This is a genomic window from Vibrio sp. R78045 (assembly GCF_042466085.1).
Classification (GTDB): Bacteria; Pseudomonadota; Gammaproteobacteria; order Enterobacterales; family Vibrionaceae; genus Vibrio; species Vibrio cyclitrophicus.
In genome coordinates, this window is record NZ_JAXHBS010000015.1 from 1 (window position 1) to 97,608 (window position 97,608).

At 41.0% G+C, this 97,608-nt stretch carries 91 protein-coding genes and 18 pseudogenes; 38 read left to right on the plus strand and 71 right to left on the minus strand.

Features of this window, described 5'->3' with window-relative positions; translation table 11 throughout:
- Nucleotides 1-2,087, plus strand: a pseudogene (locus SJY39_RS18735) (conjugative transfer relaxase/helicase TraI); the annotation flags it as partial.
- Nucleotides 2,088-2,114: 27 nt separating this feature from the next.
- Here the strand turns inward: SJY39_RS18735 and SJY39_RS18740 are convergent.
- The 7 genes from SJY39_RS18740 to SJY39_RS18770 form a co-directional block, all read right to left on the minus strand.
- Nucleotides 2,115-2,474: a hypothetical protein gene (locus SJY39_RS18740; protein ID WP_102332424.1), complete on the minus strand. Its 360-nt coding sequence runs from the start codon at nucleotides 2,472-2,474 to the stop codon at nucleotides 2,115-2,117.
- 569 nt (nucleotides 2,475-3,043) lie between these two features.
- Nucleotides 3,044-3,478, minus strand: coding sequence for a lytic transglycosylase domain-containing protein (locus SJY39_RS18745; RefSeq protein ID WP_102332425.1), 435 nt, complete (start codon nucleotides 3,476-3,478; stop codon nucleotides 3,044-3,046).
- 55 nt (nucleotides 3,479-3,533) lie between these two features.
- Nucleotides 3,534-3,869, minus strand: a complete 336-nt coding sequence (locus SJY39_RS18750) for a type I restriction endonuclease subunit M (RefSeq protein WP_102332426.1) — start codon at nucleotides 3,867-3,869, stop codon at nucleotides 3,534-3,536.
- A gap of 79 nt (nucleotides 3,870-3,948) precedes the next feature.
- Nucleotides 3,949-4,335, minus strand: coding sequence for a hypothetical protein (locus SJY39_RS18755; protein ID WP_102332427.1), 387 nt, complete (start codon nucleotides 4,333-4,335; stop codon nucleotides 3,949-3,951).
- A 3-nt stretch (nucleotides 4,336-4,338) separates the two neighbouring features.
- A complete protein-coding gene (locus SJY39_RS18760; RefSeq protein ID WP_390242544.1) occupies nucleotides 4,339-4,785 on the minus strand; it encodes a hypothetical protein in 447 nt (148 codons plus the stop codon).
- Nucleotides 4,786-5,200: 415 nt separating this feature from the next.
- Nucleotides 5,201-5,500, minus strand: a complete 300-nt coding sequence (locus tag SJY39_RS18765; RefSeq protein ID WP_102332429.1) for a hypothetical protein — start codon at nucleotides 5,498-5,500, stop codon at nucleotides 5,201-5,203.
- A 361-nt stretch (nucleotides 5,501-5,861) separates the two neighbouring features.
- On the minus strand, nucleotides 5,862-6,137 hold the full coding sequence (locus SJY39_RS18770; protein WP_390242545.1) for a hypothetical protein: 276 nt from the start codon (nucleotides 6,135-6,137) through the stop codon (nucleotides 5,862-5,864).
- 321 nt (nucleotides 6,138-6,458) lie between these two features.
- Here SJY39_RS18770 and SJY39_RS18775 point away from each other — a divergent pair, with 321 nt between their 5' ends.
- The 3 genes and pseudogenes from SJY39_RS18775 to SJY39_RS18785 form a co-directional block, all read left to right on the plus strand.
- Nucleotides 6,459-6,551, plus strand: a complete 93-nt coding sequence (locus SJY39_RS18775) for a helix-turn-helix domain-containing protein (protein WP_372042843.1) — start codon at nucleotides 6,459-6,461, stop codon at nucleotides 6,549-6,551.
- A gap of 4 nt (nucleotides 6,552-6,555) precedes the next feature.
- Nucleotides 6,556-6,633, plus strand: a pseudogene (locus tag SJY39_RS18780) (hypothetical protein); the annotation flags it as partial.
- Nucleotides 6,605-6,790, plus strand: a pseudogene (locus SJY39_RS18785) (IS110 family transposase); the annotation flags it as partial. The pseudogenes SJY39_RS18780 and SJY39_RS18785, both read left to right, overlap by 29 nt.
- A 222-nt stretch (nucleotides 6,791-7,012) precedes the next feature.
- On the opposite strand, the pseudogene SJY39_RS18790 reads toward SJY39_RS18785, so the two are convergent.
- The 5 genes and pseudogenes from SJY39_RS18790 to SJY39_RS18810 all read right to left on the minus strand — a co-directional run.
- Nucleotides 7,013-7,248: pseudogene (locus SJY39_RS18790) on the minus strand (transposase); the annotation flags it as partial.
- 452 nt (nucleotides 7,249-7,700) lie between these two features.
- Complete coding sequence (locus SJY39_RS18795) at nucleotides 7,701-8,690, minus strand: polysaccharide lyase family 7 protein (protein WP_390242547.1); 990 nt, start codon at nucleotides 8,688-8,690, stop codon at nucleotides 7,701-7,703.
- Between the two features lie 64 nt (nucleotides 8,691-8,754).
- On the minus strand, nucleotides 8,755-10,944 hold the full coding sequence (locus SJY39_RS18800; RefSeq protein ID WP_102332430.1) for a heparinase II/III family protein: 2,190 nt from the start codon (nucleotides 10,942-10,944) through the stop codon (nucleotides 8,755-8,757).
- A 7-nt stretch (nucleotides 10,945-10,951) separates the two neighbouring features.
- Entirely contained in the window at nucleotides 10,952-11,500 is a 549-nt protein-coding gene (locus SJY39_RS18805) for an acyltransferase (RefSeq protein ID WP_102332431.1), read from the minus strand.
- A gap of 39 nt (nucleotides 11,501-11,539) precedes the next feature.
- Nucleotides 11,540-13,327 (minus strand): transporter, encoded by a 1,788-nt coding sequence (locus SJY39_RS18810; protein WP_102332432.1) that lies wholly within the window; start codon nucleotides 13,325-13,327, stop codon nucleotides 11,540-11,542.
- Nucleotides 13,328-13,509: 182 nt separating this feature from the next.
- On the opposite strand from SJY39_RS18810, the gene SJY39_RS18815 reads away from it, so the two are divergent.
- Entirely contained in the window at nucleotides 13,510-14,415 is a 906-nt protein-coding gene (locus tag SJY39_RS18815) for a LysR family transcriptional regulator (protein WP_102332433.1), read from the plus strand.
- A 177-nt stretch (nucleotides 14,416-14,592) separates the two neighbouring features.
- Here the strand turns inward: SJY39_RS18815 and SJY39_RS18820 are convergent.
- Nucleotides 14,593-15,610, minus strand: a pseudogene (locus SJY39_RS18820) (IS91 family transposase); the annotation flags it as partial.
- A 270-nt stretch (nucleotides 15,611-15,880) separates the two neighbouring features.
- Between SJY39_RS18820 and SJY39_RS18825 the strand changes: the two are divergent.
- The 3 genes and pseudogenes from SJY39_RS18825 to SJY39_RS18835 all read left to right on the plus strand — a co-directional run bounded on the left by SJY39_RS18825 (nucleotide 15,881) and on the right by SJY39_RS18835 (nucleotide 16,976).
- A complete protein-coding gene (locus SJY39_RS18825) occupies nucleotides 15,881-16,141 on the plus strand; it encodes a ribbon-helix-helix domain-containing protein (protein ID WP_162299045.1) in 261 nt (86 codons plus the stop codon).
- Between the two features lie 125 nt (nucleotides 16,142-16,266).
- Nucleotides 16,267-16,652, plus strand: a pseudogene (locus tag SJY39_RS18830) (VOC family protein).
- A gap of 21 nt (nucleotides 16,653-16,673) precedes the next feature.
- Nucleotides 16,674-16,976, plus strand: a complete 303-nt coding sequence (locus SJY39_RS18835) for a putative quinol monooxygenase (protein WP_102332435.1) — start codon at nucleotides 16,674-16,676, stop codon at nucleotides 16,974-16,976.
- A 209-nt stretch (nucleotides 16,977-17,185) separates the two neighbouring features.
- Here SJY39_RS18835 and SJY39_RS18840 read toward each other — a convergent pair.
- A pseudogene (locus SJY39_RS18840) lies at nucleotides 17,186-17,452 on the minus strand (DDE-type integrase/transposase/recombinase).
- 21 nt (nucleotides 17,453-17,473) lie between these two features.
- A complete protein-coding gene (locus SJY39_RS18845; RefSeq protein WP_102332436.1) occupies nucleotides 17,474-17,659 on the minus strand; it encodes a hypothetical protein in 186 nt (61 codons plus the stop codon).
- Between the two features lie 544 nt (nucleotides 17,660-18,203).
- Here SJY39_RS18845 and SJY39_RS18850 point away from each other — a divergent pair.
- Nucleotides 18,204-19,007, plus strand: coding sequence for a hypothetical protein (locus SJY39_RS18850; protein ID WP_102332437.1), 804 nt, complete (start codon nucleotides 18,204-18,206; stop codon nucleotides 19,005-19,007).
- A gap of 77 nt (nucleotides 19,008-19,084) precedes the next feature.
- The gene (locus SJY39_RS18855; protein WP_235618379.1) at nucleotides 19,085-19,267 is read left to right on the plus strand and encodes a transposase; all 183 of its coding nucleotides are present in this window, start codon (nucleotides 19,085-19,087) and stop codon (nucleotides 19,265-19,267) included.
- 105 nt (nucleotides 19,268-19,372) lie between these two features.
- Here the strand turns inward: SJY39_RS18855 and SJY39_RS18860 are convergent, their stop codons facing one another.
- From SJY39_RS18860 to SJY39_RS18875, 4 genes are all read right to left on the minus strand, one after another.
- Nucleotides 19,373-20,221 (minus strand): delta-class carbonic anhydrase, encoded by an 849-nt coding sequence (locus SJY39_RS18860; protein WP_102332438.1) that lies wholly within the window; start codon nucleotides 20,219-20,221, stop codon nucleotides 19,373-19,375.
- Nucleotides 20,222-20,338: 117 nt separating this feature from the next.
- Nucleotides 20,339-20,680, minus strand: coding sequence for a Tn3 family transposase (locus SJY39_RS18865; RefSeq protein ID WP_102332439.1), 342 nt, complete (start codon nucleotides 20,678-20,680; stop codon nucleotides 20,339-20,341).
- A gap of 540 nt (nucleotides 20,681-21,220) precedes the next feature.
- Nucleotides 21,221-21,481: a helix-turn-helix transcriptional regulator gene (locus SJY39_RS18870; RefSeq protein ID WP_235612466.1), complete on the minus strand. Its 261-nt coding sequence runs from the start codon at nucleotides 21,479-21,481 to the stop codon at nucleotides 21,221-21,223.
- A 551-nt stretch (nucleotides 21,482-22,032) separates the two neighbouring features.
- The gene (locus SJY39_RS18875) at nucleotides 22,033-24,906 is read right to left on the minus strand and encodes an HD domain-containing phosphohydrolase (protein WP_102332441.1); all 2,874 of its coding nucleotides are present in this window, start codon (nucleotides 24,904-24,906) and stop codon (nucleotides 22,033-22,035) included.
- A 317-nt stretch (nucleotides 24,907-25,223) separates the two neighbouring features.
- Between SJY39_RS18875 and SJY39_RS18880 the strand changes: the two are divergent.
- Nucleotides 25,224-26,178: pseudogene (locus SJY39_RS18880) on the plus strand (IS91 family transposase); the annotation flags it as partial.
- Nucleotides 26,179-26,274: 96 nt separating this feature from the next.
- Here the strand turns inward: SJY39_RS18880 and SJY39_RS18885 are convergent.
- From SJY39_RS18885 to SJY39_RS18915, 7 genes are all read right to left on the minus strand, one after another.
- Nucleotides 26,275-26,571, minus strand: a complete 297-nt coding sequence (locus SJY39_RS18885) for a hypothetical protein (RefSeq protein WP_102332442.1) — start codon at nucleotides 26,569-26,571, stop codon at nucleotides 26,275-26,277.
- Nucleotides 26,572-26,586: 15 nt separating this feature from the next.
- Nucleotides 26,587-27,063, minus strand: coding sequence for a hypothetical protein (locus SJY39_RS18890; RefSeq protein ID WP_102332443.1), 477 nt, complete (start codon nucleotides 27,061-27,063; stop codon nucleotides 26,587-26,589).
- Nucleotides 27,064-27,802: 739 nt separating this feature from the next.
- A complete protein-coding gene (locus SJY39_RS18895; RefSeq protein ID WP_235612464.1) occupies nucleotides 27,803-28,516 on the minus strand; it encodes a hypothetical protein in 714 nt (237 codons plus the stop codon).
- Nucleotides 28,517-28,539: 23 nt separating this feature from the next.
- Nucleotides 28,540-28,911, minus strand: coding sequence for a hypothetical protein (locus tag SJY39_RS18900; RefSeq protein WP_102332444.1), 372 nt, complete (start codon nucleotides 28,909-28,911; stop codon nucleotides 28,540-28,542).
- A gap of 181 nt (nucleotides 28,912-29,092) precedes the next feature.
- Entirely contained in the window at nucleotides 29,093-29,497 is a 405-nt protein-coding gene (locus SJY39_RS18905; RefSeq protein WP_102332445.1) for a hypothetical protein, read from the minus strand.
- Nucleotides 29,487-30,461: a ParB/RepB/Spo0J family partition protein gene (locus SJY39_RS18910; RefSeq protein ID WP_102332446.1), complete on the minus strand. Its 975-nt coding sequence runs from the start codon at nucleotides 30,459-30,461 to the stop codon at nucleotides 29,487-29,489. Before SJY39_RS18910 ends, SJY39_RS18905 begins: the two co-directional genes overlap by 11 nt.
- Entirely contained in the window at nucleotides 30,458-31,255 is a 798-nt protein-coding gene (locus SJY39_RS18915; RefSeq protein WP_102332447.1) for a ParA family protein, read from the minus strand. Before SJY39_RS18915 ends, SJY39_RS18910 begins: the two co-directional genes overlap by 4 nt.
- 261 nt (nucleotides 31,256-31,516) lie before the next feature.
- Between SJY39_RS18915 and SJY39_RS18920 the strand changes: the two genes are divergently transcribed.
- Complete coding sequence (locus SJY39_RS18920; protein WP_102332448.1) at nucleotides 31,517-32,098, plus strand: DUF2913 family protein; 582 nt, start codon at nucleotides 31,517-31,519, stop codon at nucleotides 32,096-32,098.
- Between the two features lie 97 nt (nucleotides 32,099-32,195).
- On the opposite strand, the gene SJY39_RS18925 is transcribed toward SJY39_RS18920, so the two are convergent.
- The 5 genes from SJY39_RS18925 to SJY39_RS18945 all read right to left on the minus strand — a co-directional run bounded on the left by SJY39_RS18925 (nucleotide 32,196) and on the right by SJY39_RS18945 (nucleotide 33,743).
- The gene (locus SJY39_RS18925) at nucleotides 32,196-32,405 is read right to left on the minus strand and encodes a hypothetical protein (protein WP_016787191.1); all 210 of its coding nucleotides are present in this window, start codon (nucleotides 32,403-32,405) and stop codon (nucleotides 32,196-32,198) included.
- Entirely contained in the window at nucleotides 32,398-32,706 is a 309-nt protein-coding gene (locus SJY39_RS18930; RefSeq protein WP_102481738.1) for a hypothetical protein, read from the minus strand. The genes SJY39_RS18925 and SJY39_RS18930 overlap by 8 nt, the downstream gene beginning before the upstream one ends.
- Nucleotides 32,707-32,740: 34 nt before the next feature.
- Nucleotides 32,741-33,157, minus strand: a complete 417-nt coding sequence (locus tag SJY39_RS18935; RefSeq protein ID WP_102332450.1) for a hypothetical protein — start codon at nucleotides 33,155-33,157, stop codon at nucleotides 32,741-32,743.
- A 5-nt stretch (nucleotides 33,158-33,162) separates the two neighbouring features.
- Entirely contained in the window at nucleotides 33,163-33,390 is a 228-nt protein-coding gene (locus tag SJY39_RS18940; protein ID WP_017098129.1) for a hypothetical protein, read from the minus strand.
- A 116-nt stretch (nucleotides 33,391-33,506) separates the two neighbouring features.
- Nucleotides 33,507-33,743: a hypothetical protein gene (locus tag SJY39_RS18945; protein WP_102332451.1), complete on the minus strand. Its 237-nt coding sequence runs from the start codon at nucleotides 33,741-33,743 to the stop codon at nucleotides 33,507-33,509.
- Nucleotides 33,744-33,859: 116 nt separating this feature from the next.
- On the opposite strand from SJY39_RS18945, the gene SJY39_RS18950 reads away from it, so the two are divergent.
- Both SJY39_RS18950 and SJY39_RS18955 read left to right on the plus strand, forming a co-directional pair.
- Complete coding sequence (locus SJY39_RS18950) at nucleotides 33,860-34,048, plus strand: hypothetical protein (protein WP_017098131.1); 189 nt, start codon at nucleotides 33,860-33,862, stop codon at nucleotides 34,046-34,048.
- Nucleotides 34,048-34,539 carry a hypothetical protein gene (locus SJY39_RS18955; RefSeq protein ID WP_017098132.1) on the plus strand — a complete coding sequence of 164 codons (492 nt, stop codon included), beginning with the start codon at nucleotides 34,048-34,050 and terminating at the stop codon, nucleotides 34,537-34,539. Before SJY39_RS18950 ends, SJY39_RS18955 begins: the two co-directional genes overlap by 1 nt.
- Before the next feature lie 601 nt (nucleotides 34,540-35,140).
- Here the strand turns inward: SJY39_RS18955 and SJY39_RS18960 are convergent.
- Both SJY39_RS18960 and SJY39_RS18965 read right to left on the minus strand, forming a co-directional pair.
- Nucleotides 35,141-36,565 carry a P-loop NTPase fold protein gene (locus tag SJY39_RS18960; protein WP_390242559.1) on the minus strand — a complete coding sequence of 475 codons (1,425 nt, stop codon included), beginning with the start codon at nucleotides 36,563-36,565 and terminating at the stop codon, nucleotides 35,141-35,143.
- 454 nt (nucleotides 36,566-37,019) lie between these two features.
- On the minus strand, nucleotides 37,020-37,574 hold the full coding sequence (locus SJY39_RS18965) for a recombinase family protein (RefSeq protein ID WP_390242561.1): 555 nt from the start codon (nucleotides 37,572-37,574) through the stop codon (nucleotides 37,020-37,022).
- A 215-nt stretch (nucleotides 37,575-37,789) separates the two neighbouring features.
- On the opposite strand from SJY39_RS18965, the gene SJY39_RS18970 reads away from it, so the two are divergent.
- A complete protein-coding gene (locus SJY39_RS18970; RefSeq protein ID WP_017061972.1) occupies nucleotides 37,790-38,050 on the plus strand; it encodes a type II toxin-antitoxin system Phd/YefM family antitoxin in 261 nt (86 codons plus the stop codon).
- Nucleotides 38,050-38,352 (plus strand): type II toxin-antitoxin system RelE/ParE family toxin, encoded by a 303-nt coding sequence (locus SJY39_RS18975; protein ID WP_390242564.1) that lies wholly within the window; start codon nucleotides 38,050-38,052, stop codon nucleotides 38,350-38,352. The genes SJY39_RS18970 and SJY39_RS18975 overlap by 1 nt, the downstream gene beginning before the upstream one ends.
- Before the next feature lie 3 nt (nucleotides 38,353-38,355).
- Here SJY39_RS18975 and SJY39_RS18980 read toward each other — a convergent pair whose 3' ends face one another.
- The 3 genes from SJY39_RS18980 to SJY39_RS18990 form a co-directional block, all read right to left on the minus strand.
- Complete coding sequence (locus SJY39_RS18980; protein WP_390242566.1) at nucleotides 38,356-38,967, minus strand: recombinase family protein; 612 nt, start codon at nucleotides 38,965-38,967, stop codon at nucleotides 38,356-38,358.
- A 137-nt stretch (nucleotides 38,968-39,104) separates the two neighbouring features.
- The gene (locus SJY39_RS18985) at nucleotides 39,105-40,019 is read right to left on the minus strand and encodes an AAA family ATPase (RefSeq protein ID WP_390242568.1); all 915 of its coding nucleotides are present in this window, start codon (nucleotides 40,017-40,019) and stop codon (nucleotides 39,105-39,107) included.
- A complete protein-coding gene (locus SJY39_RS18990; protein ID WP_390242570.1) occupies nucleotides 40,016-41,041 on the minus strand; it encodes a DNA mismatch repair protein in 1,026 nt (341 codons plus the stop codon). Before SJY39_RS18990 ends, SJY39_RS18985 begins: the two co-directional genes overlap by 4 nt.
- A 1,256-nt stretch (nucleotides 41,042-42,297) precedes the next feature.
- Between SJY39_RS18990 and SJY39_RS18995 the strand changes: the two are divergent.
- The 3 genes and pseudogenes from SJY39_RS18995 to SJY39_RS19005 all read left to right on the plus strand — a co-directional run bounded on the left by SJY39_RS18995 (nucleotide 42,298) and on the right by SJY39_RS19005 (nucleotide 43,860).
- Nucleotides 42,298-42,634 (plus strand): annotated as a pseudogene (locus SJY39_RS18995) (hypothetical protein).
- Nucleotides 42,635-42,695: 61 nt separating this feature from the next.
- Nucleotides 42,696-43,345 (plus strand): annotated as a pseudogene (locus SJY39_RS19000) (hypothetical protein).
- The gene (locus tag SJY39_RS19005) at nucleotides 43,342-43,860 is read left to right on the plus strand and encodes a metal-dependent hydrolase (protein WP_390242572.1); all 519 of its coding nucleotides are present in this window, start codon (nucleotides 43,342-43,344) and stop codon (nucleotides 43,858-43,860) included. Before SJY39_RS19000 ends, SJY39_RS19005 begins: the two are co-directional and overlap by 4 nt.
- Before the next feature lie 68 nt (nucleotides 43,861-43,928).
- On the opposite strand, the gene SJY39_RS19010 is transcribed toward SJY39_RS19005, so the two are convergent.
- Both SJY39_RS19010 and SJY39_RS19015 read right to left on the minus strand, forming a co-directional pair.
- The gene (locus tag SJY39_RS19010; protein ID WP_017097177.1) at nucleotides 43,929-44,357 is read right to left on the minus strand and encodes a GNAT family N-acetyltransferase; all 429 of its coding nucleotides are present in this window, start codon (nucleotides 44,355-44,357) and stop codon (nucleotides 43,929-43,931) included.
- Nucleotides 44,358-44,452: 95 nt separating this feature from the next.
- Entirely contained in the window at nucleotides 44,453-45,793 is a 1,341-nt protein-coding gene (locus SJY39_RS19015) for an opine metallophore biosynthesis dehydrogenase (RefSeq protein ID WP_390242575.1), read from the minus strand.
- 410 nt (nucleotides 45,794-46,203) lie between these two features.
- On the opposite strand from SJY39_RS19015, the gene tnaA reads away from it, so the two are divergent.
- Nucleotides 46,204-47,619, plus strand: coding sequence for a tryptophanase (gene tnaA / locus SJY39_RS19020; RefSeq protein WP_372031987.1), 1,416 nt, complete (start codon nucleotides 46,204-46,206; stop codon nucleotides 47,617-47,619).
- A gap of 68 nt (nucleotides 47,620-47,687) precedes the next feature.
- Here the strand turns inward: tnaA and SJY39_RS19025 are convergent, their stop codons facing one another.
- Both SJY39_RS19025 and SJY39_RS19030 read right to left on the minus strand, forming a co-directional pair.
- The gene (locus SJY39_RS19025) at nucleotides 47,688-48,329 is read right to left on the minus strand and encodes a transcriptional regulator (RefSeq protein ID WP_390242577.1); all 642 of its coding nucleotides are present in this window, start codon (nucleotides 48,327-48,329) and stop codon (nucleotides 47,688-47,690) included.
- A gap of 152 nt (nucleotides 48,330-48,481) precedes the next feature.
- Nucleotides 48,482-48,658, minus strand: a complete 177-nt coding sequence (locus SJY39_RS19030; protein ID WP_016768702.1) for a hypothetical protein — start codon at nucleotides 48,656-48,658, stop codon at nucleotides 48,482-48,484.
- Between the two features lie 438 nt (nucleotides 48,659-49,096).
- On the opposite strand from SJY39_RS19030, the gene SJY39_RS19035 reads away from it, so the two are divergent.
- Complete coding sequence (locus tag SJY39_RS19035; RefSeq protein WP_390242580.1) at nucleotides 49,097-49,723, plus strand: LysE family translocator; 627 nt, start codon at nucleotides 49,097-49,099, stop codon at nucleotides 49,721-49,723.
- 292 nt (nucleotides 49,724-50,015) lie between these two features.
- Here the strand turns inward: SJY39_RS19035 and SJY39_RS19040 are convergent, their stop codons facing one another.
- Complete coding sequence (locus tag SJY39_RS19040; RefSeq protein WP_390242582.1) at nucleotides 50,016-51,089, minus strand: ParB family protein; 1,074 nt, start codon at nucleotides 51,087-51,089, stop codon at nucleotides 50,016-50,018.
- The gene (locus SJY39_RS19045; protein WP_016768704.1) at nucleotides 51,089-52,288 is read right to left on the minus strand and encodes a ParA family protein; all 1,200 of its coding nucleotides are present in this window, start codon (nucleotides 52,286-52,288) and stop codon (nucleotides 51,089-51,091) included. The genes SJY39_RS19040 and SJY39_RS19045 overlap by 1 nt, the downstream gene beginning before the upstream one ends.
- 234 nt (nucleotides 52,289-52,522) lie before the next feature.
- Here SJY39_RS19045 and SJY39_RS19050 point away from each other — a divergent pair, with 234 nt between their 5' ends.
- From SJY39_RS19050 to SJY39_RS19075, 6 genes are all read left to right on the plus strand, one after another.
- On the plus strand, nucleotides 52,523-53,653 hold the full coding sequence (locus tag SJY39_RS19050) for a carbohydrate porin (protein WP_132974790.1): 1,131 nt from the start codon (nucleotides 52,523-52,525) through the stop codon (nucleotides 53,651-53,653).
- 163 nt (nucleotides 53,654-53,816) lie between these two features.
- Nucleotides 53,817-55,094 (plus strand): DUF3440 domain-containing protein, encoded by a 1,278-nt coding sequence (locus SJY39_RS19055; protein WP_019824712.1) that lies wholly within the window; start codon nucleotides 53,817-53,819, stop codon nucleotides 55,092-55,094.
- On the plus strand, nucleotides 55,084-55,722 hold the full coding sequence (locus tag SJY39_RS19060) for a ParB/RepB/Spo0J family partition protein (RefSeq protein ID WP_122055526.1): 639 nt from the start codon (nucleotides 55,084-55,086) through the stop codon (nucleotides 55,720-55,722). The genes SJY39_RS19055 and SJY39_RS19060 overlap by 11 nt, the downstream gene beginning before the upstream one ends.
- Before the next feature lie 214 nt (nucleotides 55,723-55,936).
- On the plus strand, nucleotides 55,937-57,238 hold the full coding sequence (locus tag SJY39_RS19065) for an aromatic amino acid transporter (protein WP_390242585.1): 1,302 nt from the start codon (nucleotides 55,937-55,939) through the stop codon (nucleotides 57,236-57,238).
- A 389-nt stretch (nucleotides 57,239-57,627) separates the two neighbouring features.
- Complete coding sequence (locus tag SJY39_RS19070; RefSeq protein WP_372216742.1) at nucleotides 57,628-58,059, plus strand: hypothetical protein; 432 nt, start codon at nucleotides 57,628-57,630, stop codon at nucleotides 58,057-58,059.
- 107 nt (nucleotides 58,060-58,166) lie between these two features.
- On the plus strand, nucleotides 58,167-58,670 hold the full coding sequence (locus tag SJY39_RS19075) for a hypothetical protein (protein ID WP_390242588.1): 504 nt from the start codon (nucleotides 58,167-58,169) through the stop codon (nucleotides 58,668-58,670).
- Nucleotides 58,671-58,905: 235 nt separating this feature from the next.
- Here SJY39_RS19075 and SJY39_RS19080 read toward each other — a convergent pair whose 3' ends face one another.
- The 5 genes from SJY39_RS19080 to SJY39_RS19100 form a co-directional block, all read right to left on the minus strand.
- Nucleotides 58,906-59,274, minus strand: coding sequence for a regulator (locus SJY39_RS19080; RefSeq protein ID WP_390242590.1), 369 nt, complete (start codon nucleotides 59,272-59,274; stop codon nucleotides 58,906-58,908).
- Nucleotides 59,275-59,418: 144 nt separating this feature from the next.
- Nucleotides 59,419-59,811 carry a RidA family protein gene (locus SJY39_RS19085; protein ID WP_390242592.1) on the minus strand — a complete coding sequence of 131 codons (393 nt, stop codon included), beginning with the start codon at nucleotides 59,809-59,811 and terminating at the stop codon, nucleotides 59,419-59,421.
- Nucleotides 59,812-60,476: 665 nt separating this feature from the next.
- Nucleotides 60,477-61,268 carry a hypothetical protein gene (locus SJY39_RS19090; protein WP_390242594.1) on the minus strand — a complete coding sequence of 264 codons (792 nt, stop codon included), beginning with the start codon at nucleotides 61,266-61,268 and terminating at the stop codon, nucleotides 60,477-60,479.
- A 461-nt stretch (nucleotides 61,269-61,729) separates the two neighbouring features.
- The gene (locus SJY39_RS19095; protein WP_390242596.1) at nucleotides 61,730-62,557 is read right to left on the minus strand and encodes a CPBP family intramembrane glutamic endopeptidase; all 828 of its coding nucleotides are present in this window, start codon (nucleotides 62,555-62,557) and stop codon (nucleotides 61,730-61,732) included.
- 18 nt (nucleotides 62,558-62,575) lie between these two features.
- Complete coding sequence (locus tag SJY39_RS19100; RefSeq protein ID WP_390242598.1) at nucleotides 62,576-62,824, minus strand: hypothetical protein; 249 nt, start codon at nucleotides 62,822-62,824, stop codon at nucleotides 62,576-62,578.
- A 474-nt stretch (nucleotides 62,825-63,298) separates the two neighbouring features.
- On the opposite strand from SJY39_RS19100, the gene SJY39_RS19105 reads away from it, so the two are divergent.
- Nucleotides 63,299-64,459, plus strand: a complete 1,161-nt coding sequence (locus SJY39_RS19105; protein WP_390242600.1) for an HlyD family secretion protein — start codon at nucleotides 63,299-63,301, stop codon at nucleotides 64,457-64,459.
- Between the two features lie 55 nt (nucleotides 64,460-64,514).
- Here the strand turns inward: SJY39_RS19105 and SJY39_RS19110 are convergent, their stop codons facing one another.
- The 3 genes from SJY39_RS19110 to SJY39_RS19120 all read right to left on the minus strand — a co-directional run bounded on the left by SJY39_RS19110 (nucleotide 64,515) and on the right by SJY39_RS19120 (nucleotide 66,625).
- The gene (locus tag SJY39_RS19110) at nucleotides 64,515-66,062 is read right to left on the minus strand and encodes a TcdA/TcdB catalytic glycosyltransferase domain-containing protein (protein WP_390242602.1); all 1,548 of its coding nucleotides are present in this window, start codon (nucleotides 66,060-66,062) and stop codon (nucleotides 64,515-64,517) included.
- Nucleotides 66,037-66,345 (minus strand): hypothetical protein, encoded by a 309-nt coding sequence (locus SJY39_RS19115; protein ID WP_390242604.1) that lies wholly within the window; start codon nucleotides 66,343-66,345, stop codon nucleotides 66,037-66,039. Before SJY39_RS19115 ends, SJY39_RS19110 begins: the two co-directional genes overlap by 26 nt.
- 94 nt (nucleotides 66,346-66,439) lie before the next feature.
- Nucleotides 66,440-66,625 carry a hypothetical protein gene (locus SJY39_RS19120; protein ID WP_390242606.1) on the minus strand — a complete coding sequence of 62 codons (186 nt, stop codon included), beginning with the start codon at nucleotides 66,623-66,625 and terminating at the stop codon, nucleotides 66,440-66,442.
- 413 nt (nucleotides 66,626-67,038) lie between these two features.
- On the opposite strand from SJY39_RS19120, the gene SJY39_RS19125 reads away from it, so the two are divergent.
- A complete protein-coding gene (locus SJY39_RS19125; RefSeq protein WP_390242608.1) occupies nucleotides 67,039-67,368 on the plus strand; it encodes a cysteine peptidase family C39 domain-containing protein in 330 nt (109 codons plus the stop codon).
- Between the two features lie 2 nt (nucleotides 67,369-67,370).
- On the opposite strand, the gene SJY39_RS19130 is transcribed toward SJY39_RS19125, so the two are convergent.
- On the minus strand, nucleotides 67,371-67,946 hold the full coding sequence (locus SJY39_RS19130) for a recombinase family protein (protein WP_390240562.1): 576 nt from the start codon (nucleotides 67,944-67,946) through the stop codon (nucleotides 67,371-67,373).
- 132 nt (nucleotides 67,947-68,078) lie between these two features.
- Here SJY39_RS19130 and SJY39_RS19135 point away from each other — a divergent pair, with 132 nt between their 5' ends.
- Nucleotides 68,079-71,087, plus strand: coding sequence for a Tn3 family transposase (locus SJY39_RS19135; RefSeq protein WP_390240564.1), 3,009 nt, complete (start codon nucleotides 68,079-68,081; stop codon nucleotides 71,085-71,087).
- A gap of 299 nt (nucleotides 71,088-71,386) precedes the next feature.
- On the opposite strand, the gene SJY39_RS19140 is transcribed toward SJY39_RS19135, so the two are convergent.
- From SJY39_RS19140 to SJY39_RS19190, 11 genes and pseudogenes are all read right to left on the minus strand, one after another.
- Nucleotides 71,387-71,695 (minus strand): DNA-binding transcriptional regulator, encoded by a 309-nt coding sequence (locus SJY39_RS19140; protein WP_048661534.1) that lies wholly within the window; start codon nucleotides 71,693-71,695, stop codon nucleotides 71,387-71,389.
- Entirely contained in the window at nucleotides 71,685-72,074 is a 390-nt protein-coding gene (locus SJY39_RS19145) for a type II toxin-antitoxin system RelE/ParE family toxin (protein WP_390242610.1), read from the minus strand. The genes SJY39_RS19140 and SJY39_RS19145 overlap by 11 nt, the downstream gene beginning before the upstream one ends.
- 57 nt (nucleotides 72,075-72,131) lie before the next feature.
- A complete protein-coding gene (locus tag SJY39_RS19150; protein WP_390242612.1) occupies nucleotides 72,132-72,803 on the minus strand; it encodes a tyrosine-type recombinase/integrase in 672 nt (223 codons plus the stop codon).
- Between the two features lie 684 nt (nucleotides 72,804-73,487).
- The gene (locus SJY39_RS19155) at nucleotides 73,488-73,700 is read right to left on the minus strand and encodes a Hok/Gef family protein (RefSeq protein ID WP_390242614.1); all 213 of its coding nucleotides are present in this window, start codon (nucleotides 73,698-73,700) and stop codon (nucleotides 73,488-73,490) included.
- A 1,062-nt stretch (nucleotides 73,701-74,762) separates the two neighbouring features.
- Nucleotides 74,763-75,587 (minus strand): hypothetical protein, encoded by an 825-nt coding sequence (locus tag SJY39_RS19160; protein WP_390242616.1) that lies wholly within the window; start codon nucleotides 75,585-75,587, stop codon nucleotides 74,763-74,765.
- A gap of 597 nt (nucleotides 75,588-76,184) precedes the next feature.
- A pseudogene (locus SJY39_RS19165) lies at nucleotides 76,185-77,934 on the minus strand (Tn3 family transposase); the annotation flags it as partial.
- Between the two features lie 79 nt (nucleotides 77,935-78,013).
- Complete coding sequence (locus SJY39_RS19170; protein ID WP_390242618.1) at nucleotides 78,014-78,238, minus strand: hypothetical protein; 225 nt, start codon at nucleotides 78,236-78,238, stop codon at nucleotides 78,014-78,016.
- A gap of 69 nt (nucleotides 78,239-78,307) precedes the next feature.
- Nucleotides 78,308-78,397, minus strand: a pseudogene (locus tag SJY39_RS19175) (hypothetical protein); the annotation flags it as partial.
- Between the two features lie 66 nt (nucleotides 78,398-78,463).
- Nucleotides 78,464-79,384: pseudogene (locus tag SJY39_RS19180) on the minus strand (IS5 family transposase).
- A gap of 63 nt (nucleotides 79,385-79,447) precedes the next feature.
- A complete protein-coding gene (locus SJY39_RS19185) occupies nucleotides 79,448-79,645 on the minus strand; it encodes a helix-turn-helix domain-containing protein (RefSeq protein ID WP_390242620.1) in 198 nt (65 codons plus the stop codon).
- Nucleotides 79,646-79,979: 334 nt separating this feature from the next.
- On the minus strand, nucleotides 79,980-81,137 hold the full coding sequence (locus SJY39_RS19190) for a hypothetical protein (protein ID WP_390242622.1): 1,158 nt from the start codon (nucleotides 81,135-81,137) through the stop codon (nucleotides 79,980-79,982).
- A 280-nt stretch (nucleotides 81,138-81,417) separates the two neighbouring features.
- Here SJY39_RS19190 and SJY39_RS19195 point away from each other — a divergent pair.
- Nucleotides 81,418-81,572: pseudogene (locus SJY39_RS19195) on the plus strand (IS256 family transposase); the annotation flags it as partial.
- A 34-nt stretch (nucleotides 81,573-81,606) separates the two neighbouring features.
- On the opposite strand, the gene SJY39_RS19200 reads toward SJY39_RS19195, so the two are convergent.
- From SJY39_RS19200 to SJY39_RS19210, 3 genes are read right to left on the minus strand one after another with little or no spacing between them, the layout of a single operon-like run.
- A complete protein-coding gene (locus SJY39_RS19200) occupies nucleotides 81,607-83,136 on the minus strand; it encodes an IS66 family transposase (protein ID WP_390242624.1) in 1,530 nt (509 codons plus the stop codon).
- A gap of 59 nt (nucleotides 83,137-83,195) precedes the next feature.
- Nucleotides 83,196-83,549 (minus strand): IS66 family insertion sequence element accessory protein TnpB, encoded by a 354-nt coding sequence (gene tnpB / locus SJY39_RS19205; protein ID WP_390242626.1) that lies wholly within the window; start codon nucleotides 83,547-83,549, stop codon nucleotides 83,196-83,198.
- A complete protein-coding gene (locus SJY39_RS19210; RefSeq protein WP_390242628.1) occupies nucleotides 83,546-83,863 on the minus strand; it encodes an IS66 family insertion sequence element accessory protein TnpB in 318 nt (105 codons plus the stop codon). Before SJY39_RS19210 ends, tnpB begins: the two co-directional genes overlap by 4 nt.
- 364 nt (nucleotides 83,864-84,227) lie before the next feature.
- On the opposite strand from SJY39_RS19210, the gene SJY39_RS19215 reads away from it, so the two are divergent.
- The 4 genes from SJY39_RS19215 to SJY39_RS19230 all read left to right on the plus strand — a co-directional run bounded on the left by SJY39_RS19215 (nucleotide 84,228) and on the right by SJY39_RS19230 (nucleotide 90,074).
- Nucleotides 84,228-84,695, plus strand: a complete 468-nt coding sequence (locus SJY39_RS19215) for a CS1 type fimbrial major subunit (protein WP_390242630.1) — start codon at nucleotides 84,228-84,230, stop codon at nucleotides 84,693-84,695.
- A gap of 950 nt (nucleotides 84,696-85,645) precedes the next feature.
- On the plus strand, nucleotides 85,646-87,841 hold the full coding sequence (locus SJY39_RS19220) for a TcfC E-set like domain-containing protein (protein ID WP_390242632.1): 2,196 nt from the start codon (nucleotides 85,646-85,648) through the stop codon (nucleotides 87,839-87,841).
- Nucleotides 87,842-87,858: 17 nt separating this feature from the next.
- Nucleotides 87,859-88,566 carry a hypothetical protein gene (locus SJY39_RS19225; protein WP_390242634.1) on the plus strand — a complete coding sequence of 236 codons (708 nt, stop codon included), beginning with the start codon at nucleotides 87,859-87,861 and terminating at the stop codon, nucleotides 88,564-88,566.
- Between the two features lie 485 nt (nucleotides 88,567-89,051).
- The gene (locus tag SJY39_RS19230; RefSeq protein ID WP_372098731.1) at nucleotides 89,052-90,074 is read left to right on the plus strand and encodes an OmpA family protein; all 1,023 of its coding nucleotides are present in this window, start codon (nucleotides 89,052-89,054) and stop codon (nucleotides 90,072-90,074) included.
- Between the two features lie 209 nt (nucleotides 90,075-90,283).
- Here SJY39_RS19230 and SJY39_RS19235 read toward each other — a convergent pair.
- Nucleotides 90,284-90,451: pseudogene (locus SJY39_RS19235) on the minus strand (DUF2442 domain-containing protein); the annotation flags it as partial.
- Between the two features lie 249 nt (nucleotides 90,452-90,700).
- On the opposite strand from SJY39_RS19235, the pseudogene SJY39_RS19240 reads away from it, so the two are divergent.
- Nucleotides 90,701-91,882 (plus strand): annotated as a pseudogene (locus tag SJY39_RS19240) (IS91 family transposase).
- Nucleotides 91,883-92,053: 171 nt separating this feature from the next.
- On the opposite strand, the gene SJY39_RS19245 reads toward SJY39_RS19240, so the two are convergent.
- From SJY39_RS19245 to SJY39_RS19265, 5 genes are all read right to left on the minus strand, one after another.
- Nucleotides 92,054-92,389 (minus strand): YgiW/YdeI family stress tolerance OB fold protein, encoded by a 336-nt coding sequence (locus SJY39_RS19245; RefSeq protein ID WP_390242637.1) that lies wholly within the window; start codon nucleotides 92,387-92,389, stop codon nucleotides 92,054-92,056.
- A 19-nt stretch (nucleotides 92,390-92,408) separates the two neighbouring features.
- Nucleotides 92,409-93,056, minus strand: a complete 648-nt coding sequence (locus SJY39_RS19250; protein WP_390242639.1) for an AcfA family outer membrane beta-barrel protein — start codon at nucleotides 93,054-93,056, stop codon at nucleotides 92,409-92,411.
- Nucleotides 93,057-93,136: 80 nt separating this feature from the next.
- Complete coding sequence (locus tag SJY39_RS19255) at nucleotides 93,137-94,396, minus strand: histidine kinase dimerization/phospho-acceptor domain-containing protein (protein WP_390242641.1); 1,260 nt, start codon at nucleotides 94,394-94,396, stop codon at nucleotides 93,137-93,139.
- A complete protein-coding gene (locus SJY39_RS19260) occupies nucleotides 94,368-95,036 on the minus strand; it encodes a response regulator transcription factor (protein WP_390242643.1) in 669 nt (222 codons plus the stop codon). The genes SJY39_RS19255 and SJY39_RS19260 overlap by 29 nt, the downstream gene beginning before the upstream one ends.
- Nucleotides 95,037-95,103: 67 nt before the next feature.
- Nucleotides 95,104-96,270, minus strand: a complete 1,167-nt coding sequence (locus tag SJY39_RS19265; RefSeq protein ID WP_390242645.1) for a DUF5666 domain-containing protein — start codon at nucleotides 96,268-96,270, stop codon at nucleotides 95,104-95,106.
- Nucleotides 96,271-96,468: 198 nt separating this feature from the next.
- Here SJY39_RS19265 and SJY39_RS19270 point away from each other — a divergent pair.
- A pseudogene (locus tag SJY39_RS19270) lies at nucleotides 96,469-97,015 on the plus strand (transposase zinc-binding domain-containing protein); the annotation flags it as partial.
- A pseudogene (locus tag SJY39_RS19275) lies at nucleotides 97,012-97,608 on the plus strand (conjugative transfer relaxase/helicase TraI); the annotation flags it as partial. The pseudogenes SJY39_RS19270 and SJY39_RS19275, both read left to right, overlap by 4 nt.

A 97,608-nucleotide genomic window follows, 5' to 3' on the forward strand; every position in this document is an offset into this window, starting at 1 on the left:
GCACGCAACTCACTGCGACAGAGAAGCTGCCTTACGCGGTCGCGCAAGATTACTTAGCACGAACACCAGAAACGCGAGACAACACCCTTATCATTGCTTACACAAACAATGATCGTGACAAAATCACTGAACACATTCGTACTGGCCTGATGAAAAATACAGAGATAGGCAAAGAGAACATCACCACCACAAGGCTACGCTCAACGGGCAACAGCAAAGAGGAACTCTCGACCATGATGCCGTATCAAAAAGGACTCATACTGAGCACCAAGCCAGGGGAGTACAGCACTATCACCAAGGTCGATTCTGAACATGGTGTGGTGATGGTCAAAGACCAAGAGAGCGGTATTGAGAAGCCATTCTTACCACGCAACAAAGACCATAAGTTCACAAGTCTCTTTGCCAAATCGGAAAAGCCGCTCTCAACGGGCGATAAAATCATGACTCGCTTTACCGATAAAGAGCGGGGCATCAAAGCCAATGTGCCGTACCACATCCTCAGTGCCACAAACGAGGAAATCACCGCCCAATCAAAAGACGGACAAACGTTAGCCATCAACCCTCAAGCCCTAAAAGACGGCCATTGGGACTACGCTTACACTCGCACCGCTGATATGGCGCAAGGGGCAACCTATCAACACGTGATAGCAGCGATTAAGGGAATGGGGGCATTGACCAACTTAAGACGGGCTTACATTGATTTAAGTCGTGCGAGCACTCACGTTAAACTCTTTACCGATAACCCTAAAGCCATGATGAAAAGCTGGCTATCAAAAGAGGTCAATAAACACAGCGCCATCGAAACGCTCAATACTATACCGCCCCAATCAACGACGTATTTTAATCACAACGCCCTGCCCCACGAGGACACTCGTTATCAAGATAATAACGGGGACTTTAATTACAACCAATTTAAAACGCACATCAATAAGGAGCTACCAAAATATACGGAAAGTTTAGCCATCAACCTACTTGGACAGCCAAACAAGTCAAAGTCTGACCGTGACTACCTCACTTTCGGCATTGGCAAATCAGCCATAAAAGTGTCATTAACGGGCGAACATCGAGGGTATTTTAAAGACTACACTACTGGCGAAAAAGGCTCATTGATTAACCTAGTAATGAGTTATAAAGAGATGAATTACAAAGAAGCCATGGCAGAAGCCCATAATATGCTTAATGAGCCAAATAAATATCAACTAGAGGAAAACAGTAAACATGACAAATTACTGCAAACCACACCAAAACATATTGCGCAATTTGAAGAAAGGGCGAAAGAATATGTACAGACGAGTCAACCACTGAAAGGAACCTTAGCTGAAACCTACTTGAATAAGTTGGGTATTGAACAGCCACAAGGCGAGCACGTCCATTTTCATCAAAGCGTTTATTCATCCGAAGATAAAAGCTTGCACCCTGCCATGATAACCAACATCCACAATAAAGACGGAGACACCAAAGCGATTGAAGTCACCTATTTGGATTTTCAAGGAAATAAAGACGACACACTTGATATTAACCCTAGAACCCTCGGCACAAAATCCAAACACCTGACACAATTTCATCAAGGCCATGATTTGCACACGACGATTATTAGCACATCAATTGAAAATTCGTTTGCGATTAATCAGGCGCATCAAGGCCAATACGATATAATCAATGTGAATCATAAGAATGACATTCAAAATATATCAACCGATGAACTTCGCCAACAAATCATCATTGCTCTTAGCCACGGCAATACAGATTTAAACCCCAATAACATTGAAAAAATAATGGCCAACTTTGCAGGTCGAGACATACAATTCGTCTCGCCTGAAAACATGCTCACTGATATCCAAGCGTGTATGGATAAATACCACCATCAAGGTGTCGATGAAAGGCAAGAATTAAACCAAGAATCGCTACCGATTGACACACTCAATGATAAAAAAGAGAGCGTTATTTCACAATATGGTAAAGATCAAGACAGTAAAGCATTAGAGCAGTTCGAGCCACAAGAGTCATCAAAGCAACAAGGACTCGACTTTGATAATAAACATCACGAGCCGATGGGTCGAGAAATCGAGCGGGAATTAGAAAGATAAAACAATAAAAAGGATAGCCCTAACAGGCTATCCTTTTTTTTCGCCTGCAAGAAAGGTATCCACTTTGTTATTAACATCGGCTTTAACTTGTTGCCTAAATGTTTTCGCTTCGTCTTTGACTCGAAATAGTTTTTCACCATCAAAGGTTTGACCATGAGTCACATCACTGACCGCTGATGTGTTGCGAACCACACGATAAATCTCTTCCATCAACTCTCGATTCGACGGTCTACCATCGTCACTATCGTTGAGCTTAATACGCAGTGCTAACGTCAACAGTTGACGAGTAGCTTCAGAATCACTCAGACGCTCCTGATCTCTAAATTTAATGAAGTCTTGCTCTAACTTGCCGCGTAAAGTGCTTTGTAAAGGGTAAGAGCGGGCCATTATCCTCTCCTTTTTAGTTCAATGAATCTCAATAATATATCAATATAATCACATTGAAGCAATCAACAAAACACCCACTTTAAACCTTACTGCAAAAGGGATAAATAAGAATTGAATGACAACTAATTTAAAACCCATTTAAACACCCCGCAGAGCCTTACTACAAAAGGGATAAATGCCATTTAATTGAGATTGCATATTTACCAATTGAGATTTCAGCGGCTAATTAGTTGAGATTTTGAAAATTTTTTTGAGGTTACTTTTAATGGTTGGGAAGGTTTTAAGCTCTTGTTTATATTGGTTTTATATTTTTACAGACAACCATTTAAATCGATTTTCGATTTAGCGAGGTGTGTGGATGATTCTAAAGAAGTGACGATCAACTCCAATGAACTTCCGTTTGTTTTGTGTTTTTGGGTGGTGCTCTAGGAACAACGAGAGCAAAAGCCGAACCGTTGGCGATTGAATCAAGGGTGATAATGTAAATATTGAGAGGGATGGAAAGCGGAAAAGGAAGAGTTTGAGATAGTCAGCACCGCACCACAATGGTGCATAGCTGCTAATTTTAATTACGGTTGGTAATAAACTTTTTGTACTTTTTGGATGTATATTTTTCTAGCGTTTTCGGTGCGTTTAGAAAATCCGGCATTATATGCCCCGACACTGTTCCAGTTATAGCCATGTGTAGCAAAGTTAGAGCTTAATACCCATGCGCCTAATGAAACATTAAAACACGGCTCATAAATATTCGTTTTGTTTAAGTTAAATTCAGCGAGTCGGGAGAACCAACTAGAGTTAATTTGCATCAACCCAAAATCACGGCTTATAATTTTTCCCGACCTGTTTTTATTTTCATTGTAAGCGTTGGGATCAAGACTGCTTTCGACCTGAGCAATAGAACGCAACAATTTTGGATCAACATTGTAATGAGATCCGGCTTCATCAAAACAGAACGCGCCCGCAGCGGTTGGGAACAATAACAATAGCAAAGATAATTTTTTCATAATCAAAAAAAATGGAGTCCGTTGTGTACTCCATTCTATCGCATATTGAAAGTGATTAATATTCACTCGGTAGTAAAACAGTTGTTACGCTTCTATCTCGCTCGGTAATGATCCATATACGTTCACCGCACAGTATGTATTCAGATATAATACGCTCGCCTGTTTTGGCCGCTTCGTCATTGGTTATTTTATCCTCAGCACAAACATTACCCCAATCCCCATTATTATGACGCATTAAGTAAATGTGTAAACTTGCCCCAATATTTTTATCCAGTAATTCAGCAATGCCTTGCGTCATGACTATCTCTCCTAACTCAAAAGGTATTGCTGTACAAACATAACGTTGTGCTTTCATTTCTTCTTGATTTGGAGTAGTATTCAAAGTGTTCATTTTATGTTACCTCATATTACTTAACTTGAACATGCCTCAATATTTACGTCTAATAAATATTGAGGCTTTTTATTTTTGGTTAATACACATCTTCTGTTTTACGAATATGATTAAATACCTCATAAATATCATCGTATGAATAGCCGTATTCTTCGAGCTTATCAACACAATCACAAATATCATTCGTATAAAAACATTCATGATTGAATAGCTCACGGCGAATAATGGCTTGCTTTCCATTTTCTTCAATATCTTTTTTGATCCCCTCTTTTTGAATTTCACCTAAACGCACCACTAAATTTTTAGCGTTACTTTCTGGGACAATCATTCCCATTCCAAGCGATACATATTCAATGCCTTTTTTCTTGGCATCATTAAACTGTTGATTAGAGAAAGCGAAAAATGCGCCTAGTTCATTGAATAAATCGGTTTGAGCTTGTTGGGTGTAATGAGATAGATATTTCATGATTTAAACCTCAGTGCTGAAATTAAGAGTGGTATCAATAAAAGTCGTTTTTAATGCTTTTGCTATCGCGTCACATTCTTGTTTTATCGCTGAAATAGCATGTTGTGATAATAGGTAATTTTTAACGTGTTTTTCACTACCGTTCGAAGTAGTTGCCATGAGTGAAAAACCTGTTTTCCACTGGTCACGAGGCGTTTCCCACGAACCGAAATATTCGACTCTTAAAACCAAATTAAGCACTTTAGAGGGTTCAATATAAGACGGTAGTTTTTGCAACAAACGCCAAGAGATATCATTTTTTGGTGAGCTTTCGAGTGCCAACAACGAAACGTTGGGCGCTGAATTTAATCTAGAGAGAGTTGGGGTTGAGTTTTGTTGTGCCATAGGGAGTTTCCTTTTTGTTTGAGTATCACTTTTATGGAGCCGCTTGGCTGTCCATCCCTCAAACACGGTTCTTCTCTGCAGGGGCGCGTAGCGTTCATTCACCCTTGCAGATAAGGTTCTGATTTGAGGAGGGTTAACAGCCTGCGAGCGCCATCAAATGATGCGAGTCGAAAGGAAAATCGGCACATAAGAAAACAAGCCCTTACTCGACCTTAATTAAAGTCAGTGAAAGGCAATGAGGAGGCACGACGAAGCGCAACTACGCAGTAGCGGAGGCGTTGGGTGATTGTTCGCAGGAACTTAATGCCACATCGAGCTGGCTCGATATGAGTGGCATAAGTTATCGCGGGAGGAGTGAAACGACGGAATGAGCCGACCGAAGGGAGAACGCCCAAAGGTTCAAAGGTTCAAAGGTTCAAAGGTTCAAAATGAGGATTTAGCAAAAAAAATCCCCACCTTGAAAAAAGGCAGGGATAATAACTTATTTAATAACTTGGATAGCAAGGCTAGCAATAACACCGACAAGAGTAGTGACAAGCAACCAGTTCATACGGTCAAACTTTTTGTCGAATTTAGCTTCTAACTTTTCAAAGCGCTCATCGACCTTCTCTTCTAACTTTTCAATACGTTCATCGACTTTATCAAAGCGTTGATTAGTACGGTTTTCTAACGCCATGAGTTCTTCACGCGTGGCGTTATGTTGAGCTTGGTCAAACAACAGTTTGAGCAAGTCTTTTTGAGTGATATCGTTATTGTTATCTTGGTTCATATGATTCTTCATTATCGTTTCCTTATTAGATAATACCTTAAAGCGGTGTTTTTTTCATCATGTTTACACGTAAGCTCAAGGTTGAAAATCAGGTTATTACCACTTGCCTAGCGAGCGTGCGAGTGGTGAGTTGTAAGGTCCTTATTTTTGACCTAGCTTGAAACAAGAAGAAAACAGAGCGAGGCATTAACAGTAAGGCTTGGTGATGAATTTGAACGAAGGTAACGAAGCGTTTCACCAAAGGTAAAGGTGTTAGACAAGCGTATCACGCCACGCGTTGGGTGATTGTTCGCAGGAACTTAATGCCACATCGAGCTGGCTCGATATGAGTGGCATAAGTTATCGCGGGAATGAACCGACCGAAGGTTTCAATTCATTGAGAAGCTATTGAGGCTTCCAGATAATTAACTAATGCACAATGGTCTTTAAGAGTTAATGGTTCAACAGAGCCTAAAACACTCTTACTGACGATTTGTTTTGTTAAAGGCAAAGACAAATTCACATATTGCTGCGTCACAAACACGATTTGAGAGAAAGTGGGTTCATTCAAAACGAGCGGTTTTTTACCTTTAACCCGAATTTCAAAACGTTCGACGATATAATCTTCTTCGTCGCCTTTTTCACACACCCATTCATCCACTTTTAACACACATTTTTCCTAATCCATTACAATTAAGAATATTGTACTCAAAGAGAAACGACGATTTATTGAGCGTTGATAAGTTATTGATATATTTCCCAAGAGAGACCATTCACGACACGGGGAAATCATCATGCAGCTATGCTGCATGATGACAATGTGGCATTAAAACCCAACATGCATCCACTTGGCGAAATGAGATTTCTGTGGTTCTGTCAGCGAGTTATCACCACCGTCAAAAACTCCAGTGGCTTCACCAACTCACCTTTCTTGAGCGATTCAACACTACTCAGCCATACAATACGGGCACTATACACTTGAGCACTGAAAATGTTAAGAGCAACTAAAGTACGCATTTACCCAACACAAGAACAAGCTGAGTTTTTAATAACTCAAGTTTGGTGCTGTTCGTTTTGCGTATAACAAAGCTCTACATTTAAAGTCTCACATGTACCGCAAGCATGGTGTAACGCAGTGCTATGGCATACATATATCGGCTGTCTGACTCACCTACAAACCAGAAACAGGCGTGGCTTATCAAGTTAGTCAATAGGGTCGGTTTCAAAAGAGCTTGTATCGCATTAGCAAACAAAACTGTCAGAACAGCTTGGGCAATGCTTCGCTATGAAACAAAATATCAGTCAAAGACATTATTTTGCTAGCAATATGAATTAACAGATTACAAATAATGATGTTCAATGGTTAGACTAGCTTACTGAGACCTTGACTACTTCGCAATGCTATAAAAAGCTTTTTTCGCGGCAAGGGCAGTAGGTGCGCATGCATCAAAGGTTAGAAGGTAGATCCTTCAATGAGAAACCGAATATACGACCGCATCTTATCCATTGCACATTCTTATCTTGTAAAACCCGTGGATTCCATATACGAAGTAGATGGCGGCCTTTTTTACGATATCTAGCTCTTCAGCTTGCTCAGCCAGTAATCGTTTGAGTTTGGCATTTTCATGTCTTTTTTAACGGCTTGACTGCCACCCATAGATTTGAGATTCATATAACGATAGTTGTCGTGCAGCAGCAGCGACACCGACTTTCTCAGCCAACTTAAGTGCTTCGATTTTAAATTCGGGAGCATGTTTGATTCGTGTTGTCTTGGTTGTCATTGTCCACCTCGTTAGTGATTGTACTCACTTAACGCAGTGTCCAAAACTGATGGTGCGGATCAGGCGGTCTTACACCAAATGAGTCGGAACGGCTCTACTGGCAAACTTATAAAACCGTGGCCAATTTTACTTGACCACTACACAGATACCGCCTTAGTTGGCGGTATCTGTGTTGATATTATAAAGTCAATGAGTCGTTTCGCAGACGCTTACAATACACTTACCGTTTACTTATATTATTAACCATTCTATTTGGACTACTTATAGATAAAGCTAATTCTGATACTCACAAAGTAGAAAAGAGCAAGGCCAATACTACACGCTTAAGTTCAGGGTTTTGCATTAATTGGCATCGGACAAATATCAACTAGGTAGCTTCAGGATATTAAGTAATTCCAAGAAACTGTTAAACACCTTTAATGCCATGCTAACTTCGTTGTCAAATGAAAATCTTAGTGTTTGATATCGAGTTGGTAGAAACTAACCTGAGTATAATCTCCAGCCTCAATACCTTCATTTTTACAACGCACTACACCCGTACTACATTGATTGTATGCACCAGCTTTAAAGAAGAACCATTCATTTTTATATCCAGCATCGTACTTATTACCAAGGTAGTGCCCCTTCGCTAAATCAATCGCAAAAGAACGAGTGATAGGTATTTTGCTCTCCAAGTTTTTCGTGAACTCGAGATACATAACATTACCATCAACTTGAATCTCGTAGGAGAACTTCTCCCCGAGTTTGATACCATCTGTGGGTTCTGGCTCACCAAATCGAATTTTAGCCTTGCCAAAAACATTGTGAGAAATATCCAAACGACGGTGGTAATCATCGCCTAATGCGTTATTTTCATAATTCCAATATACCGAACCATAGTTTTGATCAGGCAACTTACGGTAGAAAATTTTAAGGGGTTCATTCGTCCCTGCATGAATCTGTCCAATAACAACAGAGAAAGAGTCATTATGACGATGGTCACCACTTTGGCTTACATGGTCGACAGCAAGAGTCGCATTCATTTTTCCACCAATGGCACCAAACTTATCAGCATCAGGATGTGATGCAAGGACAAAATTGTTCGCAGGTTCATAAGGGCCAATCGATGCATTATCTGAGATTAAAGCATGAAGCTCAGAGCGAGCATTACTCGAATTCGGTGTTGTCATCGCTTTATTCGGAGCCGCAAACACCATTGCGCCGCTTTCTTTGTCGGTATAAAACCACGGTGCATGTTGGTAGTCTTCATTCAACTCAGCTTTGGAGATTTCCATCACTTTACCTTTACGCTCAGGTTTTGTGTCTTCCATCGGAATAACTATTTTCCATTTGGACAAATCAAAATTTTCAGACGGTGCTTTGCTTGGATCAAGTTGCGCCATCGCATGAGAAGAGATAGCCGAAATGGTCAAAGCCAGTAGGGTTTTAGAAGTAATATTCATTGTTGTTTCTCTTTATTGTTATGTTGAAAATCCACCGCGATAGCATTGCAACGGGTTTAGTGTATCACTGTGGTTGAAGACGACGCTCTTTGACTCCGAGATGAAGAAGCACACCGTCCCACTCGATAACTGCCCCCTCTTCATTTAGATGACAGCTCAAGTTCACCTCCTTTGCACAATTCATCAGTACACGGTGGTTCGAACGTGCAGGTAGCTGCCACTCTAGATGGTTGATTTGCTTCTGGGCATCCGATTCAACGTCACCATAAAAGTCACTAGAATCATTGATTTCTGGAACGAACCTTGGGCTCCCTATATCTTCTCCAGTAAGCTGAAGGAAATACTCAAGATTGCCTTGTAGAAGTCGAGTCTTATCAGATCCAAGCTCGACGTCACTCGGAGTGTGCAAACGCCATTGGAGCTCTCTCGCTTCAGTTAGCTCGATGTCGTCAAAAATCACAACACCTTTATCTGCTACTTGGACAAGCGTTCGCCAATAATGTTTGCAGCCCACGTAAGTCTCGGTTAAATCAAGAACAACGTAGTTGAAATCCGCGTCGTTTTTCTGTTTGATCAATTGAGCAACACCTGAAGGACAATCCAGCTTTTGCCCCATTCCAGCAATCAAAGGCAAGTTGTGCGCTTGAGTGGTTCGAGTCCACAAGCTGTGATGTTGGCTACCAAATCGATAACCATAACTGCCACTTGGGGTTAAGATATTTTGGCCCTGATCAACGAAAGCAAAGTTACCTTGGTCGCCATGACGGTGTGAGCTGTTGCCAAACTGACTCGCGCGGTAATACAGAGCCATCTTGTTTTTCGACAGCTTGCCCAGGCCAGCGTATGAGTAATAAATATGCGCTAAGTCATTTGAATACTCGTCGACGCCATCCGTCACCTCACTATGGCTCAACTGCGGCATGGTTGGCACAACATCTAATAGATGCAATTTGTAAGACTGGACTTCATCTTCTAGCACTTTATCCAAACGACGGGCGGCCTGATCACCGTAGCGCTGTGCGTAAATACGTAGTGGATTTTGAGCGAAGAACCCGGGCCACTCTTTGCCTTCTCGTTGACACCAAAAGCCGTCACCAAACGGGTGAATACGTTCTTGAGTCGCCACAAAGTCCATTGCAAATTTGACATAGTTTTTGTAAAACGGATGATTATAGAAAGAGAATCCACTCAAACGCTCCACAGCCAAAAAGAACGGATGATGCCACTTGGTATAAGACGACGAATAAAAAGGCCCTTCTACCCAACTTCCATCTTCGCCTCCATAAAATGGCAAAACACCTCGATAAATCGTCAATGCGTAGTCCAACCAACGCTCACACGTGGTGATATCAAACTCTTTATGCAAAGTAAGGGCGGCAATACCTAAGTAAGCTGGAAGCCTTGATGTATGAGAATGCCCGGGAAACTGCTTAAACTGGTCTTGTTCTAGCCTTTCTTCCATTTGAAACGCTAAGCGAACCAATAATGGACGAACAAAATCACGTTCTTCCCCTGTCAATAAAGGCGACAGCCAGTGGTAAGCGAGATATAAGTTCCTTGCTAAAGACAAACCGACCTCATCTCCCCAAGTACATGGGCGAAGCAAAGAAGCGGGTCCCTCTGGGCTCCACTCAGCAAGGCGCAATAACACCTGACAAGCTTGATGACCAGCAATATCGTCACCCCAAACTCGATAGAGTAACGTTAAGGCAATCAAATCACGGTCAATCCAGTTACGCACATTTGCAATGGCTGTACGCTTCCCTTCTTCCTGCCCTCTGCGATAGTGATTAGGGTATTGGATCGCTTCAATATCAATGTCTTCAACACTTGCAGCAAATTTCGCTCGAAACTCTGAAACCGATTTTTGTATAGTTGGGATATCAATGTCGAAATACAGTAAGAACTGATCATGCTCTTCACATAAAGCAAACAGCTCTTTCGCCGATGGGGCTAAATATTCCTCTGTCTCCGCATCAATAGAGAACTCGTGCCAAAGAGATAATTCCCCACTCTGCTCACACCTTACTCGCCAACGGTAGTTGCCCTGTTCAAGGGAAAAGTCCAGCTGCATCGGAGACTGAATACACTCCCAATGCCATGATTTTTTATGGTCTACAGCCTCTAACTCAAGACAATACAACGCTTCATAACGCTCATGAGGCCAGTTAAAACTGGGCGGATTTACCACCACAGTATTCTTTGTTGGTGAAGTAAATAACTGAAAGTCATGCTTTCTTGTTAGGGGTAACATGGATTAATTACTCCTTATTAAACCAGTGATATTGGCCTGACTCAGGGTCAATCCGACCAATTTGTTTAGCTGGCGTGCCAGCGACTATCGCGTAAGGGAGAACATCTGATGTGACCACGGAATTGGCACAGACAAGCGCGCACTCACCGACCGTCGTTCCCGGTGTAATAACGACACCAGAGGTAAGCCAGACGCCTCTTTGAATGACCACGCTCCCCTCCTCCCAACAACTGCGCCCACTAAAACAATTCGTCATTGGGTCAAACACATGGTTACCCGCAACAATAGAAACGTGAGGACCAATCGCGACATCTTCACCAATGACGACATCACCGTTGATGTAGCTGTACAAACCAACATAGCTACGTGGACCTAATTGATTGTCCCCAATGCGAACGATAGCGCCCGGCGCAATACGCACATTTTCATTCGTGAAACCAAGAATTTGAGCTCGTGTTTCATCGTCCGGTTTATTGTTGCTTTGATTGATATATAAGGTGAATTTACGAAACTCTTCATCGGTGAGTTCGCCACCAAATTTTTCTTGTACTGACATAGTGAGTTCCTTGGGCTGAATGAATTCAGCCCATTTTGATTAAACATTATTTGTTATAGAGATAGGATTTATTGAGCGGCTGGCTCTTTTTGAAGCAAGTAGAAGTAGACCACCAATACCACCGATGGTCAGAGCAACAATAATGAACAACATGCGCCCCCACATTGGATTCGGAATAAAAACCAACATAGAGAGGAACACCGCCGCAATCAGCAGCATTTTCCCAAGCATATCGCGCTGTTTGTTGTCCATTGCGATGCTCGTAGCATTCTCTTCCACCACAACTTCAGTATCAACATTGCTAAAGAAACGATTAACTTCAACTTCTCGCTCAGGAGCATGCCCTTTATAGAAGAACTGGGAGAGAACAAAGAAGGGCAAAGTAATTGACATATGGCCAACCACGCCAAGCGTCACTGATTTCATTTCCGCAAACTCACGAGCAGATAACGGTTGGTCGAGCCCAAGAATGCCTTGCATCATCTCTGGTGTGATGAAGAACGCAATGATGGATGACACCACCATACCGACTAAGATAGTGCCCCATCCGGCCCAATCTGGTGTTTTTCTGATGAAGAAACACATAATAGATGGAATAAGGACTGGGAATCCGACCAAAGTGCCAACGAGCATCATCAGGTCAAAAAGACCAAACTGCTTCAAAGAAGTGAGGAACAGGGCAGAAATGATAATGATAATTCCGAATGCAGCGGTAAGCACTCGGCTCGCATTCATTAATTTGGCTTCTGTTACCTCTTTACAAAAATAAGGTTCGTACACGCTTTTTAAAATGATCCCTGCATTACGGTTTAGTGCTGAATCCATTGATGACATTGTCGCGGCGAACATGGCTGCCAGCATCAACCCAACCATGCCAACTGGCATCTCGTTCTTAACGAACATGTAGTAAGTTGCGTCTGCGACTTTGCTGCCTAAACCTTCAAGTCCCCAAGTGCTGGTATCTGGATAATTTCCCGCGACAAACCAAGCAGGTAGGAACCACATCAAAGGGCCAATGATCATCAAACCACATGCTAACAGCGCTGCTTTACGAGCATTCTTAGTGTCTTTTGATGCAATAAATCGATAAGAGTCTACCATGTTGTTGGTACTGAAAAACTGCTTAACAAAAATACAGATAAACCAACCAACAAATAGGTATGAATAACTGTAGCCATCGCCGATGAGTTGTTGTGTCGGTAAGCCCACTTCAAGTAAATTGCCAATACCACCTGATTTCCAGATAGCAACCATCGCAGCAATAAAGGTCATGACGGTGATGATTATCATCTGCATAAAGTCAGAAGCGATAACCGCCCAGCTGCCACCAACTAAAGAAATAAATAGAACAACCAGTCCCGCCCCTACGATGGTCTGTTCTAAAGGGACGCCAATTACGGCACTAGTGAAAACGGCTAAACCATTCAGCCAAATCGCAGCTTGCAGCACACTTAGGGGAACGTTAGCCCATGTAAAGACTTGTTCATTGACACGCCCAAGACGTAAACGTATACCTTGGATCGGGCTGATCACACGCATTTGGCGGGCTTTCGCCGCAAAGAAAAGGTAGTTGACAAAATATCCAAGGGCGTTAGCGAAAAAAACAATCGCAACTGACATACCACTGGTCAGTGCTTTACCCATCAGACCTGTGAATGTCATGGCACTCAGCGCCATCATGAAGGCACTAGAACCAACCATCCACCAAAGCATCTTACCACCACCACGAAAGTACTCGCTCGTGTTCGCTGCGGCTGAACGAAACACCCAACCCAACCCGATAAGGAAGGCGAAGTACCCTAAAACTATGATTACATCAATGTCCATTTTTTTGTTTCCTGTTTTGTAGGGAGATAGTACGCACATCTCATGCAGTTCGACACGCTCTAATCGACATGTTTTAGAAACAACGGAGACTTACACCATAAACAAAACTAAACTAAACGGACTTAAACAAAGTTGGAAATAGCATTAATGTATAACAATAATACAAAAAAAATAGGCACTCGATGGATCTGAAAACACTCACCACTTTTGTCACAGTTGCGCGTTTAAAGAACTTCACAGCAGCCGCTAGAGAACTTCACACGGTACAGCCGACCGTGTCTCGTCATATTTCTGATCTAGAAAATGAACTGCAAACAAAGCTGTTTGATCGTACGACCCACCAGGTTGATCTGACCCCATCAGGGGAACGATTACTGCCAGAAGCCCTACACATCATCGAGAATGATCAACGAGTAAAGTCCGTAATCAAGCAGATAGATTCTGATGAACATCAAGAAATTAAAGTCGGATATCTTGCTACAGCGTGCTCTTTCTTCCTTCCGGAATTGATTAACCGATTTCGCGCTAGGTACACCAATGCCCAATTGCGTCTGTATGAAATGACACCTGCCGAGCAAATTGAGGCCATGGTCGACAATAAAGTTGATATCGTTTTCAGTCGTGAAAGCCATCACTTAGACGAAAGTTATTTTTCTTCTTATCTTGTCTACGAAGACAGCTTGACTGTACTCCTACCCCGAAATCATTCTCTCGCGGCTAAAAAATGCATCGACATTGAAGATCTCCAAAATGAAAGTCTTCATCTATTTCATCGCAATGAATGGTTAGGTGTTTATGAGAGAATCATTCGGTGTTGCAAGGAAAACGGGGTTGCGCCCAATGTCGTTGGAAACCCAATGAATATGCGTCACTTAGTTACGACCATCTCTTCAGGGTTAGGTATCTCCATCGCCCCTCGGTGCATTAAATTTATCGCAGATGACAGTTGCGTATGCAGGCCAATCAACCAAATCGACATTCAATTACCTTTAACGGCCTATTTCCGTAAACACAACAAAAACCGTATCGTCGATGAATTTATTTCGCACACCATTACTGAGAGTACCAAAATTCAAACAATGCTTTAAAGTTCATTGCAGGTTTAGAACCGGCGACGGTGTCGCCGGTTCAACGATCGCAGCATAACCTACCTCAGAATAAGTCCCTGACTGACCTAACTTCTGCTCTACAATCTAAACACGGGTGTTTGTTGAACACTTTCATTCTGTTTTCGCTATTTCAGATACACTCATCCTATGAAAAACCTAAATTGACCTGATTTGGGATTGAATCAGAGCATGATGGACCAGCTCTGACAGCCCCTCTCCAGCCCTAAAGACAAAGAATGCTCTCAAACAGGTCAACCTTCACATACCCTTTCAGCATGGCGGCGTAACCGGGCATTTCTGGTGAGTCTTTAGGGGCGATACCTAAGGCATCGTAGACCTTAGGGAGCATCTCACCACGACGTCGGTTCGATAGAAAACCAAAGTATCGAATCATTCTGAAGTGCTTATCTGGAATATGCTCAATCATGCGCTCTATCAGTGCTTCTGGACTCAAAATGAGGGACTCCGTCCGACCATTCCTATGGTTAAGATAATCAAACGTCACTAAGCCTCCCTGGAAATCATGTCGTAACCTAGACGCTGATATGGGCGGCCGCGGTATCGGCCCATGTAAGTCATGGTGAGGGTCACATTGGCCGTTTTCTTTGCAAAATGCAGCTTCCATCGACGGCAATATTGGCTGGTTAAAAATCGTGACCAATCTTGCTCATTGCGAATGAAAGGGCAGCCCTCTCCACTCAAATCTAACTCTGAGTAATGGGAGCCGAGAAGTTGAGTGATGGCGGCACGCCAACACTTTTCAGTGGTCTTCGCTTTAAAGAAAATGGGCTTCCATAGGCATGTCCTCTTACATAAGCCCCCACGCGTGACAGACAAATGGATGTGCACATTCCAATTCAGCTTTCTGCCGTAGGTGTGAAGTGCACAGAACACCCCGATATCGATATCCAGTTGCTTTGCCCATTCTAAGAAGATTTTGGCTGCGCAACTAAAGAGATGATTGAGAAGAAATCGATAAGATGGGCCACAATGTATGTGGAAGCGTCAACGTAACGTGTTGATACTCACACTCAGGAAAGACATGTTGTTGCTTTCGTATCCACCGCTCTGTCGCTTTAATGCCACAACTGCTGCAAAAGCGAGATTTACACGTCTGGTGAATGTATTTGTGATGGGTGCAGTTAGCATGGCGGCATCGATACTCTTTAGAGCCAAGTATCGTTGGCATTGAAGCATTGTTTGATGGGCTTATTCGGAAACATGGTCTATAGGATAAACGATTCATGCAAAGCACCCTAGTCGGTTGAGTCTCTTTGTTTTCGGCCGTAGGCCGCTCAGGCGACACCGTCGCCGGTTCTACCGCGTTGTAGATGCGTACCTGGCCAATTCGTGCCCGGAAAATGTAAGTAATTTACCAATTAATTGATTAACAAATCATTTTCAGACAGAATAATATAGTTATTCAACAACCAACATGCTCCTTATGTGTGAAATATTTGCTCATCAGCCAACAGAAAGTTACCAGTTTGTTACCCGCTCGATTCGTATAGATGGACATGCAACCAGCGTAAAACTCGAATCGAGCTTTTGGCTGGTCCTAGAAGAGATTGCTCACTCTCAGAATCTTACCGTGCCACGCTTCATATCAACAGTCTACACAGAGGCTCTAGAGCATAATGGTGAGGTAGGTAATTTTGCCTCCCTGCTTCGCTGTGCTTGTTTAATTTACTCCAGCAAACGATAACGATTAACGTATATGATTGCATTTAAATCAAATAATAGCCTTTCATAAAAAGTTTTGTCGTACTCACGTACTACCAGCCTGGTTCATTCACTCATTACTATCCTGACTTCAATTGAGGAAAAATAATGACTAAGCTGATTCACAGTATGATAAGAGTGCACGACCTAAAAACCTCTACCGTAATGCGCTAGAACTTGAAGTCACTGTTCAATATCAGCTCAATGACTTTACCCTAATTTACCTTGCCAACAGCGAAACAGGCTTTGAACTTGAGTTGACACACAACCATAATCAAACTACTCCATATGCTCATGGTAATACCTATGGACACCTAGCAGTCAGTGTCGAGTGTATAGAGAAAACACATAAACGTCTGGCGAACTGCGGTATTGGAACTTCAGATATCAAATCATAAAACTACGAGCAGAAACCGCTGGTAACCTTCTTCTTTATTACAGACCCCGATGGATACAAGATTGAATTTATTCAACGTGAAGGTCGATATCAATAACCAATAACCTAAGGAAATACAATGATTTACTTAACTGCACACTTTTACGCAAAATCCGGACAGGAAAAGAAGTTGCATGAACTACTCAGCGCAATGCTAATACCAACTTTAAATGAACCTGGCTGCATTAGTTATTATTTATTTCAGGATGAATCTGATGATAGAAAGTTCTTATTTCAAGAACAGTTTGCTGATCAAACAGCTTTTGACGCACATTGCAAAGAAACGCACTTCCTTAACCTACTTAGAGGCCTTAATGGACTGCTTGAACAAGAACCAGATATCACTTTCTATCACAAAGTGGAGCCACAAAGTTTAAGTTGATTCTCACAATTTAGTCAGAGTTACTTTTGGTGTACAACGAACAGTATTATCCCTTTAGTCAATACCATGTATGAAGTCGTCGATGTTGATTGTAATAACCAACCAGATAATCTGTTATTGGCTTGGCTCGCCTCTATAAAACTTCTATCACCATTCGTTGGCACCTATCCCGTTATCAAGCTTCTGAACACTCGCTCCATAGGGATATCTCAGCAATTTCCTTTCCTACCCATACTTTGAGTAATTCGATATTTCCATAGCAACTGACGATATTTCTTACTCGTATAGTAGCAACCTTGGTCCGAGTGGTACATCACGCCAGATGGTCTTCCAAGGTTCTCATAAGCCATGCTTTGCGCCTTGCCGTCAAGGCACTATCTGGTGAGTTAGACATTCCAACCGATGGCTTTTCGTGCGAATAAGTCAATGACAACCGCTAGATAAGACCACCTTTGCTCAGTCCGGATGTAGATCACATCACCGCACCATACTTGATTCTATTCCGTTACCACGAACTGACGATTTAGAATGTCCTTTTCTTCTTCAATACGCTTGATTTTCTTTTTAAGGTCACGGATTTCTCTTTGCTCTGGAGCCCGTGGCGATGCATTGGGAGCCTTATCTACTCTTTCAACTTTGAGTTGCCTTATCCAGCTTTCTAACGTTGTTCTTCCAATACCCATCGCTTCGCAGGTTTCTTTGTAGGTACGTCCCTAGTCAAGCACTAGTTGATCGCATTCAAGCTTGAATTCTGGGTTAAAAATGCGTCTTTCACGCTTAGTCATATTGTCATCTGTTTTAGTATCGAGATGATCATACTCCACCTCTTAATCAGGTGGCCAAATTCACTATGCCACTTCAAATTCCCGGCCGACCCTTTAATGAGTATTTTGTGTGACGCATGAAAAAGCCCACGTCTGTAATTTAACATTAATGCCAATTTCCTTTAGGTATATTTTTCGGATCACTTGGCAACTTTCTAATAATTAGCTGTATATGACACTCATCACCAAAACTGCAATTAGAGAATATTCCTACAACTCAATAAGGTGAATATATATATACTTTTAATTTACAGGCTTATATATATACAAATTAACATTTATGTGTGATTTTCATAAATTTAAATGTGGGTTAATTGTTATTTAAATAATTAAGATATAGGTCACACATATATAAAACATAATGTACTAAATTAGTTTAAACCACTGACATATAGAGAAAATTATGAAATTACCTATTGCTACAATTTTAATAACAAGTGCATTTAATACATCTGCTTTTACAATTGTAATTAAAAATAATACAGATGCTCCGATTATGCCTTTTGTTATGAATACAGACGGCTTGACTGCCGATTCTATCAATGGTTGGATTACAGCTAGTAACGAACGAGTTTATGACAAGCGTTCAAGTTGGTTAGATGATCCATCTGTCAATGTCAATGAAGGTAGCACTCATGAAATGTTAATGGGTGATGACCATGTTACAGGGTTTACTTGTGGTGATATTTTATTCGAAGGTAGTCAAGAAATCTTAGTCACTCAAGATAGTGAAAGCAACGACCTAATATGCCAAGTCCAACCATTGGGCACTGTAACTGAAAGTAGTAGTTATACTCACAATACAGATGGGAAAAACCGTGGTTTCATTATTAAAGACATGAAAAATGAATCTGATATAGATAGACCAGAAAAATATGCTGATGGACCTCAAGATCTAGTTTGGGGAGGTGCTGGTATTGGTGTTAATACATATGTCACGGTCAATGCTATTAATAATCAAACAGGGAGTGAACATCCAGTAATAATTACGATGAGAAGGAGCAATCAATGCACTTGGCGAGAGATGAATACAACTGTAAGTTGTCAAAGTGCTACGATCTCTAGCTTCAATGCATTCTTTGAAGAATCCCTTAATGATGTGCTACCTTCCGGTGCATATTCAGGAGTAACCAAAATTGGAGTTGCTGAATGGCAAGGTTCCGAAGTAGATAATTTCAATTTAGGCATCGAAATCACGAAAGAATAATACTGAACTACTAAGGTTAATTAAGAGGGCCCCCCCCCCTCTTTGATCTTACTCGATGAACTTGATTTTCACCTGCAATGCACAACAAACTACAAACTTTGATATATTTTGAAGGTGTTGGTGAGGTTACCCCATTCATACTTTATGCTAATTTGGGTGATGGGACACAATTTACTAACAGTCGACAAGCATCAGCGTTTATCAGGCTAACACCTTTACAATACAGTTCATTCGGTGAATTGATGATGAAGGGCCATTAATAAATTTGGCGGAGTTTAAGGCTCTTCGCTCGATGCTCTACCTTGATGCTATGGCATACATATATCGACTGCCTTACTCACCTACAAACCAGAAACAGTCGTGGCTTAGTGACCCGAAGATAACAAGTCTGGGTTCATAACAAGGTTGCGAACACCGTGAGCATGGTCTTCATCGAACTCATTGCTTGCTAACCACTGTGCTACAGAGGCAATGTCTACCTTCGCCACTTTTGGTCGTACACTCCAAGTCACTTGCAGTGGAGATGCCTGTTTATTGTAGCTAGGGCCAGTTGTTGAACCAGCATATCGAATCGGTTTACCGGTATTTTTCGGGATGTTTATTGCTTGATAGACTCCATTTTTCACCTCGAATTGGGTCAAATCAACGAAGTTAAGTGCACTTTTATCATTAACAAGTACAAATACTTGCGTTTCTACACGCAATTGCGGATTAGAAGTTGACTCACTTAAACATGCCCCGAGAGTTGGTCCTGGCTTAACTTGGGCCGTTGAATGAACGTAGTGAAGCTCAATAGTATCACCTGATTCTAGTTGACTATGGCCTTTAGCGCTGACAGTATCTTTAAACGGCTTAAGCTCAGCGTCACTTAACTTACCGTTATAAACATAGCCAGTATTGTTGCCTTTGCCGTCACCATTACCTGCGTAAACGTTAAATTCACCGCCCTTATGCTCTGCATTTCTATGAAAGTGAACATTACATAGGTTCATTTGTGAGTATTCAGGCGCTTTCCCAAAGTAACGGGTATTATTTCCTGCTAGGTTGTCTATATCACGTGGAGATTGAGGGCCAAACCCTTTTCCTTGAGTGTTTTCGGCAAGCGCTGTACGTTGCTGTGCGATAACACTATCAGCAACATCATGGTTGCTTGAGGCCTGAACGGCTTGCGGTGTAATCACAAGTACAGAAGACAAAAGTAACACTTTATTCATATGCAAATTTAAACCTTTTTGATAGTTGTAAAAGTAAATGAACGTATAGGTGTTACGTTCCTGTGTACATATGATAAGTGTGAGATTTTGTGATAATGCGTGGTCGGTTCCAATTAATTATACAGAATTAAAAACAGCGGTTTCGGTGTCGGACTTATATAGAAAACCATGACTATCGACATACTGTCGGTCAAAATCCATCTCGGTGCCGTGATGTAATACGCCTTCAATCATAAAGGTGACTTCTGAAGAGGAGCTGCGTTTAAGCAGAAAGTAGATACAGGTTGATTTCTTCTCTACATGCCAATGAATAATAACACCAAGCTTCTTAGCATCCGAGGCGCTGGATGTTGTGCCTTCTCCCCACATAGAAGGATTTCGGGAAATAAAATTTGCGTTTGCGACTTGCCCAATGGCGTTACGTAATGCAGTTATTGTGAATAAAACGACGAAGCACATTCAGTATTTCTTTATAAGCTAATACCATGCTGGCTTCCACTTAGTCGTTTTAATCCTATATTCGTGCTCATTCCGTAGAGGCAGAATAATATACGTTACTGTTAGCTTTTACGGTCAAGGTTTTCTTGTTCGTCTACGGTTTTAAAATGATCGCTAGATCCAATTCTCAAGTCAGCTTCCTTGAGAACATCAAGTAAACTGGTCATGGGCGATCGACCGGTGATCTCTCGCTGCAGGTAAGCAAGATTCATCGGCTTCTGTTGTGTAATCGAAATTCATTTTTTACCCTGGGACAAGATTCGAACATTACGATTCTTAGCTCTGATAGCTTGTAATCTGGTACAACGCTCATTGATCCCCCTTAAATTCACTGGTCAAAATGCTTTACCATTGACGTTATTTTAGTCAATATTTTTTACCGTCCCAATAGGTTTCGTATTATATTTTTACGAAAGTTGTTAGACAAATTCCAAGCTAACTATACGAAAGAGGCCGTTGCTATCGCAACGGCCTCTTAGGTTAGAGATTTTGATATAACGTCTAAGCGTGTGTGAAGCCAAAGTCTAATTGGCAACCACACGCCTTAGCGTATTTCATTAGTGTTTTAATAGTAGGGTTTCCTGTTCCCTTTTCGAGCCTAGAAACATTAGACTCTTTAGTACCCATGGGCGCTGCATAGGTTGGCGGAGTCGCTTTGTTAATCGATATCAAAAATGAACATGTGCCCATTACGTGCGGCATGTTCACTTGAGCAGCACAAGTTAAGTAATCACCTAAACTTGAATAGTCTAGTAAATACACGTCTTTTCAAAAGTTGGCGGCTATCACAGCGCTCCGGTCACTCCCCCTATCGAGCACTGATTAGCGAAATAAGAAGCATCGCCCAACGGGTGGTGAGTAGTCACAACGTTGCAGCGCTGCAACTTTTTTGACGGACAAAACACACGAACTCAACATTGGATATTACTTAGGCCGATTAAAGTCAAACAGTTGGTTAATAGGCACTCCCATACATAACAATAGATTCGCCCATGTACCAAGGTTCACTCTCACAATAAGCCTACCAAAATGGTCTTTACTGTAGCCAAGTAAATCAGCGACATCTTGACGGAAGAGGCCAGTGACAAAATCTTTGCCATAAAAGAACTTTACGATTTTCTCATTAAGTTTAACAAAGCTTTGAGCATTATAGACATAGTTATTTAGCAATTTCGCCTTTTCAATTATCCTTGGGGTTGGAGACTCTTAATATTCGTACTCGGCGAAGAGAATGCGGGGTTTATGACGCACTTACATAACTACAAGTTCGTAAAGTAAATCAACATGGCGCCCTATATCTATGGCCGTTATACCTACAAGTTATTTAATATCTTGTCTTTAAAATAGTGTGTACAGTCAACTTGGTCCCGTTGTTCTGGTTCCATAAACTCTGTAGCAAATTGTTGATAAACACCTGATGACAAGAACAGCTCGAACAAGTCTGGATCAAGGTGTCTCTCTTTAACCATAAAACTCATAATTTTTATTGATTCAGATAGTGTCTTCGCTTTCTTGTATGGACGGTCTGTGCTTGTCAAAGCTTCAAACACATCAGCTATAGCGATAATTTTGGCCGTTAGCGGCATTTCATCCCCTTTCAATCCCATGGGATACCCGGTTCCATCTATTTTTTCATGGTGACCGCCGGCTATTTTAACCACATCGCGCATATGTTTAGGGAAAGGTAATGACTTAAGAATGTTGATTGATTGAATGATGTGGTCATTGATAATAAATCGGTCTTCATCTGTCAACGTTCCTCTACGAGTCGATAAATTATAGATTTCGCCTAGGTTAGCTTGGTAATCAGGTGCCTTTAGAGTGAAGCACTCTTCATTTTCTCTTGGGAAATTCCAAGGAACAAGGTGTTCAGGTAAGTCGGCTAGTACACACTCTGTCGCAGGTATAGGTTGGTGCTCTTGGCTTCGATGTTGCTCAATCCACGATGTCCCTGCCGTTTTACTTAGTGTCCTTGTCCAAGTTCTCTGCGCGATGTCATGCAAACGACTGATATGAGCATCATCAACAAACTCCCCCCCTAAGTTAAGTTCCGCAACAAATTCAAAGTCATTATCAACTTGGTTATTATGCTCATTTAATGACTTTAGCACGTCATCAGGCAGCTCACCGAAATGTATTTTGAGTAACTCAATTTCTTTTTCACGTTTAACGACTTCAAATCGCATCCGCACTTCGTGAATTCGGTTATAGATGGTTTCTAATTTTGTTGCTTTATCAACGATATGTTCAGGTGTAGTGATCTTGCCACAATCATGAAGCCAACTCGCCATCTTTAGCTCTTCCCATTGTTTTGGGGTTAAGCTAAAGTTTTCAAATGCCTGATGTTGTGAATTTTGTGCTGCTTTGGTTAGCCACTCAGTAATGATCGGAACACGTTGACAATGATTTCCGGTGTAAGGTGACTTTCTATCTAATGAACCGGCAAATACTTGAATAAATGAATCAAGGAGCGACTTTTGTGCCTCTATCAGTTCGTGGGTTTCGATAGTAACCGATGTAAAACCCAGTAACGTGGTTAAGTAATCCTCGTAAGAGTGATAGCGTTCTAGCGCATTGTCTCCTTCAAACAACAATCCAAACGAACCAATTACACTGCCTGAACGATCCATCAGTGGCATACACACTACTTTACCACGACGAACACGATCCCAAGGGAGATTAAGTCGCTCTATCTCCTCTGCTTCGAATGTCATCACTTTATTAGCAGCAAACAATTCTTCCATTATCTTCTTTGCTTCACTGACAGGCAGTGGACACGCCTCAGCTTGATGCGCTTCCATACCTTGATACCAAACATACTTGGGGACTAGCACCTCATTATCGATATCGTGCAGATACAAAAATATACCACTCGCCTCCACTGCTTGTGCGGTGTCGTGACATACCAAACTCAGTATTTCATCGAGATTTTCTTTGTTAGCGATATTGTTCGTCAAAGAAATAAATTGGCTGATGGTTGACTGAGTTGCACTTTGCGCTTGATTGAGTTCGGCTATTTCTCGTATATAGCAGTGCTGAATAACGTGTTCTTTATCGAATTTGAAGCTTTCAATATCTTTCGCTTTGCGGGTCGCTCGCTTAATGGGTTGCGATATATACATAGAAATAACGTAAATTCCCGGTAATATAAGCAACAGTATCAATAAAGAGGTGTAGATTGTTTGTTTTTTAATTAATACACCATTATCAAACAAATCATCAGCTTTAGCTGCCATAAGTAAGTGAAATTGTTGACCATAAGAATGGCCAAACGTGGCTATGTGCCCAAACCATTTCTCACCTTCAAAGTAGAACATACCGAGCTGCCCATCTCTTTTCTTTCGCTTAATTGCATAATTGATTGCTTTATTAGGTAACAAGTCAAGTCTACGTGTCATCTGAACTTTAGGGACAGTTTTATTTGCGCTGTCACTGACTGCAAAAATTTGTCCTTCATCATTATAAAGAACGCGAAGAGATGAAGCGTTGGTCAAGGTATCGGTAAGGGTTTGTTGTAGGTCTTCTAGCAACACTTCCGCAGAAATAACAACACCTTGATCGTTTTTACGATAAATAAATACACCCAACATTTCTGATGTCGGGTGGATTGATGGTGTGGAAATTAAGGCGGTCGCTTCTTGCGCATCACTAAACCAGCGATGTGATTTGTACAGAATCGCCTTCCCTGGCTCGATTTCTGATATGAGCTGAAGGTCCTTATCAACCCCTCGAATTTTCAGTATTCCTTTATGGTTATGGGCGATAATAAATTTTACGGTCGTGTTTAAATCCCCCCGCTCAGCCATAGCTTTGTCATTGACTCTAGCTATAGAAAGGAGGTCACCTGAAGGATAATAAAAAGAGTACGACGTGACATGGGGGAATTCGTTTAATAGCTGAGCGAGCTGAGGAATCAATTTTTCTCGCACTTCTATATCTGGTGAATTTACGGCGTAACTTTTTGTGAAAGCGCCAATAGCGGTAAATGCGGTACCGTAGTGCTTGTTAAGTTGGAGCTGAGTCTCTATCGCAATGCGGTTGAACAACTTAGCATTCGCCTCTAAAATAAGCTCTGATAACCCCTTGTTCGTTAGCCAGATTTGTATCCCTGATGTTAAAACTACAACCAATATTATCACTGTCGTTAGATATACGTGAATCGATAATGTCGCACGTTTGACGTTCATTGTTCCACTTCGCTGACTTATTCGTTTCATTAACTGTAGTTGTAATTTACCTTTTGGGTTTAATAAATTGATTATATTGGCCTAGATAAGGGAGGTGCGTCCATCACATCAAAGCCACTTCTTTGTCTACCCCCAGTAAGTGCGGGATTACTTCGCCACCAGTAAGCGTTGAGTGATAAAGTATGTGCCATTGTTAGAACATCGAGCCCACAAAAAGAAGAAGCCAATAGCTTTATCTTGGCGAATAGACGAAACGTATATCAACGGATTGCCGGGAAGTGAAAGGCAAAATGAACCAGGCAGAACCGGCGACGGTGTCGACAGAGCGGTGGAGACGAAAGCAACAACATGTCTTTCCTGAGTGTGAGTATCAACACGTTACGTTGACGCTTCCACATACACTGTGGCCCATCTTTCGAGATAATCGATTTCTTCTCAATCATCTCTTTAGTTGCGCAGCCAAAATCTTCTTAGGATGGGCAAAGCAACTGGATATTGATATCGGGGTGTTCTGTGCACTTCACACCTACGGTAGAAAGCTGAATTGGAATGTGCACATCCATTTGTCTGCCACACGTGGGGGCTTATGTAAGAGGACAGGCCTATGGAAGCCCATTTTCTTTAAAGCGAAGACCACTGAAAAGTGTTGGCGTGCCGCCATCACTCAACTTCTCGGCTCCCATTACTCAGAGTTAGATTTGAGTGGAGAGGGCTGCCCTTTCATTCGCAATGAGCAAGATTGGTCACGATTTTTAACCAGCCAATATTGCCCGTCGATGGAAGCTGCATTTTGCAAAGAAAACGGCCAATGTGACCCCCACCATGACTTACCTCGGTCGATACCTAAAGCGGCCGCCCATATCAGCGTCTAGGTTACGACATGATTTCCAGGGAGGCTTAGTGACGTTTGATTATCTTAATCATAGGAATGGTCGGACTGAATCCCTCATTTTGAGTCCAGAAGCACTGATAGAGCGCATGATTGAGCATATACCAGATAAGCACTTCAAAATGATTCGATACTTTGGTTTTCTATCGAACCGACGTCGTGGTGAGATGCACCCTAAGGTCTACGATGCCTTAGGTATCGCCCCTAAAGACTCACCAGAAATGCCCGGTTACGCCGCCATGCTGAAAGGGTATGTGAAGGTTGACCCGTTTGAGTGCATTCTTTGTGGGCACCGTTTAACGTTTCTTCGCTTTAGGGCTGGAGAGGGGCTGTCAGAGCTGGTCCATCATGCTCTGATTCAATCCCAAATCAGGTCAATTTAGGTTTTTCGTAGGATGAGTGTATCTGAAATAGCGAAAACAGTGTGAAAGTGTTCAATTAACACTCGACTTTAAATTGTAGTGTAGGAGTTAGGTCAGTCACACATTTATTTTGACATGAGTTAAGCCACAATAGTTCAAGGTAAGGAATGATTCAGATTCCTTACCTTGAACCTTAATAGCTTCACGAACGTTCAACCCTTTCAAGTCGTCCACATCACCTAATTGTTCAGGGCTTTGACCACGACTGAACATTTTCAAATGATTCAAACGCTGCGTCATTGCTAAGCGTCGAGATGATAAGGTAGGTGTATTCACCGCACCTTCTGACTGACGCATCATTTTAAGTTGCTGACGGAGCGGCGTGTTTGTGGTGTTACCAAATAACTGTGTCATGTAAAATTCCTCCACTTAACATTCCGAAGTACCGATCCAATGACCGTCTGAATCAAAAGCATCCCATTGTTCACTATTGATAATGGTCTCGTTTTCATCCACCGAATCTGCAGTTCCTTCCCAAAATGGATTCACACCCACAGGCTCATTGTTAGTAAGTTGATTGTGGTAGACCCTAACCAGTGAATGTTTAAGTACCGCACCGAAAAACTTATTCGGATGAACATGATCGGTTTGCACCACAAACTGCATAACCACATCTTTACTCATGTTCCAGACGTTCGTTTTTAGGTACTCAAAAGACGCTTCATCATTTAATCCCTCCCGCTGTGCTAGAACCTGCTTAGAATTGCAATCAATGAGTTGAATGAAACCGGTTTGCCCTTCGCACAAAGAGATATCATTTTTTGGTGAGCTTTCGCGTGCCAACGACGAAACGTTGGTCGCTGAATTTAATGTAGAGAGAGTTGGGGTTGAATTTCGTTGTGCCATAGGGAGTTTCCTTTTTGTTTGAGTATCACTTTTATGGAGCCGCTTGGCTGTCCATTCCTCAAACATGGTTCTTCTCTGCAGGGGCGCGTAGCGTTCATTTACCCTTGTAGATAAGGTTCTGATTTGAGGAGGGTTAACAGCCTGCGAGCGCCATCAAATGATGGCGAGTCGAAAGGAAAATCGGCACATAAGAAAACAAGCCCTTACTCGACCTTAATTAAAGTCAGTGAAAGGCAATTAGGAGGCACGACGAAGCGCAGCTACGTAGTAGCGGAGGCGTTCAGGATTGCAGCGATATCCTTTTAACTAGGGCTGTAGAGAGGCACATTCTGGGGCGGCACGCAGTGACTCACCAGGGTGATGTCACTCTTAGGCCATAGATGAAAGATACAAGCAAAAAGCCTTGCCCGAAGGGTAACCCCAAAGCAAGGCTCAATTGTTCTAGGTGGAGGCTAACTCATCGACCTTAATCAACTGTTATAATTAACCTATGCCATAACGAACATTATTTGGTAGAGCACACGTGCTTGTCCAATTTTGCATGCAAAAGTCACAATGCGAAATTGAAAGTCACTCTCCACGCGTCCAATGAGCTTTGAGTTAGGCCTAACAGAAATATTCTCATATTTTCTAAATTAATCATGAGCAATTTTGCATGCAAAATCGAGTGTCGATTTAACGCCCTTTGAGTTTGATAGAAAAGAACGTTAAAAGAAGTAAGGAAGGGATACCGATCAAATCAATCTTGAACAATCTTAAATTCAGATCGTTTAACTTTTGCATCAATGGCCCGATTATATTTTTCAAGACGCTCTATTTGCCCCTTGTATCTTTCATCGACTGTACCTACAAAAGCCGCATCGAGCTTTGAAGTCAGATCAGCTAGTCTCGCTTCAGGTTCATTTATTAACTCTCCAGAATACGTCCAGGCACCGAGAACCCAAGTAATCACACGTTCTTCTAGCTCTCGTTTAAGAGTATCAACATTGTAATCTCTCATTCGTCGAAAATGCTCTTCATCAGGAGTTACCACACCACTGGAATCCTCAACATCTAAATCGTTGAAACTAAGCGTGTAACCAGTTCGTAGGTCATTCAACATACATAATAGGTAGAAGTGATTTCTAGAAAAAGTCGTGAGCGGATACGAGCCTGAGCCTTTAATGTATGCAATAGAAAGCTTCTTAGCTAAAGCCTGTCTAGCGTCTTTAGCTCGTTTTCTTTGTTGCTCATCTCTAAGTCGTTTCTCTTTAAGGTGAGTGAACTTATGTTTGACACTATCCAAGGCTTCTCTAGCTTTTTCGATAGCTTCAATTTCTTCATCACTAAACAGCGACTTAGTATTTCGGTCTCCTAAAAGCTCCTTGGCTAAACCATTACTTAAACGCGTGATAGCGGTTTGCTTTTTCTTGGCCTTATCTGAATCCCAATACTTAAATAGTTCTTCGTTCATAACTTAACTCCTAGAATATTTAATCAACCGAAAACACTTAACCCTTTGTCGGATATACGCCAATATATTTTGGCCGTGTTTCTTTGGTAGCTATCACCAATAACGACTTGGCCATCTTTATCTAACACTCGTCGCTCAATAAAACCCGCATCGAGTAGGAGATAGAGAACCTTATGAGAGTTACTAAGACTCGGCACATCGAGTAGCTGCTCTTTCAGTGAATTAGCCTCATAGAAAAAGGTTTCATCATCTAATTTCAATCGTTCGACCTTGTCATTATCCAAGTTGTGATAACAAAGGTTCATGATCGTTAAAAGCTGAAAACAAAGTGATTGTCTAGGTAATTGAGAAAGCTCATGTAAGTGCTTAATTCTTTGTTCATATGAAAAAATCATGACGGATTCTCTTGTTTGTTTTTTTGTGTCATTGACTGCATTGACGCGACCAATCTTCGCTCATTGATTCTTGGTCTGTGAGAAGTTTGGATTTAGTCTTCTCAAATAGCATACGCGCGCCAAGTTCTCAGTCTCACGTTGTTCTTCTACATTATTTAAAAACGCCGCAACTAACGTTCAGTTATTCGTATTCGCCAGAGTTCTCATTTTGTGCTTGCTTTGCAAGTTCTAGCCACTCGCCTAATAACACTTTCCAACTTTCATTGATTGGGTAGTCATTCAAGAGAAGAAAGCGAGCTGTAATAGCTTTTTCAATATCAGTATTTGGCAACCAATCAAGCTCAATCAACAAGTCAAAGGAAGCTCTACAAGCCCATTGAGGAGCGCGACTTTCAATAACCCAAGATTTTATTACTTCACCTGGAGGGGGGGACCTATGAGCAACATAGGACCGATCGACGGCTCTAGTCGTTATTTGTTCAATGGCTTGAGTAGCACTGCCTTCAAAATGTAATGAGTACAACTTAATTAGGCTGGCTCGATGAGTATTCACTACTTGAGCCAACTTTTTTTTATTAGTGGACATGTTCTATCGAGTGATACCCAATCACTACAATATCTCTGGCTGGTACTGTCAATTTCCCTGGACTAGAATCGAGTACAATAACTATTTGGCCACTTTCGGCTTGGCCATTGAGATCAATGAAGCCTTGCTCACCTTCAAACGATATTCTTATTCCATTATTTTGTGGGGTAGGGGTAACTCCTAGTACTTTAGTTTGAGTGACTTCATTTAAAGGCTCTTCATTAGTTACTTCTTGATGCTCAGGGGAAGGTTGTTCTTCATCTGCTTGTTTTGATTTAGCCTCTTTCTTAGAAGCCTTTAGGTTTTTTACAAGCTCTTTAGCTTCTTTACGTGAGACAGGAGATTTAAGAAGTTTCTTTGTTTCTGCCTCACTGAGTTCTCCTGCAATACGTAGAGAGTTGACCGTATCAACATCACGGATAATGCCATTGTGATAAGCAAGCTCAATATAAGGAGGGCATTGAGCCGCCTTTCGAAAAGCGCTAATACGAGACTCAGATAAGCTCACAACATTGGCTAGATCTTTGTTCTCAACAATCCCTTGCTCTTCCATTAGCAGCTCTAAAGCGCGGCCCGTTTCAAAAGGAGTAAGGTCGTTTCTATGAAGGTTTTCTGATAGTTGCGCTAACACGGTTCCCGCGTCACGCACCAAACATTCTACGTGAGTGATTTTGTCACTCAGGTTTGCCGCTCTCCAACGACACTCACCCACTTGTATTTTGTAGCCACGAATATCTTTGTGAGTCACAACGATGGGTTGAATCTGGCCGATATCGTCCATGTTTTTAGACAGTTCGGAAATGTACTCTTCATCAAAGAATTTGCGTACCTGTTCAGATGAATAGATGTCCTCTTTAGGGATAAGAACAACACTCTCACCAGGTTTTACCTCGTTGATTTCTTCATCGAGCAACGATTTAGACTTATTGCTCATTAAAGATTTAAAGTCTTTCTTACCACTCATGACAACGCCTCCGCTTTCAATTCAAACTCTTGCATCAAAGCATCGATGTTGATGTATTCAGCTTTTTTCGCGTCATACTCAATAATGCTTTGCTTGAACGCTGAGGCTTCTGAAACTCTAGTTGTATGGATCACCTGAGTCTTGAATACCAGGTCGCCATAATCCTCAGACAACTTGGTAGCGAAATAATCTTGCAATTGAGTTGGGACTTTTTTCACCATGTTTAGGTACATACCTAATACAGATACATCCAAACCATAAGTGCTTTTGATACGCGCTACAGATTTAAGGATCTTCGATACACCTTGAAAACTGTCTTCTTCTGCTGTGGTAGGAATCAATAAACCATCACACGCGATAAGGGCCGAGTATTGCAGGTTTCCAACAGAAGGGGCGGTGTCGATAAATACGTAGTCGTATTGTTCAGACAATTTATTGATGTTGTCAGCAAAGAAGCCAATTTCATCATTTGTACAGTTGTTAAGACTGCTGATGTTGAAAGTAGCACCAAAGATATGAAGATTAGAATTGAGCTCGACAGGCTTACCATAGAACTCTTCATCGAAGAATGAAATGACATTCGCCTCACCGACTTTTCGAGTGATAGAGGCGGGTTTCGCTTTACTCTCATCATCTTGGTCAAAATACTTATCCGTCAAATTACATTGCGGGTCCATATCTACAACCAACACTTTTTTATTGCGCACATGAGAAAAGTAGTAAGCTAAATTCACAACAGAAGTCGTTTTACCGACTCCACCTTTTTCATTACCGATTGCGACGATTTTACCCATTGTATTACTCCTTTGAGACTGGCGTTAACGCCTGATTACAAGGTTAATACTACGGATAAGCCATTAAAAAGTCAATAAGAAAAAACAAGATTTTGCATGCAAAATTGATCGGTCATAATTTATACACAATTTCAGGGGGTAACTACCGAATAACTTATGAGATCTTTTATCAAATTCCAATTATCGTGATACGCCTCTCTAAGATGTTAACGCTACTTTTCTGATAAACTAAGGCTTCAGTTATCTAGATAGAATAAACTCATGAGTCGGAACCTTAAACACTATCAAGCCCTTGATGAACTTGTAACAAATTCACTTCTCGGACTGTATTGCACGATGAGTCAGCAAGGCGGATTTTGGACAACTAAAAGAAGAAACGAGCTGTTAGTAAAGTTCATCAAACCAAAAGTAAAGCGCCCTCAGTTTTCGACATGTAAAAATGAACTAAAGACAATGCTCAGTATTGGCCGCAGTGGAACAGGTAACCTTGAAGAAAAGCTATGGGATATCAATCGACTGAATCTCGAGTATCAAGCCAAATTTTCACAGGCTGACGAACTCTATATCATGTTAACGGAGTTATTTGAGCAGTATCAATTCCCATCGATGCTGGAAGATATAGAAAAAGAGATTGAACGAGACACTCTCTACATGAAAGAAAAAAGCGTAGAGCAAGGATTTGATGAAGACAGCAATCAAATAAAGCCATTGGCCATGACAGTGAAAACCCATCGGTTGAAATTATTAATTAAAGCACTGCAAGCCAAAGGGATTTATCGCGTTGAAATTGTTAGTGAAGATAAAGACGAAGTCATTCACCTTTTACTGCATCGTGAGAGGTAAGGGGACACTACTAAGGAGAGTGATTACTTCTATAAACATTTTGCTCTTAGTTAATATGCTCACGAAAACAAGCACATCTAGTAAGAGCAGGGGGGCTCTAGTCTATTTTTTTAACAATAAGAATAGATACAGTAGGGTGGTGCTCTACAACTTTTATAACACCTCCACTGCTCCCATTTTCATGATCCCAATAGACTGTATCGCCTTTGCCTACTGGATTAGCAAAATACGCAATAGTCCCTTCTGAACGCTCTACATCTTCACTATCTTGGCTAACTATTATGAAATACTTAAATTTGTCAGTCATTTTTGTTTTCGCTCTCGTTAAATGTTCCAAAAACAGTGATTAAAGCATCAACAAACTCACCCGCTTTAACTTCACCAAGAAAACACGGTTTGAAGGAATCTGTAACCATATATTTTTTCTTAGCAGGAACGTAGATCATCGAATCTGGATTAGCCGCTAAATAGTATTGAAAGACCTTACTCACCTTTTGACGGCCTAAGCCCAAATGACGGTAAATATCTTTACTGGTAACGTGACCATTGAGCATTAGCTTTGCATCAATCAGTTTTAATACAGCATCATCAAGTAATGGACGTGACACGATTTTTCCTCGTTAAATAATCTCAAAATCAATTCTACATTGGAACGATGTCGTAATGAGTCCATATCTTAGATTGTTCTATTTTTTCAATCGATTGTTCAATGCGATTTCTTAATAAATGTTTATCATCCAATTCATCCGAGTAAGCTTTCAAGGCATGCACTACATTAGGATATTGAGTGCGTAACGAACCACTGGCTTGAAGTGCATAAAGATGAGGGTGATCCAATCGTGGATGAAACTCAAATTTAACGTTATAACCAGCCATCTTTAACCGATGTCGTATGGTTCCAGAACGCAGAGTCCTAATTTTTATCTTTGAAAAAATCAGTTCCGCTTCCTTACGATTTTTTGCCTCGAAAATATCGTGTACAACTACTTCGTTTAAACCAAAGTCTAAATAGTCATCGCTATAAATAACTTGATCACAAATAAAAAATAGTTTTGCCAAGTGCTCTAACCTTTACTTTCTAAACTATCGGCAATTTCGCGGAGTTGCCTGACCCATTCTGCTTTAGAGCCGCTTTTAAATAACACTCCGTCAAAGCATTGCTTCAACGAAAAACAAGAAAGTGGGAGCTCTGGCGATAGGGACACCATTAAAACATCGGCCTGGTAATCATCAATCATAACCGTAGGCTTAATTAGACACGTTAATCCCTTCGGATTAATTTCACTGTTCATAACAAATTATCCCTCGCTAATTAGACTTGCCGCTGGCTGTTACTGTACCACGCGACCATTGAATAAATGTGGTCGAACTAATTTTCCATTCTCTTATTTTTCGCATACTTTCTCTATTAGCAGCGTCTTAATGTTTTATCGTGATACTTCATTGTTGCCGCCCCTATAGACAATGTGCTAACAACAAAGAAAGCAAACCAACGATAATTTAGATATTTAGTTACGGCTGACAATGCATCCGTTGGTACTGGTGATGTCCACGTAATAATGAAACTAATAACGCTACTTAACATAAGAGCAACGGTAATAATTATTCCAGTCTTAACTTTCCAATCAAAAAATTCAAAAATCATGTTCTCCATTCCCTACGATATGAGATCAATTTAACGTCATGACAAATACTATACATACTGATGTATAGAAAGCAAACGACTTGACTTAAATAACGTCATGACAGAAAATAAAAATCATGAAAATTCAAAACGGCAAAAGAGGGCGACCTAAACAGGACGTAACTCTTGATAAAAAACAAGAAATTCGATGTACAGAGAATGATAAAGCGCTGTGGAAACTTGCAGCCCAAGATCACGAGTCGGTTAGTGAATGGGCTAGAGAAATCCTTACGCGAAGCGCTAAGAGGAAGGTTAAGGACAGTTAATGACTTGGAAAGGTTTCACTATTGAAGGCGACTTTTATGACTTAACCCATCTACAAAGTACCTCTCATGACATCGAGGTTGATGGTAACTCAGTAAAACTACATGTTAGTTACGCCAATCACTGCTTTACTGATGAGAAAGAAAATGGGCCAATACTTTTTAGGCAGGAAGGGCGATACTGGTGTCATGAGAGATACCAATGCAGCATAGAACTTCCGGATCTCATCAAAAATAAGCTTATCGATAACTATGCTGTGCCTTACATGACCAAGAAAGGCGAATCCTATCATTACATGGAAGCATTTGATTACGCTATCTTCTTTAGTATTTCTAAACCAAATGGCACTACCAATGAATTGAAACTTAGAGTCAATTCAGCTTATGAGGTGGACGACTGGGGTAAAGGAACTCTACCGAAGGGTAAAGCCAAGCGTGTTAGCTGGATACTTTCACAACGACTTCAGGGAAAGTCGGTGCTTAAAAGAAAGTAGTAGATATGAAAAAAGCACCCTAAAGGTGCTTTTAACAAATAAAAAATCTGGTCTGGTCTTTATCTTGGATTATCCTGTTCACTGACTAGGGGAATCGCTTCCGACACCAACACCCTCAAAGAGAGTTCCAGTATGTGTTGACACCCCTAATATTACGCAATAGCGTATCAATTACCAATAGATTTTACCTATCAAAAAATCAAATCCCCCCCCATATTCCTATCTAAAAAGCCATATCAGCAATTGTTAGTATACTCACAGTATTTGTATCTGGGGTTTTGTGCCCATTTCAGAGAAAAGTCCAATGTGAGTCGCCAGCTCTTTATTTATAAGGGCTGAATGCTGGGGTATGTTTCTTGGGCCATCTCTTATAGCGTCAATGCTGTTTGGTAATTAAGATACGACAGAATCGCTCGGTGATCACTCTTGAAACCAATCATCTGAAACACGTTTTTGGACAAAAGTGAGTTACGAACCATTACACTTTCTAACTTTTCTGGGTATAGCTGGTTGAATTCTCTCACTCAATACTGACTACAAGAGACATAACGAATTCGGTTCAAGAGAACATATTAGGCTCCCTAAAGAGCCTAATATGTTGTTATTCTATGTAACCAGCTAACTCGATCACTTTTTGATAATCAGGCCAGAGCCAATATTTTGCGCTGTTCGCTTGATATTTGTTTGAATAATCCATCAATGTACTAAGTAAGTTATGTCGCTCTGCTGATTGACTATCATACATTTGCAGAATCTCTCTAGCTCTGGGAAAAGCATTTTGCCTTATAGCCTGACCCCATTGGTCGGTATAACTTACTTCCATTAAATTCACATAACTCATGGTTGCTTCAACGTAGTCATCCATACCAACATCTTCACTCCACAAGACATCAGGTTTGGTGACTTTCTGATGTGCAACTTTGTTGAATCGTCTAGTATAGAACGATTCGTATTCTCGGTGATGCTCAATCAAACCTATAACCAAAGCTGGAAAGTTAATAAGTTGCTTGTTATTTTGTCTTGAATGAGTTTCTTCAGCAGAACGTAAACAAGCATTTAGTTTGCTTACGAGTTGATCTATATCCCTGATTTTTAGGTTATATGCTTCGACTAGCTTAGTAATAACGTGAGCGATATTCGCCCTAGATATCCCCATCAGTTCCACTGCAATTGGATTTGGATTAAAAATATCAAGTGTCTGAACATATTGGTGTAAATCAGGCTCAGGTAAGTTGATTTTTCGATCAAAGAATCTCTTTAGATACTGCTCCGCGTTGAAGTCATTTCCATACACAGCCTTGATTGAACAGCAAAGTTGATCACTATCTGTAGCGACTGCAAAAACAAAGTGTTTAGTATTAAAGAAATGCTTAATAACTTCAAGCATTTCAATTGCATAGGTAGGTCTACACCGATCTAGCTCATCAACTAGAACTATGATCGGAAGTTCAGATTCGAATATTGCGCTTAAGTTATCGGCTAACTCTGCAAGTGCTAACTTAACTTCTGCGACAGCTTCGACTTGCGACGCATGTTCTTGTGTAACCTTATCAGTTAGTGCTTCAGGATGCTCATATAGATCAAGTATTGGAGATAACACTTCTTGACCAACTAAAGTACCAGTTGTTGCAACTGAAATAGCTGAAACTGAGGTCTTCAATAACGCGCCTAAACACCTCTTAGTTCTTGTCCATTCTTCGTCTGTTTTTCCTTCAGGGGAAAAACTTTCTAGTTGAGTAATGAGTTCGCTTGTAACAACGCTTAAAGGTACGTTAGAAAAATCACTTTCCCACGCATCGATGTAAATGGTCGGGTGATTTCTCTCCAGTAAATGAGTATACATTCGTTTTAAAAACTCCGTTTTACCCGTGCCCCATGATCCATTAATGTTCAAAACGAAGCCGTCTGTTTCCCCCACCAAATAATCAGCTAAAAATTCACCGTATTCAGATCGATTTAGTTTACAGTTAGCGAACGTATGCGTGTCGTTAAACGAACTATATTTTGCTTTTTCTATCAAAGTCATAGGTTTACCTCATTAAATAACTATGAATATCACTATACCTTGGTTTATGTAGAACTCTTGAACTTTGTTTTATATCCAGATTACATTTATTTTCAGGTAGACTTGTCGAGCTTAAATCTATTCTGCTGCTCGCTGGTATACAGTAGTTAAGACTTATTTAATTGAGGGGTGGTTTGGTATGAGAGTTTTTAGAATTTCTGGGTACTGAAATGTTAGTCGCTTAGTCAACAACCTTTATAGGACTAACCGTCTTCGAATATATTGTACTTTCACCTCAGTTGTAACGCGGAATGGGGCAAAAACGTGTTTCAGATGATTGGGTTAAAGGTGATGATTGGGTTAAAGGTTCATGCTGGCTGCTATATGCTTGCATGTAGAGTCAGTATGAAGCCGACAGAGCGAAGCAACGTCAGTCAGCTCTTTACTCATTTAAAGAACAGCTTTTTTCACGATTCTAAAGAGAGATATTTTTTCCTAGAACCTTATAGACCGTAGTCCTACTGCACTCTAACTCTTTACTGATCGCATACTTGTTCATTCCTTGGCCTGCAAGCTCTTGAATACGTGTATGAAGCGTCTTATTAGGAAATCGGCCAAGATGCCTTCCTTCAGAGCGAGCACGCTCTCTGCCTTCATTACAACGCTGTAATATTCGTTTTCTTTCCATTTCAGCAAACGCCGATATGGTCGTATAAATGACTCTACCTACATCGCTATTGATATCTAAATCCCCCAAGTCATGAAACACCAAACCCGCTTTTTTTTGCGCTAGCTGATCGGCAATTTGCAAAGCATCAATGGTATTTCGAGCAATGCGGTCGACTTTGGTAACATGAATAACATCTCCCTCCCTTGCAAAATCCAGCAACAGGTTAAGCTGTTCTCTATCAGAAGATTTACCGCTCGCTTGCTCTTGGTAAATTTTGTCACAACCAATATGTTTAAGTTGTTCAAGTTGAACATCGAGCGTTTGGTCTTGGGTACTAACACGAGCATAACCAATTTTCATAAAATGGCCCAAAAGTGAACTTAAAGATAGTGATACACAAGTGTACATGTTCACTTTAAATTATAAAGACTAACTGAACAGTTATTCGATGATTGTGAGCAATGTCCATAAAGTTACACCTTTATGGACACTACATCAGAGTACCTTCAATCACAGAATCATACAAATTGGTTAAATCGTTCGATTCGTTTATAATGAACGAAAAGGAGAATATTATGCAATCACTTACTGCTAATACAGCTAAAACCAAATTTGGTGACTTACTGATGAAGGTTCAACGTGAGCCTGTACAAATTAATAAGAACGGTTCACCCGTTGCGGTGATGATGTCTTGTGAAGAATATGAACAACTTGAAGCACTCAAATTGATGGTGGTGAAATCACGATTCGAACAAGCAGAGGCCGATGCTCTATCAGATAACCTGGTCGACGGTAACGACTTCATGAACGCACTTAACCAAGGTAAATTTGATTAATGATGCACTACAAGCTTTCTTCTGCAGCGCAATCTGATCTCATTGAGATTCGTCGCTATACATTAGAGCGATGGGGGCAAACACAATGGACGACTTACTTTTCAGAGCTCAAGCAATCAATGGAATTACTAGCGAACAACCAGCTGCTTGGCATAGAAGTTTCTGAACTGGGAAAAAACTACTTCCGGTTTCCTTTAAAGCACCATGTGATTTATTACATCCAGAAACAAGAACACATAGTTATTGCAGCCGTTCTTGGTAAGCACATGTCGCCTGCCAAGCACTTTTCACAACTCTCTTAACCCTTAAGCTAATTTAAGGGTTAACCCGCGTCGCTTCATGTAGTCACGCAGCGTACTCGGCGCTTCGTCGATCAATTTGGCTGTGGGACGAATCCCCAAGCCCATCTTTAAATACTTCTCTATTTGTTCACGTTTAACATCGAGCTTCAGCTTCTCAGCTTGGCCCTTCGGCCTTCCGAGAATCATGCCGTTTTTCTTTCTAGCAGCAAGCGCTTCCTTAGTTCTCATCGAGATAAATTCACGCTCTATCTCTGCCGCAAGTCCTAGTACAGTTGCGGTTATGCGAGATTGCATTGAACCATCTAGCTGTAAATTCTGTTTGGCGATATAGACATTTATATTCTTTTCCATACACACTTCGAGAACCTCAAGCACTTGTAAAGTAGAACGCGCAATTCGACTAACTTCAGCAAATACGATGCAATCTCCGCTCGTCATGCCCTCCACTAATGCACCTAATTTACGTTGCCGCCATTTTTTCTTGCCAGTCACCACATCTTCAACAAACACCAAATGACCAATCCCAACTTTATTGGTGTAGTCATAGATCCCGTGCTTTTGGTTTGCCACATCTTGGCTGTCTGATGAGACTCTTAAATACGCGTAGTTCGCCATGCTTCCTCCTTAATTAAAGGCTATCCAAACTGGACAAGCTGAGCGAAAAAATATGAACGGATAACAAAGAGTGCGAACAGGGTCAGATAAAAAAACAGCACCGAATGTCGGTGCTGTTTGAAAGTGTGAAAGGTAGCTTACAAAACGTCCCTGAGGTTTTTACGCTCTTCAATTTCTTCTTGTTCTGGAATAGTCCCGGGCAGCGTGATTTTTTTAGGGCTCTGCTTAATACTTTGGGCTGAGCGCGTAGGCTTAGGCGCCTTGGATTTCAAACTAAAGACCTGTGGATTAATAGTAAGGCTTTGTCTCACTTCAACCGCGAACTCTTGATTTTCATTTTCAGGTAAGTAATTGCTCTTAAGGTATTTAATCGACAACGATTCTTTGTTTCTCTTTAACGTAAACAAGCACTTTGTTAATCGCATTATCGACGTTAAACCTGCACCTGAGGCCATGGTAATCTCTTGGTTACCGCGGATTTCATCTTTATTCACATGATGAACAAGCAACAAACTGGCGCCTGATTCACTGGCAAGGCTCTGAAAAACATTTTTTATTAAGCGATCGTGTTTTACCTCTTCACAACGGCCTATTGATTCCGTCACCGTATCCACTATCACTAAGTCGAATTCCGAGAAGGTTTGCTTGAGTTGATCTAAATGCTGCTTATGTTCTGCCTGTTCCTGGACCGAGCTATCGGGTGGAATCACTATCGGTTCAATATCCGTTAGAAAGTGGAGATTGTTTTTTAGCTCTGACTTTATAGTGGCTGTGCAATTAGCTAGCTTTTCTTTCATCCGAGACTGGATGACACCGGCACTATCTTCTGAACTCAGTACTAAGGTTTTTGCGGGTTTATCGGCCGCGCTCATCCCGAGTAAAGACATTGAAGAAGCGTGTTCCATTGCAATACACAATGCTAGGTGAGACTTACCAACGTTAGGCGCGGCAATTAACATGCCTACATGTCCTTTAAGTAAACCTTTTAAGCTGAAACTTAAGTTTTGACTAGCAGGTGAAGCCATCAAGCTATCAAGAGATTGAGTGATCATGACTCACCCTCCCCAATGTAGAATATCTGTATGCCATTCCCCATATCGCGAAATTGAAGGCTGAAGTCTTTTTCGATTTGAACGGCATTGGCTAGCAAATCTTTTCTGAGATCACTACGGAAACTATGGCTTACCTTCGAAGCAATAGATTGAATGTAGCTATCGAGTGCCCACTCAAACTTCTTGTTGTGTAAGAACTCAGCTTTATGCGTGGTAATGTATTTTAAGAATGAACGAACTGACGGTTTACTATAGTTGGTCATTTTGTGCTGTTCTAATCGGTAATAATAGCCATGGTCGCGTATCGCCTGCAGCAGGCGCATGTCTGGAACTAAGAACACATGGTTAGTGAGGTTCTTACTGTTTTTACGGCCTGTTTTAAATTTACTTCGGTCACAATAAAAACGGTAATCTTGAACAAACTCTAATGGCTTTTTGCCAATTACGTTCTGCTCTTCATCAAGCTCATTTATCACTAAGTGAGCCGTTGCTAATTGAGTAATGCGGCGTTCAATTTGATCGTAGTTCGCGCGAGTGGTCGCCATGCCCATTCGGGTTGCTAATTCATACATACTCATTGATAAAACGGTCGCGTCTCGGTCAATAAAAGAGTCGAAGCCATCTTGTTGAGTATCTGATATTTCACCATCAGAAATGGTTTGGTACACCTGAGACCAGGTTAAACGTGCGCCGGCTTCATAAGAAGCATCATCTAATTGAATCGTTTGAGCGTAGGCCAGCATAGTTTCGAGGATATCGCGATGAGGCTGTAGTAGATAATCTACATGCAGATCAACTCTGAAATTCTTTCCATAACTATTAATATTCACACTTTCTAGTGGGTGATTTGGATCAGTGCCACCACTTTGAGCGATTTGAATCAGTTTTGACTGCATCGTAGAAGTTAAACGAGATGCAGGGTGAAAGATGGTTGCTCTAGAGAAAAGAATCGATGAGATAAACCGATTCTTTCGGTCCTCTTCATTAATAACTGTCAGGCTAGAGTTGGATGATAACGTCATGATCATTACCTAAGAGTGCGATAATATCATTTTAACAGATAACCTTACTTACCTCATCAACTTCGGTAGATGTCTATATGATTTCGGCAAATATCTATAGCTCATCACATAAATTATGTATAAATATCGGTAAATAACTACTTACTTCGGTAAATGTTTACTTGATTCTAAAAGATCAAACTTAAGATAGAATTACTGATGAGCTATGGTTTTTGTTTGTTTTTCCATCAACCTGATCCAAAGATCATTAATTATCATTAAATTATGATATTACCTGTCATTTAGATCGGTTAATGTTGATATGTTAATGCTTAGATTCGGTAAATGTTTATATGTAAGATCGTCTAATATTAATATTTTATCGGTAAATGTTTATAATGAATCGGTAAATATCAATATGTTTTCGGTAAATGTCTATACTTTTAGGTGGCTACTAAGAAACTAGAACCTTTAGGATCTAGTTTTACAATAATACCAACTTCACTCAGGTTCAGTCGGTGACTTAACAAGCAACATCAAATCTCTAGAGAGCTTTGATGTTGCTCGTTAAGTAAGTGTTAATACTCTAACATCTAGCTTTAAAATTACTTTATGTTTGTCACTAATTGCATGTAATTGATATGTTTATCTTCATTAATCTATGGATTTTTGATCGCTTGATTTCTTATTTTTTTCTTATTTGATCCATTAACTTTTTATTGTGTACTCGCGTTTTAGGATCTTACTACCCTGATCGTTGCGGGTGATCGCCAGCGATATAAAATAAATGGGTGGAACTAAGTTTTTAGGCTTAGTAAAAGCAATAGTAAGTGACAGTGTCATAGTGTCTAGACAGGGACACGCTAAATTTAGGTTCATGGATTTAGATACAAACAAGCTCTCAGTGATGAATTCGCTAGATAAGAAGATTGATAAAGTAGTACACAAACTTATTTAGAAAGGGGAAAGAGTGACGTCTTGACCTGCAATGGTGTGGCGAGCCAAGCGACTATGCCCAGTCCTAATTAATCTGTCGTATAAATACGCGCTTGATGAAGTATGAGACTGAAAAGCCAACAATAAAATGAAAGATGGTCTTTGGTTGATGTTAACATTTTTGTGTTGCATCACCCAGCTCGTTATAAGAATTTTATTGCCTGTCATAAATGTGAACGAGTTAAATGAATGTATTATTCGTTCATATGGTTATTGGGCTGTTGTTGTACCTCTTGTTCTTGTTGTTTACCCCTATGTTTCACATAAAAAATTTTTTCGTTGTGCGATTTTTGAAACTCAGAACTGATCATAAACGAGTGCGAAGAGATGGAACACGTTATGTGACATCATTGATTGTTGATGCACCAAGACGCTTTGCGCCAAGTCGTGATCGTAAAGAAACCAGCTTGCGCCGGAAGGAGTGTCAGTTAATTACGGGAGCGCATGACTCAGGTAAAAGCCGCTGGCTTATGCGCTTAAAGGATAGCTGACACGACCAAAGCCTTGATTTGGTTCATGATAGCGATGTGTGTGGTGGTCGGTGCATGGGAAGCTGGCGCTGTTATTGGTGTGCTTCAGATGTTAGGTGCTGGAAGAAGGTCGACGCGTGCTGATTAATGTTTTCCTTATATGGATTAGTTTATGCGCGTTCAGTGCCGCCTAGGCCAATGACTGGGGGATTAATGTGCCTTGGGAAGAAGCTGAGGTGCTGCCGCCAGAGATTAAGCCTTACGAGCTCCCCACTATAACGTTCCAACCCCTGCTCTCACGCCGGCACCAAAAGTGGATCCGGATGCGATTTTTAACACTGTACTTAAGTGCTACCCAGATAAGAGTAAATTTAAGCTCGATTTAAACTTGGTTGCGGGCATGAAATCTAACATCGATGAGTATGATCCTGAAGGTTGGCCAGAGATAACTGAGCATTACATTGGAATAGTTGGCAAAATGCCGCTCTACTCCACAACTGAACAATCTCGGGAGCGCCAATGGGAATACCAGCGTAGTACAGCTACCTCTGTAGCAAGCTTTACTCAATCCTTAGCTGATAGAAATTATGCCTATCGCTTAATGGGGCTTTATCTCTCTTTGGAGGCCAGAGCGCAACTGAGAGTGAAAAAAGGGGTGGTGAACGTATCAGAGCAAGTCGCTTTGCTTGAAAAGGTGGCCTCTTCTCATCGAGATGTTTTGGCGCATGAAGCTAAAATCGTTGAGCATCGTTTAGCTTTGGTGGCAATGTGTGAAGCCACATATACTGACCAGATGACCCGTTATCTTCAAAAACTCGCTTACCTTCCCCGCCCTACTTCCGATACCCAATCACGATGAAATGGCTCAATCATACATTAATTGCAGGCGCGATTTGTGTTGTGGTGTCACCTCCTCATGTTGCTGTGTGTGTCGCAGGTGCAACTGCTCCCGATTGGTTTGAATACGTACTTAAGGTTGGCAATCGACATATCAAACACCGAGGCCCCACACATGTTTTCACGCATTGGTTACTGGCTGCCCTAGCCTTTACTTTGGTTTGGGATTATCACGGGATCGGGATGGCATTTGCTTGGGGTGGCGTTAGCCATATTTTGACTGATGCGATGACAGTATCAGGTGGGCCTTTTTCGCCTTACAGTGATAGGCGCTTCCATCTGTTTGGAGGCCGATTTAGAACCGGTGACCCTATCGAATATGCAATTTCCGCAGGGGTTGTGGTGGTGTGTATTGCTCTATCCCACCTAACCGGTGGACATGGGTTGGCGCCGTTCTTTTATGATTGGGGAGGTATGTACCAAGAAGGTGTGATTGATGGATTAGAGTGGAAAACGAACCGATTTAGGCTGATTTAAATGCGAGAAAAGTTGTCAATGCTCAGCCTGAGCATTGACAACTTTTCTCTATATTTTGAAAGATAATATTAGTGTGCTGATTTGTATTTTTTCCAATAATCAAAACTATTGAGTAGTGCTAGTTCAATACCTTGTCCGTGGTATTTACATGACACATAGAATCGTTCGACATAAGCGTAGAAAGATGGGGCTCGTTGTTGGATAACTGGCTTTCTTTTTGGAGAATGAACACTGATGATTAGGTAGCCTACTACCTGTTTCTTTTTTGTTTCAGCGACGAAAAAATAAGTGTTTTTATTCTCGATTTTTTCTTTTATCAAGGATTCGGTGAAAAGTAATTCAATAATTCTTAGCTTGCTTAAGTTGTAATCATTCAAGCTGTATTCGTTTCGTTCTCTGTTGTAATGGCTCATTTTACTGTGGCTACCTGCCAGTTGTTCATGACATAGAGCATTGATAGAGGATATGTCGTTGATAGTTGCTTTTCTTATTCGCACCTTAATCTCCTTTTCCTTCGTTACTGACTTCTTGTGAAGCAAAACGGTAAAATGCTAAGCAAACTCCTCCTAGGCTTATAGTAATTAAGGATAATTTATTGGCTGATAGAAGGTGTCGCATGAACGTAGTATTCAGAAGCGCGTTGTTTTAGGGCTTGGATTAATGTCGTGGGCAGGTTTCTTTCTTTTACCCAAGATTCAAATACTTCTATTGATTGAAAGCTGATAGAAGAAATAAGGCTAGATTGTTGAACTAAATGATTAAGCCAATAAAGTGTCTGCAAATCTTCCAATGGTGTTCTAGGTAGTTGTAGTCGTCCTTTTCTAACTTTTCCCTTGAGATAAGGCTTAGCAGAAACCTCAAAAGTGCTTTTTTTTGTGTTGGATTCTGAAAAAGGGTTTGGGTCTATCAGTATTGTGCTATATCGAACATAGAGTAGGTACTCTTGCTCTATTTCATTGAGTTCATTGAAAGAGTCTATTTTATCTTTTGGAATCGTTGCCTCAAGTACGGGGAGATTTTCGTCATTGAGCAATTGAAGTAAGTTGATTGGTTCCGCTGAGTAATGTTCTAGTAGGCGAGAAATTGATTTCCAATGATGCAGTAACTCTTTGATCAACTCCATGGTGATAGGGCCTTCGGGGTAGAGCTTATACATGTATTTAGTGTCATCTTCGTTTGAAAGAATATGATCTAAAGAAAACGTATTGATTAGAAAAGCTGGGTGTACATAAGCTGCAGCGTTTCTGCCTTCTACACTAAATGGGTTATCAAAGAGAACGACTTGAACATTTACTTTTTCTAATGCGTTCCTTAAAGCATTAAACAAGACATCATTGGGTTCTGAGAGATAAATATACACTCTTTTTTTCACGGTTTTAGTCGTGACTGTAAGAGGGTGTTGTGTTGTTGGATTAGATGAAAAATGAGACGTTGCAAAGTAGCTAGAAAAAAGAATGATGTTGGGAGATAACTTTTTCTTTTTCAATATCCCTTTTAGGATAAGACACCCACCAATCATGGATGACATAAGGATAATTTGCTTTAGATTTTTCAAGCAGAGCTCAGAAAAAGAAGCTAGGACATCACAATAGGCGTGAGCGGGGGTCGCTAGGACTAGCGTGTCCCATGAAGAGGGCAGGGGAGATAAATCTGTATAAAGTTCATCAAATCTAATAAGACCAACAAGTGGTGCTAATTGTGGCTTACTTACTTCACAGCTAGCAACGTTTCCGTGTTGTCGCATTAGTCTTTTTCTATTCTCCCATTGATGAGAGCTTTTGCTTATGAGAGCTATTTTCTGACTAAAAGGAGCAAGAATCTGACTGGTTTGAATGCCGGCGGGTCCTGCACCCACAACTAATGTATTGCCTAGAATCATAATAAACTCGCTATCTCTATTTAACCGAAAAGGTACTTTTAGTTCCTTTCTCATATCACAAATATCCATAGTGAAACTTCGAGAGTAGATTGTTTATTTAATTATTCTTATTAATAAAAATTAATGACTTAGCTTTACTATCCCTTTGAGAAAGTGTGTGTAAATTTCAATATTTCCTTTCTTGGAAAAGCGCCATACTTTTGGCCTCCCCAGTTCCATTTTTCACTTAATCTTTCTTATTTATTAATAGTTAAATTACGCTGAAATTAATATCCAAACCCATTTTGTTGGTTCATTTTTGTGAGGTTGGAGGAGGTAAAGCGAGAGCGCCTTAATCCGCAATAATAAGGATTGAGTGTACTGAACTAGAGAGCTTTAGCTATGCCTTCTCCAAGTACCCATTAAGAATAAAAATGTCTGGAGAAATACCTATGTCAGCAATAAGCAATAATAAAGAACATCCGATGGATTCACACTATGTGCCGGAGCCTTATCGAATCAGGGTTATTGAACCAGTGAAAAGAACAACGGAGCGAGAACGAGAGCAGGCGCTGATGAAAGCAGGGTACAACCCTTTTTTATTAGAGAGCGACGATGTGTTTATCGATTTGCTTACTGATAGCGGTACAGGTGCAGTGACACAGGCTATGCAATCTGCAATGTTGAAAGGTGATGAGTCGTACAGTGGCAGTCGAAGCTATAGGACGCTTAGTCAGGCGGTAAAAAGTATTTTTGGTTATAAGTTTACCATCCCTACACACCAAGGACGGGGAGCTGAGCAGCTATATGTCCCCGCTTTGATCAACAAATGTGAGCGAGATAAAGGGCTAGAGCGAGACAAAATGGCCGCATTTTCAAACTACTTTTTTGATACCACACAAGGGCACACTCAACACAATAACTGTCGAGTGATCAACGTTCCTTCACCTGAAGCTTTTAATACTAAAATTAAAGCAGACTTTAAAGGTAACTTTGATTTGAAAGCTCTCGCAGCTGGAATCGAAGAGGTTGGAGCTAAAAACGTGCCTTATATTGTAAGTACGATTACTTGCAACTCTGCAGGTGGCCAGCCAGTCTCCATTGCTAATCTTAAGGCTGTTTATGAATTAGCGGAATCTTATGGTATCCCTGTTGTTATGGACTGCGCTCGCTTTGCTGAGAATGCTTACTTTATTAAACAGCGTGAAATTGGTTATTCTGATTGGAGCATTCAAGAGATCACCAGAGAAGCGTTTAAATATGCCGATCTCTTTGCCATGTCAGCGAAAAAAGATGCCATGGTTCCTATTGGTGGGCTACTCGCTTTCAAAGACGATAGCTTCTTAGATGTGCAGTTGGAATGCAAAACACTATGTGTGTTATTGGAGGGCTTTCCAACATATGGAGGCCTCGAAGGTGGGGCGATGGAGCGCTTGGCTGTTGGACTTTATGATGGAATGGAAGAGGACTGGTTAGCATCACGCTTGCAGCAAGTTGAATACTTAGTGAACGGCCTAGAAGCGTTAGGGGTCCGTTGCCAGCAAGCGGGTGGGCATGCTGCCTTTGTTGATGCCGGTGCATTACTACCTCATATCTCACCAGAACAGTTTCCTGGACACGCTTTGTCTTGTGAGCTTTATAAGGTGGCAGGTATTCGAGGTGCAGAAATCGGTTCTTTATTACTAGGGTGTGATCCTGAAACAGGAAAGCAGCTGCCTTGCCCGGCTGAATTGTTTCGTTTAGCTATTCCCAGAGCAACCTATACACAGGCTCACCTTGATTACATTATTGCTGCTTTTAAAGAAGTGAAGAAACGTGCTTCATCAATTGCAGGTTTAAAGTTTACTTATGAGCCTAAGGTATTGAGACACTTTAACGCTACATTGGAACCTGCACTTTAAGTTGTGCCCCTTTGCAGACAGCAAAGGGGCTACCTCTCTTTTATCTGAAAAAATTAAAGCAACGAGAGTTATGGGTTAGTGTGATAGTTTTCCTGGGACTGAGAAGCTAAGTTGTTTTGAGAGGCTAAGATGAATTGAAGTTCATCCTTTTTAGTTAGGCAGATTTGGCTCGATTGGTTATTGACGTTGACGTTGACGATGTCAAATTCGTGCCAGAAGTAGAAATAGCTGATTATTACTACAGAGAGGATTGTGGAAGATAGGCCAATAAGAGCCCATTGGTAGAGTCTTAAGTAGTTGTTTGATGTTTTTTTGAGTGGACACGAAAACTGGCTAGAACGAGGTAACTTTATCTGTTTCGGTGGGTCTAGCGAAGTTTCAAATTCAGGAATGTGGATCTTGTAACCTTTTCTTGGAACATTTACGATTTTGATACTATCAAGTTCTAAGACTTTTCTGAGGTTGGTAATAGCGACTGGCAAAGAGTTAGGGCCGATGATATCCGGGTTCCCCCATGCAGCAATGATCAGCTCTTCTTTAGTCGAAATAAATTCTTCTTTTTTGATCAGAGTTTCTAATATGCAGCTTTCAGGTAGAGTGATTGAAAATGATTTTTGATTACTGAGGATGAGTTGAGCCCCCGATTCGTCTCTTTGCAGTACGCAATTACCTATAGGCAGTTTTACGTTGTCCAGTTGTGCTCTTAACATAGTGTTTCTCCATATACCTAGAGAAGGGTGATTAGATTATATCCCTAGGCTTTTATATAATGGCTCATATTTTGAATATTATTAATAAATTTGTGAATAAAATTTGAATTGAAGTGTAAGGTTTTTTGCACTATCAGATAGTGCTATCTGTTTTATATAAAGCTGAAGGTGAGATTTTTACCTCCTTTGTCTTCTAAGTAGATCTTCATCCAACGCCAGTCATTGTCCTTACAGGCTTTAAAGGTGCAATGAACATTTTTTCCCTCAACGATCTCGTTGTCGCAGAAGTCGATAAATGATTGGAAAGAACGGCATATAAGTGTGTCCATAACTCCAAACTCCTTTTGAGAATTTATTCATATCACATCCTTTCAATTTATAGGTATAGATTCCTAATTCTTAATAAAAAATGATTATTAATGACTCTATTTATCCCTCTCTTTGTTGTGGTTAATTGGTTGATGGTGGGCATTTAATTCAGGCGGAGTGAATGGGTATTATTTATAGGTAAATTAGTTTTAAATTCTAGAAAAAACATTAGCTTATGCGTTGGTAGCTAGGTGATTTTCGAAGAGCTGTGGGGTGCCTAACCACATCAAATCTTTGACCGCTAACTTAGAGCTAACCCCTTTGTCTCTTCGGTATCATCTAGTTACTTCTATGAAATTATAAAGTCTTTGTTTATCTAGGACGGAATCACTCAAAAAAAACGCCGCCCTTCGAGGTGATGGTTTTTTTAGTGTGATAGGAAATAAAGGAGGGCAAGAATGCTAGAAAGTAATCAGTTGTTGATTTTTGTTACGGTGGTTCTTCTTTACGCTTTTATGCCTGGTCCAGCTATGCTTTATAGTGTCGCCCAGACGGTCTCTAGCGGTAAAAAAATTGGGTTACTGTCTGTGTTAGGTCTGCATGTTGGAGGATACTTTCATGTCATTCTTGTCGCATTTGGTCTCGCGACGGTTTTTAGTAACTCCCCTTTGTTGCAAGAGATCATTCAGAAAATAGGGGGCATTTATCTTATCTATCTTGGTTATCAAAAGATAACCTCTCATGTTCATTTTGAGTCTGCGCTTGGTGACCCTTTGTTAAGCTCCCCTCGTAAAATCTTTTGGGATAGTGTGTTTGTCGATGTTCTTAATCCGAAAGCCGCCTTGTTTTACTTTGCTTTTCTTCCCCAGTTTGTAGCGCGTGAATCGGAAATATCGGTAGGAGTTCAGCTATTCATTTTGGGAGTCTTTACCAATGTAATGTTTAGCAGTGCAGATTTCTTATGTGTTTTGGGGACATCGGGTTTAAGACTTTGGGTGACGAAAAGACCAAAGTGGCTCTCTTATAGTATTCGATGTGCTGGCGGTATATTGATTGTTTTAGGGGGGGGGGCGTTTTTAGGGTGAAATTAACTCAAGGTCTTGGGTTTCATTTATTAGCCATAAATTAATGGTTTTTGCGCCAGATTTGAACCACCATTTGAACGTTAGCTCACCTCGAGTCAAACACTCTGCACTTAGCCAATTTTTGGATATAAAGGATGAAGTCATGCTAAGTCTAATAATGAAGTTCCCCAAGCCGACTTTGTTATTAATGATTTAGTCGTGTTACTTGTAGTCATCCTATTTTTTATGTGGAATTCTAGTGATTATAAGAGAAGGAGAAAGGCTCCGAGGAGATAGAGCCTTTTTGAGAGGGTTATTGATGTTTACCTAGTACTGATTGGATTGCTTCATCAAGTTCAGCTTGAACATCCTTGGACAATCGTCCAAATTCATACGAGAAGTTACGGCCTTTCACTTTTTTACGTGCGAACATGCCTTTACTTTCGAATTCAGCTAACGAAGTCACGGTAGCTTTGTCTGATTGTTGTTTGGCTTCAACAACCTTTAACTCAGTTTTAATGTAAGTAATCAGCTCGTCTTTGGTGTCTTCTTGGCTCTGCTCAGGCTGAGCATTGACAGCTTTACTGTCTATTTTTTTTATGAAACTGCTCAAAGCTTTCTTATCATTGATAAAGGCTTTCATCACTTTAGCTAGCAGTGAATAATCAGTATGAGATAAGTCGTTAACGACAGGGAATAGTGCAATTAATTTACTGTCAATACTGGCTGCTTTAAGCGCTCGACCTACTGCTTGACGGCTTATATTTAAGATTTTTGCCGTCTCTTCTTGAGTGAGCTCACCGTTCTTCATTAGAGTTTTACACTGTAAGCCAATTTCGCGCTGGTTGTGCTCTTTTGCGGTTTGTAACTGTTTTGCTAGTGCTTTGGCATCGGCTGTAGACAGTTCGTCTTGGGTGACGAGAATTCGGAATGTTTTTACACGGCCTTCTTGAAGTAAGAACCAAGCTCGACGGCGAGACCCATCAAGCACATCGATACGGCCATCTATTTCTCTACCAACTGCAGGGTAAAACTGTTGAAATTCTAACGAGTTCAAATCTTCCAAAGACTCTTTGGTGAGCAAAGATTGGTCTCGGCCATTCACGTCAAAGGTCACAAAAGAGTTCTGCTTAACCTGATCATGTGACAATGTCACTTCGTTAAAGGTTGCAGTTGAACCAGAAGCTAGTTGCCAAACCATTTTTTTGCCAACGGACTCTAAACCGAACTTTGTTCTAAGGTAATCTTCGGCGTTTTGCCCACTTTTTTCTAGCTCAGTGCTGAGTTGATTGGTGAGTGTGTCTAAATTAGCTTTGGCCGCGGACTGTTGTGCTTGCGCTGAACCAGGAGCATTGCCTAGAGGGCTGCCGCCACGTTTTTTCGCCATTATTTGTTCTCCTGTTCACGCCAAACGTTGAGAATATCGCGCAATATTTGGCTTGTTACTTCATAGCTGTTTTGTTGCGCGCTTTGGAAGGTTGCTTTGCTTTTCGGGTATTCACTTTTCGACATGTCAAAAACGGTCGAGAGTAGGGAAGACGACTGGCGGACAGCCTCACTGTGCTTAAACTCTTTAGAGTACAAGTAAGGAGAGAACTGATCGTACAGATTATTCATTAATTCGGTCGTGGTTGAACTATCACGATGGTTAGTCAGTAATATTTTCATGAAGTCGTAGCCTTCATGGTTTGCGTTCTCTAACAGCGCCCACACCTGAGGAATGTAGCTGAAGTAAGAGCAGGTAGCATCAATGTCATTCTCTGTAATCGATAACGGGAACACTACATTCGTCGCGGCAAAATACGCGTTAAAGGTCGCATAGCCGAGCGAAGGTGGGGTGTCGATAATGATGATATCGAACTCGTCTTTAACGCTATCGATGATGTCCTTTAATAGTGAATAAGGTGAAGCTAAGGTTTGGCCGAACACTTGCTCATGAAACCAACCTTCCATCGCACGGTCACTTTGTGCTGCAGGTAGAATGCGTAAGTTTGGGATAGTCGTTTCAAGAAAGGCTTCAGAGATAACTTGTTCAACGGTTTCACCTTCATCAAGATCGAAGGTTTTCATCATCAGATCACCAACAGACAAGTTACCTTCTTGCTCGGCTTCGGGTGCGTAATACATCGAAAGCGTGGCTTGGCCATCCATGTCTATTAAACCAACACGGTATTCTTGATGAAATTCGGTCGCCAAACCTGATGCGATAGTCGCGGCAGAAACGGTTTTGCCAACACCGCCTTTTTGGTTTTGGATAACCATCACTTGCGTTTTTTGCTGCTCACTGCGTATGAACTTAGCGTCTTTACGTAGATTTTCTGGCAGTAAGTTACGTACCTTGTACATTTCCGCGATATCGATCGACCATTGTGAGTCTTCATGACGACGAGGATCTATCGCCGCAGCGGTAACATAGCGATCAAGCGTTTTTGCATCAATGCCAAGATAGGCCGATGCTTCTGCTCGAGTAAAGTTACGCAACTCTTTGCGGTGATTAGCCAATAAACGTTGATTACGACGTTGAATGTAAGCGTCTGCACCGGTTTTAAGCGCTTGAAATGTGGTTGTAGTGTGTTGGTTGTCCATTTCTGCCTCCGTATAGGAATGAGAAATAGTATATACCTCAATTTTTGATGTTGGTATCTAAAAATGAGGGATTTGTGATTTTAATAAATGAGTATGACAAATGGATAAATCCGAGCGCTTAAATTACCTATTAATTACAAGATTTCGTTTTTCAACTCCCTCTTAATACCTTCTGACTAACAAAAGTTGAGCCGAGCCGTACAACTACCATGACAACAACAGGAAGTTATTGATATGAGCGAGAATGTACCATTTACGAAAAAGACAAAGCGTTTTTGGCTAACGCTTTTGGGAGCCGTAATGTTTGTCTTTGGCACGCCAACATTGACGAATGCGGCTGAAGATAAAGCTCTAAAGGGAGCTGTGGATTATTATGTTTTTGGTTTAACGTCCAGTGAGAGCCTGCCGAACAAAGACAGCAGTGCGGCAGCTGGTATTGCACGGATTACATTGAATTGGCTAGCTTACCAAAAAGAGAGTGATACCGGAGCTTTGCAGCTGAGGGTTGATCATAAGCACGGTTATACAGATAGTACGCCCTCTGAATTTGTCATGGGTAATGTCGGAGGGTTTGGTTTAATCCAACCAGCTTTTAGTGATATAGGTTTAAGGTTAACGAATCTTTATTGGACACAAACCTTTAATAAACAATCTACCGATATGATGGTTGGTTTTTTAGATACGACTGATTATGTTGATACTTATCAGTTGGGTAACCCTTACTATGGTTTTTCTAACTTACAGTTTAGTACCGGTTCCGGTTCCATCCCAATCCCAGATGAATCAACATTCGGCGGCGTTCTACGCCATATGATGTCGGAAAACTATTATTTTTATGCAAGTTTCTCTGATGCAAAAGCTGATTCGACTAAGCCTTTCGATGGTGTTGAACAGTTCATCAATGATAATCAATATTTTAAGTCCCTAGAAATAGGTTGGGTGGAGTCGAAAGACGATTTTTATTTGAAGAATTCACACCTAACAGTTTGGCACAGTGATGGGCCAAAAGAGAAAGCTAGCGAAAACTATGGCGCAAATTGGTCGTCCATATATAAAACCGGCTCATGGATACCATTTTTCAGAGCCGGGGTCGCGCAAGGACCTGAGGCTCTATACAAATCTTCGGTCGTGTTTGGCACAGGATATAGTGGGGTAGGGCCTGGAATGCTTGGTATCGCTCTAGGTTGGGCTAAACCTAATGCCGAACTAGATGATTCTTATAATTCAGAAATCTATTACCGCATGAATTGGGGGGCTCTCTCGTTAACTCCTAATGTGCAATATCTTCACACTTTACCGTTTAACTCAAAAGCCGATGACAGTTGGATTATAGGTTTAAGAGGCAACCTTCACTTCGGTTTTTAATGTAAGCCAAGCCGTTCTTACCTAAATCATAACGGGAGAGCGGCTCTTTACGATGAGGCTTCAAATCTGTACCTAGAAATTAAATTAATTACCAATAATTAATTTATAAAAAACACGAAATCTACGTACCTTGGTTTGAATGTTAAATAACATTCGTGAACCCATGATTACCAAGGGCGTACATAGTATTACTAAGGGAAGAAGAAAAGGTTACTTCTCTCGAGACAAGATTCAGCAGGATTACAATGTGCTTGAAGGAGCGCGCCAAAGAATATTGTACCTTCTCGACAACTTTAGCCACTTTTATGTCTCGTTTTCCGGAGGGAAAGATTCTGGTGTTCTTTTGAACTTAACTATCCAAGAATCAAAAAAACGTGGCCGACTGCCTGTTGATGTACTCATAGTAGATTTCGAAGCCCAATACCACGAAACTCATGCTTTTATTGAGCGTATGGTGCTTCGTGGCGAAGTAAATCCGTACTGGGTTTGCTTACCGCTTAGTTTAAGAAATTCAATTTCACAATTTCAGCCTAAATGGCTTTGTTGGGATCCAGATAAGGAAGCGCAATGGGTCAGAGAAATACCACAACATGAAGGCGTGATTTCTGATTTGGAGCATCTCCCGTTTTTTAAAAAAGGCATGGAATTTGAGGATTTCGTCTTTAAATTTGCTCATTGGTACCAAAAAAAGAAAGGCACACCAATTGCTGTGCTCATTGGTATACGAGCGGATGAGTCTTTACATCGTTTTAAAACTATTAAAAATCGCGCCAAAAAGAAATTTGATGATAAATATTGGACGACTCAAATGCAGGGCGACGTCTACATGGCTTACCCTCTTTATGATTGGAAGACTCCAGATATTTGGGTCGCGAACTCGCGCTTCAATTGGGATTACAACCGTATTTACGACTTAATGCATAAGGCCGGCGTCCCTCTTTCACAGCAGCGACTTTGCCAACCTTTTGGAGATGAGCAAAGAAAAGGTCTGTGGCTATATCAAATATTAGAACCTGATACCTGGCAAAAATTGGTTGCCAGAGTAGAAGGGTGTAACTTTGGTGCTCGATACTCAAAAAGCCAGGGGCGTATCCTTGGTTATTATCGCTTTGAATTACCACCGGGACTTAGCTACCGGCAATACAGTAAATACCTTCTGAAAACCATGCCGCCACATGTAGAAAAACATTACCGAGACCGAATTTTCAAGTTCTTACAGTGGTGGCGAAAAAACGGTCCTCAAAAAGGAGTGACCTGCATCCCTGATTACGCAGAGAGTAAATTGGAATCTAGGAAGCAAGTTCCAAGTTGGAGAAGGATTTGTAAAGTTCTGATTAAAAACGACTATTGGTGCAGAGGACTCTCTTTTGGGTACAACAAGTCCTTAGCAAAACAATACCATGCCCTCTATGGAGAAGAGAGTGATACGAATGGAAAGTGAACCTACTCTAGCTTATCAGCGTCGCACTAAGAAGCCGTTGAAACCTATCAATAGCACGAACAAACAAGCCATTGATAAGGTCGCAATTTACAATAAAGCGGCCAAAGTACTCATCGAGCTTATTCCTGATTTACCGCCAGCTTGTCATGTTGAAATGATCCCACTTGATGAGATAGAAGCTAACCAATACAACCCAAATAAAATGGCGCCTCCAGAAAGCAAGCTCCTAAAAACGTCGATGGAGAAAAATGGCGTAACCATGCCTATTTTAGTTAATCGACTTAAGACATCCTTGAAAAAATACGTCGTCATCGATGGGTTTCATCGTTATCAATTATTGTTGAATCACCCTGAGCTACAAGTATTAAAGGGTTATATTCCTGCAGTGGTGCTTAATTTGCCTGAAGAAAAGTGTATGGCGGCATCTGTTCGTCATAATCTTGCGCGAGGGTCCCATCAAGTAGAGCTCACAGCAGACCTGATCATTCAGCTTAAAGGAATGGGTTGGACGAATAATAAAATTTGTTACGAACTAGGGATGGACCAAGATGAGGTTTTACGATTGCAGCAGGTCACTGGCCTTGCTGCAGCCTTTAAAGATCAGGACTTCTCTCAATCATGGGAGTAATCACCTTTCTTCAGATGAAAACGATGACGAACGTTATTCGGTTCATGTCTAATTATGTGCCTAATTTAGTATGTAATTACTATTTTATTCTAAAAGCTAAGCGCTAGAGTCCTTGATTCTAGCGCTTTTTTTGATTTTAAAATTCTGCCCAACATAACGAAGCGGGTAGTGGTCATATAAAAAGCAATGTCGAACCAATGAAAGGTAACCATTTATGGATAGTACAAAACAGGTTATGGATAATGTGAAACCATCAATGACCGTGAAGACGCCTTCACTTATCGGAGGGGCGTGTATCGTCGCATGTATTTGCGTTGGTGCAGGGATGCTTGGGCTCCCAGCCGCTGGGGCTGGAGTTTGGACCATAGGAGCTTTAATGGCTTTGGTCTTCACCATGATTATCATGACAACCAGTGGCTGTTTGTTGCTCGAAGTTTTAAAAGATTACCCTTACCGATCATCTTTCTCTTCCATAACGAAAGACTTGTTAGGTAAAGAGGTTAATTTCTTTAATAACCTAATGATTTACTTTGTCGGGGGGATCTTGCTGTATGCCTATATCACCTCTTCAGGGCTAATTTTGAATGAATATTTTGGTATTGCCCCCCAACTGGCCTCCATCCTTTTCGTTTTGATCTTTTCTGGGCTAGTTTGGCATTCAACAAAAATGGTCGACCGTATTTCGATTGTCTTAATGCTATTTATGATCATTAGCTTTAGCTTTGGCACCGTAGGTCTTTGGTTTAATGTCAATCTCAGTACTTTGCTTGATACTGCTCATCTGAAGTTTGAGTATGCACAATACGTGTGGGTCTTTTTCCCCATTGCCTTGACCGCGTTTGGGTATCACCATAGCGTCTCAACATTACGAGATTACTACCGTGAGGAAAGACTCGCCCAAAAAGCCATCATGGGCGGAACGATCATTGCTCTTTTTACTTACACCGTTTGGTTAATGAGTATTTATGGGAACTTACCAAGAGTAAATTTCGGACCTATCATTGCCGAAGGTGGCAATATAGACACCTTACTCATTAGCCTAAAAGCGGTATTAGCAGAAGAGACGTTATCAAATGTCATTAGCGCTTTTTCCGCGGCCGCTATTTTGTCGAGCTTTATAGGGGTTGGCTTGGGGGTATTCGATTTTTTAGCCGATTTATTCCAATTTGATGCCACTTCGAAAGGCAGAACCAAAACCTGGGCGGTCACGTTTATTCCGCCGTTGATTTTCTCTCTTCTCTTTCCTTTCGGTTTTCTAGCCGCAATTGGTTATGCCGCATCGGCTGCGGCAATTTGGGCGTGTATCGTACCGGCATTGCTAGCTAGAAAATCTAGGTTACAGAAAGCCATTTCTAACACCCAAGAAGATAATGAGGAACAACATCAGCAAGCGAAACCTTATCGAGTACCTGGAGGAGAGTTGGTGTTGATTGGGGTATTCATTTACGGTGTGGGCATCATTGTTATCAACGTATTAGTCATGTTCGAAGCTCTGCCTGTTTTTAACGGCGTATAATCTTACTCATTCCTAAGTGGCACTCCGTGTCACTTAATCTTCCACCCAAAAACTTTCAAATTAGGGCTAGTGCTCCTCAACCTAGCAGTGACTCTGTAACGTTATATTTAACCTTTAAGCTACCCGTGTATTTTTGCTTTTTCCCATTATGTATCACGGGGGTAAATTCGACCTACCTATCAGCATTCACATAACCCAGCTCTAGTTGCAAGCTTGCGCGCTAGTTTCTAATTGTGAGTTATGTAACGTAACTATGTATTAGGGACAAATCATTTTATTTCTCGTGGTAAGTAATTGTTATAAAATGAGATAAACCTAATACTAGGTAGGTAGCCTACCAGGGCACGTATAAGAGTTTTATACCTAATTGCTTATATATCGAGGAAGATATGGAATTGATAGACAAACTAGATGTTGCTGACGAATACCTTGAGTTAGCAATTGAGTGTTTTTTGCATACGGGTAAGTACGCATCAGCCATTCACCTCGCAGGAGCAGCTCAAGAACTCTATGGCAAATGGTTGAGGTGTAATCAATCAATGGATTTGACTACTATGGTTCTCAATCAGCTTGAAAAGCATCACAAGGAAAGCGGTAAAGAGTTTAACCGTAAAGATATTATTAAAACGGATAAGAGAACAAAGAATAGCTTGAAGCATATGGACAATAAAGAAGATCGCTTTACGCAGCTTAACCTAAAGCTTGATGCCTTTGTTTTACTAGCAGAAACTTTGACAGAACATCGAATCTTAGAAAGACAGGTTTCACCACGCATCCAAGAGTTTACAGACCATATATCATCTATGTCGACTATTTCATAGGAAGCTCAGAACCTTTTTTACTTATGAAAGTTCAATATAAGTAATGAAAATTTGTTTAAGCGCTATGTACTTCATTTATTTTGTTAACTTTGGATTAGGATAGAAACATGACAACAAGTGATTATATTGCATTGGTCGCTTCATTTACTTCTATAGCTGCATTGATAGCTACAGTATGGCAGTTAAAATTAACTAGGTTACATAATATAAAATCTATGAGACCTGTGTTAGATCTAACCGGAAATATCCTAAGAAACTCAAGAATACAATATATCCTGACTAATCATGGCGTTGGACCAGCCTTTGTTACTAAAGTTAGATATTTTGTTAACGATAAGTGCTATTCAGAATGTAATCCTGAAGACATAAGCAATATCATACACGAACTTGGGTACTCTAGACCTGTATTAGATTTTAACTGTATGACTCAGCTTGAGAATTGCCCACTAGGAGTCGACAAACAAGTGATATTAATCGAATTCCTCGGCACCGAATCAGACGATCAGTATTTTGACTATATGAATAATCTGCTTTTGAATTTTACGATTGAAGTCGAATATAAATCCGTATACGAAGAAACATATATTGTCAGACTTGCTAAAAATCAATGACGTTACTAATACTGAACTTACCTTAGAGTTCGATAATTTATAAAAAAGCCGAACCCTCTCGATAAAGGTTCGGCTTCTTTCTCCTTGATATGACCAAAAAGGAGGACTAGCAATTCTAACAAACAAGGATATTTTTCGTTCTAGTCACAGCTACCTTATCAGTAAGAATCACATTATTTAAGCTCGTGCTATTTGGGCTTTGAACTCACGTTGGGAAAACCATACTTTTCTAATCCTATTTCTTGATATTTGCTATCGCCCTAGCAAGGCCAAGTAAGTGTGTTGAAGTTTTGATTTCTAATTCAGACTGAATCCCCAAAAGCGCAATCCCTGCTAGTATTTGTTGTGGTCTCACCACTTGCCCTGTCGGCAGCTCTATCCTGTCGTATAACATTTTGAACTGTACCCAATCTTCACTAATGCTTAGTTCCCGACCTTTTGCCATTCTCATAAGCCTTTTGCACTCGGGCGGAATAGGATTCCCCTCATCCCAAGCTGTGACTGTTCTCACAGTTTTAAAACACAGTTCAGCGACCTCTTCCTTGGTCATTTGGCACTCTAACTCTCGAAAAATGTAATTCTTACTCATTTCGCGATACTTCAATGATAAAACCTCTAAATACAAGAGGTTGAACTGAATTTATAAGATATGCACCATTAAACATAATCAGACAAAGTGCGCACTAAGGTGTGTCTAAATAGGTAAGCCCAGCTCTAGGCTGGGGCTAAAAAACGAAACGAATAACAATTAAGGCGTGACAGCAACGGCCTCTATTTCAATCAGGGCATTTAGAGGAAGCTTAGAAACTTCGATGCAGGTTCTCGCGGGGAAAAAATTGGCGCCGTTCTTAATAAAGAAATCGTTATAAATTTCATTTACCACGGAAAAGCTCATCATATCGGTAAGGTAGACGGTTGTTTTCACTACATCTGACATGTCAGCGTCTGCATGGAGCAAAATCGCTCTCATGTTCTCTAGGCACTGCACGGTTTGCTTCTCCAGACTACTTTTGACCAAAAGTCCGGTATGAGGACTCAATGGTAATTGACCTGAAGTGAAAATTAGCCCACCGGTGATGACCCCTTGAGAATATGGTCCTATCGCTTTTGGGGCTGCTTGAGTATCAATGATTTTGCGCATGTTTTCCCAATCCTATTCGTTTTATATGTCTCAACCAAGCTATAGGATTAGCTGAAAAAACACTTATTATTAATCATAATTAAAAATAAGTTACTGATAGAAAAGAAAAATGTGTAATGAATTTGCTTCATTTGGTTTGGGGCTTTGACGTGCGAAGCACGGACAAAGCCCACCATCTGGCTAACTAGCCGATTCACTAACTAAAACCCCCCGCTCGAGCTTTCGGTTTTGAATCTCTCTACGTGTTCAATGAAATCACAGAAATCCTGCTTACTTTCAATGTGAGAGCCAGATTGCTGTAACACAACATTTAAAGCCTTCACCATTTGACCTACTGGCGGGTTAAGGGCAGCGTTCATTTTACTTTTTCTAGTGAAGTTCTGCGGGCGGAGGATAGAAGTGGCGTAAACGAACCGTTGAAACACAGCCCAAGGACAGAGTAGGGCACAAACACAAAGCATACTCAGACAGCACTTGACCGCGAAAGTGAAAGCCTGTCTAGCCCTGATTGTGACCGGAACGGCCAAGACAACGTAAAGCACGTTGTTTGTGATTGAAGATGGCTTGGTTAAGCCACCGAAGAGTGAGGAACGAGCGAGGAGGTTCGCGAAATAAAGCGGGTAGCCCGTAGGGTGCTTCAAGTGAAGAGAAAACTTTAGAAGGAGTTATCTTAAACTTTCAGCGTATTCCTGCATAACCCTAGCATTATCGCCCTTAACTTCGTGACCACATAACTCTCCGTTATTACTAATCAGGGGGCTAGAGTACGCAGGAACTACTTGTGTAGCATAGCTCATGACAGTGCCGTAATTCGAGCAACGATAAGCACCCGCGTAAGGCTTTACCTTGTTTCTATTACCAGGGAAAACTTGCTCATTAATCCAAAACTTACCACTTTCAGTATCTGGCTGCTCATGCATAGCCCAAGCTAAGTGCCCAAATTCGTGTTCTAAAACGGTAACAGGAAATCTTTCAGATAAGACAATAAAGCTATCATTCATATTCATCATTGTCATGCCGTGAATCTCTTGCTCAAGGACGACAGGGTGATTCTCACCAAGAACGACCACATACTGCTCTATTGGGTTACTTCTAAGATGGTCAATTTCGGAAGCACCTACTTCTTCTTGTAAGGCAGAATGTAGAGAGGAAACAGATGAAACACTCTTTGGCATAGATATAAATCGGCTCTCTTTAAAAGAGCGAATAATAGGTACACAAGAGTTAGCCAATATTGTGTTAGACATTGCCACGGCTTCATGCAGTTTTCCGACAATTTCATTTTTATACACAACGGACTCATCAATATAAAAAGTGATCTTTGATTGAACTGGCTTGTTAATCTCACATTTAGGAAATATTAACTCAGGGCTAAGATTGCGCTGGCTTATCATAATGGCAAAAACACTCAGCAAACTACCCCATATAATAAATTTCTTATGACTTTTATTCATCATATTACACACCACATACCATAGAGCACGATCTACCTCCTTCCTTGGAAAAATTTGTGAATTACTGCTTGGGGGATATGGTTACTCAAATTCATACAAGAATATAAAATGCAATGTATGTGGTACCCGCTATAACAAAGATTCACACGAAACTACATATTTTGATGGTGACGATGATAGCCTCTAAATCAAAGTTAACACGAAGCTTTTAATCATTAATATCGAGCCCAAAGTTAACAAGAACACGACAGCACGGTAATTATTTTTATTGTCCGTCACTTCAGTACTATTCCGGCCACCTTGAGCAACCAGAGCACTCAGAACTAAGATCACAATGGCGCTATAAGCATAGTAATCGCTTAACGAATACTGTTTGAAAGATGGGACTAAAAACCAAAGTACGCTTAAAAAGAGTAAGGCGATATTTAAGTAAATAAGTATAAGAAACATTCTTCTTGTTAACATTACTCCTCCCTAAACTCTCTTCGCTGATAATAGATAAAGAGCAAAAACAACACCAGATAACCCGCTTGCAGCGCAATAATACTAATGTCAACCGCCTCCCAAGGATTAAAGTGAAGCTGTGTTATCGAGTAATAAACAAGGTCATAAAGTAAAATAAACAAATTATGACCAGCATGAATGGCAATGACCACTTCTAAGCGGCGATATCGCTCAAAGACCCAGCATAAAAATACCCCTGACATAAAGGCGTAAAGTGCCCACTGATGTATTGAAGCAAATATTAAGCTTGAGAGTAATGCGGCACAGGTAACCCCCAAAACGGATCTGAAAATAACAAACAACAAATAACGAAAGAGAAGCTCTTCTATCACGGGGGAAATAAACACACCGTCCATAACGCTGCTTAACACACTCAACCAATCAATCACACCATCATCGGCTGAAAACAAAGGCGTGAAATTGTAGGCTTGAGCCTGCCAATAGCCTGGAGAAAACCAATCAAAAACAACATATTGAATATAATTTGATATAGAATTCAATGAGATCAAACCAAGCAATACCAATACGCCTTCACCCCATGTACATGTATTTCTAGGCCAAGAGGTTGAGTACTGCTTCCAATGCTTATCTCGCCGAGCACCAATAAACAACGCGAAAAAAGCGCTAACGGGTAACAAGTAGTAGGCGATAGCTGAGTAGAGCACTCGATCCAAACTCGGATTAAGTGCCCACTCTCGGGTAATGAGCAGGTAGTAATCAAGCAGGATATAACTTGGAAAAAAATAACCTATATAGACTACCACCACAGCAGAGATCATTAACCGCATCGTAAATTACTCCGAAACCTAACGGCCTCCAATACGGTTACTGCCACCTTTGTCGTGGCGGTCGTTCATATCGCTGCGCGAACGAGAACGAGCCTGTGCTGCACTATCTCCCGAGCTATCTCTTCGCTGGCGATATTCGCTATAACGAGCTCTTGCAACTGGTGCGTGTGCTCTATCAAGCGAATCACGGATCCAGCTTCCAATTCCACGACCAGGATTCCCTCCAACAACTTGCTCAATCTCATGAACAGTAGCTAATACTTTCATTGTTAAACTCTCCCTCATACATAAAACAACATAAAATCGACGGTTCCAAGAGAGAGCGGACGGACAACTGACCTGTCGGTTTAAAATCTGTTGTATTCCGACCTAACCTCCCTGATTGGAGGTTAAAAAATTAACGTGCTTATTCGGGAGAAAGTATTTAATTATGGCTAATTTATGATGGCGCATTGATTTTCTTAGTTATTGATTATTCGAGTGGTTTTCCTTTGCATCAAGATATTTCCCCAAAAAAAATCACTCGTAATTACTGTTTAATAAGCTGAGTTTTTTCTCCACTCCTTCTAGCATGGATAGAGCCCCTAACCACCCATAAACTTGCAATTTGACCTAAACAGTCCAAGTCACCAATCCAAGGAATAAAAAGAAAAAGGAATTATTATGTTATTTCGCCGACAAGTTCTTGAAGCAAAAAAACAAACGCTAACAGGTCGCGTCGTTTTAATTCAGCCACTGTCCTTGTATGGTATCAGTGCGGCACTTTTCGCTCTCTTTGTTCTCATCTTGTTCTATCTCTCGCAATTTGAGTTCGCACGTAAAGAGACTGTGAAGGGATACCTAGCTCCACAAAAAGGCGTCATCACTTTATATTTTGCTCGTTCAGGGGTACTCAATCAGCTCTGGGTAGAGGAAGGACTAGAAATCACAGAGGGTCAGCCGATTGCACGGATTCAAAATAGCCAAGGCTTAACCAGTGGAAAAGAGCGAACCACAGCTCTCCTCCAAGAAATAGACACACAGTTGAAAATGTTGGAAAAAAAGCGAACTATTTCTGACGCCCTGTTTAACAAGCAAACTCTCACTTTGCAGCACCAGTTAGAGCGCCTGAATCAAAGTTTAAGCGCAATTAACAAAGCCAAACAAACCAACACCATACGCCTTGACCTACAAACCCAACTCTATGAAAAACGACAAACCTTATCTCAAGATGGATACCTTTCAGCAACAGCCTTGATAGAAGCCCAAGAAGCGTTATTAGAATACCAAGAAGCAAATCAAACAATAGATAAAGAGGTAAGTTCGCTTCAGGTCGAGATAACACAAATACAAACCCAGCAACAGTTGCTGCCTGAACAACACAACTTAAAACTACTTGAGATACAACAACAGATCTCTTTATTACAGGCCCAAAAAGTAGAACTAAACAGCGAATATGAATTTACACAGAAAGCGCCTAAGCAAGGCACTGTTACAGCGATTCAGGCCAAAGTAGGGAGCCAAGTATCCCCAAGTACACCGATTTTAAGTATCATCCCCACCAACTCGCCCCTTGAGTTAGAATTACTCCTACCTACCCGCTCTGCTGGTTTTGTTCAACAAGGTGATATAGTCAATATCCGCTTTGATGCTTTTCCTTACCAGAAATTCGGCTTAATGACTGGTGCTATCACGAGCATTGACAAAGCTTTGATCTTGCCAAGTGATAAAGCCCTTCCCATTCAAACAGAACAAGCCATGTATCGAGTAACAGCCTCTTTACCAGATCAATTTATGAACGCCTATGGTGAAGAATTTCCATTGAAAACAGGCATGTTAGCTGAAGCTGATATTATTTTAGAAACGCGCACGCTCCTAGAATGGTTACTTGACCCAATATACGCGATTCAAGGTAAGCTTTAATGAGCGAACCGCACTAAAAAGTCAGCTTAAATGTTAGACAATGACTAAAATCGAACTAATCAGAAAAGAGGTTTTGGTTTCTAAGCCAAGTTGAGCGCATGTGCTCTGCTGTAAATTGAGTTTGATGATCAAATGCCATCTTTAAGCCTGGGTGGCTCATTGCGAACGCGACGGCGTTCGGACTGCAGCCTTCAATTTCAAAAACTTCATAAGCAAGCGATATAAGTACCTCTAATACCAATGAAGGCCCAGACAAGAAGAGCGTTACATTATTACTTGATCGTAAATGGTCATACCGATAGTCCGAAAAACGAAGCCAATACTCCTCGCTCTCCATCACTCTATTGTTAACGTCACAGTCGCGAGAGTTGAAAATATCATCAAATATAATGCCGTTATCTTCCATATAACGGTAACGACTGCTCATCATCGTTAAGACAATTCTTATTAACTTGGATCCCTTAGGCGCTATCAGCACATTGTTGTTGAACTCGCCCACACTATTTTTGGCTTTCGTTAATGCCAAACCCTCTTTGTGAACGGGAGGTAAGATAAAAGGGTGGAATAGTTTATCTTCAGTTATCGCAGCAACATCTTCATGCAAGCTTTTGATTTGCTCTTTATCATCATCAAAAAATGTCGCTACGATGTTCTCTACTAGCTGATGATCACCTTGGCACCGTGCAAAACGAGTCAATTGCTGAGCTCGAAACACATTCATGACGAGCTCGGCTTTAAGTACATCGACCATGTTATTCCTCACCCACTCAGGAAAGCGCCGATTTGTTTTAGGAAAACAGTGCTCAAAACTTGGGAGTGTGTCGAAATCAACGTACATCCCCCCCTGATGATAAAGAACCAACAACCGAACGATATCACTCGCTGCCGCTAAATTATTTCTCAGAAGTACTTCGTACAGGTAGTAAGGTTCTAAATCAAAGCCGCTAAATACAAATAATGAGTCAATGGACGCAATATCTATCAAGGTAACTAGTTTCGTTAGCCGGTAGTAACGATGCCTAACACGGTAGAGCCTATGTTCAAGCTCAGTTGCGATGTCGGCATCATAGACTCGAGTATGATCAATTAACCATTCATCGAGGTGTTTCTCCTGACTTGCTACAAACGCCTCAAACCAGTCACTTTGGTGCTTTATCAAGGCCACATCTTCATGACTGCAGTGGTGTATTCGACAGAGAACGTCCTTAATCTCACTAGCAAGTAAACAGCGGCTATCGTAATAGATGAATGTATCGTCTTGGCAAACTTCTTCCCACACATCAAAATATTCAAGCTGGCGCTCGCCCAAACAACCAATCCAAACAAAAAATACCTTATCTAGCATCACAAGATCTTCTGGTTCGAGCCAACTAATTCGCTGTAACACATCTCGAGCAAGATATTGTTCCTTGTCAGCTAAAAGCAATTCGTCCAATAACCGAATGAAAATAGACATAGATTCTTGATTTACCTGCCCTTGAAGCGCCAGTAGCTTCTCTACGAAACCACATGCTTTTTTCTTATCAAACAGCGTGGACTCAGAACTATTGATAAGCTCAAAAACAAGTTGGAGATTGTTATCTAACGCACTGCCAGCTGTCATATTCATCACCAATTGTCATGGAATTTTCGCGTAACAGCTCGACATCAAACACAGTGCGACGCGTCCCTTTATAGGATGGAGATAGGTAGATTTTTTTGATGTCGTTTAGATACTGTTCGCTCAACTCGCCCATTGGTTCGATTTCAAAAGGGGCATACTCAAGGCGAAGTTGATGCTGATAAAAGTCCCAGTTTCCTTGAGCTGAAAAAGAGAAGAGAGCAGGCTTGTCAGCCATAGGCAACGGAAATTGAGCGACAAACAGTGATAACAAGTACGTTCTCATAATGTGCTCCATATATAAAAAGGAATACCTGATTGAAGAGAAAAGTGAGGTAAGTGAACGGCATACCCCACGATAGTCATCTAAAAACCAATACCTAAGACGAACGGCTATTACAGCCTCCGCTCCAATCACGGTCCTTTGATGAATTTCCTTTTTTCTTCGCTGCTTTATGCAACTTTTTAGGTTTAGAGGTACAACCGTCGTATCCCTTCCCGCCCACAACCTTATCAAGCATGTCCTCTGATAATGACGACACTTGTTGGCACATAACTTTCTTCATTACTCATCCTTAACGTAACCAATGTTTTATCCCTGACTAACGCCTTCTTTACAGAGCTTGGCGCTTGCGTAAACAGAAGACCTACCTACAGCCTACAGGTATTTAGCCCTAGCTATATCAAGGCTTAAATACCATCAGAACCACAATTAATTTATGAGTTAATTTATTGATAACCCTCGATTCTTATTGGTTTATCAACCTAGGGGCATAAAAATACTACGAATCAAATGGCCGACTCCCTCATAGATAATTAATCGTAATTTCTCCTTTAATAACATGTCATTAGCCGTAAATACTCATAAGGTTGGGTGAATTTAAACAATCAAAAAAGAGCACAGCAACTCGTTGTTCAAACTATAAAAAGCATGCACAGGCCCCCAATGAGCACCTCTCACAACCAAAGAACACAGAGTATGTTAGGACACCCCCATAACCTTCTTCATCGATTGCATTACACACATCTAAAACGCGTACCTTTGGTGATGCAATCCGAAGTATCAGAATGCGCATTAGCGTGCGTTGCGATGATTTCCGGATACTACGGTTACCAAATCAATGTCGCCTCACTTAGACGCCTGGTAAGGATTGGTACACAGGGCATGAATTTAAAACAGGTCATGGAATTAGCTAGTCGAATAAGGCTGACAGCACGAGCGGTACAATGTGAAGTAGAAGAGTTAGATCAGCTTTCTTTGCCATGCATTATTGGGTCCATCTGCATAAAGGTACGTAATGCGACATAGGATTATGGCCGAGCTCTAACTCGCATGATTGTTTGTCTGCTGGTTTCGAATTCACGTGCGATGGCTGAGATTGCCACTCCGTTTTTTATTCTTTCTTTCACTTCCTCTTGTTGAGCCGCAGATAAAACAGATGGCCGCCCTAATGGCTTACCTTCTGCTTTGGCACGGGCGAGGCCAGATTGTGTGCGTTCGATCAATAGATCACGTTCGAACTGTGCGACGGCATTGATGACGTTCATTGTCATCTTTCCGGCGGAACTGGTGAGATCGACGCCACCAAGAGCGAGACAATGAACTCGAATACCTACTTCTTCAAGCTTTGCAACTGTAGTGCTGACATCGATGGCGTTACGACCTAGCCGGTCAAGTTTTGTGACAATAAGTACATCCCCTTTCTCCATTCTATCCAGAAGTTTGGAAAAACCTTCTCTCTGCGCGATAGCCATGGAGCCTGAGATTGCCTCTGTGATGATACGGTATGGCTCAATGGAAAAGCCCGCGGCTTTGATTTCTTGGATCTGATTTTCGGGCGTCTGGTCGACCGTAGAGACGCGGGCGTAAGCAAAGGTTCTAGACATAAGGCAATTAATTACGAAATGGGTGTACGTAACTATAGCTATGTCCTATAGTATTTCAAGGTAATTTTCGGACAGGCTTTGAAACCCTGTCCGCAATCGTTCCTTTTCGGACATTAGATATTAAGGTCATCTATGGCAAGAATGCGTATCCTCACAGCCAATGAACACGAACTTTTCGACAATCCGCCTTTGTTCGATCATCGTGACCGCAAAAAGTTCTTTGATTTCCCCAAGTCACTGTTAGAAATTGCTACGACTATGCGCAATACAGATCATCAGATCGGTTTTTTGGTAAGTTGCGGATATTTTCGTGCTACACGGCGATTCTTTGGAGCTGCCGTTTTTTTAGAACGTGATATAGCCTATATTGCCAACCAGCTTGGTCATTCGCCCCCAACGCACCTCCAGTACCCAGATCGGACACGCCAGCGTCACCAGAAACCTATTTTGGATTTCTATGGTTTTACTACTTTTGATGATGAAGCCTGCGAAAAATTGGTCACTGAGATAGTAACGATGGCCCGGATGCATCTGAAGCCCAAATTGATCTTTGATCGTTGCGTAGATTTTCTGAACCAGCAGCGTGTACAACTTCCATCAGCCTATAGGTTGAGTGATTTAATCAGGGTGGGATTACAGAAACGCAAAACAGAGTTGGTCTCGCTTATAGAACTGTATTTGCCAGATGATGCCCGTAATCTTCTGGACGGCCTTTTCACTGCATCGGAAGGTCAAAATCGATATCGTCTAACTCTCCTCAAGAAACTGTCACAGTCCACGAAACCCACTAAGATCAAAGAGGCCGTGGCTGATTTTGAAACCTTGTCTGACCTCTATCGCCAGTTAGAGTGGACCCTGACACAACTAGAACTTGGCACCTCTGGTATTCGATATTTTGCGGGTAGCGTCCTCAAATCCCGGATGTTCCAACTGCACCAAAGAAGCCAAGCCGATCGACACTTGCATGCCACTGCCTTTATCGTGCACCAGTTTTATAGGTGTCAGGACAATATGATTGATTTGTGGCTCAGTATCATGGCTTCTTTCAAATCTACCGCTGCCCGTGAATATCAGGAAACACTTGCACAAAGCCGAAAAAACCAGCAGCGTCAGATCACATCTATTGTTGACAGCCTAGATGTTTCTGTTTTTAGTGTTTTGCGCAATATTCGAAGCGTCATGGCGGCGGATAGTCTATCGGATACGAACAAAATCGAGGCAATTGAAAAGCTTCTGGCTCACAGTAAAACTGAAGGTTTTGACCAACTCAAAGGTGAGTTGGCGGATACGGTCTACAATAGCAGTTGGTACGACATCTTAGAGACACGTTCGCTGAAGCTGCAAAACCGTCTCAGCCCTGTGTTGCGTGCTTTATCTTTTATGCCAACCACACGTGTTAACCCCTTACAAAAAGCGGTTGATCATTTCAGATCAGATAGAGAGATGTCCGCTGTTCAAGCACCTGTGGATTTTCTTGATGCAGAACAACGGGCTGTGCTTATCCGTGACGATGGTACGTTCCGGATATCTCTGTACAAGGTGTTTTTGTTCCAAGCTATTACCACGGCCATAAAATCTGGCGACCTGAATGTGGAGGAATCTTATAAATATCGTCCGATGGATACCTACCTGATCGGCAAAGAAAGGTGGAAAAAGGACAGGTCCCTCCTTTTAGAGCGAGCCGATTTGGAGGAGTTATCTGATCCTAAATCTGTGTTGGCACTGATGAAAAGCATTTTATCTAGACAATATGAGACGACCAACAATAACGCAGCCACCAATCCATATTTAAAGCCTCGCAAGGATGGGGCATTCCACATCGCCACTCCAGCCATGGATGCCAGTGAAGATGATCCCTTGGGTGCTCTCTTTCCTCAGCGGCACGATGTACCACTCGCGCAGGTCTTGGAAACCGTCAATAATCACTGTGGCATGCTGCGAACCTTTGAACATTGGCAGCAAACCCATGTGGGGCAAGCTCCATCTCACCCCGCCCTTTTGGCAGGGATCATGGGATTAGGTTGTGGGATTGGTGTTCGAAAAATGGCACGGATATCGTCCAGCGTCACCGAAAATGAGTTGGATCACACCGTGAATTGGCGGTTCTCCTTGGACAATATCAGAGCGGCCAATGACGCTGTCGTCAAAGCTATGGACGCAATGGAATTACCCAATTTGTATAGACAGACCCAAGATAAACTGCACACCGCTAGCGATGGGCAAAAATTCGAAGTACGTGGCGACAGCCTGTACGCCAGCCGGTCATTCAAATACTTCGGACAAGGACAGGGCGTCAGTGCTTATACTTTCGCTGATGAACGTAATTTCCTCTGGCATTCCCTAATGATCAGCGCCGCCGATCGAGAAAGCGCCTTTGTAATCGATGGGTTGATGCACAATGATGTAGTTAAAAGTGATATCCATTCCACAGATACCCACGGTTACACCGAAGCGATCTTTGGCCTTACCCATATGTTGGGTTTTTCGTTTGCACCTCGCATCAAAGGGGTTGGACAACAAGCCCTCTATGGCTTCAAGCCCAGAACCCAAGGTGCGGAACACTGGGTTATCCGGCCGGATAAAACGGTCAATGAAACGGTTATTGTCGAAAACTGGGATGATTTTTTACGCTTGGTGACGACCATCAAGCTCAAGGAGAACACAGCGTCCGACATCTTCCGCCGACTGAACTCCTACTCCCGTCAGCATGCTCTCTACCAAACGATGAAAGCCTTTGGGCAAATCATTAAGTCTCTGTTTATACTGCGCTACGTAGACGATTTAGCGCTACGACAAGCCATTGAAAAGCAACTCAACAAAGTCGAACTGGCCAATCGATTCACGCGCGCCGTCGCTGTCGGAAGTCCTCGTGAATTCGCCCAGACAGAAAAGGAAGAGCAGGAAATTGCTGAGGCCTGTAATCGTTTGATCAAAAATAGCATCATATGTTGGAATTATTTGTACCTTGCGCGCCAGGTTGAAAAGGCACCAGACACTGAGACCAAAGAAAATTTACTGCGGCAGATATCGGCACATTCGCCGATGTCCTGGGCCCATATCAATATGCTAGGTGAATACGATTTTTCAGAAGAAAAGCTCAAAGATACACTCGGAATTCTACCCCCGAAAAAGGCTGAATAAATCACATGACAAAGCGGGGGGTAATGAATATAAGAAAAAGGCAGTAAGTCCAATACCTTACAGAAAACTCTATGTCGCATTACGTACCTTTATGTAGACGAACCCAACTTAGAACCCAAGGAAGTAAGTTGTTCCTCCTCCGTTTTTAGTTGGCTAATAATTGGGTTGATAGTTGCGTCCGTCATAGTTACTTACCGTTGTTTGCTTAACCGCCAAACAAATTATAAACACAACCGTTAACAAAAAAACCACTTCATAAGTGAAGTGGTTTTTAAACTATCGCCATACATGAATAACAACTATATAACTGCCGTTATACCTTTCTCATCAATGATATTCAAAAGACGCAATGCAGCCCCTTGAGGTTTAGTTTTACCTTGCTCCCACTTTTGAACGCTTTCGCTACTCATATTCAGCACAGTTGCTAAAACAGCTTGGCTTATATGCTCACGCTTTCTCAACTTCTGAATTTTGGCTGCGGTCATATCTTCACGCTTAGCACTCATAGCCAAGGCATCAATTTTACGCATGGTTAACTGATCAATTGAGCCGTTGGCATTAAAGCGCTTCGCCATTGCTTGCATTCTTTCTAAACGATCATCCATCATTTCTAACCTCTCTTAGCAGACCATCTAAGATGTTTTGTTCAATCTGTTCATCCGTTAAGCTACGGAAGCTTTCACCGAGTAACTTGTAGGTTTCCAATAACTTACCTGGTATTTCTTTACCTTTTTTTGGGACGTCTTTCTTTCGCCAACCATCTATGAAGAACACCCGATTACCTTTTTGAATAGCTATAACACTTCGGTTTGACTCTCGTTTACCTTGACCTGGTGACGGAACACGCTTTTTATATAGCTTTCCACTTTGTAGCTCACCATCATGCAAACCATTGTTAAGCTCATTCGCCACCTTAACGATAATTTCATTATCTAATCTGGCTTTAATCATCAATTTTTCAAATTCGTCAGTGACATAAATCTTCACTATTCCCACCTCCAAAGTGTAGTAAAGAATACCATAGTTTCAATTTTGACAACAACTTCAAAACGCCATCTCTGTTGCTTCTGTTAGCTGTTCTGTTAACACATCAATGTATTCTAGCGACATTGACGGATCTGAATGTCCTAGAGTGCGCTGTATGACGCCCAAAGCCACTCCTTGGCTATTCATGATAGTTGCAGCACTGCGCCGCCCTGAGTGACTGCTACAACCTTTGAATCCTGTCCGTAGGTAGATATTTCGAATCATCAGTTCAAGCACATCACAAGCAGAGTAATCAACCCTATCCCCATTCTGATTAATCCTAGTCTTACGCTTCATTGAATAGCTTCGACCTCTATTGTTGAGCACTAGCTTGCTACTTGGGTTTAGTCCCTGATAACTATTATTAAATGTAGTCGCCCAATTACGCGCTTTGCGATAATCAATCCACTCTTGGATCATGTGTTTTGCCACCCGACCAAGCCAGATTGAACGGGGTTTTCTCCTTTTACACAGCGAAGCTCTAAGATGGATTTCGTCTTTAATCTTGCCTGTAGGCATAATCACATCTGCAACAGTGATTTGGGCGAGTTCACTTACCCTTAGAGTAGAAAAAGACAGCGCGATAACCACACGTTTTAGCTCTGCGTTTTGCATGAGCAAACACCGCTTGAGGACTTTATTAATTTGGGATGTCGTGAGGATATGAGCTTTTGATTTTGCTTTAATCATGTGTGCGATTCCGGTCGAGAGAGGAAAATACACACATCACCTTTTTAGGCGTGTTAGTGATGATAACACACCAGTACATAAGCCTTTGGGGGAAAACGGGTAAAGCACAAGATGTGGTGTAACCGGTTCGTGCAAAAGCCACTAGATAGAGTGATGGTAAACTTTCGCTTCACCGTTGGTCAGTTTTGCCAAAAGTTTACCAGTGCTCAACACAACAAACGCCTTCATGAATAGTTTAATGAGTCCTTGTTTACGTATGGTTCATGCTGGCTGCTATATGCTTGCATGTAGAGTCAGTATGAAGCCGACAGAGCGAAGCGGCGTCAGTATCACTAATCTAGAGAAAACTGATCATTTTGAGGATTAGGATCAAAAAACCAAGCGAAACCAAAACGAGTTACAAAACCTTAACATTTGGTGCAATTATGTAATTAACTTTCAGAATGCTTTTAGGGGGCAAAGTGAAAGAAGAGGGTAGGTTTTTATCCTTTTCCTCGATTTTGCAAGTGAAGCTTGCAAAAATTGCACTAAACTAGCCTATTTAACATATTGTAAATAACACGCTGCGAAAAATAGGATGCAGTAAAATAATGAGCGTGTTTTGATGAGAGAAAAGATTTGGGTGCACCTTGGCATGAATCACAACACTGAATCAGGAAGAGGCTTACGCCCCTTCCTGCCCAGCTACCTTACCATTTCGTAGACAACAAAGCGTGCTAGAAAATCTGTGCTTCCATCTTTATATCGAACCTCGCAAAGCGAGTCTTGAACAATCAAAAGTCCACACAGAACGGTGAAACAAATCACCATCAAGCCCATCAGGGCTATTTTACTCTTTGGCATTTTTTGTTGCCTCCTAGTGATAAAGAGGCTAATATTTGTAGTGTTGAGATACATACATTGCCTCGTAAGTTTTAATTAACTTTCGGGGCTTTTGTCTATCTGCCACAAACAAAAATGGTTAAATGATTGCTCATGACAAACAGCCAAGAGCACCCGCAAGTAGTATACCACGACTCAATAACGCTTTGTTAATCCTGTAGTAACCACCCATCCGCTTCTTTTGAACCCATAAATATCATCAACGAACTTTTCGGGGAAATGTGCGTAATACCCCAATCCTTTTGTTTTTATTAAGATCTCCGCAAGTGAAATAAGATCTTTTATGATCCCATGAGTCGTTGTACGACGAATACCAGAACGCACTCGCGCAGCGAGTAAGAAACGCTCTAATCGTTCCAGATGAAGTTTAACGGATTGATGAAAGTAACTGGCACAGAAATTGCCCGTCGCCGTACAAGAATGCGCGAGCGAAGCGAGTAAGATATGCGTTGTTGGTTGAACAATACTGTTTCTTTTTATGGGGGTTCCACTGGATTAGGAGTTTATGTGCAATAGGTTCCTGTCGTATGACAAAAGAAAGGTACAGCGCAGCCAGCTATTGGTTTGAATTTATGTTGTTTGTAGAGATTATGCTGGCTGTGGGGCCCGTCAAAAGCTTCTTTGTTACTTTTTAGTTCGATGATATTAAATGCTTTTGATGGGAGGTACTTTTAGTTTTCGAGTTGGATCGATCAGTTTGACGTGGGTGATAAGCTGACGTCGCTTCGCTTTGTCGGCTTCATACTGACTCTACATGCAAGCATATAGCAGTCAGTATGAACCTTAATTTCTAATGTTCACTTATATATTGATGTACATACAGAGTTTAACTACGGAGTACTCATAACCGCAGTAGTTTTTACATCCGTATTTTTGACCTGTCTTCTATCAGTGACTTATTGCACTACCTTTTATAAAAAAATGAAATTTCTCTACTACATCCACAGTTTCCTGGTTAAGAACAACCGGAAAGGACAATTAAATCTGATAATTACATTGATTTAACGATTAATTTTATGATTATCTATAAAACAGACGTGGGGCAGCCTCCGCCGTTAAGCGGATACATTCAGTTGTTTAATGAGGGGAAAGCTGTACAGCTTTTTGGAGGCCTGTAAATAGGCTTGAAACAAAAGAGGCTGTTTGGTTTAACTTCGTCGCATTAAAGATTTCTTGGATACCCGAAGCAATGGTTCGAAAGTTCAGCCATTCAAAGCGTAAACCTTTTTGCTCCATACGTTTACGCGAAGCGATAATAAGCTCACAAATATTACTGTAGCTCACAACCTTTAAGTCTTTAAAGAACGTCGCAGAGAATTGCTTATAAGAGGCGGCACTTCTCACTGTACCTTCTTCGGCATCCACACACACATTAATACGTTCAGTTGCAAGGTAAGAAGCTCTTTGTAAATACCGAATAACTTTAGCAAAGGATTTAGGAGAAATGAACTCACCGAAACGTAAGGCGTAGTCTTCTTGCAACTGATCATAACTAATCGGTTTCAAACCAGCCTCAGTCGGTTGGCCAACACGACCACCAATGAGATCCGTGTTGGTAAGAATACACGCTAATACCTTAGCCACCAAAGTTCGACACTGAATATTATTGATAGCAGCACCACCCCAAGCAAAAAGCCCAGGGAAACGTTGAGGGTTAGTGATGAACTCTTCACAACCTTTTAGGATAAAGGCATATTCATGGGGAAGGTCTACCCACTCACCAGAACGTAGCAAACGGCGTTTAGAAAAATCAAAGCAAAAGTTAGAGTTCGTTTCCTGCTCACGGCTGACAATCTCACGATTCAAAGCAATCAACTCATGCTTACGGGCTTTACGTTTGGCACGATATTCTTTGTCGTATTGCGATTTAGTTTGAAGAGTATTTTGCTCAGAGAATGACATAACACACCCCAACAGAACTCAAGCACTCGTACAGTGAAATAGGTTCACTGACATAGTAATAGCTTGGACTGAGAGTATGTATAGATAGATCGCACCTAGAGCGCGAGAATTGTGGTTGATTCATAATTTGATTCCTGAGTTTGTAAGTTCTGCTTAGGTGGTAAGTCCAAACAGATGTATTAAATGTATAGTGAAAATCGAAAAAGATCAACGATCAACTTCATGATCTTCAGATACAACAAAGCCAGACCCTCAGGAAGTCTGGCTTTGTTGCTGAATGTTAGCATTAAGGTACCACCCTTAACCACTCATACGTTCTTAATACACTGCGTAAAACTCTACGCAGGTAGCGTGCTATGCAATGCACTCTGAACGTGATTAAGTATAGTGAAACAGAATAAAAAAAACAACCAAAGAAGAAAAGAAACGCTTTCTGAATTAACATCACAAACCAATATCACGGTGTTGCATAAGAAAGGAAATATCATTAGAAGTTAATACCATGGTAAAGGTAAGGTTTAGTTATGAAATTGAAGTTATTGTTTTTCTTTTTTTTTGCTCTTTGGGGTAGACAGGGAATTAGTAAATTATCCTACGTTAAGGATTTGGCCAACGGTACTCACCAGTTAATGCTATGTGCTCCCAACTCAAAGGCGATATATGCTGGAGAAGCTTATCATCGACTTCTACTGCTTTTTCTAAATAGACGGTATTCCAAAGAACAATCGCTGCTGTGACTAAGTTTAAGCCGCTTGCGCGGTAACGCTGTTGCTCAAAACTACGGTCTCTAATTTCAACTAGCTGATTAAAAAAAACTGCAAGTGCATTACGAGCTTCCCCTTTATTTAAACCAACTTGAACTCTCCGCCTGAGATCTGGGCTTTGAATCCAATCCAGCATACGCTCAAGTCGCCCAAACTCCCTTAACGCGAGGGCTAAACCGTTTTGTCTAGGATAGCTCCCTAACTTACGTAAGCTTAGAGAAGCGGTCACAGAACCTGACTTTATAGATGAAGCAAGCCTTAATATGACATCCCAATAATCTTCGATGAGTTTAATGTTGAGTTTTTGTCCTATCATTGAAGACAAAGCTGGAAGCTTCTTTAAAGCCGAGGCCGGAACAAATAGTCGCTTATCATTTAGATCTCTTATCCTAGGAGCAAAGCGAAAACCAAGTAAATGAGTTAACGCAAAAACATGATCAGTAAACCCTGCCGTATCTGTATAGTGCTCCTCTATTCGAAGTTCAGATTCGTGATAAAGAAGCCCGTCTAACACGTGAGTTGAATCTCGTATTGCCGTACTAATGTTTTGCACATGGTAAGGACCGTATTGGTCAGATATATGAGTATAAAACTGTAAGCCCGCTTTTTGCCCATGCTTAAGGTTGACTCTTCCACCATAACTACCACGAGCACCAACTTTAAAGTATTGGCCATCAGATGATGAGGTGGTGCCATCCCCCCAAACATCAGAGTATGGGTGACGTGACTGAAAATTAACTATCTTTGCTAATGCACCTGAATACGTTTCATCTCTGACGTACCAGGCTTGTAACCAAGCTAACTTTGAATAAGTAGTATCAGGGCAAGCTTCAGCCATTTTGCTTAAACCTAAGTTAATAGCATCAGCCAATACGGTAGTCAGTAGTGATGTTTTTTCGGGGGCTTCTTTACCTGTTTTTAAGTGGTAAAACTGCTTTGTAAAGCCCGTCCACTGATCAACTTCTGCCAACAGGTCAGTGACTTTTATATGTGGTAAAAGTCCCACGACTTTTGATGTTAGAAGTTCAGCTTCATACGGAACAAGACGTTTGAGGGGTGAAACCCGCAAACCACTTTCTGAAATTGAGGCGTCTGTCAATAAGGCCATTAGGGCGCACAAACGGTTTCCAACGTTTAGGAATGAACCCTAACGGAGCATTGTTTGGGATACTACGAGTATTTTCCTCATTCATTTTTTGTATTGTTTTTATTGCTTGTAGTAAATCAGAAGCCGATGGGGCTGCTTTAAAGTTAAGAACATTCAACATGGACGGTGCATAACGTCGTAATGTACGGTAGCTATCGGCGACAAAGTGCAAAACATCATAGTTGTTAATCGCTGTAAGTTGTTTAGCCTCGCCAATGTTTTTCTCAAACTGGCTCCAAGGCATCACATTTTCTATTGCATCAAATGGATTTGTCCCTTTCTGTTTGGCCAAGAGCAACGCTTGACCAATTTTCTGAAATTGTTCGAGCTGTTGATGAATATCTTTTGACGATTGCTGTAGTCTATCTGATTGAATTCGTTTTGATTTACTGAAAATATGATCAATAAAGCGATCGTGTAAATTGACTATCTGATCTATTAAGGTGGTACGTGTCTCAACAGCGATTGCAGCTAACGTGGCATAGCGTCTGTTAGATTCGAATTTTGACAAGTCCTTAGTGTCCTCCCTCACGGGATATTTTTAACAATCGATTTTGATGTATAAGTCGGCCTAATCCCTCAGGTAGTTCAAGGTTCTCAACAACAGAAAGTCGCTCTATGTGCAATAAGATATGTTTAGAATTTGCCTTTAATGGCAGTTGGCGCAGCCATACAAGTGTCGATGTATGGGTTTTATCATGGTGGCTTAATAAGCCATTTAATGCTGCTTTTTGATTCATAGTTAGTGCGTTAGTAAGTGTCGAAAAAACTCTTTTTCGACCAGCACTTAATGATTTAATACAAACTCGTTCAATGACAGAGATCGAAGGAACCAAAACTCCTTCTTTTCGAAGCCACCTCACCATTGCTCTAGCCAACTCTATGCTTTTGTCAGTTCGAGTTGCTAACTCGGTTTTGTTTCCTAATTCGGTTTTAGTTAAAAACGCGCCTAAAAGGACTAGTTGTTAGGCTATTACTAACGTTTTAGGCATACCTAACCCTGTCAGCTTATTTAGCGCTTTTATCATGGCCTAAGTCTCACCAACCTGTGCATTGTAGTTTCTTAAACTTAATGTACCGCTGAGCAGTTTCTTCACACGGAACATCGCCGTCTCTGAGAGCGAACGTTTATGGTAGCCGTACTTCTTTTTCCAATGCTTATTTGAACCATATAGCTTCTGACAGCCGACCGCTAGATTGCGGGGATGACCTTGCTCCCAGAAGGCTGCGCCTTCCCTCGGTGGAATAAGCGGAACAGCATTTTTTACGCGAATAGCTTCGTAGCACAACCTCGTGTCGTAAGCACCATCGCCAGATATCTCATTGATTCTTCGGCGGGTCTGTTTGAGTAAGTTTGGAAGTGCTTCTCCATCGCTTACATTCGATAAACTTAATTCAGCGGCAATGATTTCATGCGTGTTTGTATCGACCGCTAAATGTAGCTTTCTCCAGACTCGACGCTTCCCGTCTGTGCCATGCTTTTTGACTTTCCATTCACCTTCGCCGTAGACCTTCAGGCCTGTCGCATCAATGGCTAAATGCTGGATAGCTCCTTTCGTTTTGGGCTTGAACGTGACGTTGACCGTTTTAGCTCGCTTGCTAATGCATGAATAATGAGGACATGACAACGGCAATTGAGCAAGCTTGAAAACAGAATTGATGAATCCTTGCAGACCTCTCAACGGCATTGAAAATACTCGTTTGACCATAAGAGCCGTCGTAATGGCTAAGTCACTAAACAAACGAGGCCTTCCACGGTTGCCTTGCTTGACCTGTTTCCAGTGTTGAATTGCCTCTTCATCAATCCAAAATGTCAGTGAACCACGATTGATTAAAGCTTGGTTATATTGCTTCCAGTTAGTTGTTTTGTAGCGAGGCTTGGCCATTGGTCTAAGTACTTGAGTGAACTTAGCTGATCAGATAGTAGGTTAATGATTTAGTTCCCTGATTTAGGAAACAAAGCCATGGTATGGCTGAAGTTTAGTTGGTCGAGATTGCCGCTCTGGATACACGGGCGCTTTGCTTTTATCTCGGAGGTAAGTGCGAACGGTATTCCTAGAGATCCCCAACTTCTTGGCGATACGGCGGATGCTGCACCCTTGTTGATGTAAAACATGTATTTCCACTAGTTGCTCCTGATTGATCATAATCCGCCGCTTTGTTCATTTACGAGCGGATAGTTTGCCTCAGGTGGGTCAATTTTAAATTGGCGTTAGTGGGTCATTTTTACATCGGCGCTGACACATGGTCAAGAGACGACATGGCATGGTGAATGGGCCTACAAGATCACCAAGAGAAATAAAGCTCTCCCTGAGATCAATTAGATACTGACTGTATTTAAGGTAAGGAATCTGAATCATTCCTTACCTTGTTTCACTGCTTCGATTTTGAATTGTTCGGGATAACGTTGGCTCATGGATACCTCTTTTTAGCTAGTTTATTTAACTAAAAGGCGTCTAGGAAATCAGTGGTAATTCAGACCTATAGGATAGCATCAATATAGATGTGAAGCTTTCCTTGATAACTACTACCGGGGAAATTTTCATATATACGTTCTGATTCACCAGGTGAGGTCTTTATTCCTAAATAAGTGTGTTGCCAGAGCACATCAGATTGCATTTCGTTAATAACATGAGACTCGTATTCCTGATCTATTTCAATATTATTATTTTGAATAGTAGAAATTTCACCTAACTTGTCCGGCGCTTTAAAAGTAATGTCTAATTCGAGAGTATCATCATTTTCATTCTTCATGGCGCATTTGCCATTTTCAGTTTTAGACTCACACGTATACCAAAATCTGAACTCTTCTCTATTACTATAAAATGTGACGCTACTATGCGCTTCTAATGTTTTAGGAGCTAGGCCAGTTGTTAACCATGTATTAAGTCTGTCTTGTAGTGTTAAGTGAGAGGTTTCAGCTTCCACAGCAAAACGATCTGGTACAGTTAAGTCAACAGTAAATTTTAATTCACCATTGACTACGGCAAACGCAGGGTTAGCAGGAAAAACTATGACGCTATTGCTGCCTTGAGTACCATACGAAAAAAAACTGTCACCTTTATAACTTCCTGAGAAGTATTTACCTTTTGGTACACGCATCTCCATGCCAATATCTCTCATGTACATTCCATAGAGTGTATTTCTCATCTTTCCGTTGATGTTTTCATGCATTTTACAATACCCATTTTCAGGTACATATACTCTAAATGTACCACTGGCTGATGAAGAACTGGCATAATAAGAACAATTTTCTGGTGACCCATCCAGCCCGAATTTGCCATCATAATTTGACGTGCCAAATTGAATTTCAGTTTTGTTCACCCTGACATAAACGGGCATTTTATGACCAGAAAGTTCATTTGTTAGAATGATTTCTTTATAGGTGTTACCTTCTAGGTGTATCGCTGGCCAATTAGGATCATCCGGATCAGGAAAATGATTTTTAGAGTCCTCAAATGGAGTGAAATTAAAGCTACTACTCCATGGAACTCCAAAACCCGCAGCGTCCGTAGCGGACAAAATAATATCCTCTTTTACTTCACCATCAATGGGGAGTTCATACTTAAACTCTGTCGAAGATGCATTAAAAGTAATAATAGCAGTGAATATTGAACAAACAATTATAAAAACTTTCATGAGAGTACACTCTGAGGATTCTGAGGATTCCGAGGATTCTGAGGATTCTGAGGATTTATTTTTAGTCATTTCCACCATGCTCACAATGGCATAGTGGAAGTAGTGCGCACCTATTATGCTATTGACTAACCTGCGCAACCATGCATCTACAGGGTATTGGGTGGTCAGCTTGGATGAAAATAGAGCTATGCTGATTTCTGGTGTATGAAAGAGAAAGGAAGTTGCGTTGTAATCTGTTGATGCTGTTCTCCCCAGAACGATTAACCGATAGGTACACCGCATGACTAATAATACTGTTGTTTCACTGAATACACACCATAAGACCCGCTTACAGAACTGATACGTCAAAGGGCTAGATATTTGATTGCACAAACTGTTGAAGCTCAGCTTCAACAGCTTGTGCAACATCAGAATGTAATGGTTAACGGCAAACAACCGTATGCGCCCCATGAACCCACGGGGCGACTTGTCAGTGTTTGAAGTTCCAAGGTAGGAGTGCGTTGATATCAGGCTCAGCTTTTGCCAGCTCCTTCATGCACTTGATCATATAGTCGTAGAGGATAAGACCGTTGGCTTTCGCGGTCTCGATGATGCTGTAAAGCATTGCGCTCGCATCAGCACCGTTTTGTGTGTTTGAGAATAACCAATTTTTTCTGCCAATGACCAGCGGTTTAATTGCGCGTTCAGCGCGATTATTGTCGATAGATAAATGACCATCATCGATATAACGAATGAGCTTCGACCACTGCCCGAGCGTGTATTTTATCGCTTTACCTAATGGGCTAGAGCCTATCACCTTCTGGGTTGTCATCCATTGGTAAAGTTCATCCAGTATCGGCTTGGAATACGCTTGACGCTCTGCTTTCCGTTTTTCGACAGGCGCACCTTTTAAGCATGATTCTATTCCGTAGAGTTTTTGGAATTTAGCCAGCGCCTTATCAGCCTTCCCCGACTTACCTTTCCCTTGAAGCTTCTTAGCATCCATGAACTTACGACGAGCATGCGCTAAGCACCCCACATTAGTGACTTGATGTAGACCATCATAAGCCGCGTAGCCATCGGTTTGTAGATAACCATTGTAGTCGCCTAAAAAGGCAATAGGACACGCCCTCGCGCGACTGTTTTGATAGTCGTACAAGGCGATATTTTTCACATTCGGTAATGCCGCTTCAGGCGAATCAGCACCCGAGCAGTAGAGCCACATATAACACTTCTTCTCTTCCTTGAGCACATTGAGCGGCGTTTCATCCGCCTGAACCACCACTTGTTGAAGTAGGTGCTCTTTCAAGGCCATATACAGCGGGGCGAACTTCTCGCTGACTTGGATGACCCACCTTGCCATCGTGGTACGTGATAACTCGATACCCGACTGGGTAAACAGCGATTCTTGGCGGTAAAGTGACATTGCGTATTGGTATTTGCCAAGAATGATGTTGGCCAGCAAGCTTTCTGTGGCGAAGCTTTTAGGTATGAGGCTCTGAGGGGATGGCTTCTGAACGATACGGCTACTGTCCCCTGTTTTCTCGCACTGGCGACAAGCGTACTTAGGGCGAACATATTCCAATACCTTGAGTACCGCTGGCGTGAACTCTAGCTTCTCGCTGCGGTCTTCACCGATTTTATGCAGGTTATGATTGCAGCAAGCGCACTGCTTTTCATGGTCGTCTACATCGAGTTCGATAACCTCACGAGGCAAAGTCTTAGGTAGAGGTTTACGTTTACCACGCTTTTTCGTTGTGGTCGTCGTTGTCACCTCGACCTCTTCTTCCTTAATGGCTTCACATTCCGCTTCGTTGAAGAGGTCACCTTGTGATTCATCGTAAGGCTTTAACGCCTCCGAGCGTTTCGCGAACTGGCGGTCGAAGGTGAGTTTGAGTTGTTCAAGTAGCGACTGGCGCTCTTGTTTCCACTCGCTTTTCTCCGACATCAGCGTTTTTACCATCGCTTGTAGCTCGGCAATATCTTGACTTTCTGGGTTGATATTTGGCGTCTTTTTCATGGCATTTATTATACTAAAACCGTGCCGTTAACGCTTGGTATATAAGGCTTTATTATCGATTAACCCATTGTAAAATCGTTTATTTTGACAGGTTCATGTCCGATAATTGTGAAACCTGAAAGCAGTCTATCAAGCTCAAATTGAGTGAGGGTAAACACCTTATTTCTCTCTTTTGAAGGCCACTTGTACTTGGCTTTTTCGAGGCGTTTGTACCAAAGAGCAAAGCCTGTTTTATCCCAGTACAAGACTTTGATTTTATCGCGCTGTTTGTTGGTGAATAGGAACAGTGCGCCACTCCCCAAAGGTAAGTCGGTGTCACTTTCGATAATCGCCGCGAGGCCGTTGATGGACTTTCTAAAATCGACACTCTCACGATACAGATAAATCTCTGGAGCGCTAAGCATACCTTTCATGACAACGCTCCAATGAGTTCAGCAAGATAAGTCGCTAGCGTGCCTTGAGGAATGCTCAACTCCACATCATTGACGAGCAATGTCATGTTAGCCGTAGCTATCTGCGCCTGATACTTGGTTGTCTTTTCGACGATTTCGGCTCTAACAAATCCGACAGATTCCGATTGGTTTGCTGTTTGGAGTTGACGCCGCTTGGCGAAGAACGTGGATAAACTCAGTCCATGCTCTTCGCAAAAAACACGCTGGCTAATATTGCTGCTTTCATATTGTTCAAACAGTGTTTGCCATTCTAGATTGGTGCGTCGTTTTGCCATTTCAACTCTCCTTTGGGTTGGAGGGTTGATCTTATTCTTCATGCTGAAAGATTAGAATGTGGGGTTTATGGTGCGCTTACAAACAACCCATTGTCCGCAACGGTTTCTTACCTGAGCGAGCCTTACAGACTATCATTGGGGATGTCGAAGTTCAGCTCTCCAAGGTTCAAAAGGTAAGGAATCATTGAAACTCCTTACCTTTAAAATCAATCCTTTACCAAGAATGAATAGCTCGGGACTTAGCGGTGTTAGCATATTGACTGGCACTTTCAGGTCTTATGCCAACGGCAATGAAGGGTAGGATTGTTAAAATTATTCACTCTTAGATAAACTCGAGTGAAATAATTTTAACAAAGGATTAATTATGAAAAAGTTAGCAATTTTTGCACTTCCTCTACTTCTTGCATCTACTGTTCAAGCAGCAGAAACAACAACCATCCAATTGTCAGCGGATGTACCTAGTGATTCATTTCACTTCCGTCCTATTACTCCAATCACGGGTGTTCAACAATTTGACTGGGACCTGTTGAATGACAAGCTACAACCTATGTCTTATGACTTTTCTTTCAATAAAGGCGGCGCTAATGATTCAGTAACAGCTACGCTTGCGAATGATGTTCAATTGACTAATGGTGCTGATCAAATTCCAGTAATCGTTAGTGTTGGCGGTGTCACTTTAACGACTACAGCGGCGAATGTTGTAGAAGAAAGTGACGCGCAGACGGGTTCTAAAACTCTGACCCTCACGCCTAATGCTACAGGCCGAGCTGCTGCTGGTTCATATACTGGTACAGTTGAAATTGCATTTGATGCGGTTTTGAAGACGCCATAAAGACTCAAATAAAAGGGAGATGGGTAACAAACATCTCCCTCCATAACTTAAGTCGGTAGTGATAACATTTATGTCTGTTTGCAAGTTTTTACTATATCTCGGATTGTAAATGCTGAAACAAATGACTTGTGTTTGAATTACCCATTAAAAGAAGGCGTGAAATTAGTTTCTCTAGTGACAACTGATATGGCTTTTCTTTGGAATACTGCATTTGATTACAAAAGTAAGGTCGGTGATCATTCGATATCAGACCAATCGTTTTAGAAAACTTCCTAACAAGTCATAAGCAACGCTTTACGCTAAATTATATCAAGCGCAAGTTAGATTTGGAACTTCGAGTTATCACGAAAAGTGGAGGCTTGACGATTGTAATTTCATTTCTGATTCAGGGGCGGGTCTTTCAATATTTTTCCCAGAGAATGACTCTAAAAACCCCTAAAGGACAATATTACGCTGGTAAATATAGAACTCGTGGGAGTATTAAATATGGACCTAATAGTTGTGGGCATGTACTACTAGAATGAATTTTTTAACAAAAGGGATGTGTTTAAATTTTGGTATGCGCGTAAAATTAAAGCTTAAACTGGTCAATGTATTATGAAAAATGAGCATAATTATTTCTTGGGATCATATGTATCATTAACTCCACCGAGATGTTTAGGTGAAATATCCTCTGACGCTATTGTTTATAACATAGAATTTGACACACATCATAGCTTTAAAGTGACAAAGCACGAACATTCTTAAATTAAAATCTTAAAATTTAAACAATTGATGGCGAGTCGGAGAGGATGTTTGAAGATTCCCCCAGTTCAACATGCAAAGAGAATTTACATCTATATGTTGATGCCTAGATTATATATTTAGTCGTTGATTTATCATTCGCAAAGTCAAAGTTATTATGTTTTTGTGCCAAAGGACTTTAGCTGAATTACAAAATGAGAAAATTTATGAAATTAAAATATGGTATTTTCTTAGCTCTATTTATAAGTAGTTCACCTAATGCTGAGTTATTCTGGAATGACCTTTACGATGAGCCTAGGCTGCTTTCATTAAATATGGATAAAAATAATGAATTATTAGGTTTCTTTAAACTATCGTTAAATGGTGATTTAAAACTTTTAGAAATTATCGATGGTGACCCTACAACGACTGGAGTTGATTCTCTTTTATCTGGGATCAATATGAAAGAATGTAATGCGGGACATTGCGATAGTATATCTTATATTGTCTTCAATAAAAATACTGGTGTATTGGAAGCTATAACAAAAAAAAATGACCTTAAAACTGATACGGAATCGACAAAGTCTTTTCGACTTGGACTACAATCTATTGCGTCTAATGATAGCCTTTCTACTGAATTGTCAGCTACTACATCACTATATGACTATCAAATAGTGACAGATGGATTAATGCAGAATAATAAACACTGGGATGACAGTTATAGATTAAATAATGCATACATAAAAAAAAATATGGGTGATAAAGTTTTAATGTCTGGACTGTTTACAACAGATAATGTTAATTCTGGATACAACGGTAGCATTAACGCACAGGCGGTGAGCGCACTTGGAATGTCAATTAATTCTAGAGATTTGCGTGATTCTAATAGTGATGTAGAACGAAATATATTTCTATCTTTGACTGACGAAAGCTATGTTGAGGTTTATAAAGGAGATCAGATGATTGATAGCTTAGTGCTTGGTTCTGGTCTCAATAAGATTGATGCATCGTTATATCCAATGGGTAATTACGTTGTTACAATAAAGGTTAAGTCTAGAATAACGGATAAAAACTATGAGTTAGAAGAGTATGTATACTCATCAGATATTAAAAGAAGCTATGGTATAGGGTTTGGTTTACCCTATAATTCCTTTGAAAGTAACTTAGAAGGTGATACCTTTTATATGTCTGCATTTCTCAATTCACCTCTGACTAAGGCCACATCTTACGGTGTTATTTTTGATTTGTATGGTGACCAAGTAAACTTAGGTGCGAAACTGAACTACAATATGGACTTTCTTAAGCTTTCTGTTGAACCAAAACTAGTTGAGGACGATTTTTCAGTAAACCTTAATAGTGCGTACTCCGGTGAATTTAGTTCGATTAACAACTATATGTTACTCGAAGAAGATCGATTTTACTCTAGTACGAATTTAATGATTAGATTGAAAGACTTAAAATCTTTGAGGTTAAGTCACAGGTATGATAATAACCAAAAAACGTCTAATGATTTAGAATATCATGAACTTTCATTATCTTACGATAAAAACTATAGATGGAAAGGACTGAATATAAGAGCTAACTATGTTATTTCAAATCGAGTTGAAAGAAGCGCGGATATTGACACTACATTTGGAGTAAACTATTCAATAGGGTTTGACCAAAGTAATAATTTTGATATTGGTGTTTCTTTACGGAACAATGACGGCGAATCTAGTACATTTTATAACGTAGGGTATCAAAAACGTCTAGATAACGATGTTCTCCAGAGCGCATTCATTTCCGCTAATTCTGATGGGAAAAATAGTCATTTATGGGACACAGGTGTAAATTTCGATAACGAGGCTATTAAGGGAGCAGTAAGAGTCTCTGGAGCGGCAGGTAAAAGTAATTTTGATGTAACAGGAAATGTTAGCGCCAACCTTCATAGTGACTTTTCCAATATTAATGTATCGTCCTCTACTGCTAACTCTGGTCTTATTGTCAAGTTAGATAATAACAGTGATGATGAAGTAAGAATGTTATCAAATTTTGGTCACATGACTTTAAAAAATGGAGACAATTTTATCCCTTCACCAGCAGGAGAGAATATTGATGCTGCATTTTTTAGTGATAGTAACTTTGAACTTTCTAGGAAAAACTTTTCAACAAAGATATTGGAAAATGGGTACACGTTTGTTGACGTGTCTGTCATGCCCACAGTTACCGTTATCGGTAGGCTCATAACAAACGATGACTCAGATATGTCGAGTCATTTGATCAAAAATCATGCTTCTGAAACATACGCTAACAAAAATGGTTACTTTATGTTAAACGTTGACATGGAAAATCCTAACATTATTATTGGCGATAAAATTATTTATATTGATTTAGTAGACCAGGATTCTAATCATCCAATTTATCTTGAAGATATATATATTTAACTTATCTGGAGTTTATAATGAAACGTTTATTGATTTCTATTTTTTGTTTGATAGGTGTTATTATTAGCCTGTCTGTTAATGCATCTATACAGCTGAGAAGTATATATTTTAATATGGATTCTCCAATTATTACTGAATTCATATCTAATAGTAGTAGTGAAACACCTATTTTTGTTAAAGCTGAAGTGTATAAATTAAGGTTTGATCCCGATCAAGAGCAGTTTGTAGAAGTGGAATTGGATGATGAACGAGAACTAATGTTGACCCCAAATAAGTTTGTCATTCAACCTAGAAAAACGATCCCTTTCAAATTAATAGGTAAAATGACCGATCAGTTTGAACGTTACAGAGTTAGGTTCCGAGCAATAAGCCCCAATGACGCTATGGAGTCATTTGAGGAATCAGATTTGAATGGCATAGACTTGCCTGAAAAAACCACAGCAAGCGCAGAATTATTGATTTCTTATGGTTCTGTCGTCTATAAAAATCCAATTAGAAAGAACTTCGATACGAAAATAAATAAAAAAAATGGCAAGATAGAGATAAGAAATGATGGGAATAGTGTTGTACTATTAACTAGAATAAAAGCATGTAAAAATAATGAAGAACAAAGCTGTGAGTTTTTACCTGATTATTTTGTTGTTCCGGGTCAATCTTCATCTATAGCGGGTGATAGAGTGACTTTTGATGTTGTTGAAAATGGTAAAAGTACACATTTCAATTAACGTTACCTATAAAAATAATTTCGCATACTTGCCAAAGTACGCGTTGATTTTTGTAGGATGAGATTATCTCCTTAACCTAAGAAGTTCATTGCTGTAAATAGAAATTAAAGCTAGGCTTAGTGTTGTTGGTGATAAATAGGGGAGAATAAACAAACGCAGATTTAATCGATGATATAAAATATTGCCTCGTTCTTGATATTGTTAAGTCAAAACAAACTCTGAACCTGATTAAATCAGAGCGTATCAATAAGGAGTTTAGTTTATGATATCGTAGGATCGAAATATGAGGCGAAATTATAGTTATGATGGGAAGTAAGTTCTTAAAAATTGTTTTATAAATTTATATTTTCTGGATTATTTTAACACATCGTAATTGTTTGTATTTTTGTTTTAACTATTTTATTTTTTAATTCTTTGAAAGGATCAAACCTCGACATTTACTAAAAAATCAAGTGTAAACAAAACATACTGATGATTTATGGTCAATGAACGATCTTTACTTAAGAAGTATTATACCTGCTGAGAATACTATGCGAAAAATAATGTTGCTTACTAGTTTAATTAATTTTCCTGTACTGGCTGTAATTCCTTCATCTCAATTTTTTGTTGGTGTTAAGGGGGGGTACCAATGGGTTCTCGACGAGAATCACTATAACTTAGACCCAGAAGGCACAAATTTGGGTTTAATTTCAGGTCTATACGGCGGGTTACAGTTAACCCCTCTTTGGCGCTGGGACTTAGGTTATCAATATCATAATGAACTAAAAGCGGATGCCACATCTGCTAACACTAAGACTTGGTTGATTGAAAGTGCTTTGCGTTATGATTGGCACCTACAAAATGACCTAAGCTTATACGGTCGATTTGGGCTAGCTTATTGGAACATGGAAAAAATGGAGTCTTTTTCGAGTAAGAACGACACCGCTGGCTTTTCTCCTCTCAGTGAAGTGGGGATTGGCTATAATTTTGATCATGACTTTCAATTATCGGCAGGCTATCAATATATTTATAATATTGGTAAAGGTACGGAAAAGTATGATAGTCAGGGATTGTTGGTGAGTTTTACCTACTTTTTTGGCGGCACAGCGAAACCAGAGTTAGTCGAAACGGCTGTAAGCCCTATTGTTAAAGATGTTCCAGTTAAGGAAATAGTCACAGTAAAGCCCCCTCCTCAGATAACGACAACGACCTTTTCAGGTATAGCATTTGATTCTGACTCAATCGACCCGAGTCAAGAATTAACTGAAATCGCTTCATTTTTAAAGTTTTACTCATCAGCTAAGGCCATTGTGATAGGGCATACTGACTCTACAGGTTCAGCGTTCTATAATCAAAAGCTTTCCGAGCGTCGTGCTCAAATGATCGTCAATAAACTGATTGAATTGGAAGTCACACCGACTCAGCTTGAGTGGCAAGGTAAAGGTGAATCGCAACCTGTTGTTAATAACAATACAATTGAGGAACGAGCTAAAAATCGCCGAGTTGAAATCACTATTCACAATCTCTGATTTCATGACTTGATTAACACAAAATGTTACTGATTGCAATCTAAGTAATGTGCACAAGCAAGTACGTATTACTTTAAGGTAAGGAATCGGAATCATTCCTTACCTTAAATTGACGGTTGAAATACAGCCCGACAACTGGCGATCAGTAGGCTGCATCTTCGGGCGCTTCTGTTTTAATTTGCTCGATGTCCATAGACATCTTTTCCCTCTTAGGGTTTTGCTTTTAGTGGGTATTTGTCAGGATTTTTAATTCCATCCAAAGTTAAATCCACATCCAATTCAGGCCAGTAATAACCATTACGACCTTGCTTTTCAACATTAAATACCGCATTGACTGGCGCAGTCTTAAACCAAGGAAACTCTTCAGAGCTTAAAAAGTGCTCCTCATTCTCTGCTAGTAATCAAAGGCCACTTCGGTTAACCCCTAAGACCTTAACCGAAGTGTTTTTTCCAAGCTGCTCTGATTTCATCTTCATGCTCTCTTAGGGGTTTGAGGTCCAACGGAACGAAAACGTACGGTAAGCCCTAATTGAACCGGCGACGGTGTCGCCTGAGCGGCCCACGGCCGAAAACAAAGAGACTCAACCGACTAGGGTGCTTTGCATGAATCGTTTATCCTATAGACCATGTTTCCGAATAAGCCCATCAAACAACGCTTCAATGCCAACGATACTTGGCTGAACTATCTCAATCAACATCGGGAAACCCTCCGAACCGTCGTTATTGAAAACGTCACCAAGATGCTCGCTTGCAGTACCGCCGCTTTTGGCTCTAAAGAGTATCGATGCCGCCATGCTAACTGCACCCATCACAAATACATTCACCAGACGTGTAAATCTCGCTTTTGCAGCAGTTGTGGCATTAAAGCGACAGAGCGGTGGATACGAAAGCAACAACATGTCTTTCCTGAGTGTGAGTATCAACACGTTACGTTGACGCTTCCACATACATTGTGGCCCATCTTATCGATTTCTTCTCAATCATCTCTTTAGTTGCGCAGCCAAAATATTCTTAGAATGGGCAAAGTAACTGGATATCGATATCGGGGTGTTCTGTGCACTTCACACCTACGGCAGAAAGCTGAATTGGAATGTGCACATCCATTTGTCTGTCACGCGTGGGGGCTTATGTAAGAGGACAGGCCTATGGAAGCCCATTTTCTTTAAAGCGAAGACCACTGAAAAGTGTTGGCGTGCCGCCATCACTCAACTTCTCGGCTCCCATTACTCAGAGTTAGATTTGAGTGGAGAGGGCTGCCCTTTCATTCGCAATGAGCAAGATTGGTCACGATTTTTAACCAGCCAATATTGCCGTCGATGGAAGCTGCATTTTGCAAAGAAAACGGCCAATGTGACCCCCACCATGACTTACATGGGCCGATACCGCGGCCGCCCATATCAGCGTCTAGGTTACGACATGATTTCCAGGGAGGCTTAGTGACGTTTGATTATCTTAACCACAGGAATGGTCGGACGGAGTCCCTCATTTTGAGTCCAGAAGCACTGATAGAGCGCATGATTGAGCATATTCCAGATAAGCACTTCAGAATGATTCGATACTTTGGTTTTCTATCGAACCGACGTCGTGGTGAGATGCTCCCTAAGGTCTACGATGCCTTAGGTATCGCCACTAAAGACTCACCAGAAATGCCCGGTTACGCCGCCATGCTGAAAGGGTATGTAAAGGTTGCCCCGTTTGAGTGCATTCTTTGTGGGCACCGTTTAACGTTTCTTCGCTTTAGAGTTAGGGAGGCACTATCAGAGCTGGTCCATCATGCTCTGATTCAATCCCAAATCAGGTCAATTTAGGTTTTTCGTAGGATTAGTGTATCTGAAATAGCGAAAACAGTGTGAAAGTGTTCAATTAACACTCGACTTTAAATTGTAGTGTAGGAGTTAGGTCAGTCACACATTTATTTTGACATGAGTTAAGCCACAATAGTTCAAGGTAAGGAATGATTCAGGTTCCTTACCTTCTAGTTAGTGCTTACGCAACATATCAACATCAATGGTTGATTTCGTCCACTCTGAATCAACGTCGCCTCGAATCGTAATTCTATCATTAGGGGTAATATTCTGCCCCAACCATACATCATTATCGATTTCTATCTGTATTTCACCAGTCTCATCTTTGAAAAGGTAATCTTCTTTTCCCAATGATTTTGTGATGTAACCTGTCAACTCGACATAAGTATCATCTTTTGCAGATAAAGCAGCTTTGACAGTATCAATCATATTGATACTTGGACCAGTAAACCCAGCGAAAGCCATGTTAGAAGCGAGTAATAACGTACTAAATAAAGAGATCTGTTTCATAGTGTTACCTAGCATTTAATTAAAAGTAATAAGCTGTTGATACGTTAAATGAAGCAGTATTCGCATAGCTATCTGCTTGGTATTTTACATTTGCTCCGATACTCAGCTGAGGTAACACTTCATATTCGGTACCGAATGCAATCATACCACCCCATTCGTTTGTACTCTGTGAGTGATGTGATAGCATATTGTTAATTTCAACATCATCGTTAATGAGTAGCTCTAACTCTTCATACTTGCCAGCTTTCGACTGGTACTGAGTGTAAGTCACACCAGCTTTAAACTTTACGCTCCATTTGTCATCCATTGCATAGGTATAAACAGGAGCTAAAGAGATTTGCTTCGTTTTAATCGATGAATCCCAATCCATTTCCTGCCAATAATCCTTCCCGTCAACACTAACAATACCTAAATCATTTGAGCGGCTGTCATCTAACTCATACTGGCTATAACCTAGTTCTAACGCCCAAGACTCGTTGAAGGCATAACCAACAAAAGCAGTCGCAATACCGTCATCCAAATCAGGATTAAGAGCCATATTGTCAGCAGCAAATTGTGGTTCAAAATCATGATTAACCGAACCATATCCATACTCTACACCGACATAAGGTGTTGCCATCGCAGGTAAAGGACTAATAATCAAAGCAGCAAGTAATATTTTTTTCATTCTAAAATTCTCATCTCAATTTCGTTGATGGAAATCTTATAAAAACAAACGTGAAGCGTTTGTGAAAAGTGAGATTGATATCATGTTTTTTTGAAATTTACTGTTGATATGAAGTACTGTTCCTCATCTAGGGTATTAAAATCCCATCCCATTCGCTCACAAATTCGCTCTACAATCGCCAATCCACAGCCATAACCAGAATTATCCGTTTGATTCCCATCATGATGATTTGAAATTTGAAGCTGAGTTCGATTGAGCTGAATGTCAACATCACCAAAGCTGTAACTATAGGCGTTCTTCACTAGGTTATTAATCACAATAACCATGAAGGTCAATGGTGCAAAAATATAGCAAGGTTGTTTAGGTTCAATTTCAAGCCAATAAGAAGCATTCTGACGTAAAAACAAAGGCTCAAGCTGGGCAAGCTGCTTTTCTAGCAAGTTATTGAGATCATGCTTTTCATAGTAGCTCGCATCAATATTCTCTTTACCGAGTAAAAGAAAAGCCTCGGTTAATACTTTCATATCATCACTGGCATTTTCTATACGTTTAATGGCTTTGTGTGCAACTGGTGGGGTATCGGGGATCTTGCTAAGTAGCTCTGCTGAACCTTGAATGATCATAATGGGAGTTCTGAGCTCGTGGGAAGCAAAGCGGCTAAACTCCGTTTCACGCTGAAAGTAACCTGCGATATTTTGCTTACTATTGAGCAATGCCTGTTCAATCTTCCTTGTTTCAGCAAAGTGTGTTTCAATCGAAAAGTCGTCATGTTCAGGAGACATCTGAGCAATTTTCGCCTCCACTTGCCACAATGGCTTTGAAATAGCTCTTACCATATAACTGCCATAGCCCAAAATAAGCAGCGATAAAACCACACCAAGAACAAAAGTGTAATAATGTAAGTTATCTTCATAACTATCTAAGTAATCATCTGCATCGTCCTGGAAAAGGATGTACATCAGTCCCTTCTCTGATGGATGCGAGAACACAATAAAATGTTTATCTTCCTCGCCTAGCAAATGCTCATAAAATCCCTGTTCATCATATTGAATGAGCCAATCAGGCATCGATTCTTCTTCACTCCAAAAGGTTTTAAACTCATTTTCATTTGGTAGAGGAGAATTTTCACCAAAATCACTATAGAAACGAGTATACGCCGATGCTTCCGTATCTAACCAATGGTGTAAGCTGATCCTTTCTAGTTGATATTCAGCCACATAGATCACTATCCAGAACAGACTAAACATAGCCAATGTCACAGCGCCGAAACTCAGCCGTATAGTTCGGTAAATGCTCATTGGTGACTGAGTTTCATTTTTTAAGTCGGTAGCCTTGCCCATGAATCGTTTCCAATCTTGTGTCTGTAAAATCTTTATCTAATGATGTACGTAAACCATAAATATGACTTCTAAGCGAGTCACTATTAGGAGATTCTTCTCCCCATATCGAAGTGATAATTTGCTGGCGAGTAACAATGGTTGAAGGGTTTTGAAGTAATACTTTCAATATTTGCGTCTGAATTCGACTTAATTTAATTAACACTCTTGCGCGAGTCACCGTTTCGGTTTGCGTATCAAACTCAATGTCAGCAAATGTCAATATTCCTGTGTCTAACCTTGGGCCTCTTACAGATAGGGCTTGCAAGCGCATAAATAGCTCTTCCATAGCGAAAGGTTTCAATAAATAATCATCACCACCGGCTTTAAAAGCGGCCATTTTATCTTCGAGAGTATCTTTCGCGGTTAAGAATAACGTTGGTGTTTGACAGTATAATTGAGAACGTAACGTTTTAACCGCCATAATACCATCCATGTTGGGCATCATGACATCCATGACAATCACGTCGTAGTGTTGTTGCTTTATCAGTTGAAGTGCAGCTTCACCATGATAAGCGCAATCCACTATGACGCCCATCATCTCCAGATAATCCGCAATAGTCTCTACCACATGGTGATTATCATCAACTATCAGTACTTTCATTTTTCTATAGCCTAAATGTTAAAAGCCAGTAGCAAATTACTGGTCTTTGATGACGGTTATTCGTGTATTAGTCGTCGTTTAGTTCTATCTCAAAAGCAATATTCTGGCTATTAATAATCGTACCTTCAACTTCAACCCGGGCTCCGTTTAAATTACTTCCCCCTATGTTTTCAAAGCGTGTCTGAGCATCAATAACGATGGTTCTGTTGCTCATTGGTAAATCCGCATAATCTTCACAGTAGGACATTTCAAAGGTGCGCGTTTGCATATTGTAATTAGAGGCGAAGCCTTCGCATTCAAATTCATTATGTGACCAGGTATCATCTAGGTCTGACTGTTCAAATTCAATGACGGTTGCTATTTGTTGTTGATTTTTTACAACTGACGTCACTTCCACTTCTTGACCGAGTATTAAATCTGTCTTAGTTCCATCTTCAAAACGAGTCTGAGAGTTGATAGTAAAAGTACCGCGATAGTTAAGGGATAGGGCGCTATAGTCATTTGCCACCCAAGTCACGATACCTTCTATTTCAATATCACCATCAACGTGTTCGTAACCCTCAATATCGACCTCTCTGGCTACAAAAATATCACCTTGTAACTCACCTTCAACTTCAACCCATTGACCTGTATTCAATTGAGTTAAGTCGGAGTAAGAAACGGTAATGTCCTGCCCCAGTTGGAACGTACCAGTGTTATGATCAATACTGAATATCCGTCCTTCCAGTTCGTAGATACTACTCAAATGTGGGTAATCATTCTCAACATCAATTTCCACAACAGAAAGCACCTGGTAGCCAGCATCGACTGCAGGTTGGGAAGACACCAATACCCAATCCCCGACTTCAATGTCGTTATCTAACCCATCAAACTGAAGTTGTACGCCATTCACTGTAAAGGTTTTATCTGAGTGATTGATAGCACTCACGTTTCCCGTTATTGTTGGCTCAAGCTCAATCCTTGCTACATCATTGGCTGCGGATTCAACTCTAACCAGCATATCAGGTTGAACATCCGTCAAATTAATCGTGGTTTCTCCATAGATTACACTTGATACCTGATAGGTATAACCATTGACAGATAGCGTGTTTTTGACTGGATTCACTGACTCGACAGCGCCTATTAATGTGCTTGGCCGTACTGGATCAGAAGGGAGAGTCGTACTATTAGAATCACTTCCACCACATCCAGCTAAGGTGATACCGAGAATAGGAATCAAGATGAATTTTTTCATTGTTTTGACCTTACATAATAAATAATTTTCATTATGTATTATGTGGTGTGAAGCAAACGTGAAATTTCAGATGTACCATAGATTTTTATTTAATGTGACATTTGAACCTGCGACGATGTCGCCTGAGCGGCCTACGGCCGAAAACAAAGAGACTCAACCGACTAGGGTGCTTTGCATGAATCGTTTATCCTATAGACCATGTTTCCGAATAAGCCCATCAAACAACGCTTCAATGCCAACGATACTTGGCTGAACTATCTCAATCAACATCGGGAAACCCTCCGAACCGTCGTTATTGAAAACGTCACCAAGATGCTCGCTTGCAGTACCGCCGCTTTTGGCTCTAAAGAGTATCGATGCCGCCATGCTAACTGCACCCATCACAAATACATTCACCAGACGTGTAAATCTCGCTTTTGCAGCAGTTGTGGCATTAAAGCGACAGAGCGGTGGATACGAAAGCAACAACATGTCTTTCCTGAGTGTGAGTATCAACACGTTACGTTGACGCTTCCACATACATTGTGGCCCATCTTATCGATTTCTTCTCAATCATCTCTTTAGTTGCGCAGCCAAAATCTTCTTAGAATGGGCAAAGCAACTGGATATCGATATCGGGGTGTTCTGTGCACTTCACACCTACGGCAGAAAGCTGAATTGGAATGTGCACATCCATTTGTCTGTCACGCGTGGGGGCTTATGTAAGAGGACAGGCCTATGGAAGCCCATATTCTTTAAAGCGAAGTTAAACTCTCTGCTATTGAGCAAGTGATGCACACACAAGGCATCAATGACCGGTATCTATCGAATACCACCGAAACCACCCTCAAGCACGACATCAAGTATGCGCTCTCCATACTGACGAAAGAGCAACAGTCACCCCTGCAAGAAAAAGCGGTGAACTTTGCTCTTAATCACCTCTCTGAGCGAGAGGCCGCTTTCACGCAAAAAGAACTGGTGGTCGAAGCCATTCGCTACGCCTTTGAAGAGACCAATCAACCGATTGTGAAAGAGCAAATTGAAACAGAGCTCGCCAAACGCAGTGACGTCCTCTCTGCCGAATACAGCGATGGCACACGCTGGACAACCCAAGCGGCGCTAGAGACAGAAAAGCATATATTGCGGAACATTGATCAAGGTAAAGACCAACACACCCCTTACGCGTCATCAAAACAAGTCCAAGACTATCTTGATACGCAGCCACGCCTCACCCAAGGTCAAAGAGATAGCATTATGCTTATCTCAAACCACCAAAGACAGCTTTGTGCCCGTGCAAGGGTTAGCCGGAACGGGTAAATCCACCATGCTTGAGTCCAACATTGAACTGATTCAGCACGC

What these genes read in the sequence shown, in the direction of transcription:
- SJY39_RS19095 (WP_390242596.1), bottom strand. Translation starts at nt 62,557, where the DNA reads ATGCGGTTAATGATCTCTGCTGTGGTGGTAGTCTATATAGGTTATTTT.
- SJY39_RS19055 (WP_019824712.1), top strand. Translation starts at nt 53,817, where the DNA reads ATGATTACCAAGGGCGTACATAGTATTACTAAGGGAAGAAGAAAAGGT.
- SJY39_RS18775 (WP_372042843.1), top strand. Translation starts at nt 6,459, where the DNA reads ATGTTAAGAGCAACTAAAGTACGCATTTACCCAACACAAGAACAAGCT.
- SJY39_RS18750 (WP_102332426.1), bottom strand. Translation starts at nt 3,869, where the DNA reads ATGAACACTTTGAATACTACTCCAAATCAAGAAGAAATGAAAGCACAA.
- SJY39_RS19185 (WP_390242620.1), bottom strand. Translation starts at nt 79,645, where the DNA reads ATGATCAATCAGGAGCAACTAGTGGAAATACATGTTTTACATCAACAA.
- SJY39_RS19035 (WP_390242580.1), top strand. Translation starts at nt 49,097, where the DNA reads ATGCTAGAAAGTAATCAGTTGTTGATTTTTGTTACGGTGGTTCTTCTT.
- SJY39_RS18835 (WP_102332435.1), top strand. Translation starts at nt 16,674, where the DNA reads ATGATTTACTTAACTGCACACTTTTACGCAAAATCCGGACAGGAAAAG.
- SJY39_RS19030 (WP_016768702.1), bottom strand. Translation starts at nt 48,658, where the DNA reads ATGGACACACTTATATGCCGTTCTTTCCAATCATTTATCGACTTCTGC.
- SJY39_RS19130 (WP_390240562.1), bottom strand. Translation starts at nt 67,946, where the DNA reads ATGTCTAGAACCTTTGCTTACGCCCGCGTCTCTACGGTCGACCAGACG.
- SJY39_RS19230 (WP_372098731.1), top strand. Translation starts at nt 89,052, where the DNA reads ATGAACGATCTTTACTTAAGAAGTATTATACCTGCTGAGAATACTATG.
- SJY39_RS19075 (WP_390242588.1), top strand. Translation starts at nt 58,167, where the DNA reads ATGACAACAAGTGATTATATTGCATTGGTCGCTTCATTTACTTCTATA.
- SJY39_RS19040 (WP_390242582.1), bottom strand. Translation starts at nt 51,089, where the DNA reads ATGGCGAAAAAACGTGGCGGCAGCCCTCTAGGCAATGCTCCTGGTTCA.
- SJY39_RS19260 (WP_390242643.1), bottom strand. Translation starts at nt 95,036, where the DNA reads ATGAAAGTACTGATAGTTGATGATAATCACCATGTGGTAGAGACTATT.
- SJY39_RS18890 (WP_102332443.1), bottom strand. Translation starts at nt 27,063, where the DNA reads ATGGCACAACGAAATTCAACCCCAACTCTCTCTACATTAAATTCAGCG.
- SJY39_RS19140 (WP_048661534.1), bottom strand. Translation starts at nt 71,695, where the DNA reads ATGATGGATGATCGTTTAGAAAGAATGCAAGCAATGGCGAAGCGCTTT.
- SJY39_RS18940 (WP_017098129.1), bottom strand. Translation starts at nt 33,390, where the DNA reads ATGAACAGTGAAATTAATCCGAAGGGATTAACGTGTCTAATTAAGCCT.
- SJY39_RS19050 (WP_132974790.1), top strand. Translation starts at nt 52,523, where the DNA reads ATGAGCGAGAATGTACCATTTACGAAAAAGACAAAGCGTTTTTGGCTA.
- SJY39_RS19160 (WP_390242616.1), bottom strand. Translation starts at nt 75,587, where the DNA reads ATGTCATTCTCTGAGCAAAATACTCTTCAAACTAAATCGCAATACGAC.
- SJY39_RS18850 (WP_102332437.1), top strand. Translation starts at nt 18,204, where the DNA reads ATGAAATTACCTATTGCTACAATTTTAATAACAAGTGCATTTAATACA.
- SJY39_RS18950 (WP_017098131.1), top strand. Translation starts at nt 33,860, where the DNA reads ATGAAAATTCAAAACGGCAAAAGAGGGCGACCTAAACAGGACGTAACT.
- SJY39_RS18955 (WP_017098132.1), top strand. Translation starts at nt 34,048, where the DNA reads ATGACTTGGAAAGGTTTCACTATTGAAGGCGACTTTTATGACTTAACC.
- SJY39_RS19085 (WP_390242592.1), bottom strand. Translation starts at nt 59,811, where the DNA reads ATGCGCAAAATCATTGATACTCAAGCAGCCCCAAAAGCGATAGGACCA.
- SJY39_RS19220 (WP_390242632.1), top strand. Translation starts at nt 85,646, where the DNA reads ATGAAATTAAAATATGGTATTTTCTTAGCTCTATTTATAAGTAGTTCA.
- SJY39_RS18900 (WP_102332444.1), bottom strand. Translation starts at nt 28,911, where the DNA reads ATGATTTTTTCATATGAACAAAGAATTAAGCACTTACATGAGCTTTCT.
- SJY39_RS18925 (WP_016787191.1), bottom strand. Translation starts at nt 32,405, where the DNA reads ATGACTGACAAATTTAAGTATTTCATAATAGTTAGCCAAGATAGTGAA.
- SJY39_RS18740 (WP_102332424.1), bottom strand. Translation starts at nt 2,474, where the DNA reads ATGGCCCGCTCTTACCCTTTACAAAGCACTTTACGCGGCAAGTTAGAG.
- SJY39_RS19245 (WP_390242637.1), bottom strand. Translation starts at nt 92,389, where the DNA reads ATGAAACAGATCTCTTTATTTAGTACGTTATTACTCGCTTCTAACATG.
- SJY39_RS19015 (WP_390242575.1), bottom strand. Translation starts at nt 45,793, where the DNA reads ATGAGAAAGGAACTAAAAGTACCTTTTCGGTTAAATAGAGATAGCGAG.
- SJY39_RS18875 (WP_102332441.1), bottom strand. Translation starts at nt 24,906, where the DNA reads ATGAACGTCAAACGTGCGACATTATCGATTCACGTATATCTAACGACA.
- SJY39_RS18765 (WP_102332429.1), bottom strand. Translation starts at nt 5,500, where the DNA reads ATGAAGAATCATATGAACCAAGATAACAATAACGATATCACTCAAAAA.
- SJY39_RS19135 (WP_390240564.1), top strand. Translation starts at nt 68,079, where the DNA reads ATGGCAAGAATGCGTATCCTCACAGCCAATGAACACGAACTTTTCGAC.
- SJY39_RS18815 (WP_102332433.1), top strand. Translation starts at nt 13,510, where the DNA reads ATGGATCTGAAAACACTCACCACTTTTGTCACAGTTGCGCGTTTAAAG.
- tnaA (WP_372031987.1), top strand. Translation starts at nt 46,204, where the DNA reads ATGGATTCACACTATGTGCCGGAGCCTTATCGAATCAGGGTTATTGAA.
- SJY39_RS18985 (WP_390242568.1), bottom strand. Translation starts at nt 40,019, where the DNA reads ATGATCACTCAATCTCTTGATAGCTTGATGGCTTCACCTGCTAGTCAA.
- SJY39_RS19250 (WP_390242639.1), bottom strand. Translation starts at nt 93,056, where the DNA reads ATGAAAAAAATATTACTTGCTGCTTTGATTATTAGTCCTTTACCTGCG.
- SJY39_RS18860 (WP_102332438.1), bottom strand. Translation starts at nt 20,221, where the DNA reads ATGAATAAAGTGTTACTTTTGTCTTCTGTACTTGTGATTACACCGCAA.
- SJY39_RS18905 (WP_102332445.1), bottom strand. Translation starts at nt 29,497, where the DNA reads ATGTCCACTAATAAAAAAAAGTTGGCTCAAGTAGTGAATACTCATCGA.
- SJY39_RS18945 (WP_102332451.1), bottom strand. Translation starts at nt 33,743, where the DNA reads ATGATTTTTGAATTTTTTGATTGGAAAGTTAAGACTGGAATAATTATT.
- SJY39_RS18865 (WP_102332439.1), bottom strand. Translation starts at nt 20,680, where the DNA reads ATGTGCTTCGTCGTTTTATTCACAATAACTGCATTACGTAACGCCATT.
- SJY39_RS18965 (WP_390242561.1), bottom strand. Translation starts at nt 37,574, where the DNA reads ATGAAAATTGGTTATGCTCGTGTTAGTACCCAAGACCAAACGCTCGAT.
- SJY39_RS18915 (WP_102332447.1), bottom strand. Translation starts at nt 31,255, where the DNA reads ATGGGTAAAATCGTCGCAATCGGTAATGAAAAAGGTGGAGTCGGTAAA.
- SJY39_RS19155 (WP_390242614.1), bottom strand. Translation starts at nt 73,700, where the DNA reads ATGTATCTCAACACTACAAATATTAGCCTCTTTATCACTAGGAGGCAA.
- SJY39_RS19170 (WP_390242618.1), bottom strand. Translation starts at nt 78,238, where the DNA reads ATGAATCAAAAAGCAGCATTAAATGGCTTATTAAGCCACCATGATAAA.
- SJY39_RS19060 (WP_122055526.1), top strand. Translation starts at nt 55,084, where the DNA reads ATGGAAAGTGAACCTACTCTAGCTTATCAGCGTCGCACTAAGAAGCCG.
- SJY39_RS19115 (WP_390242604.1), bottom strand. Translation starts at nt 66,345, where the DNA reads ATGAGAACGTACTTGTTATCACTGTTTGTCGCTCAATTTCCGTTGCCT.
- SJY39_RS19045 (WP_016768704.1), bottom strand. Translation starts at nt 52,288, where the DNA reads ATGGACAACCAACACACTACAACCACATTTCAAGCGCTTAAAACCGGT.
- SJY39_RS18895 (WP_235612464.1), bottom strand. Translation starts at nt 28,516, where the DNA reads ATGAACGAAGAACTATTTAAGTATTGGGATTCAGATAAGGCCAAGAAA.
- SJY39_RS19150 (WP_390242612.1), bottom strand. Translation starts at nt 72,803, where the DNA reads ATGATTAAAGCAAAATCAAAAGCTCATATCCTCACGACATCCCAAATT.
- SJY39_RS19005 (WP_390242572.1), top strand. Translation starts at nt 43,342, where the DNA reads ATGAAATGGCTCAATCATACATTAATTGCAGGCGCGATTTGTGTTGTG.
- SJY39_RS18855 (WP_235618379.1), top strand. Translation starts at nt 19,085, where the DNA reads ATGCACAACAAACTACAAACTTTGATATATTTTGAAGGTGTTGGTGAG.
- SJY39_RS19190 (WP_390242622.1), bottom strand. Translation starts at nt 81,137, where the DNA reads ATGAAAGTTTTTATAATTGTTTGTTCAATATTCACTGCTATTATTACT.
- SJY39_RS18800 (WP_102332430.1), bottom strand. Translation starts at nt 10,944, where the DNA reads ATGTTACCCCTAACAAGAAAGCATGACTTTCAGTTATTTACTTCACCA.
- SJY39_RS18810 (WP_102332432.1), bottom strand. Translation starts at nt 13,327, where the DNA reads ATGGACATTGATGTAATCATAGTTTTAGGGTACTTCGCCTTCCTTATC.
- SJY39_RS19100 (WP_390242598.1), bottom strand. Translation starts at nt 62,824, where the DNA reads ATGAAAGTATTAGCTACTGTTCATGAGATTGAGCAAGTTGTTGGAGGG.
- SJY39_RS18755 (WP_102332427.1), bottom strand. Translation starts at nt 4,335, where the DNA reads ATGAAATATCTATCTCATTACACCCAACAAGCTCAAACCGATTTATTC.
- SJY39_RS19090 (WP_390242594.1), bottom strand. Translation starts at nt 61,268, where the DNA reads ATGATGAATAAAAGTCATAAGAAATTTATTATATGGGGTAGTTTGCTG.
- SJY39_RS19200 (WP_390242624.1), bottom strand. Translation starts at nt 83,136, where the DNA reads ATGAAAAAGACGCCAAATATCAACCCAGAAAGTCAAGATATTGCCGAG.
- SJY39_RS19025 (WP_390242577.1), bottom strand. Translation starts at nt 48,329, where the DNA reads ATGTTAAGAGCACAACTGGACAACGTAAAACTGCCTATAGGTAATTGC.
- SJY39_RS18970 (WP_017061972.1), top strand. Translation starts at nt 37,790, where the DNA reads ATGCAATCACTTACTGCTAATACAGCTAAAACCAAATTTGGTGACTTA.
- tnpB (WP_390242626.1), bottom strand. Translation starts at nt 83,549, where the DNA reads ATGAAAGGTATGCTTAGCGCTCCAGAGATTTATCTGTATCGTGAGAGT.
- SJY39_RS19265 (WP_390242645.1), bottom strand. Translation starts at nt 96,270, where the DNA reads ATGAAAAAATTCATCTTGATTCCTATTCTCGGTATCACCTTAGCTGGA.
- SJY39_RS18990 (WP_390242570.1), bottom strand. Translation starts at nt 41,041, where the DNA reads ATGACGTTATCATCCAACTCTAGCCTGACAGTTATTAATGAAGAGGAC.
- SJY39_RS19065 (WP_390242585.1), top strand. Translation starts at nt 55,937, where the DNA reads ATGGATAGTACAAAACAGGTTATGGATAATGTGAAACCATCAATGACC.
- SJY39_RS18920 (WP_102332448.1), top strand. Translation starts at nt 31,517, where the DNA reads ATGAGTCGGAACCTTAAACACTATCAAGCCCTTGATGAACTTGTAACA.
- SJY39_RS18825 (WP_162299045.1), top strand. Translation starts at nt 15,881, where the DNA reads ATGTGTGAAATATTTGCTCATCAGCCAACAGAAAGTTACCAGTTTGTT.
- SJY39_RS18885 (WP_102332442.1), bottom strand. Translation starts at nt 26,571, where the DNA reads ATGACACAGTTATTTGGTAACACCACAAACACGCCGCTCCGTCAGCAA.
- SJY39_RS18975 (WP_390242564.1), top strand. Translation starts at nt 38,050, where the DNA reads ATGATGCACTACAAGCTTTCTTCTGCAGCGCAATCTGATCTCATTGAG.
- SJY39_RS19215 (WP_390242630.1), top strand. Translation starts at nt 84,228, where the DNA reads ATGAAAAAGTTAGCAATTTTTGCACTTCCTCTACTTCTTGCATCTACT.
- SJY39_RS18980 (WP_390242566.1), bottom strand. Translation starts at nt 38,967, where the DNA reads ATGGCGAACTACGCGTATTTAAGAGTCTCATCAGACAGCCAAGATGTG.
- SJY39_RS19125 (WP_390242608.1), top strand. Translation starts at nt 67,039, where the DNA reads ATGTTAGGACACCCCCATAACCTTCTTCATCGATTGCATTACACACAT.
- SJY39_RS19210 (WP_390242628.1), bottom strand. Translation starts at nt 83,863, where the DNA reads ATGGCAAAACGACGCACCAATCTAGAATGGCAAACACTGTTTGAACAA.
- SJY39_RS19070 (WP_372216742.1), top strand. Translation starts at nt 57,628, where the DNA reads ATGGAATTGATAGACAAACTAGATGTTGCTGACGAATACCTTGAGTTA.
- SJY39_RS18745 (WP_102332425.1), bottom strand. Translation starts at nt 3,478, where the DNA reads ATGAAAAAATTATCTTTGCTATTGTTATTGTTCCCAACCGCTGCGGGC.
- SJY39_RS18805 (WP_102332431.1), bottom strand. Translation starts at nt 11,500, where the DNA reads ATGTCAGTACAAGAAAAATTTGGTGGCGAACTCACCGATGAAGAGTTT.
- SJY39_RS18845 (WP_102332436.1), bottom strand. Translation starts at nt 17,659, where the DNA reads ATGGGTATTGGAAGAACAACGTTAGAAAGCTGGATAAGGCAACTCAAA.
- SJY39_RS18795 (WP_390242547.1), bottom strand. Translation starts at nt 8,690, where the DNA reads ATGAATATTACTTCTAAAACCCTACTGGCTTTGACCATTTCGGCTATC.
- SJY39_RS19225 (WP_390242634.1), top strand. Translation starts at nt 87,859, where the DNA reads ATGAAACGTTTATTGATTTCTATTTTTTGTTTGATAGGTGTTATTATT.
- SJY39_RS18910 (WP_102332446.1), bottom strand. Translation starts at nt 30,461, where the DNA reads ATGAGTGGTAAGAAAGACTTTAAATCTTTAATGAGCAATAAGTCTAAA.
- SJY39_RS19255 (WP_390242641.1), bottom strand. Translation starts at nt 94,396, where the DNA reads ATGGGCAAGGCTACCGACTTAAAAAATGAAACTCAGTCACCAATGAGC.
- SJY39_RS19120 (WP_390242606.1), bottom strand. Translation starts at nt 66,625, where the DNA reads ATGAAGAAAGTTATGTGCCAACAAGTGTCGTCATTATCAGAGGACATG.
- SJY39_RS18960 (WP_390242559.1), bottom strand. Translation starts at nt 36,565, where the DNA reads ATGACTTTGATAGAAAAAGCAAAATATAGTTCGTTTAACGACACGCAT.
- SJY39_RS19110 (WP_390242602.1), bottom strand. Translation starts at nt 66,062, where the DNA reads ATGACAGCTGGCAGTGCGTTAGATAACAATCTCCAACTTGTTTTTGAG.